This window comes from Virgibacillus ihumii (genome assembly GCF_902726655.1).
GTDB lineage: Bacteria > Bacillota > Bacilli > Bacillales > Amphibacillaceae > Lentibacillus > Lentibacillus ihumii.
This window is the reverse complement of sequence record NZ_CACVAN010000001.1, coordinates 288,357-403,699: the sequence shown is the minus strand read 5'-3', so window position 1 is coordinate 403,699 and position 115,343 is coordinate 288,357. Positions and strand designations below refer to the sequence as shown.

General features: G+C 42.3%; 112 protein-coding genes, 2 pseudogenes, 2 riboswitches and 1 other annotated feature (1 of these 117 only partly in view). Of the genes and pseudogenes, 30 read left to right on the top strand and 84 right to left on the bottom strand.

Annotation, left to right across the window (positions count from 1 at the left end):
• The 5 genes in view from spoVAC to HUX68_RS01945 are tightly spaced (at most 21 nt apart) and all read left to right on the top strand, a layout consistent with a single transcriptional unit that may run on beyond the window.
• A protein-coding gene (gene spoVAC / locus HUX68_RS01965; RefSeq protein WP_174613075.1) for a stage V sporulation protein AC crosses the window boundary here: on the top strand, positions 1-291 show its 3' portion. 189 nt of this gene lie to the left of the window's left edge; 291 of the gene's 480 nt are visible here — the last part of the coding sequence; the start codon falls outside the window, past its left edge; it ends in the stop codon at positions 289-291.
• The gene (gene spoVAD / locus HUX68_RS01960; protein ID WP_174613074.1) at positions 291-1,307 is read left to right on the top strand and encodes a stage V sporulation protein AD; all 1,017 of its coding nucleotides are present in this window, start codon (positions 291-293) and stop codon (positions 1,305-1,307) included. Before spoVAC ends, spoVAD begins: the two co-directional genes overlap by 1 nt.
• Positions 1,304-1,654 (top strand): stage V sporulation protein AE, encoded by a 351-nt coding sequence (spoVAE, locus tag HUX68_RS01955; RefSeq protein WP_174613073.1) that lies wholly within the window; start codon positions 1,304-1,306, stop codon positions 1,652-1,654. The genes spoVAD and spoVAE overlap by 4 nt, the downstream gene beginning before the upstream one ends.
• A 7-nt stretch (positions 1,655-1,661) precedes the next feature.
• Complete coding sequence (locus HUX68_RS01950) at positions 1,662-1,865, top strand: DUF1657 domain-containing protein (protein ID WP_174613072.1); 204 nt, start codon at positions 1,662-1,664, stop codon at positions 1,863-1,865.
• Between the two features lie 21 nt (positions 1,866-1,886).
• Positions 1,887-2,744, top strand: a complete 858-nt coding sequence (locus tag HUX68_RS01945; protein ID WP_174613071.1) for a DUF421 domain-containing protein — start codon at positions 1,887-1,889, stop codon at positions 2,742-2,744.
• Between the two features lie 53 nt (positions 2,745-2,797).
• On the opposite strand, the gene HUX68_RS01940 is transcribed toward HUX68_RS01945, so the two are convergent.
• Positions 2,798-2,989: a hypothetical protein gene (locus HUX68_RS01940; protein WP_174613070.1), complete on the bottom strand. Its 192-nt coding sequence runs from the start codon at positions 2,987-2,989 to the stop codon at positions 2,798-2,800.
• Positions 2,990-3,022: 33 nt separating this feature from the next.
• Here HUX68_RS01940 and HUX68_RS01935 point away from each other — a divergent pair, with 33 nt between their 5' ends.
• Positions 3,023-3,712 carry a DUF421 domain-containing protein gene (locus HUX68_RS01935; protein WP_174613069.1) on the top strand — a complete coding sequence of 230 codons (690 nt, stop codon included), beginning with the start codon at positions 3,023-3,025 and terminating at the stop codon, positions 3,710-3,712.
• Between the two features lie 161 nt (positions 3,713-3,873).
• On the opposite strand, the gene HUX68_RS01930 is transcribed toward HUX68_RS01935, so the two are convergent.
• The 15 genes from HUX68_RS01930 to HUX68_RS01860 form a co-directional block, all read right to left on the bottom strand.
• Positions 3,874-4,845, bottom strand: a complete 972-nt coding sequence (locus HUX68_RS01930) for a zinc-binding dehydrogenase (RefSeq protein ID WP_174613068.1) — start codon at positions 4,843-4,845, stop codon at positions 3,874-3,876.
• A 39-nt stretch (positions 4,846-4,884) separates the two neighbouring features.
• Entirely contained in the window at positions 4,885-5,820 is a 936-nt protein-coding gene (locus HUX68_RS01925; RefSeq protein WP_174613067.1) for an ArsA family ATPase, read from the bottom strand.
• Between the two features lie 25 nt (positions 5,821-5,845).
• The gene (locus HUX68_RS01920; RefSeq protein WP_174613066.1) at positions 5,846-6,103 is read right to left on the bottom strand and encodes a cory-CC-star protein; all 258 of its coding nucleotides are present in this window, start codon (positions 6,101-6,103) and stop codon (positions 5,846-5,848) included.
• Positions 6,104-6,177: 74 nt separating this feature from the next.
• Positions 6,178-7,914 carry a carbon starvation CstA family protein gene (locus HUX68_RS01915; RefSeq protein ID WP_174613065.1) on the bottom strand — a complete coding sequence of 579 codons (1,737 nt, stop codon included), beginning with the start codon at positions 7,912-7,914 and terminating at the stop codon, positions 6,178-6,180.
• A 226-nt stretch (positions 7,915-8,140) separates the two neighbouring features.
• Positions 8,141-8,284: a hypothetical protein gene (locus HUX68_RS01910; protein ID WP_174613064.1), complete on the bottom strand. Its 144-nt coding sequence runs from the start codon at positions 8,282-8,284 to the stop codon at positions 8,141-8,143.
• Between the two features lie 117 nt (positions 8,285-8,401).
• Positions 8,402-8,869 (bottom strand): helical membrane plugin domain-containing protein, encoded by a 468-nt coding sequence (locus HUX68_RS01905; protein WP_174613063.1) that lies wholly within the window; start codon positions 8,867-8,869, stop codon positions 8,402-8,404.
• Positions 8,862-11,813 (bottom strand): formate dehydrogenase subunit alpha, encoded by a 2,952-nt coding sequence (gene fdhF, locus HUX68_RS01900; RefSeq protein ID WP_174613062.1) that lies wholly within the window; start codon positions 11,811-11,813, stop codon positions 8,862-8,864. Before fdhF ends, HUX68_RS01905 begins: the two co-directional genes overlap by 8 nt.
• Positions 11,814-11,825: 12 nt before the next feature.
• Positions 11,826-12,638, bottom strand: a complete 813-nt coding sequence (gene fdhD, locus HUX68_RS01895; protein WP_174613061.1) for a formate dehydrogenase accessory sulfurtransferase FdhD — start codon at positions 12,636-12,638, stop codon at positions 11,826-11,828.
• Positions 12,639-12,755: 117 nt separating this feature from the next.
• Complete coding sequence (locus HUX68_RS01890) at positions 12,756-14,135, bottom strand: Glu/Leu/Phe/Val family dehydrogenase (RefSeq protein ID WP_174613060.1); 1,380 nt, start codon at positions 14,133-14,135, stop codon at positions 12,756-12,758.
• A gap of 149 nt (positions 14,136-14,284) precedes the next feature.
• Positions 14,285-15,706, bottom strand: coding sequence for a hypothetical protein (locus HUX68_RS01885; protein ID WP_174613059.1), 1,422 nt, complete (start codon positions 15,704-15,706; stop codon positions 14,285-14,287).
• A gap of 473 nt (positions 15,707-16,179) precedes the next feature.
• Positions 16,180-16,755, bottom strand: coding sequence for an energy-coupled thiamine transporter ThiT (gene thiT / locus HUX68_RS01880; protein WP_174613058.1), 576 nt, complete (start codon positions 16,753-16,755; stop codon positions 16,180-16,182).
• A gap of 119 nt (positions 16,756-16,874) precedes the next feature.
• Positions 16,875-16,978: riboswitch (TPP riboswitch) on the bottom strand.
• A 64-nt stretch (positions 16,979-17,042) separates the two neighbouring features.
• On the bottom strand, positions 17,043-18,827 hold the full coding sequence (locus HUX68_RS01875; protein WP_174613057.1) for a M3 family oligoendopeptidase: 1,785 nt from the start codon (positions 18,825-18,827) through the stop codon (positions 17,043-17,045).
• A 165-nt stretch (positions 18,828-18,992) separates the two neighbouring features.
• Positions 18,993-19,811 carry an N-acetylmuramoyl-L-alanine amidase family protein gene (locus HUX68_RS01870; RefSeq protein WP_174613056.1) on the bottom strand — a complete coding sequence of 273 codons (819 nt, stop codon included), beginning with the start codon at positions 19,809-19,811 and terminating at the stop codon, positions 18,993-18,995.
• Between the two features lie 174 nt (positions 19,812-19,985).
• Positions 19,986-20,309: a hypothetical protein gene (locus HUX68_RS01865; RefSeq protein WP_174613055.1), complete on the bottom strand. Its 324-nt coding sequence runs from the start codon at positions 20,307-20,309 to the stop codon at positions 19,986-19,988.
• Between the two features lie 5 nt (positions 20,310-20,314).
• Entirely contained in the window at positions 20,315-20,785 is a 471-nt protein-coding gene (locus HUX68_RS01860) for a DUF6884 domain-containing protein (RefSeq protein WP_174613054.1), read from the bottom strand.
• Between the two features lie 178 nt (positions 20,786-20,963).
• Here HUX68_RS01860 and HUX68_RS01855 point away from each other — a divergent pair, with 178 nt between their 5' ends.
• Together HUX68_RS01855 and HUX68_RS01850 are read left to right on the top strand one after the other, a co-directional pair.
• Positions 20,964-21,500 carry a YceI family protein gene (locus HUX68_RS01855; RefSeq protein WP_174613053.1) on the top strand — a complete coding sequence of 179 codons (537 nt, stop codon included), beginning with the start codon at positions 20,964-20,966 and terminating at the stop codon, positions 21,498-21,500.
• A gap of 120 nt (positions 21,501-21,620) precedes the next feature.
• On the top strand, positions 21,621-23,564 hold the full coding sequence (locus tag HUX68_RS01850) for an aconitate hydratase (RefSeq protein WP_174613052.1): 1,944 nt from the start codon (positions 21,621-21,623) through the stop codon (positions 23,562-23,564).
• A gap of 166 nt (positions 23,565-23,730) precedes the next feature.
• Here HUX68_RS01850 and HUX68_RS01845 read toward each other — a convergent pair whose 3' ends face one another.
• From HUX68_RS01845 to HUX68_RS01820, 6 genes are all read right to left on the bottom strand, one after another.
• A complete protein-coding gene (locus HUX68_RS01845) occupies positions 23,731-25,755 on the bottom strand; it encodes an iron ABC transporter permease (protein ID WP_174613051.1) in 2,025 nt (674 codons plus the stop codon).
• A 4-nt stretch (positions 25,756-25,759) separates the two neighbouring features.
• Positions 25,760-26,752 (bottom strand): ABC transporter substrate-binding protein, encoded by a 993-nt coding sequence (locus HUX68_RS01840; RefSeq protein WP_174613050.1) that lies wholly within the window; start codon positions 26,750-26,752, stop codon positions 25,760-25,762.
• 159 nt (positions 26,753-26,911) lie between these two features.
• Positions 26,912-28,024 (bottom strand): tetratricopeptide repeat protein, encoded by a 1,113-nt coding sequence (locus tag HUX68_RS01835; protein WP_174613049.1) that lies wholly within the window; start codon positions 28,022-28,024, stop codon positions 26,912-26,914.
• A gap of 117 nt (positions 28,025-28,141) precedes the next feature.
• Positions 28,142-28,966: a VanW family protein gene (locus HUX68_RS01830; RefSeq protein WP_174613048.1), complete on the bottom strand. Its 825-nt coding sequence runs from the start codon at positions 28,964-28,966 to the stop codon at positions 28,142-28,144.
• A 54-nt stretch (positions 28,967-29,020) separates the two neighbouring features.
• On the bottom strand, positions 29,021-29,272 hold the full coding sequence (locus HUX68_RS01825) for a hypothetical protein (RefSeq protein WP_174613047.1): 252 nt from the start codon (positions 29,270-29,272) through the stop codon (positions 29,021-29,023).
• A gap of 727 nt (positions 29,273-29,999) precedes the next feature.
• The gene (locus HUX68_RS01820) at positions 30,000-31,208 is read right to left on the bottom strand and encodes an NAD(P)/FAD-dependent oxidoreductase (RefSeq protein ID WP_174613046.1); all 1,209 of its coding nucleotides are present in this window, start codon (positions 31,206-31,208) and stop codon (positions 30,000-30,002) included.
• 153 nt (positions 31,209-31,361) lie between these two features.
• Between HUX68_RS01820 and HUX68_RS01815 the strand changes: the two genes are divergently transcribed.
• Positions 31,362-32,036, top strand: coding sequence for a DNA-3-methyladenine glycosylase family protein (locus HUX68_RS01815; RefSeq protein ID WP_174613045.1), 675 nt, complete (start codon positions 31,362-31,364; stop codon positions 32,034-32,036).
• Between the two features lie 62 nt (positions 32,037-32,098).
• Here the strand turns inward: HUX68_RS01815 and HUX68_RS01810 are convergent, their stop codons facing one another.
• The 4 genes from HUX68_RS01810 to HUX68_RS01795 form a co-directional block, all read right to left on the bottom strand.
• Entirely contained in the window at positions 32,099-32,827 is a 729-nt protein-coding gene (locus HUX68_RS01810; RefSeq protein WP_174613044.1) for an SDR family oxidoreductase, read from the bottom strand.
• 69 nt (positions 32,828-32,896) lie between these two features.
• Positions 32,897-33,967, bottom strand: coding sequence for a Ger(x)C family spore germination protein (locus HUX68_RS01805; RefSeq protein ID WP_174613043.1), 1,071 nt, complete (start codon positions 33,965-33,967; stop codon positions 32,897-32,899).
• Complete coding sequence (locus tag HUX68_RS01800) at positions 33,957-35,045, bottom strand: GerAB/ArcD/ProY family transporter (RefSeq protein ID WP_174613042.1); 1,089 nt, start codon at positions 35,043-35,045, stop codon at positions 33,957-33,959. The genes HUX68_RS01805 and HUX68_RS01800 overlap by 11 nt, the downstream gene beginning before the upstream one ends.
• A gap of 20 nt (positions 35,046-35,065) precedes the next feature.
• Positions 35,066-36,520 carry a spore germination protein gene (locus HUX68_RS01795; protein WP_174613041.1) on the bottom strand — a complete coding sequence of 485 codons (1,455 nt, stop codon included), beginning with the start codon at positions 36,518-36,520 and terminating at the stop codon, positions 35,066-35,068.
• Positions 36,521-36,883: 363 nt separating this feature from the next.
• On the opposite strand from HUX68_RS01795, the gene uraA reads away from it, so the two are divergent.
• Positions 36,884-38,164 (top strand): uracil permease, encoded by a 1,281-nt coding sequence (gene uraA, locus HUX68_RS01790; protein WP_174613040.1) that lies wholly within the window; start codon positions 36,884-36,886, stop codon positions 38,162-38,164.
• A gap of 312 nt (positions 38,165-38,476) precedes the next feature.
• On the opposite strand, the gene HUX68_RS01785 is transcribed toward uraA, so the two are convergent.
• From HUX68_RS01785 to HUX68_RS01775, 3 genes are all read right to left on the bottom strand, one after another.
• Positions 38,477-39,400, bottom strand: coding sequence for a sulfotransferase domain-containing protein (locus HUX68_RS01785; protein ID WP_174613039.1), 924 nt, complete (start codon positions 39,398-39,400; stop codon positions 38,477-38,479).
• A 201-nt stretch (positions 39,401-39,601) separates the two neighbouring features.
• Positions 39,602-39,841, bottom strand: a complete 240-nt coding sequence (locus tag HUX68_RS01780; protein ID WP_174613038.1) for a stage VI sporulation protein F — start codon at positions 39,839-39,841, stop codon at positions 39,602-39,604.
• Positions 39,842-39,951: 110 nt separating this feature from the next.
• On the bottom strand, positions 39,952-40,068 hold the full coding sequence (locus HUX68_RS01775) for a YjcZ family sporulation protein (protein ID WP_174613037.1): 117 nt from the start codon (positions 40,066-40,068) through the stop codon (positions 39,952-39,954).
• Positions 40,069-40,610: 542 nt separating this feature from the next.
• Here HUX68_RS01775 and HUX68_RS01770 point away from each other — a divergent pair.
• On the top strand, positions 40,611-40,706 hold the full coding sequence (locus tag HUX68_RS01770; protein WP_174613036.1) for a YjcZ family sporulation protein: 96 nt from the start codon (positions 40,611-40,613) through the stop codon (positions 40,704-40,706).
• Positions 40,707-40,741: 35 nt separating this feature from the next.
• A complete protein-coding gene (locus HUX68_RS01765; RefSeq protein WP_174613035.1) occupies positions 40,742-40,906 on the top strand; it encodes a YjcZ family sporulation protein in 165 nt (54 codons plus the stop codon).
• A gap of 421 nt (positions 40,907-41,327) precedes the next feature.
• Here HUX68_RS01765 and HUX68_RS01760 read toward each other — a convergent pair whose 3' ends face one another.
• Positions 41,328-42,920 (bottom strand): long-chain-fatty-acid--CoA ligase, encoded by a 1,593-nt coding sequence (locus tag HUX68_RS01760; protein ID WP_174613034.1) that lies wholly within the window; start codon positions 42,918-42,920, stop codon positions 41,328-41,330.
• A gap of 193 nt (positions 42,921-43,113) precedes the next feature.
• On the opposite strand from HUX68_RS01760, the gene HUX68_RS01755 reads away from it, so the two are divergent.
• Positions 43,114-43,806 (top strand): DUF421 domain-containing protein, encoded by a 693-nt coding sequence (locus HUX68_RS01755; RefSeq protein WP_174613033.1) that lies wholly within the window; start codon positions 43,114-43,116, stop codon positions 43,804-43,806.
• Positions 43,807-43,853: 47 nt separating this feature from the next.
• On the opposite strand, the gene HUX68_RS01750 is transcribed toward HUX68_RS01755, so the two are convergent.
• The 4 genes from HUX68_RS01750 to ectA all read right to left on the bottom strand — a co-directional run bounded on the left by HUX68_RS01750 (position 43,854) and on the right by ectA (position 46,830).
• Complete coding sequence (locus HUX68_RS01750; protein WP_246206593.1) at positions 43,854-44,174, bottom strand: DUF4870 domain-containing protein; 321 nt, start codon at positions 44,172-44,174, stop codon at positions 43,854-43,856.
• A gap of 345 nt (positions 44,175-44,519) precedes the next feature.
• Positions 44,520-44,906: an ectoine synthase gene (locus tag HUX68_RS01745; RefSeq protein ID WP_174613032.1), complete on the bottom strand. Its 387-nt coding sequence runs from the start codon at positions 44,904-44,906 to the stop codon at positions 44,520-44,522.
• Positions 44,907-45,020: 114 nt separating this feature from the next.
• Complete coding sequence (gene ectB / locus HUX68_RS01740; protein ID WP_174616315.1) at positions 45,021-46,265, bottom strand: diaminobutyrate--2-oxoglutarate transaminase; 1,245 nt, start codon at positions 46,263-46,265, stop codon at positions 45,021-45,023.
• Positions 46,266-46,314: 49 nt separating this feature from the next.
• Positions 46,315-46,830, bottom strand: coding sequence for a diaminobutyrate acetyltransferase (gene ectA / locus HUX68_RS01735; RefSeq protein ID WP_174613031.1), 516 nt, complete (start codon positions 46,828-46,830; stop codon positions 46,315-46,317).
• Positions 46,831-47,154: 324 nt separating this feature from the next.
• On the opposite strand from ectA, the gene HUX68_RS01730 reads away from it, so the two are divergent.
• A complete protein-coding gene (locus HUX68_RS01730) occupies positions 47,155-47,460 on the top strand; it encodes a hypothetical protein (protein ID WP_174613030.1) in 306 nt (101 codons plus the stop codon).
• Between the two features lie 51 nt (positions 47,461-47,511).
• On the opposite strand, the gene HUX68_RS01725 is transcribed toward HUX68_RS01730, so the two are convergent.
• The 20 genes and pseudogenes from HUX68_RS01725 to HUX68_RS01630 form a co-directional block, all read right to left on the bottom strand.
• The gene (locus HUX68_RS01725; protein ID WP_174613029.1) at positions 47,512-47,892 is read right to left on the bottom strand and encodes a cytochrome C oxidase subunit IV family protein; all 381 of its coding nucleotides are present in this window, start codon (positions 47,890-47,892) and stop codon (positions 47,512-47,514) included.
• A gap of 1 nt (position 47,893) precedes the next feature.
• Positions 47,894-48,499 carry a cytochrome aa3 quinol oxidase subunit III gene (gene qoxC, locus HUX68_RS01720; RefSeq protein ID WP_174613028.1) on the bottom strand — a complete coding sequence of 202 codons (606 nt, stop codon included), beginning with the start codon at positions 48,497-48,499 and terminating at the stop codon, positions 47,894-47,896.
• Positions 48,492-50,435, bottom strand: a complete 1,944-nt coding sequence (gene qoxB / locus HUX68_RS01715) for a cytochrome aa3 quinol oxidase subunit I (protein WP_174613027.1) — start codon at positions 50,433-50,435, stop codon at positions 48,492-48,494. The genes qoxC and qoxB overlap by 8 nt, the downstream gene beginning before the upstream one ends.
• Positions 50,436-50,453: 18 nt before the next feature.
• On the bottom strand, positions 50,454-51,410 hold the full coding sequence (gene qoxA / locus HUX68_RS01710) for a cytochrome aa3 quinol oxidase subunit II (RefSeq protein ID WP_174613026.1): 957 nt from the start codon (positions 51,408-51,410) through the stop codon (positions 50,454-50,456).
• Positions 51,411-51,716: 306 nt separating this feature from the next.
• Positions 51,717-52,325 (bottom strand): YdcF family protein, encoded by a 609-nt coding sequence (locus HUX68_RS01705; protein WP_174613025.1) that lies wholly within the window; start codon positions 52,323-52,325, stop codon positions 51,717-51,719.
• Between the two features lie 134 nt (positions 52,326-52,459).
• Positions 52,460-53,152, bottom strand: a complete 693-nt coding sequence (locus HUX68_RS01700; RefSeq protein ID WP_174613024.1) for an aspartate/glutamate racemase family protein — start codon at positions 53,150-53,152, stop codon at positions 52,460-52,462.
• A gap of 252 nt (positions 53,153-53,404) precedes the next feature.
• Positions 53,405-54,283, bottom strand: a complete 879-nt coding sequence (locus tag HUX68_RS01695) for a cytochrome c oxidase assembly protein (RefSeq protein ID WP_174613023.1) — start codon at positions 54,281-54,283, stop codon at positions 53,405-53,407.
• A 96-nt stretch (positions 54,284-54,379) separates the two neighbouring features.
• Positions 54,380-55,264 carry a DUF4097 family beta strand repeat-containing protein gene (locus HUX68_RS01690; RefSeq protein WP_174613022.1) on the bottom strand — a complete coding sequence of 295 codons (885 nt, stop codon included), beginning with the start codon at positions 55,262-55,264 and terminating at the stop codon, positions 54,380-54,382.
• 234 nt (positions 55,265-55,498) lie between these two features.
• Complete coding sequence (locus tag HUX68_RS01685; RefSeq protein ID WP_174613021.1) at positions 55,499-55,774, bottom strand: hypothetical protein; 276 nt, start codon at positions 55,772-55,774, stop codon at positions 55,499-55,501.
• A complete protein-coding gene (locus HUX68_RS01680; protein WP_174613020.1) occupies positions 55,775-55,915 on the bottom strand; it encodes a hypothetical protein in 141 nt (46 codons plus the stop codon). It abuts the gene before it with no gap.
• Positions 55,916-56,143: 228 nt separating this feature from the next.
• A complete protein-coding gene (locus HUX68_RS01675) occupies positions 56,144-57,835 on the bottom strand; it encodes a peptide ABC transporter substrate-binding protein (RefSeq protein WP_174613019.1) in 1,692 nt (563 codons plus the stop codon).
• A gap of 400 nt (positions 57,836-58,235) precedes the next feature.
• On the bottom strand, positions 58,236-59,453 hold the full coding sequence (locus HUX68_RS01670) for an MFS transporter (protein ID WP_246206592.1): 1,218 nt from the start codon (positions 59,451-59,453) through the stop codon (positions 58,236-58,238).
• Between the two features lie 139 nt (positions 59,454-59,592).
• Positions 59,593-59,709 (bottom strand): annotated as a pseudogene (locus HUX68_RS01665) (biotin synthase BioB); the annotation flags it as partial.
• Between the two features lie 49 nt (positions 59,710-59,758).
• Positions 59,759-60,541: an ABC transporter substrate-binding protein gene (locus tag HUX68_RS01660; RefSeq protein ID WP_174613017.1), complete on the bottom strand. Its 783-nt coding sequence runs from the start codon at positions 60,539-60,541 to the stop codon at positions 59,759-59,761.
• Positions 60,542-60,649: 108 nt separating this feature from the next.
• A complete protein-coding gene (locus HUX68_RS01655; protein ID WP_174613016.1) occupies positions 60,650-61,591 on the bottom strand; it encodes an MBL fold metallo-hydrolase in 942 nt (313 codons plus the stop codon).
• A gap of 173 nt (positions 61,592-61,764) precedes the next feature.
• A complete protein-coding gene (locus HUX68_RS01650; RefSeq protein ID WP_174613015.1) occupies positions 61,765-63,708 on the bottom strand; it encodes a TRAP transporter permease in 1,944 nt (647 codons plus the stop codon).
• A gap of 32 nt (positions 63,709-63,740) precedes the next feature.
• Complete coding sequence (locus HUX68_RS01645) at positions 63,741-64,766, bottom strand: TAXI family TRAP transporter solute-binding subunit (RefSeq protein ID WP_174613014.1); 1,026 nt, start codon at positions 64,764-64,766, stop codon at positions 63,741-63,743.
• Position 64,767: 1 nt separating this feature from the next.
• Positions 64,768-65,607, bottom strand: coding sequence for a carboxylating nicotinate-nucleotide diphosphorylase (gene nadC, locus HUX68_RS01640; RefSeq protein ID WP_174613013.1), 840 nt, complete (start codon positions 65,605-65,607; stop codon positions 64,768-64,770).
• 195 nt (positions 65,608-65,802) lie between these two features.
• Positions 65,803-67,476, bottom strand: a complete 1,674-nt coding sequence (locus tag HUX68_RS01635) for an ABC1 kinase family protein (protein ID WP_174613012.1) — start codon at positions 67,474-67,476, stop codon at positions 65,803-65,805.
• A gap of 142 nt (positions 67,477-67,618) precedes the next feature.
• Positions 67,619-68,074, bottom strand: a complete 456-nt coding sequence (locus HUX68_RS01630) for an SgcJ/EcaC family oxidoreductase (protein ID WP_174613011.1) — start codon at positions 68,072-68,074, stop codon at positions 67,619-67,621.
• A gap of 174 nt (positions 68,075-68,248) precedes the next feature.
• On the opposite strand from HUX68_RS01630, the gene HUX68_RS01625 reads away from it, so the two are divergent.
• Both HUX68_RS01625 and HUX68_RS01620 read left to right on the top strand, forming a co-directional pair.
• On the top strand, positions 68,249-69,124 hold the full coding sequence (locus HUX68_RS01625) for an ATP-binding protein (RefSeq protein WP_174613010.1): 876 nt from the start codon (positions 68,249-68,251) through the stop codon (positions 69,122-69,124).
• 33 nt (positions 69,125-69,157) lie between these two features.
• Positions 69,158-71,077, top strand: a complete 1,920-nt coding sequence (locus tag HUX68_RS01620) for a vWA domain-containing protein (RefSeq protein WP_174613009.1) — start codon at positions 69,158-69,160, stop codon at positions 71,075-71,077.
• Between the two features lie 99 nt (positions 71,078-71,176).
• Here the strand turns inward: HUX68_RS01620 and phnH are convergent, their stop codons facing one another.
• The 3 genes from phnH to HUX68_RS01605 all read right to left on the bottom strand — a co-directional run bounded on the left by phnH (position 71,177) and on the right by HUX68_RS01605 (position 73,223).
• Positions 71,177-71,779, bottom strand: coding sequence for a phosphonate C-P lyase system protein PhnH (phnH, locus tag HUX68_RS01615; protein ID WP_174613008.1), 603 nt, complete (start codon positions 71,777-71,779; stop codon positions 71,177-71,179).
• 368 nt (positions 71,780-72,147) lie between these two features.
• On the bottom strand, positions 72,148-72,630 hold the full coding sequence (locus tag HUX68_RS19390; protein WP_174613007.1) for a methylated-DNA--[protein]-cysteine S-methyltransferase: 483 nt from the start codon (positions 72,628-72,630) through the stop codon (positions 72,148-72,150).
• The gene (locus tag HUX68_RS01605; protein ID WP_174613006.1) at positions 72,627-73,223 is read right to left on the bottom strand and encodes a bifunctional transcriptional activator/DNA repair enzyme AdaA; all 597 of its coding nucleotides are present in this window, start codon (positions 73,221-73,223) and stop codon (positions 72,627-72,629) included. The genes HUX68_RS19390 and HUX68_RS01605 overlap by 4 nt, the downstream gene beginning before the upstream one ends.
• Positions 73,224-73,900: 677 nt before the next feature.
• A riboswitch (SAM riboswitch) is annotated at positions 73,901-74,013 on the top strand.
• Between the two features lie 134 nt (positions 74,014-74,147).
• Between HUX68_RS01605 and HUX68_RS01600 the strand changes: the two genes are divergently transcribed.
• Positions 74,148-75,488 (top strand): Na+/H+ antiporter NhaC family protein, encoded by a 1,341-nt coding sequence (locus HUX68_RS01600; protein WP_174613005.1) that lies wholly within the window; start codon positions 74,148-74,150, stop codon positions 75,486-75,488.
• Positions 75,489-75,644: 156 nt separating this feature from the next.
• Here the strand turns inward: HUX68_RS01600 and HUX68_RS01595 are convergent, their stop codons facing one another.
• The 3 genes from HUX68_RS01595 to HUX68_RS01585 are packed head-to-tail and all read right to left on the bottom strand — an operon-like array spanning position 75,645 to position 77,859.
• Positions 75,645-76,655 carry a TolB-like translocation protein gene (locus HUX68_RS01595; RefSeq protein ID WP_174613004.1) on the bottom strand — a complete coding sequence of 337 codons (1,011 nt, stop codon included), beginning with the start codon at positions 76,653-76,655 and terminating at the stop codon, positions 75,645-75,647.
• Positions 76,656-76,666: 11 nt separating this feature from the next.
• Positions 76,667-77,539: a permease prefix domain 1-containing protein gene (locus tag HUX68_RS01590; protein ID WP_174613003.1), complete on the bottom strand. Its 873-nt coding sequence runs from the start codon at positions 77,537-77,539 to the stop codon at positions 76,667-76,669.
• Positions 77,536-77,859 (bottom strand): PadR family transcriptional regulator, encoded by a 324-nt coding sequence (locus tag HUX68_RS01585; RefSeq protein WP_174613002.1) that lies wholly within the window; start codon positions 77,857-77,859, stop codon positions 77,536-77,538. Before HUX68_RS01585 ends, HUX68_RS01590 begins: the two co-directional genes overlap by 4 nt.
• A gap of 100 nt (positions 77,860-77,959) precedes the next feature.
• On the opposite strand from HUX68_RS01585, the gene HUX68_RS01580 reads away from it, so the two are divergent.
• The 3 genes from HUX68_RS01580 (at position 77,960) to HUX68_RS01570 (ending at position 80,004) form a co-directional block, all read left to right on the top strand.
• The gene (locus tag HUX68_RS01580) at positions 77,960-78,169 is read left to right on the top strand and encodes a hypothetical protein (RefSeq protein ID WP_174613001.1); all 210 of its coding nucleotides are present in this window, start codon (positions 77,960-77,962) and stop codon (positions 78,167-78,169) included.
• A gap of 271 nt (positions 78,170-78,440) precedes the next feature.
• Positions 78,441-79,304 (top strand): transporter substrate-binding domain-containing protein, encoded by an 864-nt coding sequence (locus HUX68_RS01575; RefSeq protein ID WP_174613000.1) that lies wholly within the window; start codon positions 78,441-78,443, stop codon positions 79,302-79,304.
• Positions 79,305-79,311: 7 nt separating this feature from the next.
• Positions 79,312-80,004: an amino acid ABC transporter permease gene (locus HUX68_RS01570; protein WP_174612999.1), complete on the top strand. Its 693-nt coding sequence runs from the start codon at positions 79,312-79,314 to the stop codon at positions 80,002-80,004.
• 305 nt (positions 80,005-80,309) lie between these two features.
• On the opposite strand, the gene HUX68_RS01565 is transcribed toward HUX68_RS01570, so the two are convergent.
• The 4 genes from HUX68_RS01565 to HUX68_RS01550 form a co-directional block, all read right to left on the bottom strand.
• Entirely contained in the window at positions 80,310-80,879 is a 570-nt protein-coding gene (locus HUX68_RS01565) for a cupin domain-containing protein (RefSeq protein ID WP_174612998.1), read from the bottom strand.
• A gap of 87 nt (positions 80,880-80,966) precedes the next feature.
• The gene (locus HUX68_RS01560; RefSeq protein WP_174612997.1) at positions 80,967-81,323 is read right to left on the bottom strand and encodes a hypothetical protein; all 357 of its coding nucleotides are present in this window, start codon (positions 81,321-81,323) and stop codon (positions 80,967-80,969) included.
• A gap of 68 nt (positions 81,324-81,391) precedes the next feature.
• Complete coding sequence (locus HUX68_RS01555; protein ID WP_174612996.1) at positions 81,392-81,598, bottom strand: hypothetical protein; 207 nt, start codon at positions 81,596-81,598, stop codon at positions 81,392-81,394.
• Between the two features lie 43 nt (positions 81,599-81,641).
• Positions 81,642-82,190 (bottom strand): GNAT family N-acetyltransferase, encoded by a 549-nt coding sequence (locus HUX68_RS01550; protein ID WP_174612995.1) that lies wholly within the window; start codon positions 82,188-82,190, stop codon positions 81,642-81,644.
• A 352-nt stretch (positions 82,191-82,542) separates the two neighbouring features.
• Between HUX68_RS01550 and HUX68_RS01545 the strand changes: the two genes are divergently transcribed.
• Positions 82,543-83,256 carry a ZIP family metal transporter gene (locus HUX68_RS01545; protein ID WP_246206737.1) on the top strand — a complete coding sequence of 238 codons (714 nt, stop codon included), beginning with the start codon at positions 82,543-82,545 and terminating at the stop codon, positions 83,254-83,256.
• A 33-nt stretch (positions 83,257-83,289) separates the two neighbouring features.
• Here the strand turns inward: HUX68_RS01545 and HUX68_RS01540 are convergent, their stop codons facing one another.
• On the bottom strand, positions 83,290-84,129 hold the full coding sequence (locus tag HUX68_RS01540) for a YitT family protein (RefSeq protein WP_174612994.1): 840 nt from the start codon (positions 84,127-84,129) through the stop codon (positions 83,290-83,292).
• Positions 84,130-84,360: 231 nt separating this feature from the next.
• Entirely contained in the window at positions 84,361-85,905 is a 1,545-nt protein-coding gene (locus tag HUX68_RS01535) for a flotillin family protein (RefSeq protein WP_174612993.1), read from the bottom strand.
• 173 nt (positions 85,906-86,078) lie between these two features.
• Positions 86,079-86,351, top strand: a binding site (T-box leader).
• Between the two features lie 101 nt (positions 86,352-86,452).
• On the opposite strand from HUX68_RS01535, the gene HUX68_RS01530 reads away from it, so the two are divergent.
• Complete coding sequence (locus HUX68_RS01530) at positions 86,453-87,316, top strand: SAM hydrolase/SAM-dependent halogenase family protein (protein WP_174612992.1); 864 nt, start codon at positions 86,453-86,455, stop codon at positions 87,314-87,316.
• A gap of 112 nt (positions 87,317-87,428) precedes the next feature.
• Here the strand turns inward: HUX68_RS01530 and HUX68_RS01525 are convergent, their stop codons facing one another.
• The 6 genes and pseudogenes from HUX68_RS01525 to gnd form a co-directional block, all read right to left on the bottom strand.
• Positions 87,429-88,787 (bottom strand): GntP family permease, encoded by a 1,359-nt coding sequence (locus HUX68_RS01525; RefSeq protein ID WP_174612991.1) that lies wholly within the window; start codon positions 88,785-88,787, stop codon positions 87,429-87,431.
• Between the two features lie 51 nt (positions 88,788-88,838).
• Positions 88,839-89,986 (bottom strand): annotated as a pseudogene (dgoD, locus tag HUX68_RS01520) (galactonate dehydratase).
• Positions 89,987-89,988: 2 nt separating this feature from the next.
• The gene (locus tag HUX68_RS01515) at positions 89,989-90,651 is read right to left on the bottom strand and encodes a bifunctional 4-hydroxy-2-oxoglutarate aldolase/2-dehydro-3-deoxy-phosphogluconate aldolase (RefSeq protein ID WP_246206591.1); all 663 of its coding nucleotides are present in this window, start codon (positions 90,649-90,651) and stop codon (positions 89,989-89,991) included.
• On the bottom strand, positions 90,638-91,591 hold the full coding sequence (locus tag HUX68_RS01510) for a sugar kinase (RefSeq protein ID WP_174612990.1): 954 nt from the start codon (positions 91,589-91,591) through the stop codon (positions 90,638-90,640). The genes HUX68_RS01515 and HUX68_RS01510 overlap by 14 nt, the downstream gene beginning before the upstream one ends.
• A 26-nt stretch (positions 91,592-91,617) precedes the next feature.
• Positions 91,618-93,168, bottom strand: a complete 1,551-nt coding sequence (gene gntK, locus HUX68_RS01505) for a gluconokinase (protein ID WP_174612989.1) — start codon at positions 93,166-93,168, stop codon at positions 91,618-91,620.
• Between the two features lie 46 nt (positions 93,169-93,214).
• The gene (gene gnd, locus HUX68_RS01500) at positions 93,215-94,111 is read right to left on the bottom strand and encodes a phosphogluconate dehydrogenase (NAD(+)-dependent, decarboxylating) (RefSeq protein WP_174612988.1); all 897 of its coding nucleotides are present in this window, start codon (positions 94,109-94,111) and stop codon (positions 93,215-93,217) included.
• Positions 94,112-94,247: 136 nt separating this feature from the next.
• On the opposite strand from gnd, the gene HUX68_RS01495 reads away from it, so the two are divergent.
• Together HUX68_RS01495 and HUX68_RS01490 are read left to right on the top strand one after the other, a co-directional pair.
• Positions 94,248-95,102, top strand: coding sequence for a MurR/RpiR family transcriptional regulator (locus HUX68_RS01495; protein WP_174612987.1), 855 nt, complete (start codon positions 94,248-94,250; stop codon positions 95,100-95,102).
• Positions 95,103-95,197: 95 nt separating this feature from the next.
• Entirely contained in the window at positions 95,198-96,022 is an 825-nt protein-coding gene (locus HUX68_RS01490) for an SDR family oxidoreductase (RefSeq protein WP_281355787.1), read from the top strand.
• Positions 96,023-96,281: 259 nt separating this feature from the next.
• Here HUX68_RS01490 and HUX68_RS01485 read toward each other — a convergent pair whose 3' ends face one another.
• From HUX68_RS01485 to HUX68_RS01445, 9 genes are all read right to left on the bottom strand, one after another.
• The gene (locus tag HUX68_RS01485; protein ID WP_174612986.1) at positions 96,282-97,250 is read right to left on the bottom strand and encodes a sugar phosphate isomerase/epimerase family protein; all 969 of its coding nucleotides are present in this window, start codon (positions 97,248-97,250) and stop codon (positions 96,282-96,284) included.
• Positions 97,247-98,296: a Gfo/Idh/MocA family protein gene (locus tag HUX68_RS01480; RefSeq protein ID WP_174612985.1), complete on the bottom strand. Its 1,050-nt coding sequence runs from the start codon at positions 98,294-98,296 to the stop codon at positions 97,247-97,249. Before HUX68_RS01480 ends, HUX68_RS01485 begins: the two co-directional genes overlap by 4 nt.
• Before the next feature lie 15 nt (positions 98,297-98,311).
• Positions 98,312-99,340 (bottom strand): Gfo/Idh/MocA family protein, encoded by a 1,029-nt coding sequence (locus HUX68_RS01475; RefSeq protein WP_174612984.1) that lies wholly within the window; start codon positions 99,338-99,340, stop codon positions 98,312-98,314.
• Positions 99,341-99,368: 28 nt separating this feature from the next.
• The gene (locus HUX68_RS01470; RefSeq protein WP_174612983.1) at positions 99,369-100,091 is read right to left on the bottom strand and encodes a ThuA domain-containing protein; all 723 of its coding nucleotides are present in this window, start codon (positions 100,089-100,091) and stop codon (positions 99,369-99,371) included.
• Between the two features lie 15 nt (positions 100,092-100,106).
• Complete coding sequence (locus tag HUX68_RS01465) at positions 100,107-100,934, bottom strand: carbohydrate ABC transporter permease (protein WP_174612982.1); 828 nt, start codon at positions 100,932-100,934, stop codon at positions 100,107-100,109.
• 11 nt (positions 100,935-100,945) lie between these two features.
• Positions 100,946-102,268 (bottom strand): carbohydrate ABC transporter permease, encoded by a 1,323-nt coding sequence (locus HUX68_RS01460; protein ID WP_174612981.1) that lies wholly within the window; start codon positions 102,266-102,268, stop codon positions 100,946-100,948.
• A 69-nt stretch (positions 102,269-102,337) separates the two neighbouring features.
• A complete protein-coding gene (locus HUX68_RS01455) occupies positions 102,338-103,651 on the bottom strand; it encodes an ABC transporter substrate-binding protein (RefSeq protein WP_174612980.1) in 1,314 nt (437 codons plus the stop codon).
• 19 nt (positions 103,652-103,670) lie between these two features.
• Positions 103,671-104,660 carry a LacI family DNA-binding transcriptional regulator gene (locus HUX68_RS01450; protein WP_174612979.1) on the bottom strand — a complete coding sequence of 330 codons (990 nt, stop codon included), beginning with the start codon at positions 104,658-104,660 and terminating at the stop codon, positions 103,671-103,673.
• Between the two features lie 268 nt (positions 104,661-104,928).
• The gene (locus tag HUX68_RS01445) at positions 104,929-105,789 is read right to left on the bottom strand and encodes an AraC family transcriptional regulator (RefSeq protein ID WP_246206589.1); all 861 of its coding nucleotides are present in this window, start codon (positions 105,787-105,789) and stop codon (positions 104,929-104,931) included.
• Between the two features lie 270 nt (positions 105,790-106,059).
• Between HUX68_RS01445 and HUX68_RS01440 the strand changes: the two genes are divergently transcribed.
• The 4 genes from HUX68_RS01440 to HUX68_RS01425 all read left to right on the top strand — a co-directional run bounded on the left by HUX68_RS01440 (position 106,060) and on the right by HUX68_RS01425 (position 109,595).
• Positions 106,060-106,626 (top strand): RNA polymerase sigma factor, encoded by a 567-nt coding sequence (locus HUX68_RS01440; protein WP_174612978.1) that lies wholly within the window; start codon positions 106,060-106,062, stop codon positions 106,624-106,626.
• Entirely contained in the window at positions 106,616-107,377 is a 762-nt protein-coding gene (locus HUX68_RS01435) for an anti-sigma factor (RefSeq protein ID WP_174612977.1), read from the top strand. The genes HUX68_RS01440 and HUX68_RS01435 overlap by 11 nt, the downstream gene beginning before the upstream one ends.
• A 168-nt stretch (positions 107,378-107,545) precedes the next feature.
• The gene (locus tag HUX68_RS01430) at positions 107,546-108,901 is read left to right on the top strand and encodes a copper amine oxidase (RefSeq protein ID WP_174612976.1); all 1,356 of its coding nucleotides are present in this window, start codon (positions 107,546-107,548) and stop codon (positions 108,899-108,901) included.
• Positions 108,902-108,932: 31 nt separating this feature from the next.
• Complete coding sequence (locus HUX68_RS01425; protein ID WP_174612975.1) at positions 108,933-109,595, top strand: class F sortase; 663 nt, start codon at positions 108,933-108,935, stop codon at positions 109,593-109,595.
• Positions 109,596-109,685: 90 nt separating this feature from the next.
• Here HUX68_RS01425 and HUX68_RS01420 read toward each other — a convergent pair whose 3' ends face one another.
• Positions 109,686-111,350, bottom strand: coding sequence for a restriction endonuclease (locus tag HUX68_RS01420; RefSeq protein WP_174612974.1), 1,665 nt, complete (start codon positions 111,348-111,350; stop codon positions 109,686-109,688).
• A 328-nt stretch (positions 111,351-111,678) separates the two neighbouring features.
• On the opposite strand from HUX68_RS01420, the gene HUX68_RS01415 reads away from it, so the two are divergent.
• Positions 111,679-112,008, top strand: coding sequence for a YolD-like family protein (locus HUX68_RS01415; protein WP_174612973.1), 330 nt, complete (start codon positions 111,679-111,681; stop codon positions 112,006-112,008).
• Between the two features lie 29 nt (positions 112,009-112,037).
• On the opposite strand, the gene HUX68_RS01410 is transcribed toward HUX68_RS01415, so the two are convergent.
• Positions 112,038-112,748 (bottom strand): class I SAM-dependent methyltransferase, encoded by a 711-nt coding sequence (locus tag HUX68_RS01410; protein WP_174612972.1) that lies wholly within the window; start codon positions 112,746-112,748, stop codon positions 112,038-112,040.
• Between the two features lie 145 nt (positions 112,749-112,893).
• On the opposite strand from HUX68_RS01410, the gene HUX68_RS01405 reads away from it, so the two are divergent.
• The gene (locus HUX68_RS01405; RefSeq protein WP_174612971.1) at positions 112,894-114,705 is read left to right on the top strand and encodes a M3 family oligoendopeptidase; all 1,812 of its coding nucleotides are present in this window, start codon (positions 112,894-112,896) and stop codon (positions 114,703-114,705) included.
• Positions 114,706-114,737: 32 nt separating this feature from the next.
• Here the strand turns inward: HUX68_RS01405 and HUX68_RS19385 are convergent, their stop codons facing one another.
• Positions 114,738-114,863, bottom strand: a complete 126-nt coding sequence (locus tag HUX68_RS19385) for a hypothetical protein (RefSeq protein WP_281355664.1) — start codon at positions 114,861-114,863, stop codon at positions 114,738-114,740.
• Between the last annotated feature and the right edge of the window lie 480 nt (positions 114,864-115,343).

The following is a 115,343-nucleotide window of genomic DNA, read 5'->3' as shown; positions in this document are numbered from 1 at the left end:
ACAGTCGGTAATCCCACAGTGGCAACATTAATATTTATTACGATGTTTTTAACCGGATTTGGAGTTTACGACCGAATCGGACAGTTTGCCGGGGCGGGCTCGGCGGTTCCAGTTACCGGATTTGGCAACGCAGTAATTTCCGCGGCCATCGAACACCGAACCGAGGGGTTTGTATTAGGTGTCGGCGGTAATATGTTTAAATTAGCCGGATCTGTCATTTTGTTTGGGGTATTCGCAGCTTTTGTAATTTCATTAATCAAATTGATTCTCATTACATGGGGTGGATTATAATGCTAACCGGACACCGAACATGGATTTTTGACAAAAAACCGGTCATCCTTTCAACTGGAACAGTTGCCGGACCGTTTGAAGCAGAAGGCAATATTCCCAAAGATATCGACCTCCTGCATGATAATATATGGCTCAACCAGTCATCCTTTGAAAAAGCAAATCAGCTCATGATGGAAGAAGCCTGTCAGTACGCTGTAAAAAATAGTCCAATTGAAAAGGAGCAGGTAAAGTTTTTTATCAGCGGAGATCTGATTAACCAGATTACGCCGACGAGCTTTGCGGCCAAAACGATGAATCTTCCGTACTTCGGACTGTTCAGTGCGTGTGCTACATCGATGGAAAGCCTGGCCCTGTCAGCATTTATTATCAACGCTGATGGAGCGGACTATATTTTGAGCGGGTGCTCGAGTCATAACGCCGCCACCGAAAAGCAATTCCGCTACCCTACTGAATATGGCGGGCAAAAACCCCCGACAGCACAATGGACAGTAACCGGTGCCGGGTGTGCACTCGTTGCAAAGGAGGGAGACGGTCCACAGGTTACATCAGCAACAATCGGAAAGGTTGTCGATATGGGCATGTCCGATCCATTTAATATGGGGGGAGCGATGGCACCTGCTGCTGTCGATACGATTGAAACACATTTGCGGGAACGGAATGTCGACGCCTCCTACTATGATGCAATCATAACTGGAGACCTCGGACATATCGGTCACGAGGTCTCGCTCGATATGCTGCAAAAAAGGGACATTGCTGTAACCGAAGAAAATTATAAAGACTGTGGTCTGACAATATATCGTGAAGGACAACCGGTACTTGCTGGAGGAAGCGGTGCTGCCTGCTCGGCAGTCACTGTTTATGGGCATTTCCTGAATAAAATGAAGCGAAATGAACTGAATCGGATTCTTGTTGTTGCTACAGGTTCACTCCATTCACCGCTGACCGTTCAGCAAAAAGACACGATTCCGTGCATTGCGCATGCAGTGTCAATCGAGTCAGGAAGTGATGTACAATGATTTTTTTCTGGGCATTTGTTGTTGGCGGTCTCATTTGTGTAATCGGCCAAATCATGTTTGATGTTTTTAAATTTAATCCCGGTCTCACACTCAGTATTCTTGTAGTGGCCGGGGCAATTCTAGACGCATTGGGTCTGTATGAGCCGCTCATTGATTTTGCCGGTGCAGGGGCAACCGTACCAATTACGAATTTTGGTAATTCATTGGTACATGGAGCAATTGCCGAGGCTGAAAAACATGATTTGGTAGGTATCATCACTGGAATGTTTGAGATAACCAGTGCAGGCATCTCTTCTGCAATCATTTTTGGAATGGTTGCAGCAATCATCTTTCGACCGAAAGGATAGATATAATATGACTGTAGGTTCACAAGTAAAAGCTTGTTATGCATCCATCAAAAGCGCCGAGGCAACCTTGATGAGTTTGAAAGGTAAATCAAGTGACCCGGAAGCCAGGGAAGCATTTGATAAGGCCCGTACCACTATGGAGGATGTAAAATCAGATCTGGAAAATCAGATTATATACCTTTCACAGGAAGAACCGCAATATAAAAGCTAACATAGAAAAGGAATGATCAGTATGCCAGGCTGGCTTGAGGTTATCATCCGCTCATTAAGTCTTTTAGTGGCACTGTTTTTTATTACGAAAATGCTTGGGAAAAAGCAAATGTCACAACTGGATATTTTTCAATATATTACAGGCATTGTAATCGGCAGCATCGTCGCAACACATGCCACAGACCTGAACACACAATTTGAGTATGCCTTTATTGCATTATTGGTTTGGTTCCTCGTGCCTTTCGGGGTGGAATTATTATCATTAAAAAGCAAGCGAGTCCGCGATTTCACCCAGAACAAAGGTACCGTTTTTATTCAAAATGGCAAAATCATGGAAGATAACCTTAAAAAAGAACGTTTCTCGACTGATGACTTACTTGAAGAATTACGCGATAACAATTTTTTCAGAGCAGCCGATGTCGAGTTTGCCATACTGGAGCCAACCGGAAAATTGAATGTACTGCCCAAAAAGGAACATCAACCGGTAACCAATAAGGATCTTGGTCTGAAACCTGCCCCTGAGAAAGAACCGCAGACAGTTATTATGGATGGAAAAGCATTAATGGAGCCATTAACAAATGCTTCATTGAACACAAACTGGCTGGAAACCGAACTGGAAAAATTGAATGTAAGCATCGAAAATGTTTTTCTTGGGCAAGTGGATTCGTCCGGACAGTTAACCGTTGACTTGTACGATGACATGATTAACGTTCCAAGTCCATCAGAGAAACCATTGCTGCTAGCTTCCATGAAAAAATGTCAGGCCGATTTGGAGTTATTTTCGTTAGCAACCGAAAATCAACAGGTGAAAGAAATGTATGAGAGAAACAGTCAGCGCATGGCAGAGACAATTAACATGATTGAGAAATATTTACGATAGATGCAAACTCCCGCATTCATGTATTACTTAAGCATACATGACTGGGAGTTTTTCTATGCAGCAAAGTTGGCTTCCCGTTTTATGTTTGCGATAGGCGTTGTTTTGATCATATTGTGTTTACCCATATTAGGGGGGTCCCCTTCCGCCATCCGCTGTTTCATGAGAACTTCCATAAATGGATGCCGGTTTGTAATGACGAAGCCAGTTTTTCGCAATGATTGAAACCCGTTTGTATTGTCAATCATGATAACAGATTACTGCATTGGGGTGTCTAACATATGAGTTTTGTCGTGTTGGCAATGGAACTGATTACCGGATTTGTCTTGCTGTTTATTTTAGTTAAAATAATTGGGAAAAAAATTATCGAACAGATTACACCGTTTACCTTCATCGCGGCAATTGTTCTGAGTGAACTCCTGGGGAATGCGCTGTACGATAAGAAAATTGGGGTCGAATATATTATCTTTTCCATGACATTATGGGCAATCATGATCTTAACTGTCGAAGTTTTTAGTCAGAAATTTCTGCTGTTTCGAAAAGTATCTGAAGGTAAACCATCGGTCCTGATTCACAATGGAATTATTAATCGTGACCAGTTAAAAAAGAACCGCATGAATATTAACCAGCTTCAGAGTCTGCTGCGCCAATCTGAAACTTTCTCAATCCGTGAAGTCGCGTATTGCTATCTTGAAGCAAACGGATCAATCAGTATCCTGAAAAAAACACCGAAGCAGAAAGTACAACAGGAAGATATGCAAATGCCTCCAAAACCGGTGTATGTTCCGGTAACGCTAATTCGCGATGGAGAATTACTGCATGATGAACTGGCAGATATCGGAAAAAACTTAGACTGGTTGAAAAGTGAGCTGAAAAATCAGGGAATTGATAACTTTGGTGATGTGTTCCTGGCTGAATGGCTGGAAGGCGATGGACTTTTTGCTCAAACAATTAAACAGGTATCAGGATGAGTACTGTACAATGTGAGTGGACAAAAGAAAGAGGTAATGCTGTTGGAAATTAGAAAACCTTGGCATTCGCCTCGTCTTATAGCGAATGCCGATAAGGTCAACCTTAATTTATACTTTCTAACGTTACCAAAAGAGACTGTATCAGACAGCCTCATTTTTGCTTATTCACTTATACGCAGCGCAACATTTCCAAATTGTTTTCCTTCGCCCAGATAGTCCATTGCCTGCTGTGCTTCATCCAAGGTAAAAGTACGATCTAAAACCGGCCTGACCTGGTGCTTATTAACGTGGTCCAGCATCGCCTTTAGTTCCTGCCTGCTTCCCATCGTAGAGCCAAAGAGCTGGTACTGACCGTAGAAAAACGCACGCAAATCCAAGTCGACAGTATCTTCTGTAGTTGCTCCGAATACTACCATACGTCCACCCTTTTTCAGCACTTCCAATGATCTGTTGAACGTTGCACGTCCGACACTCTCAATCACCAAATCAACTATTTCATTCTTCAGCTCTTCTTGCCAGTCACTGTTCGTGTCCACGACGATATCAGCACCAAGTTCCTGTGCCTGCTCTCTTTTCTTTGCGCTCCTGGAGGAAACAATAACCTTGGCACCAGCATTTTTGGCAAATTGTATCAAATAGGTGGCAACACCGCTGCCCGCACCTGGAATAAAGACCGTATCCCCTTCCTTCACATTACCTTTCGTGAATAAGGCACGAAACCCCGTTAGTGCAGACAATGCCAGAATACCTGCCTCGTCCCACGAAAGATGTTCCGGCTTTTTTTCCACCTGATCTGCTGGCAGGACAATCTTTTCAGCAAATGTACCGTCAAAAATACTAAAACCTTCCGGCGGTGCATCACTGTTCTCCTGCCATCGTAATGCTGGATTAATCACTACTTCATCCCCGGCGGACACCTCTGAAACACCTTCTCCAACAGATTCAATTACCCCGGCGCCATCTGACCCGAGAATTAATACATCAGCAGCAGATCCGCGGCGCTTTGGAATAGACAGATCCCGTCGATTCAACCCTGCCGACCGAATAGCAACTGTCACCAATCCATGGTCAGCAAATGGCTCGTCCACATTTTTCAAGCGTAATTCACCTTGTTCATGTACAAAAGCTTTCATTACCAACATCCTTTCATAATCAATATGCCCGAAACATATTTAATTCTTCGCACTGAAATAGCCGCTGAACTTTTCCAACTGTTGTTTACTGGTAATATCATAAGAGAAAAATGGAACATAAATTAATTCCTGTTTGGTAAACGTTTTTTCGATTAAATCCATATACTGCGTTTCATAAGCCTTCCGCTGCATAATAAACTCTCCATCCGCATCATCGGGAAGTACCTTATTGATTATCAGTGTTTTAACATGCAGATGATACTTATCAAGTAATTCGATTGCTTTTTCCGTTTCCAATATGGGCAAGCGTTCCGGATTCATCACAAATACAAATCCGGTTTTGGAGCCATTGAGCAAATACTCTCTCGCCTCTGAAAAGCGTTCCTGCCGTTCTTTCAGCACATCATAAATCGGGTCTTCAATCGGTTCCCCATCATTGAGCAACTGGGTGTAATTTTCATTTGTTTTCTGGCGTTTTTGCAGCATTCCTTCAATCCAGACACCCATCAATTCCGGCAGCGACAGCAATCTGATTGTGTGTCCGGTTGGTGCGGTATCAAACACCAGCTTGTCATAGTGCTCACTTTCCTCCAAAATAATTGAAATCAGTTTATCAAAGAGCGCTGCTTCATCCGCACCAGGAGAAGCTTTAGCTGTATCAAGCTGCCTGTGCACCTCTTCGACCATGCTTGACTGTACAAGCCCATTCAGATTCTCTTTAACACCTTTTATATAATTCTCCGTTTCGATTTCAGGATCAATTTCAATAGCGGACAGATTTTCTGCAATATTTGTTGTATTTCCACCGATTGGCCGGCTGAAAATATCCCCTAAATTATGTGCAGGGTCTGTTGAAATCAACAATGTTTTCTCTCCGCTGCGTGCAGCATTCCAGGCAATAGCAGCAGCCGAAGTGGATTTCCCCACCCCGCCTTTACCGCCGACAAAAATGATTTTTTTATTAAGAACTTCCATAATAAGACTCCTTCTATCTAGTGGATCAGCAGCAGCGGATTCCGCTCATTGGTGATTTCTCCATTCCCATCCGCAAATGCCAGTCATGGAACCGTTCAATCATATATGGATACAGTTCCAGCGTATAGTAATACACCGGGTTCGGGATTCCGATCATTTCTGAATAAAGCAGCAGCAAAAATAAGTCATCTTCATCTCTTAATTCCCGTGCAATTTCAGTTCGGTGTGGCATACTGATCACTTCTTCATAAAACTCAATTAATTTTTTCATTTTATCCAGCATACATTCACCTCCCGGCAGGATAATAGAAAGGGATCATTCGTCACAATGACCCCTTTCTTTTAATGATATCTGATTTATTGTCCCTTATCAATCGGATTATCTTTACTGCTGGCAAGTGTTTGGAAAGCGGTCAAAATAATCCATACCGCAAACACAAAGATAATGGCTCCTAATACAAACAATAACGTGTTTGATTCAGTACCAAACCAGGACCATTGCAGGATAACCTGCTGGAACATGGCCCATAATGTAACAATCATGACAAAGACCATCGGGATTAAGGTTATCATATAGTTTCTGCCCTGTTTTTTCAGCCAAATGGTAATGAGCAATAAACTGATGGCTGCGAGCAGCTGATTCGATGTCCCAAACAACGGCCACAACAGATACCCGCCGGAGCCGAAGCCTTTTGGACCCTCGGGAATAAGTACCAGCATGGCACTGGTTACAACAGCGATGGAAGTGGCAACATGTTTTTTCGTCAATGCTGGAGCCTTATATTCAATCCCAAGTTCCGAAATGATATAGCGCATCAGTCGAACTGATGTATCAAGTGACGTTGCAGCAAAACTGATAACAATTACTGATACAATTGTTCTTGCCACGTCTGCCGGGATAAATAGCCCGGTTGCGAGTTGTCCTGCTGCTTCCACGAATACATTAAGTCCTGCACTGCTTGCTGCGGTGAAACTGCTGTACGTGTTCAAAAATTCATCGGCACTTGGAAAAAATGTAACAACAGCTAAAATCGATACCAGTGCCAGGGATCCTTCCCCAACTGCACCGAAATAACCTACCAATCTTGCATCGGTTTCCTTATTCAATTGTTTGGAGGATGTTCCACTGGAAACAAGTCCATGGAAACCGGAAATCGCACCACACGCAATGGTAATAAACAGAAGTGGAAACCACGATACCTCTGTATCCGTATGTGTAAGCGGAGCTGTAATGTCGGGATTAGTGAATAATAACCCAAGATAAAGCATCAGCAGACCAACACTAAGCTGGTGTGAATTGATAAAATCACGCGGCTGGAGCAGTTTCCAAACCGGCAGTGTTGATGCAATATAAACATAGACCATCAGAATAATAATCCAGATTAAAAACGCAGTTGATACAGCTCCAAGACCAAATAGTCCGGTACCATCTTCTCCCCCCATGTATCTCACCAGGTCAATTTGCAGCCATTCCACTTTTGCAGCGATAACAGCCGTAAAATACATCACAAAAAGTGCAATTATTGATGGAACGAGCATTTTTTTCTGACGTTTATATACAGCATAGCCAATCCATACTGCAAGCGGAATCTGAATAAAAATCGATAAAACACTTGCCGGGAATGAAATAAATAAGTTGGCAATAACCCAGGCAAATACCGCGTTTACCATTAACACCAGAATGAGAATAATAAATAGGAATAAGACCTTTGCCCGCTGACCGATTAGTCGGTTAGCTAACGTCCCCACAGACTGTCCCTTGTTCCTTACTGATAATACGAGTGTGCCAAAGTCGTGTACCCCCGCCGCAAATACAGTTCCCAGCAGGACCCATAGAAGTGCCGGCAGCCAGCCCCAGTATACCGCAATTGCCGGTCCGACAATTGGTGCTGCACCCGCAACAGATGAAAAATGGTGACCCCATAACACAAACTTATTTGTTGGAACAAAGTCAACGCCATCCTTATACTTGTGCGCCGGCGTAACGTAATCCGGGTCAAGCCGGAATATTTTTTCCGCGACAAATTTTGAATAATATCGGTAACCTAAGGCAAACACAACTAAACCGATAATCGCTACTAATACACCATTCAATTTTCTCTACCTCCCCTGTAAAATTTACGGGCGATGTCTATCTCTAGTTGAAAAACGCCCTTTTTAAAATTATGAAAAATCATAAGGTGATAGTACAAGTTTATTCCACTATTCTGATTTTAACAAGTAATAATTTTTGAAATATAATTTTTATTGCAGAATTACTGTTAATTGGTAAAAAATGTGAGCAGTGCCGCATTCAGAACGGTTTGAGTTGATGTTTCGCTTATACGGTTGATGTTCCGCTCGTGCGGTTGATGTTTCGCTTATACGGTTGATGTTTCGCTCGTGCGGTTGATGTTCCGCTTATACGGTTGATGTTCCGCTCATGCGGTTGATGTTCCGCCTGTGCGGTTGATGATTGATGCAATCCGCTGACTTTTGGGCTCTTTCAATCAATGCTTCCGCTTATATTTTCAGGAAAGTTATTATCGTAAAGAAAAAACCCCGGGTACACAACCGTGCACCCAGGGTCCGCTCATCATAGTTATTCTTTTCCCATTCCTTTCAAAAATGCCAGAAGCATGGTGATACTTCGGTTTATTTCCGGGTCTTTCAGCGCCTTCATCAGGTCAAAATATGATGTTTTATCGTTCTGCTCCTGATTTCCGGCTGCCTCCATCCCATCATTCAACCGTCCAGCAAAATATTTCATATCGTCCACTCTGAGTTCACCGGCGAGAAATACGAGCTGCATAATATTTTCCAGCACTTTTGCATATTGCGATTTGTTTAACTCGTTCATCACATTCTCAAGCGCATCTTCTTTATGCTTTACAAGTGCATGACTCATGTCGAGCATTCCGTTGTTATTCAGTGTGTTCAAAAAGTCAATTCCTTTTAAAATAGCTTCCTTATTTTCGCTGACCGCTTCTATTACTTCTTCCAGGTTGTCCTGCTGTATTTTTTCTTTTGGAATCTCCATCTTCTTAACATTTGAAATCGGCTCAGCCATTATGTTTCACCTTGCTTTCCGGGAAAATATAGTCTCTCCGGTTCCACTTTTCCTCAACATTCACACTAATCTGAGGCTGCCGGTTTCCTCTGCGGTAATTATTCGGCGGTAATGGACTTTTTCCTTTTTTCTTAAGAACTTTCATTTTTACCTTGATTTCCTTATATGCCGGTGTATTCGTGTCTTTATCAACATTGTTATCCGTTAAAAAATTTACTGCGGTTTTGCCGTTATCATTTAATGGCAAATACACTTCTTTTCCGCTAACACGGTCGGTCACGTGTACTAGCCCGGTCACCTCACCGGTATGGGAGATCAGTTTTATTTCAGCACCTTCCCGGACACCACGCTCCTCCGCCAATTCAGGTGAAATCTCAATGAACGCATTCGGCATCTTACTCGAAATAGCCTTTGATTTATACGTCATGTTACCTTCATGGAAGTGCTCCAGAACCCGGCCATTATTCACATGCAGGTCATATTCATCATCCGTTTCATACCGCAAATCAAATTCCAGCGGGTACAAGCGTGCTTTTTTATCATCGAATGGAAAACCGTCCACATACAACAATGGTGTATCCGTTCCATCCGCTGCCACCGGCCACTGCAGACTATTGTAATCAGTCAGAAGGTCATAGCTGACTCCAGCAAATAATGGTGCCAATGAGGCCGCTTCATCCATAATATCGGATGGACTTTCATATCCCCATTCATGGCCAAGACGTCCGGCCAGTTCCATAATAATTTCCCAGTCCGGTCGGGAATCACCAACAGCATCAAGTGCCTTGTATAAACGCTGGATGCGGCGCTCCGTATTGGTAAACGTTCCTTCTTTTTCCAGACTTGGAACAGCCGGTAAAATAACATCCGCATATTGGGCTGTTTTCGTTAAGAATAAATCCTGAACAACAAAGAAATCTAATTGTTCAAAAGCTGCCCGGACATAATTAATATTCGCATCAACAACCCCTGTATCTTCACCAAGTACATAAAGCGAATTAAGTTCACCTGCATGAATCGCTTCAATCATTTCATGGTTGTCTTTGCCCGGCTCATCAGGTATCTCCACACCCCAGGCATCTTCGTAGCGTTTCCTTACATCATCATTTGCCACTTTTTCATATCCGGGGAAAAAGTCTGGCATGCTGCCAAAATCACTGCAACCCTGGACATTATTATGTCCGCGTAATGGATATGCCCCGGTGCCGTTCCGCATATAGTTGCCGGTAACGAGCAGCAAGTTGGAAATAGCCGTACTTGTATCACTGCCAAGCTGGTGCTGTGTAACACCCATCGCCCAGCAGATCGCCACCTTATCAACACTAACAATCTGTTTTGCGATTGATTTCAATTCATCCTGTGAAATGCCGGTTAACTCTTCAGCATACTCTAATGTGAACTTTTTTAAACTTTCCTTATAATCTTCAAAATCATTGACCCACTGATCAATAAAAGAACGATTTTCCCAGCCCTTGTCAATGATATATTTAGTTACTGCTGAGAGCCAAACAAGGTCTGTCCCGCTTTTCGGCTGGTAAAATTTATCCGCACGCTGTCCCATCTCATGTTTGCGTAAATCAAATACAAACAGCTTTTGTCCAAATAGTTTTTGTGAACGCTTGATGCGTGATGCCAGCACCGGATGTGATTCCGCCGTGTTGGAACCGATTGTGATAACCATATCCGCTTCAGCAATATCATCGATCGAGCCGGAATCACCGCCATGTCCCACCGTCCGAAAAAGCCCTTTCGTGGCAGGTGACTGACAATAGCGTGAACAGTTATCCACATTGTTAGTCCCCATAACCTGACGAGCCAATTTCTGCATGACATATGATTCCTCATTGGTCGCTTTGGATGATGAAATAAAACCAAGTGAATCAGCACCTTTGTCTTTCTTAATTTCAGCAAAACGGTTTGCAACATAATCCAATGCCTCGTCCCATTCCACTTCAACAAAAGATTCATCTTGACGAATCAGCGGTTTAGTCAGACGCTCCTCGGAATTCACGTAATCCCAGCCAAATTTCCCTTTTATACAAGTGGAGATGCCGTTTGCCGGTGAATCCTGCTGTGGTTCAACCTTCAACACTTTTCGATCTTTAGTCCAGACATCAAATGTGCAGCCGACACCACAATATGTACAGACTGTTTTGGTCTTTTCAATGCGTTCTTCCCGCATCGAGGCTTCCGTATCTGACACAGCAAACAGCGGACCATAGCCTGGTTCTGCTTTTTTGGTTACCTCAATCATCGACCTTAATAATCCCGGACCATGATCGGTCATATAACCTGCCTCACCGACCATATCCGTTTCCATTAATGCGTTGCACGGACAAACCGTAACACATTGTCCGCAGCTGACACACGAGGACTGATCGATCGGTACATCGTTATCCCAAATGACGCGTGGCTGTTCGCGATTCCAGTCAATCAAAAGTGTTTCATTGACCTCAATATCCTGACAGACTTCCACACACCGGCCGCATAAAATACACTGATCCGGATCATACCGGTAAAAAGGACTGGAATTGTCCACTTCATACGGTTTTGCCTGAAATGGCCGTGACTGATGTTCCAGACCAAATTCAGCTACTGTATTATGAATCTCGCATGTTCCATTATTGTAATCGCAAACGGTACAATACAACTCATGCTTTTCCAAAATCCGATCAAGCGCTTCTTTCTGGGAAGCATTGACCTGGTCAATTTTTGTATTGACATTCATTCCGGACTCCACCGTAGTGCCGCATGCTCTAGCAAGCTCACCGTTCACCTGGACAAGGCAGGTATCACATGTTTGAACCGGTCCCAATGCTTCGTTATAACATATCTGCGGCACAAATACATCTGTTGTATTAATTAAATCCAGCAGATTTTGCCCCGGATCAGCAAGAAACTCTTCCCCATTTATTTTCACAATAATATGATCCTGGTTAAGCACGACATCCCCTCCTTAATTTGAAAAATAAACATCGTGATAAGAATCTCCATTGATACGCTTTTCATGGGTATATACGTTCAATTTATTCTCCCTGACAAAGCCAATTGCTGTTATCTGCAGATCATCAGCAAGCTTTAGTGCAAGATCGGTCGGTGCTGATTTGGCAATTAATACGCCGGCACCAATCTTGGAAACTTTTAAAATAACTTCCGATGAAATCCGGCCGCTGAATAAAATACATTTATCTTTCAGTGAAATTCGGTTCTGCATAATATATCCGTACAATTTATCAAGTGCATTATGGCGGCCGATATCAATGGCAGATGCGATGATGCCATTAGCTGATGCAATTGCCGCCTGATGAACCCCGCCTGTCCGCCCATATACTTCAGCCTTTTTATCAAAGTCTACCATCAACTGATAGACCTGTTCTGCTGAAAATTGAACGGAGGAATAGATTGTCTTCGCCGTTTTAACATCCTGCTCCAAGTAAAACTCCCTGCTTTTACCACAGCATGACCCAATCCAGCGTTCGGTTCGCTTCGCAAATTCAACCCGGGTGGATAATTCCGCATAAGCAAAGCCTTTCTCTTCATCAATTGTTAATTTCAGCACTTGTTCCGCGGTACGAATCAATCCCTCAGAAGCTAAAAATCCTAAAACAAGCTGTCGGATTTCGTTAGGTGTACAGACAATCGTTGCATACTGCTCACCATTTATCATGATCGTAACCGCGGCTTCCCTGGCAATCTCATCATACTCCGTTGCCTTCAGATGATTATGGTATTTAGTCGTTGACCATAACGACAGACTTTTATCATCCATCGATAACCTCCCCTCCATAGACAAATCCTTTTTTGACCTTAATTTTCCTATTCACTGAATATTATAACATATCTATTTATTAAAAAGACATTCCGCTCGTGCAGAATGTCTTTTCGTTTAATATAATTTTCCCTGCCGGTACAGAATGGTGGAAATTTTCATTACAGCATGGATATAACAGTTCTGACGCAGTGGAAAGGGATCACCGAAAAACTGCGGTAATATCGTATCAAAAGTTTCTTTCATTTTATCAAATAATCGTTTATACACTTCTTCTTCGCTGAAAAACTGAGTCTCTCTGCCCTGAAGCCACTCAAAATAAGAAACGATCACACCACCGGCATTTGTCAGAATGTCTGGTGCAATAATGACACCGTTTTCACTCAAATAACGGTCTGCCTCAGTGGTAATAGGGGCATTGGCTCCCTCGATAATTATCTGGGCTTTGACATCTGATACGTTATCTTTATGAATCTGCCCGCCTAATGCTGCCAGGCACAATACATCAACATCCAGCGTTAATACATCATCCCGGTCCTGAATGTCCGCCTTGACATCCGCCTCCTCAAGCTGATGGCCATCAACAGGCAAATCCCCGCCGTTATTGGATGTGTATTTTACCAGTGCTGGTATATCCAAACCATCGGAATTATACAGCGTTACATGCCGGTCACTGACAGCAACAATTTTATTATTTATATAATTGCACTGAAAAGCTTCCAAAGCTGCAACAGATCCGACGTTCCCGAAACCTTGAACCGCCATTGTCAGTGTTTTATCCTTATGTTTCAGTGCAGTTTTTGCAAAAATGTTATCCCGTTCAGCCAGCCATTTTTCCTGTTCATTTACAAAGTTATGGAGCATATAACGGAAAGTAAAATATACACCTTTTCCGGTAGCTTCTCTCCGCCCCAGTGAACCACCATTCAGGACACTTTTACCGGTAAAACTGCCGCGATAAGGCAAGCCAGGCCGGATGCTCTTGTACTCACCCATCATCCAGTCCATTTCTCTGGCACTCGAACCGACATCTGGGGCAGGAATATCTTTGTCCGGACCAAGAATTTCACTGAAGTACTGCACATATTTTTTGCAAATCAAATTGAGCTCCCGAACACTGTATTCCCGTGGATTTATCATGATTCCGCCTTTACCGCCGCCAAACGGTACTTCATGCAGCGCATTTTTTAACGTCATAAGCGAGGCGAGATTGATTACTTCATTTTCTTCAACCGATTCGTGAAATCGGATTCCTCCTTTATATGGACCTAAAATATTATTATGCTGCACACGAAAGGCGGGAATACGGATTACCTTTTCATCTTCCAGCGTAACCCGCAAAAATGATTTACTGACATGGTTTGGAGTAGATAAAATAGAAACGAGTGAAGTAAATGCTTTTTGTCTTGACTGACCTGTCATTTCCGGTAAAAAAGACTTATCATCCAGCAATGCATCCAGTGATTTTTTCACGATATCTGTAGTACTTTGTACCATAACATAACCTCCATCATTAGAAAACTTGTTTTTTCACCATGTTTGATAGCGAATCGATTTTATTTCATGAATACATATATAACGAGTGTATCAAAAAGGCTGTGAAAAAAGCCAACGATTTCCAACTTTGATGGAGGTTGCGGATTCCGTCAAAAAAGGAAAACAGCCAAAACAGTCGAAACTAAGAGCCCCAGAATAACCGGAATGAAGTTTTTGCGGACGAGTTCCATGACGGAAACGCCGCAAAAACCGGCAATTGCAATCATGGATGACCATGCGACAATCGTTCCGCCACCGGTCCAAATGGAGCCCATCTGCCCGATTGCGGCAAGTGTGCCAGGATCAATGGAACCGCTGCTTAATGATGAAGCAAGCGCACCGGTCAACGGAAGACCGGAAAAACCTGAGCCGTCAAGTCCGGTTATGATTCCAATAACAAGAATGCTGAAAGCAGCAAACAGTGCACTCTCGGGAAGATATTGCTGTGAGGATTGAACAAGATCAAAAAGTAACCCTGGCGCTTTTTCACTTACTCCCAGAATACTTCCGGAAAAATCGGAACTCCCAAGGAAGAAAAATCCTGCAATCGGTATTACCGGTCCCATCGCTTTAAAGGCAAATACAAAACCTTCCGTAATATAATTGCTGATATAATCAAGTGCATGATGCCGGCCAAATGCGACCGTTGAAAGTAACAGCAAGATAACAGCTACACCACCAATAAATGCTGCCCCGTCACCACCTTCAAAGCCGCTCATTCTTCCTGCCTGAAGCTTTGAATACATCATGAAAATAACGACTGCCAGCAGCGAAACCGGAACGAGCACCGCAAACACTTTGCTCCACGTACGCAGATGGGCAGCGTGGTTCTTGTTTGCTGATTCTTTCGCACCCTGCATTGCCTCTAATTCAACCTCATTTTGCGGGCTGTTTTTTGTCCGAATCGTTTTTCGGTACATTAAATAGGCAAGACCAATTGCCACAGCACCGGTAATAATCGACAATATTAATGCCTTATCTGTTATTAGTCCAACATCAATTCCAGCGGATTTTGCCGACAAACTTGGAGCGACCTGCACAATATAGTCCGATGACAATGCCATCCCCTGCCCCGCTAATGCCACAGCAACCGCTGCTAACAACGCCGGTAACCCTGACCGGATTGCTGCCGGCACAAGCAACGCACAAATCAGCGGAACTGCCGGTGTTGGCCAGAAGAACAGTGATATGACATACGTCACAGCAATCAAAACAAAAAATGAAACATGTCCGTTGACCATCACCTTTTGAATCGGCTGAATCATTCTGCGATCAGCACCAAGGTCACGAAGCGAGTGCAGTAATGCCATCATAAATGTAATAATCAGGAAAATGCTGAAAAGTTCTTTCGCTGCAACCAGGTTGGCGTTAAAAATGGACGTAAACCCATCCACAATACTGCCGTTATATACCCAAGCAATAACAAATGTCCCAAGCAATGATGGGAGCACCACACCTTTTCGGAAAATCATCGTTAAAATGATGATTAACGTAAATAAACCATATAACCAATGCGAAATAGTCAGCTCCATCGCAACCACTTCCTTTTTTAGTGTGCTATAGCCTATGCACATCGTAGGGAAGTGGTGTCAGATGCATTTAAAAGAACAGAACCTATTGAATGTCAAAAGCTTATGAAATATATTCGCGGTTTTGAGTATGATATTCGCGGTTTTGAGTCATTTATTCTCGTTTCCAGAACGTATATTCGTGATTTTGAGTTGGATATGCGCGTTTTCATAAATTTGTGAGCCACACGACTCAAATGCACTTGCCAAAATTCATCTTTTCAAGTTTATGTTTCTGTATCTTCCTTCTCAGCACAATCATTACACAGCAACCTGCCGTCAATCTGAACTCCGTCAAAAAAGCCATTTTCACAATAGACATTTTTTCCACAAGACTGGCACTGCCCGATCAACTCTCTCATTTGTATCACCTCTATCTTAAGTATAGAAAAATAGCCCCTCGCGTGCAAAGGACTATTCTTGATGCGTGATATATTTTATTGGGTTGATTCAATTAATGTTCGCGGCTGCTTGTAAAATAACAGAAACACAAGAGCAGCAGATAGAATAAATGACGGCAGCATGTAGGAACCATTGTACAACAGTGAATACAGCCAAACCGGTTGTCCATCGGGAGCTGCCTCCGCAAAGAATGCAATACCTCCTGCGAAGTGTGCCAAAAAGCGTAAACTTGAACCGACGAACACGCCCAGGGCAATGTACAGGAAAGTGCTTTTACCATTGCCCTTATTGACAGCATTCTGAACCGGTTTCGCAAAAGCACCGGCCACTCCAAGTACTGTAAAGGCTACAATATAATCAAGAAATCCCTGCAGTGGAGTCAATATAAATCCGCCAAACATGATTTGCAATCCACCCCACAAAAATCCTGACAACAATCCGCCTTTTATTCCCCATCGAAAAGCAACGATAAAAATTGGAATCATTGCAAACGAAACCGAACCACCCTGTGCCCATATTTTAAATGATAAAAACGGGATTGTATCAAGCAATAACGCCAGAGCCGTGAAAATAGGAACCTCCACCAAAAACAGTGTACGTTTCGAACGCATTCAATAAACCTCCCCTTTCCCGTCGGTCCAAAACCTGCCGGACGGAATTTTTCACAAAAAAAGCAATGCCAAGGGGAAGCTTCCTGATGGGGAATCCACTCACATTACTGCTGTAATCCATCAAAAAAAGCCACCATCCCTACGCTAGTATTAACTAACAGGTTCGAAGGGTAAGAACAATTTCTCGTTCACTCTCAGCCAATCGGCTCCCCCTGCAGGCTTCTATTAATCTGCTTTTTATGTTATCTGTATTATAACTTAACTGAATGGTAATAACAAACGTATTGTTATAAGCTCAGAAATTCATTTACATCATTTACACAAAGAGAAATAGCGCTTTCCCAGAAATCCGGCTTGGTTAAATCAACATCCAAATGCTTCGCTGCCAAATCTTCCACCGTCATCCGACCAGTATCACGAAGCAGCGCAATATAGTCATCTTCAAAGTTGCCCCCCATTTTCTGAGCATGTGCGTAAATGCCAAGACTGAACAAATACCCGAACGTATACGGGAAGTTATAAAACGGTACACCTGTGATATGAAAATGCAATTTAGACGCCCAGAAATTTGGATCATATTCATCAAGCGCATCCCCATACGCATCCTTTTGCGCATCAATCATCATTTCATTTAAACGCTCCACTGGCACTATTCCCTGTTTCCGTTCCTCATAAAACTGCTGTTCAAAATGAAACCTCGCCTGGATATTCATGAAAAAGGCAATACTGCGCTGAATTTTCGTCTCCAACAACACCTTTTTTTCCTCTGTGTTTCGGGCATTTTTAACAGATGCATCGGAAACAATCATCTCAGCAAATGTGGAAGCTGTCTCCGCAACATTCATGGCATATCCCTGGTTCAATCCGTGCATATCATTCATAACGTGCTGATGGTATGCATGCCCAAGTTCATGTGCCAATGTTGCGATATTGGATGATGTTCCGGAATATGTCATGAAAATCCGTGTTTGCTTGCTTTCTGGAAAATTCGTACAAAACCCGCCAGGACGTTTGCCGGGCCGATCCTCAGCTTCTATCCACCTTTCCTCAAAAGCCATCTGTGCAAAATCAGCCATTTTCGGACTGAACTTACTGAACTGCTCAACAATAAAATTGGCTCCATCCGTATACGGTGTTTTTTTCACGGTTTCTGACAGTGGAGCCCCAATATCGTACATACTCAACTTTTTAAGGCCAAGCAGTTCTACCTTCTTGGCCAGAAAGTCGGTAAAATGATGTTTGTTCCGATTAATCGCATTCCACATCGCATCAAGCGTTTCCTGTTGCATACGGTTCATAGCAAGCGGCTCTTTCAGCACATGCTTCCAGTTGCGGTGCTTATACGTCTGCAGCCGAACGCCAGCCAGATGATTCAAAGTTTGCCCAATAAAGTCGGCGTTTTCTCCCCATGCCTTCCCCAGTTGTTCAAAAACATGTTTCCTGACGCCACGATCAGGATCACTCATTTTATTGGATGCCTGACCGACAGAAACATAATTCGTTTCACCATTCTCCTCAATTTCAACACGCATATTGGCTGTCACCGTATCATACATCTGACTCCAGCCATGATATCCACTAATCGATAAATCATTAATCAATTTCTCCTTATCAGCTGACAGCAGTTCATTCGCCTTATTCCGATATTCCCCCAACACAAAAGCCAGATCCCGAATCGCCGGATCGCCTAGCAGTTCATCCCACTGTTGGTCCTGAATTGCTGTCAGTTTCTGTTCAAAACTCGTTTTCACGGCTTCCATTTCGGCGCGCAGTTCACTTCTTTTTCCAACCAGCAGACTTGCTTTCTTATCGTGAACATCCTGCGCATTGATACAGCTGATAAATGCAAATGCCTCTCCCATTTTATTTTGTGTACCTTCAAGTAAATCAGCTACTTTCTTTATCTGATCAGCACGACTTACCTGCACCGGATCAAATTCCTCGACCGCATTTGCAAGCGCTTGCAAATCATGTTTAATATCATTCATATATGTATGTAATTCTGCGGAGTCGCTTCCCCCTGGAAAAATCACATCAATATCCCATGCAGGGTTGTACGTAATTTGTTGCATCAAATCTTCCTTTCCGTTTTAAATTTTCTTTATTTTTAGTATAGCGAAAAACCGTACATTGTTCAGTAGGCATTACGGCCTATTAATAATAAGCCTGGAGTTGATATGCATCCAGGCTTTTTATTTTTTGACGGAAAATCCAATAAACAAGCTTTACGAAAAGCCTTATGACAAGACAGCCCCTGTTGAAGGATGGGCATATATTTGTACTTTCCCAAAGTCACGTGTTTGAATGGTATATACATGCAGCTGTGGATTACCGAGCACTTTATACGTAAGACCGCCAAACTTTGCAGGACGCAGGAACCCTTTTTCATTTCCCCTGATAGGGGTAACATTCAATGGATACACCCGCCACGATTTTGCATTTGATGGAAGCTGAAGAAATTCTTTTCGTTCCATTTCTGCAGCAGCATTGTCTCTTCCCTTTTTATATGGATGATTAATATAGAGACAAAAAGCTTTCACGATGGCTTCAGCATATTTTTCCCAATTCTGTCTCAGTTGACGTACATCATCTGCAGATGAATCAGCGAATCCATATTCAATTATGACTGTTTTTACATGACCTGTATCACGGTTCATATAATAAAAATCCAGCCTTGGATTACCGGGCAATGTCCGTGTGAATATTCTTCGTACATTTTGTCCTGTAGAGCGAATCCCTTCCGCAAGCTGCTTAGGTAAACCTTTCCCGCCATAGATGGAATGAATTATTTCAGCCCCGTCACCACCGCCGGCATTAATGTGATTGGAAAAACAATATTCCGCACCGCTTTCACGCACAATCCGTGTCCGGTTTGCCGGGAACAGTGTCACGTCCGCCTCCCTTGTAATCGCAACTGGTATTCCAAGCGTTTTAAATCGTTCATACTGATAAAGCGATATGGATAACGTAAGGTTTTTTTCAATCCAGTGTCTGTTTGACCCGCCCCCGGGATCCTTCCCGCCATGTCCCGGATCAATAATAACGATCGGCTTCATTTTACTCCCCCTTATATGATTTTTCGGGAGGAAATTCCGACTACCTATTCACCTATACTATCGTTCACCGGGAATAATAGGTGGCAATACTTCTTAAAAAAAAACACACTCAAGCAGAAAACCGGTACTGGCTGGATATAAAAAACCCCCACAAATTTTATGTGAGGGTTTCCGTTACTCCTGATTACGCTTAACCGGGAGCAGCCCATCCGAGATCTTATATGCTACTGCACTAAATGCTATTACACCACTGATCATCACAAAGAAGGCATAGACAATCTTAACAACTAAACCAACAAACCATCCGGGCGACAAATCTGATAAATAATTTACGCCGAAGTAAAACAGACTTCCAAAAATAGCGATGGATGCCAAGAATGTAATCAGCACCCCAATATTCTGGAGGAGAGACAATTTCCTGAATGTTTCCCTGTGTTTAAATGATATGTATATCATATATACAAGTAAAACCGCGATAATAAATGTCATTCGATCCATTTATACTAACTCCTGTCTTTCATTCGAATCGGCTCATTATCCTGAACCGCTTGTTTCAGCGCCTGCTGCATGTAACCAATGCCACTGTATTGCAGCAGCGGATACGTTCGTGGCTGATCTTTATTAAAGGCACTGTTTATTACTGGCTTATACTTTTTTCCAGTTAATATCACAAGCATATCATACTGATCAAGCTGCTTCTTTTGTACCTGCTCCCGCAATTTGTGATTGGTTATGATTTCATCACTTTTTTGATTAAATGTTACATTATACTGTCCGGGAACAATATCTTCGGGAAATAAAAATCCATGTTTGGCTGATAAAACTACCCAGTCATCAGTAAATGCCTCCGCATAATTACGACATAAATGATGCAATGTGCCAATGTAAGCATCACTCGCCTGTACTGCGCCGATATTTTCATATCTGTCCCAGATCTTTTTCCTGCCACATGGAATGATGCTGAGTTGTTTCATATGTAAAAACCTCTTTTTATTTTAGTATAGCATGGAAGAAATGTTTATTACCATCAATTAATGGGTAAAACTTATTTTGAAATCAAAATTTTTTCTTGTAATTACTTGACAGCAGTAATTTATAATTATATACTAAGTTACATAAAGTAAGTATATAATTTTTTTTGGAGGGATAAAGTTGACAAAAGCAACGTATAATGTAGACACAGTTCACAGTGAATTAGGATTTCAGGTAAAACATATGATGATTTCAAAAGCGAAAGGTGCATTTAATGACTTTGATGCCATAATTCAAGCTGACGTGGACAATTTATCTGATTCAAAGGTAGAGTTAACCATTGATGCAGCAAGTATCGATACCCGTAATAAAGATCGTGACGATCACCTTCGCTCAGGCGATTTCTTTGATGTGGAAAATCATCCAAAAATCACATTTAACGCAACTGACATCAAGAAAAAATCCGGCAATGATTATGAAGTTACCGGTGACCTTACAATCCGGGGAACTACCAAGCCGGTTACAGCGGATGTGACATTTGAGGGTGAAAGCAAGGATCCAATGAGCGGCAATACCGTTGCCGGATTCAGCGGTTCCGCTAAATTTAACCGTAAAGATTTCGGTCTGACCTGGAATGCTGCAGTAGAAACCGGCGGCGTACTTATTGGTGAAGAAGTAAAAGTTAATTTTGAAATCGAAGCGCATAAAGCTGAATAATTATCTTCCTGGAAGGGACGCCATTCTCTGAGTGGCGTCCCTTTTTTGTTTCACCTCCCACCTTTTACGGGTAAAGACAGATATACACACATAAAATCAATAAAAAAGGAGGCGTTTCATTTGGCTTTAAATGTCGCGAAGAAGCTGATTAAGAATCACCTTATATCGGGGGAAATGAAACCCGGGGAGGAAATCAGCTTGAAAATTGATCAGACATTAACACAGGATGCCACAGGCACCATGGTTATGCTCGAATTGGAAGCAATGAACCTGGATCGTGCCAAAACAGAAGCATCTGCACAGTACGTCGACCATAACCTCATCCAGGAGGATAATAAAAACCCGGACGATCATCTGTTTCTGGAAAGTGCTGCACAGCGATTTGGATTGTATTACAGCCGTCCAGGTAACGGGGTGAGTCATCCTGTTCACATGCAGCGGCTGGCCATACCTGGAAAAACACTGCTTGGTTCCGACAGCCACACCTGTGCAAACGGCTGTATGGGAATGCTTGCTATGGGGGCAGGTGGAATTGACGTCGCCATGGCGATTGCCGGTGAACCATTTTACATTAAAATGCCCGAAGTTATGGGCGTAAAACTGACCGATGAACTGCCTGATTGGGTTAGTGCCAAAGACGTCATTCTCGAATTACTGCGCCGACACGATGTTAAAGGCGGTGTTGGAAAAATCATTGAATACTATGGACCTGGTCTTGATCAGCTGTCAGCAATGGATCGTCATGTAATTGCCAATATGGGGGCTGAACTCGGAGCAACCGCCACCGTTTTTCCATCTGATGAGGAAGTTAAACGGTTTTTACGTTCACAGAACCGGGAAAATGAATGGGTTGAACTTACGGCAGACGACGGTGCAACCTATGATTTGCATGATGAGATTAATTTATCAGAGCTTGAACCATTGATTGCAAAACCATCAAGCCCAGGCAATGTTGTTCCTGTCAGAGAGATTGCGGGCACACCAATTTACCAGTCCTATATTGGTTCATCCGCCAATCCGGGATACCGGGATTTTGCAGTTGCCGCTGAAATTGTCAAAGGACGGAAAGTAGCAAATGGTGTATCCTATGATATTAACCCTACTTCCAAGCAGATGCTGACAAACCTTGTCAAAGAAATGCATATTGCAAGTCTGCTGCAGGCAGATGCGCGCCTCCATCAGGCCGGATGCAACGGCTGTATTGGCATGGGGCAGGCTCCTGCATCCGGACGAAACAGCCTGCGGACAACACCACGAAACTTCCCTGGCAGATCCGGAACAAAAGAAGACAGTGTCTTTTTATGCAGTCCTGAAACAGCCGCAGTGTCAGCATTGTTTGGTAAAATCACCGACCCAAGGACTGCAGACTTTGCCTATCCGAAAGTGAAAGATCCGGCTGACCCGAATGTCGAGGAGAATATCCTGGAAAAGCCGCTTCCACTTGAGGAAGCACGGAATGTTAAATTGACAAAAGGACCAAATATTGTGTCCATTCCGGCAATGGGCGATTTGCCCGATGCATTGGAAGTTCCGGTCATTTTAAAAGTCGGTGACAACATTTCAACTGATGAAATTTTAGCCGGGGGGGCACGAGTTCTCCCTTACCGAAGCAATTTGCCGGCAATCAGTGAATTTACGTTTGAAGGTGTCGACCCCGGATATGTCCAGCGTGCTAAAGATACGAAAGTCAAAAGCGGTCATGCCGTTATTGGCGGATTTAACTATGGCCAGGGATCAAGCCGGGAGCATGCTGCTCTCGCACCGCGCTATCTGGGTCTGAGAGTTGCACTTGTTAAAGACTTTGCGCGAATTCACTGGCAAAATCTTGTAAACTTCGGTGTGCTGCCACTGACCTTTTCCGATGCAGCAGATTATGACAAATTAGCAGACGGTGACACATTAAAGTTGGAGAACCTGCACGAACAGCTCAAAAATAACAGCAACAAGATTAAGGTCACTCTAAAAGACAAGAATGAGTCAATTACCGTTGAACATGCTCTTTCCCCACGTCAAAAGGAAATTCTGCTGGAAGGCGGACTGATCAACTGGATTAAAAATAATTAATTAAAAGTTGGACTTATTGGCAAAAGCCCTTGTACGATAATCCAATAAGGAATCTGTATAAAAACGTGCGCCCCTGGAGCGCACGTTTTTTGTAAAAATTATAAACGTGTGAACTGCTCTAAAATAGTAACGTTGCATTACGAATTTCTACCCTTTGACTTAACTGCTACGCTCTTTTTTTCATCAGCCACAGGAAGTATGGGGCACCTATAATAGCAACCAGGATACCAGACGGAATTTCATTCGGCGCAAGCAGAGTTCGGCTCAGTACGTCAGCCACAACCAGCAATGCACCTCCAACCAGAACCGTAACCGGGAGCAGGCGCTGATTGGCCGGACCAACAAGTAGTCGAGCCAAGTGCGGCGCAATCAACCCAACAAAGCCGACTGCTCCTACCGCAGCAACACTGCAGGCAGCAAGCAAAGTTGCGAGCAATGCCAGCTGAAACCGAGCTGACATAACATTCAGGCCCAACCCTTTTGCGGTATCATCACCGAGTGACAGCGTATCAAGCACACGGATACGCATGAGCAATATCGGAAATAAAATGATGACCGGCCAGATCAGAAAGTCAAACAACTCAGACCAACCTCTTGCGTACGTTGATCCGGATAACCATGTTAATGCCGATGCCACACCCAAATCAGCCTGAACTACCAGTATTTGAATGATTGCCGAACCGAATGCCGATACACCTATACCAAGCAATGCCAATATCGTCGGCTGAAACTGGGCACGTACAGCCAAGAACATCACGAACAAAAAGAACACAAATGAGCCGGCCATTGCCCCGATCGGTATCCACAACGCCGATACCCCGAAAACATACATGGTCAACAACGCACCAACACCTGCACCTGAAGTGATGCCGATTACCGACGGATCAGCAAGCGGATTTCGCAGCACCCCTTGAAATATCAGCCCACTGACGGCCAGCACCATTCCGGCAAATAAGGCAACCAGTGCGCGCGGCAGCCTTAGATCCAGCACCAGTTCCCGCATAAAATCATTGGACTCGCCAAATAGTGTGTTCCAAAGCAGAACCGGTTCGAATCCGTAATTTCCGGAGGCCGTACTTACAAACATCGTTATTAAAATAATAGCCACCAGAATCGGCATGACAAGCTTCAGAGACTTTCCGCCGGTTGATTTCCCAGCCATGACTGCAGTATTTTCTTCCCCGTAATTTGTTCTTCGCATCCGCAGCACAAGATAAATAAGCCATGGAGCCCCGACAAGTGCTATGACAGCACCAACAGGAAGTTCGGAGAAAGATGGATCAATTATTCGTGCCAGTATGTCAGCAAACAAAAGTACATTCCCGCCCCAAATAAACGAGCCTGCCAGTAATGGGAAATGCTTCCGATAACCAATCAGCTTTATGATATGAGGTGCGACCAGTCCAATAAATCCAATTGGACCGACAACACTGACGGTGACCGAGGTTAGCAGTACTGCAGCGATAACCGTTATAAACTTAATAATATTCACATTCTGTCCCAACGCAATCGCCACATCATCGCCTAATGTGAGCGTATCCATCTTAACCGACATAATTAACATAACAATTAATCCGATCACAACAAATGGAAGGGAAAATTTGACGCCGCTCCAGTCATTTTGCACAAGCGTACCTGATCCCCACAGAAACAACCCTGCTGTCTCATTTTCATAAAAGATCTGCAGGACACTGGTCAAGGATGAAAATAAAAAGGTAACAATCATACCTGCCAGAACCATGCGGACTGGTTTGGCATTTCTCCCGCCAGAAAGAATAAATACCACCAGAAAAGTTGCAATACCGCCCAAAAAGGCAGCCAATATTCCATTTCCAACTAAGAGTGCCGGGAAAAAGACGGTACACAATACTACAGCAAAATATGTTCCGGAATGAATACCAAGGGTACTTGCTGATGCCAGTGGGTTTTTAGTAACGGTCTGCAGTACAACCCCGGCAACAGCAAGTGCACCTCCGGCGATAATGCCCATCATGGCACGCGGCAGCCGCAGCATGCGTATTGTATGATGCTGTAAATTGTCTTCTGGCGCAAAAACCGCATCAACCACTGTACCTGCCGGAATTGACACACTTCCCTGATTTATATGTATAAATGTTAATATGCACAAAAGCGCGGTTCCCCCTCCAAAGGTAAGAACCGCTACCATTGTTTTACGCAGTGCGAGGCTCATCAAATCACTCTTCTACCATAGCATCAACTAATTGTTCCGCTAAAACTTTTGCTGATAAAACACCGCCAAATGTCCATGTATCACCAGGAAGTTTATGCGTATTACCATTTTTCACAAAGCTGAGGTTCTCCCATACCGGGTTCCCTTTCAACTGATTTTCAAAAATATTGTCATCGTTCTGCACAATATACAAGAATTGAAGATCTTTACCCTGGAAGGTTTGCAGTGCCTCCACTCCAGCTTGCGTATAACCGTATATTTCGGTTTTATCTGTTTCATACGCATTTTCAAAACCAAGTTTGCTCATAACCTGTGATACCATTGAATTTTTGGTGAAAATCCGGATAGTTGGCGTGTTTTGAGCAGTAAATGCCTGCGTCGCCACATATTTTTCACCCTTAAGACCTGCATCAGCGACACGCTGTTTCTGCTTATCAATAAACGCATTCATGTCAGCAATGGTTTGTTCCGCTTTGTCCTGTTTATCAACAATTTTGGCAAGTGTTTTGTATTCATCGATCATGTTTTGCAGTTGATTTTTGGACGCTTCCTTACTATATGGAGCAAATGTTACTACTGGTGCTATTTCCTTTAATTTATCCAAATACTGTTCATGCCGGAATTTTACCGCAATAATCAAATCCGGATTCAGACGGGAAATCGCCTCCAGATTCGGCTCCTGGCGTGTCCCGACATCTTTGACGCTTTCATCAAATTCCTTGTCGATATTAACCCATTGATGGAATCCGTCTAGGTCGGCAACACCCGCTGGCTGAATTCCCAATGCAAGCAGATTTTCCGCATAAGTCCACTCGAGAGCGACGATGTTTTCCGGTGTCCCTTCAATCGTCTGTTTACCCATTGCATCTTGAACCGTTATTGTACGCCCTTCTTCGTTTGTGTTTTTATCGTTACTTGCCTGATCTTCCCCACTGCCGCCACATGCCGCCAATAAGAATATCAGAAGAATAATTGCAAAAGCAGTCAGTTTCCTCATAAACCTCTCTCCCTTTGAATAGTTTGCCACAATCTCTGGAGTGCTAAGTGTACCAACCAATCTTCGAGTATGTAATTTCACCGGACACCCGCTTAATTGATAAAGATTATCAATATCAATTATAATACTACTGGCAAACCATCATACTGTCAAGGTAATTTAAGAATGAGAATTATTCATTTTCACAAATTTATCCTCGTAATATCGTTTTTTCTTCTCGTAATGATGCGCATTAAAAAAGGCAATTACGTCGGCAAGTGCATTCTCCAGAAGCTGACGATCTTTTGCTTTTTCCAGCCGCTCAATCGCTTTTTCATAATTGACCGCAGCCTGACTGATATTTTCGTCTCTCTTATGTTCGAGACAATATGCATATTGCATGTAAATCATGCCAATCTGGCGGTGGGAAACATAGTCAAGCTTGCTGTACATTTGGATGGCATGCTTGTAATATGGTACAGCATCAGTCAATTTTGACTCATTAAAATAATAGAAGGCCATATCGGTCAATGCCTCAGCATGTGCCAATGAGTTTTCCAGATTGGAACCCGGGAGCAGTTCCAGTGCTTCTTCCAGATATGGCAGTACTTTATCAGATTTTTCCATGTTCCCATATGTCTTCGCAATGCTGACAAGGCTTCTGATTTTCATGTCCGGATCATTATCACCAGCCATATCAATCACCTTATTTAAGTATTCGACTGACGCTTCTTCTTTGTTTTGCGCGGAAAAAAGCATCCCTATTTTAAAATGCAAATACGAAATCATATGACGATCCCGTTCATCCGCATCCTCAAAATAGTTGAGTCCCGTTTTGAAATACTTTATCGAACGTGTCAGTTTGTCCAGTTTTTCCTCAGTTTCGCCAAGGATAAGATAGCAACGGGCAATACGGATACGATCAATTTCTTTCCCGTCCAATTGTTTTACAGCAGCACTCATTATCCGGCGTGCCAGCTTATAATCACACATATACGCCAGTTCACCAAGCTGCATCAGCATGTCCAAATCGGGATCATCATCATACAGATCCCGTATAATTTCCGAAGCCCGCTTTGCTTCACCAATTTGCGTATGGCAGATTGCTTCAATCATTTTCAGGTTACCGGTCAACTCTGTATTCACTTCATCCATCTCATATATCCCGTATATTTTGGTGAGAGTGTTCGGATAGTGATTCTCCTTCAGTTCCTCCAGCAGTTCAATCAGTCGTTCCTTAAGTTCATCCGATACATCATCGGTAATAAGTTCCTCCAAGTTTAAAATGTCCATTAGTCAATCCCCTCCAAACTAAATTTTAACCAAATACCGGGATAAAATAAAGTAAGTGTTGAAGCGGTTATAACGGGAATACAATACATAGGAGTGTGATACCGATGATTATTTACTTCACTCTAACGCATCGGATGAATAAATGCTGACAAGCATCTTTCCGTTCCTGGCGAATGCCCTGATTAATAACGGTCGTTTATAGTTGTTTTTGAATTCGAAGTCCGGTCCATACCAGCTGACTGTCGCATCACGTCCGGGCGGTACATATGGTACACGTCGGCTGTGCGAGTACCGTTCCGTTATTTGAATACCTTTTAAATCGACTGCATTATACAATGTTGAGGAAACCTGACAAATTCCACCGCCGATATCTTCAGAGAGCTCTCCTTTGACAATAACCGGTGCACGTTTGTACCCTTTTTCTTTCGTACGTTTGCCGACGACTCTGTTAAAGGAAAAGGTCTCACCCGGGAAAACAACATGATTATTAATCGCTTCTGCCGCCAGGTCAATATTGTGGGAACGTTCTTTATTGGAAGGTTTAAAATACGTTACATAATCACCAATTTTCTGCTCTCTGATTTCCGCAATCAGCTCACTGTCAACTCTGGGATACACTTTCTCAACGGGCAATTCCGTTTTCATTTTTTTGCCTGTATAAAAATATTCGTGAAAAAGCTGGCGAAACGTATTCCGATCCAATCGCAGGCCGGGTTTTTCCGGAATTATTTCACCATCATCATTCAACTTGGCATTAACCGGATTTTTGTGGATTTTTTCATCCAGTACATCCATCTGTACCTTCAGCTTTGCATCATTAATAAACAATTCATCCACATAACTCAGTTTAAAATCTTCCCTGTCCAATTGTTCAACGGCATCCCCTTCACCATTGACCAGTGTCATGGATGCAAAAATAAAAGACAGGATAATGGTTTTCATCAACACCACCTCCTGTCTGTAGTATTCGAAAGTTATCGGAAAACATGTGAGTCTCTAGAAAATATAAAAGGCAAAAACAACCAGCGATAAAACAATCGTTACCGAATAGATCGCAACCTGAAGCGGCAAATTAGATTTCAGGGAAACCGTCTCATATTCGTGCGACCGTCTTAACTGATCCTCGACACTGTCTCCCGCTTCTTCATAGTGTTTCATTTTATTTTCTTCCTGTTTAAAAGCAAAAAGCGTTCCGACTAAAGCGGCAGTAAATAAAAGAACAAGCAGTATGATTAGTCCCATACCCATAGAAAGCCCTCCTTTATTACTTCCATCGTATCGCATATCTGCTGTGGGTACAGTGATAATAATCACATAAGGATATAGATTATTGTATCTGTCACTGACACAAAATCCATAAACTGCGACACAACTACTGGAATGTTTTTATATAATTACGTCCACTTTCTCGCCCTACCGTCCGGGATCGCTTCGGGCGGATGCTTTCCGCGGGCACGGCCTCAGCACCCTTGAGAAAACCGCTCTGCGGGGTCTTCGGACTCGTGCTGTTCCCGCAGGAGTCACCGCCCTCCGCTCACCCGGACTAGTGTAGTGGTATCATCCGATTTTCTATAACGATATCGAACCCAGCAAAGAGTCATAACGCAAAAATAGCGGAGGAAATACGCGGAGACTCCTGTGGGAGCAGAGGCCTAGATGAGACTCCGCAGCGCGGTAGCGCAAGGAGGCTCATCAGCCACCCACGGAAAGCGACGTGTATTTCCGCAGCGATGGTAAAACATCATACTATGTCGCAGTTTAGTTCAACTATGAAGTAAGGGAACAACCACATCTACAAAAAAGCCTGAATAAAAAGCCACCCTGCCGACTAAAGCAGGATGGCTGATTATTTTTTATCGAAAGTCTCTTGTTTCCTCCAGACAAGTTGTGGCAGCTCTATAGCCTGCCAGTGATGCAATTGCAAGCAAAAACATCAATAAAATTCCATTTTTCATAAAATGTCCCTCCTCATTAATTAAAGAAAGCGCAGTTTCCCTTTTTTAAGTACGAGTTTCGTTCCACCAAGCAAGAACAGTGAACGGTTATCAATGACTTTCTTCATAGCAGAAGCCTGTTTTCCGTACAGCAGATGATCATCAAATACTGTTCCCATCGCATCCTTGGAACCGAGAGAGGCAACCGTACCTTTATTATCAAACACAAATTCTTCCAACGGTCCGTTATGGAGCAATGCTTTCAAGTTGGATGAACATGTATCAGCGTGCTGAATGGCAGCTTGTGCTGTAGGCGGGAATGGACGCCCTTCTTCTTTGTTCATGACCCATGCACAGTCCCCGATAATAAAGATGTTTTCTTCACCAGGTGCGCGCAGGTCTGAATCAACCGTCACTTTACCTTTTGTAATTTCAAATCCGGATTTGCTCAGTACCGAGTTTCCTGTTACACCGCCTGTCCAGACAATTGTACCTGCTTTAATTTCTTCGCCTTCGTCACCAATGACAAAGCTGCTTTTCTTACACTCAGAGATTTTTGCACCTTCTCTAATTTCGACACCGCGATCCTGCAATGATTTTTTGGCATAAGCCACCAAATCTTCATTGAAGCCTGGAAGAATGCGGGGAGCAGCTTCCACGTTGACAATACGCGCTTTACTCCGGTCAATATCATACTTTTTACAAAGCTCAGGAACTTTTTCAGCAAGTTCGCCAACAAACTCAATACCAGTGAATCCGCCACCGCCGACAAGAATTGTCAGATCGTCATCATTCTTCTTGGCAGAAGTGCTGTATTTGGCAAATTGATATTCAATGTGTTCACGGATCATGCGGCTGGAATTGATATCTGTAATGGAAAATGCGTTTTTTTCCATTCCTTTAATACCAAATGTATTGGTTTCAAATCCGAGTGAAATTACAAGGTAGTCATATGTAATGTCACTATTTTTCAATACAACACGATTCTCGTCTTTTTTTACATCAACAACCTCATCATAAATAAGGTTGACACGATTAGGATTAACAACGTCACTAATCATCGTACGGGCCTGGTTCTGGTTGCGTGTGCCTGCAGCAACTTCATGAAGCCAAGTTGTTTCATAGTGGTAATTATGCTTGTTTACCAGTACAATTTCCGCTTCTTCCGGTCCGAGTTTCTGTGTAAGACGTCTTGTTGTCATCAATCCAGCGTAACCAGCGCCCAAAACGACTATTTTTGGTTTAGCCATAAAACATCCACCTTCCTCAAATGCAATTATTCATATATAATGCAAGTATTCTATATCATCCTTATAATATCAAAGTTTCTTGCAATAGGCTAACATTCTTCATCATACGGCTTATTTTTTGAAAATACGCCAAAATCATACAAGAGGTGAACAATGAATACATTAATCGTTAAGCAGAATGATTCCGATACAGCGGAATTGTGCAAAGCTGATAAGCAAATGGAAAAACTAATCCAGGCAATTGGAAATGTGGAAACTAATATGCGGTCTGACTTTTTCAAATCACTTGTACGGTCCATGATTGGCCAGCAGATTTCTGTTCATGCTGCCCAGGCGATTTTCACTAGGCTGGAAACATTGCTGAACAATAATTTCACAGCGGATTCCATGTTGAACGCACCTGATGAAAACCTCCGTGAAATTGGATTGTCTTCCCGGAAAGTTATTTACCTCCGTGACCTGGCTGAAAAGGTAAAGAATCAGGAAGTGAATCTTGACACATTGTCTGAACTCGATAATCATGAAGTTATCAGGCAGTTGACAAGTATAAAAGGAATAGGTAAATGGACCGCCGAGATGTTTTTAATTTTTTCATTGGGACGAATGAATGTGCTCGCAGTTGATGACATCGGTATTCAGCGCGGGGCGAAATGGCTGTATGGCGTTGCCAAATCGGAACGCCGCAATATATTGCTTGAAAAAGAACCAGTTTGGAATCCGTACCTGACAAGAGCATCCCTCTATTTATGGGAAGTCGTGCATTTGGATTTTGAAAAGAAATATGCCAACGTTGATGAGGCGTTGGAGGCAGAAAATAAGGAATGCTGAGATTCACACATCAGCATTCCTTTTTGCAGTTAATTTGAAGAATGTATATTACTTCCGTAACGTCACACCGGCCGGACGGTTATCTCATTTACATTCACATAATCAGGCTGTGTCACTGCATATACAACAGACCGGGCAATATCTTCTGACTTGAGCTTTCTGTTGCTTTCCTTCACTTTATTGATTAACTCTTCATCGGTGCCCCTTGAAGCAAGATCCGTATCAACCGCTCCAGGGGAAATATTTGTTACCCTGACTCCGGTTCTGGCCAGCTCTTTCTCGAGCCCCATCGACAAGGCCCGGACAGCAAATTTTGTCGCGCTATAAACTGAATTAACCTTGGAAACTTCATGTCCTGCAACAGATGAAACATTGACAAGATGACCGGTTTTCCGCTCCAGCATTTTCGGCAGAACCGAATTAATGCCATACAATACGCCTTTAATATTTACATCAATCATTTGATCCCACTCGTCAACATGTCCTTTTTGAACCATCGACAGAAGCATCAGACCAGCATTGTTCACATAAACATCAATCTCGCCAAAGGTGTTAACCGCTTTTTCAGCAAGCAAATCCACCTCATCCTTGTTTGTTACATCCGTTTCAACTGCTATTGCTTTGCCGGATTCTTTTTGATTAATTGAACCGACAAGATCATCGAGCTTGTTTTTACGGCGGGCAGCCAGTACAACGTTCGCACCCTCCGCTGCCAGATGTATTGCAATTTCTGCGCCGATTCCACTGCTCGCTCCGGTAACTACTGCTGTCTTCCCCGTTAATTTTGCCATGTTTTATCCTCCTCTTCTTCCGTCAGTTTATCAAATTCCCGCTTATTGGTTGAATGAAACAAATCGGGATTACCTGCGTGTTCCGAATTCCGACAGCGTAAATATAGTATCCACATCAATATCCAATGTTGGATAAGTCTCTTCAAACTTTTTCTTATTATACCCTCGAAATCTGCTTTTAACGACTTCCTCGATTCCAAGCGGATCTACTTTCTTTTCCTGCAAATCATTAATCAATTCCAATGATTTTTGCGTGATATCCTTCTCAAACGTTTTTTTGATTTCTTTTTTCTTTTTTAATCCACCTCTTCCCGTGAATTCCCTGACTACCGCGTCAATCTTCAAGGTGAAATTTACTTTCAAATTGCCATTCTTTTTGGTAACCTTTACTTCCCGGGAGGAATCGATATTCTGGATGGAAGCATTATATTTTTCCGTTTCTAAAAAATACTGGCCGTCTTGCATTTTTTCATGCAGCATTTTAAATAACATGACTTCCTCCGGGGGAAGCTTATCTACATATTTATCGTCATCAAAAATGGCCAGACCAGTTATTTTCGGCACTCCATTCACGAGTTTCATCGTCGGTAGATACGGGTCTGTGACTTTACTGGCGATCTCCGAACTGAATTGCTTTAAGTTGATAATTGGCAAGTTACCGTTTCGAATATTATGTTCGATTAGATCAGACAAATAAACCCCGGCACCCTTCCTTGCTTTAATCGAACTAAGCATCTCCTTGGCAGACCCTTCAACGATTGCAAGATGTAATTGTGTTCCAATACTCGGGTCGCGAATTAAATAATCGATATATTCACTCAGACCTTTTGTGGCGAGTTCCTTATTAAACAGCACCACTTCCAGTTTCCCATTCAACAGTGACTCGGATGCCTGGCGGTTTAACTTGCTCCTGTTTTCATAAATCATGGATGCTGTATCTGAATATATTAAATCAACCAATTGTCCCTCTTTTAAAAAGGTGGGGGTAACAACCGTTCCTCGAATTGTTTCCTCATCCACATAATCATAGCCGGCGACCGTCACCATTAAAATCTGATCAATAACCTGTTTCGGCATTTTGAAATTAATAACTAGGCTGACTGCTACAAACAACAAAATAACGGCATATTTACGACGCATTTTTACTCACCTTTCTGCGAATCCAATGCAGCAGAAACAGGATTGGAATATAGATAAACAGAAAATAGCTTCCTGCCTTTCCGGTTAAATTATTTAAAGCCCCCACCTCAGCCCTGTCATCAAAAAACAGACAGGCAATAAAAATAACCGCAAGTAGAACATAGGTGATTTTTTGTTGTGAAATGTGAAACTGTCTTGACAGCGTACGCCCGCATGCCCATGTATATAACGCAATATTAGGTAAAATAGAAAAGAACAATGTTGCAATGCCAAAGTATTCAAATCGGGCCAAAATAGGTAGTTCCACAATCTTCCATAAACCTAAAGTGGCCCAGATTATTTCTTTCAATTCGGCTTGATTATAATAAACGAATGACACAAAACAGATGAATGTATATAGAAGCGTCGTATACAAATTGCCATAATGGGCAAATTTTTGCGAATGCCGAGCCTTCTGGATAAATGGATAGAAGACCAGTAGTGTTGCAAAGCCCATAAAATTTAAAATTGCCAGCGAACTGGACTGGATAATTTCAATAATCGAATGGTCAAAAAACGGCATAATGTTGGACATACGGGAATATTGCAATGGAAAAAACATCGTCAAAGTCAAAAACGAAGGATAAACAACTCCGAAAAAACTGACCCCGACCACAATTCTGAATTCGCCCGAAATAATGTAGTAAATCAACGGGAGCAGAAATAATAACACCGCCCAGACACTCAAATGCGGGAACATCCACACCTGGATAATTTCCAGGTATGTGCGTGTAACAACAACTGCCATCGTCAATAAATAAGCAGCGAAAAGAGTAGTAACAGCTGTCCCGATCCATTTGCCCAGGGCAAATGAATGAATGGAAACGATATCCCCTTGTTCATCATGATTCAACATCGCATACATCAGCATTATTATAAAACTGATGCCAGCACCAGCGATGGGAAGCGACATCCAGGCATCATGACCCGCATATTTAATGATATAACTTTGAAAACCCAGCACCCCTACCCCAACCTGTGATGCTGTAATAAGAATAAACACCATTAGTGACGAAACTGTGTCTTTGGCTTTTATCATAACTTATCCCTCTATTAGTATTACTCTTTTTTTGACGGACGATTGATTTTAGTCGGGCGGACTGCGAATGGACGTTTATTTTGCTTATCAAATGGCAAACGGATAAACGCATCCTTCAAATCCTTATACCGGAATGGAAAAATCGGCTCAAGGAAAGGTCTTCCCAATGAAGTTAGCTTTAACAAATGAACCATTATATACGCAATAGCAACGGCAATACCAAACATCCCATATACATGTGCAACAAGAAGCAGTGGAAATCGAATCAACCGAATGGTGTTGCCCATTTGGTATACCGGTGTTGTAAAGGAACCAAGTGCGGCCAGTGCCACCAGAATTAACAAGACATTGCTTGTCATCCCTGCTTCAACTGCCGCAGTCCCGATTACAATACCGCCAACAATACCAATGGTCTGCCCGATTTTAGTCGGCAGACGTGCACCCGCTTCCCTTAACAGTTCAATTGTCAGTTCCAGTAAAACTGCTTCAATCACAGGTTGGAACGGAACCATTGTTCGTGAACTGATCAGCGGTCCCAATAATGCCTTTGGGATAACCTCAAAATGATGTGTCAGCACCGCTACATACAATGGTGTAACCAGAATTGAGAAAAAAACCGCAAACAACCGAATCATGCGGAATGATGATGCCAGCGTCCAGTTTAGAAAATAATCTTCGAACGCGGAGAAAAACTCCACCAGAGTCGTTGGTCCGATTAATACATGCGGGGAACCATCCACAAAGATGGCCACCTTGCCCTCGACTAGAACTGCAGCAATCCTGTCAGGACGCTCCGTATCAAGCAATTGCGGGAAAGGTGAATTTTTGTTATCCGCAATCATTTGATGAATATACGAGCTGTCAATCACCTGATCAATATTAAGGTCACTAATGCGCTGAATGGCAGTATTCACATTTTCTTCATCAGCAATCCCTTTGATGGAAACGACAGCCACTTTGGTATTTGTAACTGTTCCGACAGATAGGGTCTGAACATCCAACTCCGGAATCGTCAGCCTTTTTTTTACCAGATTTAAGTTCGTATCGATGTTTTCAATAAATGCCTCTTTTGGACCGACAACACTAAATTCCACTTCCGGACTACTAATTTGTCTGGATTTTTTCAGCTGAATGGGAACAAGCATAAATTGGTCCGATCCGTCTTCCGGATAAAGAACCAAGTTACCCTGGATCAATTTCTCTTTCAATTTAGTGACATCATCGGATATAAGTGTTTGCGTTACTGGTATAATCTGATCTATTTCTTCCAGGGTTTCAAATTCACCCTGCTGCAAATATGGCATCACAAATTTTTCAAGTTTCTCCATATCAATGGAAGTTTTTAAATATCCCATCGTTACGGGAAATTCATTTTGTTCAAATGAATACTCCACAAAATCATCATTCTGTCTGAATTCCTCTAACACTTTCTTTAATTCACGAAATTTTTTTCGTTCTTCACGCTTCTTTTTCATGAATACATCCTCTTTACTTATCAAGTTATAAAATTAGTATGAGGGTATAATCAAATTATATTCACGTCAGATGAACGGCCTTCACTGCAAGACCGATTCAGATCTGATCCGGCGAAAAACATTGACATCGGAACTGGAAATTGTCATAATAATAAAGATAAAATTAATACGGTTACCTTTAATTCAGTCCCGTGAGACTGGCAAGGTGGTAACAGAATAAAGAATGACTGTACAAAATTTTGCTGCAGTGCAGTTTCTGTGTGATTTTTCCAAACACCTTGCCTATGAATGGGCAAGGTGTTTTTTTAGCAGGTATTTTCTAAATATTTGGCACCGAATAAATATTGAAAAGGAGCATCCATCATGAATCAAAATGAAATTCAAGTCGATGAACGATTGCCGTTTTTACAAAGTCTTCCCCTCGGTCTGCAGCACCTGTTTGCCATGTTTGGTTCAACAGTGCTCGTCCCTTTGCTGTTTGGTGTTGATCCGGCAACAATTCTGTTTATGAACGGTATCGGGACTTTACTGTATATTTTTATTACAAAAGGGAAAATCCCTGCTTATCTGGGATCCAGTTTTGCATTCATTTCCCCCGTCTTCGTTGTACTGGGACAATATGCGGGCGGCCGAGGCTATAGTTATGTTTTAGGAGGATTTCTGGCTGTCGGGGTTATTTTATGTCTTGTCGCATTAATCATTAAAGTGGCAGGTACAGGGTGGATCGATGTTATTTTTCCACCGGCTGCAATGGGAGCGATTGTGGCGGTCATCGGGTTCGAACTTGTACCTACAGCAACCGAAATGGCCGGCTGGATCGCACCGGCTGACGCGGATGGTTCCTGGACTATGGATCCTGAAACAGCACTCGTCTCCTTCCTAACACTAGCGATTACTATTATTTGCTGGGTGACATTGCGCGGCTTTTTGAAAATCATCCCAATTCTAATCGGAATTATCTTTGGATATGTGATTGCATTTATGTTCGGCATTGTCGATTTTTCAAAAGTGCAGGAAGCTGCCTGGATTGCCATGCCGACCTACTACCAGATGAAAATTGACTGGTCAGCTATCATGGTCATTATCCCAGCGGCGCTTGTCATCATACCGGAACATATCGGGCACTTATTCGTAACTGGCAATATTGTCAAAAAAGACCTGACCAAAGATCCCGGGCTGGACCGTTCATTAATGGGGAATGGTATTTCCACCATAATTTCAAGCTTTTTTGGGTCAACCCCTAACACAACTTATGGAGAAAATATTGGCGTACTGGCAATCACCAAGGTATATTCAACCTGGATTATCGGGATGGCCGCCGTGATTGCAATCGTGCTGTCATTTTGCGGGAAGCTTGCAGCACTCATCTCATCCATCCCAACACCGGTCATGGGCGGCATTTCCTTGTTATTATTCGGGATTATCGCAGCCAGTGGTATCCGGATGCTTGTCGAATCACAGGTTGATTATAATAAATCACAAAACCTGATTCTGACCTGTGTCGTTCTTGTGATCGGCATTAGTGGCGCAACTATTCAACTGGGGTCGGTTGCCTTGACCGGCATGGGCCTGGCAACAATTGTGGCCATCATTCTCAGCCTGTTTTTTAAAGTGCTGGATCTGCTGAAGTTGTCAAACGAGTAACCAATACGAACAAATCCTGATAGAAATGGGAGAGTTCCTGATTGAAGTGCGAAAGTTGCTGATAGAACCTCAAAAATTCCTGATAGAACGTGAAAAGTTGCTGATTGAAGTGCAATAATTCCTGATAGAAAACCAAAAAGGAGTTCCCCAAACTGAGGGACTCCTTTTTACTGTTCAGCAAGTATTTCAACCAATCTATCCTCAATTTTCGGTCCTTTCTCTTCATCCAGCAGATTGTTCAACATGTATCGAAGTCAGCTGGCAATAAGGCAGGGTCCCATTTCAACATGTCCAAGTGCAACCTTGTATCAGCTATTTGTTCAAATACGAATCCGGCAAATCAAGTTGATATTTTTCGGCGAGCTTCCTGTTCTCTTCCGCAAACCGCTCCTGTATTGTTTGCTGCAATGAATCGGGGAGTTCGTATTTTTTATAATGCAGGGAAAAACTTAATTTGTTTTGTAAAAATAAACGTGGCGATAATTTACCTAGTTTTGGAATTCGCACAGCTGGAATAGTCCCTTCTTTATGTAACGCTGATTTAAAATAGCGGTTCAATCGTCTGGCAATTTTCACCTGTAATAGCCCATAACTTTTATTTGATTTTCGCACACCAGTCGACTGATTGTAGGCTGGAATTTTATCTTCCCCCATAAAGTTCAACAGCTTCAGCATTTCCTTATTTGCATCCTGTTTAAAATGCTCGTACATCATGATATAAAGGCTGTCATTCCCGAATGTTTTTTCGATTAATGACAGATAGCGATTAAATTCAAAGTTTTGGATCGAACCGTTATTTTCACAGTACTTCAGATAGTTCTCCGCTGTTAGAACCCCTCCCTGATGTATATATTGGACATAAAGTGAACTGAACAAATCCGCCTGTTCCCGAATTCCGATGATGATTCTGACATCAAATTTCTCCGGCGGAAATACACGGCGCAAATCCCGTAATATCCCACGCTGCTTCTTTGTTTTCTTTGCTGCGAACGGACTTCCGGACAAACCTTCATACGAAATAAGCAGTGGTTGGCCGTTATCAAAACTGAGAAAATGCCGCCTGATCTTTGCAATATGCTCATCCGATATTTTTCTTCTCAACCGAAGCACCCGTAAATCAGGTTTTATGTCTTTTTGCTTGATATAATTGACCTTTTGCATCCCCGGAAATATGTATTGCTGTAAAAATGTCGTTGCTGTTTTATGATAGCCCAAGTGTAAAAATATCTTCTGCATACAGTATAACTCCTTTATATTTCTGAAACAGTCATATAGATAGTTTATATTTTAACATATAAAAACCTAAGCTTTCCCGTAATAATACAAGCAGGCTATGACAAAAGTGTATTATCAAAAGAAAAAAGAATTAACTTAATTGGCGGAATTCAACCGCTCCGGAAATAAAAAACCCGCCTCATATGGGCAGGTTTTATAACGCTACAGCATTTTGGAGATAGTCGATGAATCAATCTTCTTTTTGCCTTTTAATGCATTTACAATCATATCTTCTGTTTGTTTGGATACTCGCTTGTTTGCCATTCTTGAAACTTGTTTTATAATTCTGCGGATATTCTTTTCATCAGACAAATCCTTGCCATTCAGGGATTGAGCAAGTTTCATAATCTCATTGCTGTTTACACCGGTCTTCTTCTCAACTTTTTTCAGCATATCACTCATTCGGCTTATCACCCCTTTCATTGATTCACGCAACTGTAAAAAGGAGGTATTCGTCAATGTTGAAAGGATTCCTTTGCATGATTCCTTTCCATGCAAAGGAACGGTTATTTTTAGTAGCCGCCGAATCCGCCGAAGCCACCGCCATTTACATAAGCGGAACCTACAATAATCAGCAGAATAAACAGAACGACAATCAATGCGAAGTTATTGCCTCCACCATAACTCATGAATTATCACCTCCTTCGGTATGTACTACATCGTATGTCTTGTTACGCCCTATCTGATAGTACATCTGTCCATATCCTCAAAATAAAGGCGAATAGCCCAATATGTACGGAGCGTACAGACCTTCTGAATTCATAAAAAGGGCTCCCCGCTCCAACCAAAGGAGGTACAATTTTGTACATACGAAGGTTCGATCAATAAGAAGCTTTCCAGCTTACTTTGATTTTAGAAAATTTGGTTGTCACCAAGCCTTTGAGTGACAGCCATAGTTGCACTTATGCAGTAATAAAGGATTTTATATTTTCTTACCTGCCAAAAAAATCTTTCTGAAAAGACCCTTTTTCACAAGAGTGAAATTGAATGAATACTGCAATATATGCCCGCTGGAATGGTTTGCGCGGGCGAAAAACATGTCTGAGATGAAATAAAGGTGTTTACCCTGATAAATCCATCCCGCCCAAAATACTGGTAAATTAGGGGAATACCCATATCAATAGTTGTTTATCTACATACAGTAAAGTAAACGATTGGAGGTGTCGTAATAATGAGTGAATCATATGGCCATGGTGGCGGATTTTATTTAATCGTGGTTCTGTTTATCCTGCTGATCATTGTCGGTGCAGCATATGTCGGTTGGTAAAACAGTGTTGATTTTTTATTAAGGGAGTGTTTTAAATGGAATTCGGACCTAAATATGGCGCCCATTATGGAGGATATAACGGAGGAAACGTGGCCGGTGCCGGATACAACAATAGTTACGGCCACGGATGTGGCAACGGATTTACGTTAATTGTCGTATTATTTATTCTCCTTATCATAGTCGGTGCAACATGGTGCTAGTACCATACCGTAATAAATCAGCCTTACTTTATTAAATAAGGTTGTTGAATTATCACACTGAAGTGATCTTTCAACAACCTGTTTCCTTTTAACGTCAAACAGTATAAAGTAAGGTTGATCTTATACAAAAAACTTCAGCACTCGCTGCAAGAACAGGCGAATGCCAAGTTTTCCAATAATGAGAGTGGCCGGATATCAAAAATATCCGGCCACTTATCTGTTTAATCATTGTACTGCTTTAATCCGCTTAAAATGTCCCGGGTGTGTTCGCCATGTTTTTGTGCATAGAATTGAATCCTTCCCAGAGTTTTCGATAATTTTTGGGAATCCCAATCTGCCGCATGTCCTCCCGTTCCTGGTGAACAGCCTGCACAATCATCTCTCTGGCGATCACCTGTGGATTGCGGGCCATCTCATCTGATCAGTTAACTTTTTTCGGTCCATCCCAGTTCATTTCCCGCAACCGGAATTTTTGCAGTTTTCCCGTTGCAGTTTTAGGAAGTGCATCTACAAATTCAACTGCTTTCGGTGCTTTAAAATGCGCCATATTATCGCGGCAAAACGCAATAATTTCATCTTCTGTTACTTCAGCCTCGGGATATCTGACGATAATTGCTTTTGGCACTTCGCCCCATTTTTCATCCGGAATGGAAATAACAGCAGTCTCCATGACAGAGGAATGTTTATACAACACTCCTTCCACCTCAGTCGATGAAATATTTTCACCACCGGAAATAATCATATCTTTGGCGCGGTCACGAATTTCAATATAGCCGTCCGGATAGGTCACTGCCAAGTCGCCGGTATAGAACCAGCCATCTTTAATTGCTGCAGCTGTCTTTTCCGGATCTTTGTAATAACCTTCCATTACTACATTCCCGCGGGTTACAATCTCACCGATATCCTCACCATTCCAGGCTGCTTCTTCACCATCGGGAAGAACAACTTTGGTCTCGCCATTGAATGCAAGCTCAATCCCCTGTCTCGCTTTAATGGTTGCCTGTTCATCCGCCGTTTTCGAGTCAAATTCCTTCTTCCATTCACAATAAAGAATGAATGGTGACGTTTCCGTAAGTCCGTAGACATGAATCATATTTAAGCCCAGTATTTCCTGCGCTTTACCGATAAGGGCCGCTGCAGGAGGGGCACCAGCCGTGGCCATACGCGGTTTTGTCTGAATGTCCACTTCCTTCACTTTTGGTTCATTAATCAGCATATTGACAACGGTTGGCGCACCACATAGCAAGGAAATATTTTGCTTATCGAACAACTCCAATATATAAGGAGGATCCACTTTTCTGAGACAGACATGGGTACCTCCAGTTGCTGTGATTGCCCAGACTCCACCCCAGCCGTTCGCATGAAACATTGGCAGTGTGTGCAAATAGACATCATCATGGCTGACATCAAGATGGTACATGAAATTAGCTGCATTAAGATAATTTGCGCGATGGGTCAACATAACACCTTTTGGCTTTGATGTCGTTCCACTTGTATAGTTCAGTGTCATCAGCTGATTCTCGTCGATTTCAACATCCGGTAGTTCAAAGTTTGCCGGAGCATGATCGAGAAACGCTTCATAGTCAATACTCTCTAATGACGAATCATATCCCGGAACAGACACAACGACAATTTGCTCTAATGAAAGATTTTCTGCAACCTCTTCAATCGGCCCGGAAAACTCCGCATCCACAATAAGCATCTTCGCGTCACTGTGATTAATAATGTACTCGAGATCATCCGCACGCAACCGGTAATTTAATGGAACCATCGCAGCACCGAGCTGACAGATTCCATAAAAACATTCGAGCATATAATGTGTATTTGGAAGCATCACCGCAACATGATCCCCTTCCTGTACACCAGCGTTATGTAATGCTGCTGATAATCTGTCAGTCCGTTCGCCAAATTCTTTGTAAGTGAACTCCTTCTCCTCATCAATGACCGCTGTTTTTTGCGGGTAATATTTAACCGCTCTACGTTTCCAATCCAATGGTGTCAATGGAGAAAACATGATTACCATCCCCTTTTTGTAAACTCGAATTTAATAGCGCTTACATCAATGATAGAATACGGAATCTCTTCTGGCAAGAAGAAGGAACTAAATCTTTAAAATTGTTTAATAATTGGATTAGCTATGTAACGAATTTAATAAAAGTAATACTTAGGATAAATCTACACACACTATTTTTGAGGTGGTAACGAAAATGTTGTTATTTATTGGAAAGGTGATTTTAATCTATATCATCTCGATCGTCGCTATTCGGCTTATGGGTAAAACTGCATTTGCCCAGTTAACGGCACACGATTTAACCGGCATATTTTTCGTTGTATCATTAGCAGCCGGGCCGCTGTTTACAAAAAGCATATTCCACGCGGCTGCCGGGATAACAGTTATTGTACTAATACATATTACATTTTCCAGACTTACCCTGATTAACAAGTTAAACAAACCATTCATTGGTCAGCCAACGATTGTGGTGAAACATGGGAAGCTGATTGAAGACAATTTAAAAAAATCGAGATTCACGCTTGAGGAATTGTTATCAAATCTTAGGGAAAAAGGATATCCTGACCTGGCTGTAATTGAATTTGTATTAATTGAGGCAAATGGGGGGATCAGCATTCTTCCAAAACAGGAGGCAGCACCGGTCACCCCGAAACAGTTGGGAATAGATACTGAATTTCAGGGAATGCCCTTGGCAGTGATTGTTGAAGGAAAAATTCAGGAGCAAAACTTGAAACTGATCCAAAAAAATGAGCAATGGCTGCGGAATGAATTGCGAGCAACCGGTTATACTGATCTGGACCGGATTTTTCTAGCAACAGTCCGGGACCATTCCCATCAGTTAACCGTTGATACGGGTAAAGGGGAATTTGAGAAGAACGAACATGAATAATGAAAAGACGCTCCCATTTAGCCGCTGTTGAGCGTCTTTATCATCCACTAAATCAACCTGAATATTAACGGAATCCGATATTTTTGCCCGTTGTACGCTTTTACCAGTGCAACAATTGTAAAGATGAAACCCATTAAACCGACAATAAATATCAACACAAAGCCAATCAAAATAAGCATTAAAATCGTACAAACAAAGCCGTATACAGCGTAAGAAATCAAGAAATTAAAATATTCTTTTCCATGATAATCTACGAATTCGGATTCCTCCCGTTTCAAAAGCCATATTACCAATGGACCCAGGATCGGTACAAAAAAGCTAAGCAAATAAATCAGCATTGCGAACATTCGCTCATCACTGTTTGTCAAACTAATCACTCCCTTTATTATAAAAACCGCTACTATCTTACCATATTTTTTTATGCAAAGGATATGCTATAAGTTTTTAGCTCTGCTGTAATTATAATTGTTAGTACAGCGGATTTTCCCCGATATACGGCGGTCCTCCGCTATTACACAGCGACTTTAGACCAAGGTACAGCGCGATTTCACTATTATACGGCGGATTCCCGACAAAGTACGGCGGATACTGCCTTATACTGAAAGTGTATTTCCGAGCGGCGTGATGATACTCATTTCATTAGTCACAATTTATATGTAAACAGCAAAAAAGCGACGCTGCACCAACCTAGTGCAGCGTCGCTTCTTTGATTTCTATTCAGTCAATAGCGGGTAGTACCCTTCTTTATTGTGTGTCTCAGTTCCAACGAGTGGCGGGTTGAACACACATACCATGCGCATTTGCGTACGTGCACGCAAATTATGCTTATCATGGTCATTTAATATATACATTGTTCCAGGCTTCAACTGGTGAACTTCGCCTGTTGCAATATCTTCAATTTCACCTTCGCCCTCGATACAATAAACTGCTTCGATGTGGTTTTTATACCAGAAATAATTATTTGTGCCAGCCTTGATAATTGTATCATTCATGCTGAACCCGACCCCGTCTTTATTCAGCAGAAAACGACGGCTAGTCCAGTTTTCGCCTGATGTTTCGTCTTTAGTACCTACAATATTTTCCAGTGATTTTACGATCATTCGTATTCCTCTTTTCTGTATTTAATAGTTTGTTGTTAAGGCATCTGTCCGTCATTGCTTGACTGACCAGATCAGTTTGCCAGGTCTGTTATCATAATTTGATGGATACCTTGATTAGGCAAGCACTTCTTTAATGCTTTCTTCCAAAATCTCAAGACCTTGCTTCAATCCTTTTTCCTCAATCGTCAGCGGTGGGAGAAATTTGACAACTTCATCTTTCGGACCGGACGTTTCAACTATCAGTCCGCGCTTAAATGCTTCCGCACAAATTTCATCAGCAAGACCATCATTATGAACTGCGATACCCTGCATCAGTCCTCTGCCTCGTGCTTCACCATTTAGGGCAGGATATTTTTCAATCAATAACTCTATCTTGTCACGCAGAATATCCGCTTTTGCCATAATCTCCTTGCTGAACTCATCAGTTTCCCAGCGGGACAGAGCTTCCGTCGCTGCAATGAATGCCATATTATTTCCGCGGAAAGTACCGTTGTGTTCACCCGGTCCCCACTGATCATATTCCGGTTTAATCAGCGTAATTGCCATTGGCAGACCGATTCCGCCGATTGACTTTGATAGGCAAACAATATCCGGATTAATTCCGGCTGGCTCAAAACTGAAGAATGTTCCGGTTCTGCCGCAGCCTGCCTGCACGTCATCAACAATCAGAAGAATGTCCCATTTGCGGCATACTTCTTCAACTCTTTTCAGCCATTCCATTCTTGCAGCATTAATGCCGCCTTCTCCCTGTACGGTTTCCAAAATAATTGCAGCCGGTAGTGCTACACCACTGCCGCTGTCCTCCAGAAAACGTTCCAGATAAGCAATTGAATCATGATCTTCCACATAATCATCGAATGGCATTGCCACTGAGTGATGAAGCGGAACACCCGCACCGTGCCGTTTAAATGAATTACCTGTAACGGACAATGATCCAATCGTCATACCATGAAAAGCATTGGTGAAACTGATTACTGAGTCACGACCAGTTACTTTTCTGGCAATTTTCAAGGCACTTTCTACCGTATTCGTGCCTGTTGGTCCTGGAAACATAATTTTATAGTCGAGTTTGCGAGGTGTTAAAATCTTTTCTTTAAAGCTTTCCAAAAACTCTTTTCTTGGAGTTGTTCCCATATCGAGGCTGTGAATGATACCGTCATTTTTAATATACTCAATTAATTTTTCCTGCATGACATCATCATTATGGCCATAACTGAGTGCTCCCGCACCAGCGAAAAAATCAATATATTCTTTCCCATCTATATCCCAAAGCTTATAGCCTTTAGCTTTTTCAAAAATCGTTGGCCACCCGCGGCTGTAGCTTCTTACCGCAGATTCAATTTCTTCAAACGTCTTCATTTTCTCATTATCCAACACTGCCGTTGTCACTTAATCATCCCTTTATACATTATTTTTGGTACTCAAATGGTCCAATTTTATACAATGATTCATCCTCATGACCTGTTCGCGGGAAATCAATGGATAAAAAGTAGTTTCCAACTACACAATTAGTATCCATCTTCTTGGCAAGACCCATGAACAAGTGTTGTGATGCAATATTTGACGGTGATACCGTCGCTTCCACGTAGCGGACATCACTGCAAAGTTCGCGGTCCAGCAATTCAAACAGCATTCTGGTCGCAAGACCATGACCTCTTTGAGTCTCATCAACCGCCACCTGCCAAATAAAGAGTGTATCCGGTTTATCCGGACGAATGAATCCGGAGATGAACCCGACCACTTCATCCTCTTTTTTAACAACAATGGAAGTCTCCGAAAAAATTTCACACCACATGAGGTAGCTGTACGAGGAATTTACATCAAGTACCCCTGTACCTTCCACAAGCTCCCAGACAGCAGCTCCGTCACCTTTCGAAGGGATCTGAAAATGAAAATCGTCTGTTTTTTCCCTGGTTTTTACCATAACATCCTTAACGTTCTGGATGCTCCCACCTCCTGACCGTTTGTTTTAAATAATCTACTCTATTAGCTTATAGAGAATGCTGTAATTCGTCAAAAAGCAATAAACAGTATTTAGAATGTTTAAAAGGTGTTAATGACGATTAGCCCCAACTAAACTCGTATAAAATGCAAAAAGCTTGGAAATATAAGCAAATAAACACAAACCTTCCCTTTTTTAAAAAATCAATAATAAATTATGAAGTTTTTGTGTCTTTTTTTAAAAAAATCTGTTACAATAATAATTAGAAAACGGTTTCATGATTTAATTTTCAAAGGGGATGATTTCATGGGCATCATTTTGATGTTTGTGGTACTAGCAACACTTACACCGTTTTTGTTTTTGCATTTAAATAAAAAAATACCCGCAGCACTGCAGGCAATACTCGTTATTGGCATGTGGTTTTTCTATCTGGAAGCAGCATTCAATGTTGCACCAGGCTCTTTTTCCATGCTGTGGATAATGTTTTATGGAAGCCTGATTCTGGCGGAAGTGGCTTGGGTGATGTTCATTATTCAGACAGTTAAATTTTCCATGACCAAAGCCAAAACGTACCGTGAACAGAAACTTAGAGACCCAATAAGCGAGATATAACAAACATGAAAATCCCCCTCTTCCAATTGTGGAGAGGGGGATTTTTTCTGCTTATTTCATATCATGATTCATTTGTTCATGATCCATTTGTTCCTGCTGCATATCCTGATGTTCCATATCCATGTTGCCATGGTCAAAGGCCCATACCATGGTGAACAGTGATCCGGCAACAACGATGCCAACCATTATTGCACCGTGAAACATCATATTCCAAGGCGCGTTTCCAACCCCTTCTGTTTCAGTCAGATGCATAAATAAGAACAATTGAATTGCAGCCTGAATAACCGCCATAGCCAGTGTGCCACCGATAATCCATCCGATTGGCAAGTTTGATCCAAGTGCAACCCAAGCCGCTGCTATCGTCAAAATAAGCGATAGTGCGAAACCGATAATGTGCTTAACTGGTAATTTTCCGGAATGTTTTTTATCCATCTTACATCACCATCCCAAATAAATAGACACACGTAAAAATGAAAATCCATACCACGTCCAGGAAGTGCCAGTACAATCCAATAATAAACACTTTCTGCGTGGTGACCTTTGTCAATCCTCGCCGGAAGACCTGAATGAGCAGCAGAATCAACCAGCCGACACCAAACGTTACGTGCACCCCGTGTGTACCGGCAAGTACGAAGAAAGCTGACCAGTATGCGCTTGTTTGCAGCGTCACACCTTCATGCGTGTATAGAATGAATTCCTCCACTTCCAGTCCGAGGAACGACAATCCTAACAGCAGTGTAATAATCAGCCAAGTGATCAGTCCTTTTTTCGAACCATTGCGCATTGCATGAATGCCGAGGCCACATGTGAAACTACTTGTCAACAGAATGAACGTCATAAGAAGGGCGCTTTTTGCTTCAAATATTTCACTTGGCAATGGAGCGTCTCCTGTACGTCCAATCAATACCGCATAGGTCGCAAACAAGGTAGAAAACAAAACAATCTCTGCAGCAAGGAATATCCAAAACCCTGTAATATTCAACCGTCCCGCTTCCGTACGATATTCCAGCGGGCCGGTTTTAAGATCATGTTCACTCATCATTTAACCCCCTTGCTGAACGTTCTATGCGTTTAATTTCATCCACTTCAATATGATATCCTTCATCATAGTCAAACGACCTCAGAATCATCATGAAAATCCCGCCTGCCAGGAAGACTGCGGCAGCAATAACCCACTCAAATACGAGGGCGAAACTGGCAAAGAACAGAATCAGCATCATGATAAAAGGTTTTCCTGAACTGCTTGGCATATGAATCGGTTCCAGTTTGCTTTCATCAAATGTTGTTTCACCATTTTTCTTCATTTCCAATAATGCGTCATAACCGACATTGTCCGGTAATGTTGCAAAATTATATGAAGGAATCGGTGTCGGCGTAGCCCATTCAAGGGTTCTGCCGTCCCAAGCATCTCCGGTTTTTTCCCGTTCACTGTAACGCAGGCTGTAATAGATTGCATATACGAAGATGGCAAATCCAATGCCCATTCCAAACGCACCAATCGTTGAAATGAAATTTAGTGAAAACCACTCTGGTGTTGAATGGAAAACTCTTCGCCGCATTCCATCCAATCCCACAAAAAACTGCGGAAGGAAACATACATGGAATCCAATAACAAAGAACCAGAAAGACCATTTGCTCAATGTTTCATTCAGCTTATGCCCAAACATTTTCGGATACCAGAAGACAAGACCTGAGAAGCAGGCAAACACTGTTCCAGGTATCAGCACATAATGGAAATGCGCCACCAGGAAGTAGGAATTATGATACTGGTAATCCGTAGCCGCCATACCAAGCATAACACCGGTTATACCACCAATAACAAAGCTTGGAACGAATGCAAGCGACCAAAGCATTGGTGATGTAAACTCCATTTTCGATTTATACATCGTTGCCAGCCAGTTGAATATCTTCACCCCGGTTGGCACAGCAATCAACATTGTTGAAATGGAGAATACTGAATTGACAAATGCACCGGTACCCATCGTAAAGAAGTGGTGTACCCAGGTTGTAAAACTCAATCCGGCAATTACAATAATCGACCATACCATTACGTTATAACCGAATAATCTTTTCCGGGCAAAGGTTGCAATAACCTCCGAAAAAATCCCGAATGCCGGTAAAATTACGATATAAACTTCCGGATGTCCCCACATCCAGAAAAGGTTAGCCCACATCATCGGCAAACCTTCTCCTGCCAATGTAAAGAAATGAGATCCGAAAACACGGTCGATTGTAAGAAGTGCCAGGTTTACCGTCAAAATCGGAAAAGCAAAAATAATTATAAATGTTGTTATCAAGGTAGACCATGTAAATATCGGCATCTGAAACATTTTCATTCCCGGTGCTCTCATTTTCAAAATGGTTACCATTAAATTAATACCGGTTGCCAGCGTACCAATACCGGCTAATTGAAGTCCCATTAAATAGAAATTCTGTCCTGGGCCGGGACTCATCGCCGCTCCGGCAAGTGGTGTATAACTCGTCCAGCCGGCATCAGGCGAACCGCCAATCACAAATGAAAGATTAAACAACATTGCCCCAAAAAAGAATGACCAGAAACTAATTGCATTCACAAAAGGAAATGCAAAGTCACGGGCACCAATCTGTAACGGGACGATAATATTCATCAGGCCGATTAAAAACGGCATCGCCATAAAGATAATCATGACTGTTCCATGTGTTGTGAATATTTCATCATAGTGCTGCGCGCCCAAAAAGTTCATATTTGGAAATGCAAGCTGAACACGCATCATTAACGCGTCCATTCCACCACGGAACAGCATTGCAAGTGCACTTAAAATATACATAATACCAATTTTTTTATGGTCAACTGTAGTCAGCCATTCCCGCCACAGCCACGTCCATTTTTTGAAATAGGTAAGGATGAAAATGATTGCCGACGTTACCAGAGCAATGGCAACCATTCCCGCATAAATCAACGGTTCACCCGTTACAAGCAATTGATCAAGACCCATTATTTCACCTGCTTTCTTTTATTGCTCCCATTCATCGTGAAGTTTTTCACGATGTTTTTCACTGTTCTTCAGATGGGTTTTGCCATCATAATAATCTGAACCATACCGTTTGATGGCATAATCCATGCCTGCCATCGTTCCATGATCCACCCACTGCAAATGTGTAGAAGAGAAAGTGTGACGACCGACAATGCTTGGTGCCAGCAATTCATCATATTTTTCCTGTGTCAGTTTCGGAGCATTTTGCTGCTTGGTATTTACCCATTCTTGAAACTTTTCACTGTCTTCCGCATACACATTAAACGTCTGTTCGGTAAATCCAACTCCGTTAAAATTGGAATTCATACCATCATATACACCCGGTTCATCAGCCTGTAAATAAAGGATATTCCGCATCCCGGCCATATTGTACATTTGACCCCCTAATGCAGGAATCCATAATGCCGTCATCGAACCAGCCGATTGCAGACGAAATTCAACTGCACGATCAGTCGGTATATGCAAGTAGTTAACTGTCTCAATCCCCTGTTCCGGATAACTGAAGAACCATTTCCAGTTGGAAGTTGTCGCATGAATGACCAATGGCTCCTTATCACTGGATGATTTTGGTGGTTCCTCCAAATCAAACAATGTCGTAACCGTCGGAATAGCCAATGCGGTTACAATTATGATTGGAATTACCGTCCAAATTGTCTCAATCAGCTTATTCCCATGCATATCCGGTTCATAGTCGTCTTCACTGCGATTTTTCTTGTTTTTGCGGTATTTAAACAAAAATATGGTAAATGGAATCCAAACCATCAGGCAAACAGCGCCCATGAAGTACAGAGAATAAACAATTAAATCCCGTTGCTTTTCTGCAACAGGCCCTGCCGGATCAAATACCACCATCTGGTCACATCCGCTCAGCAGAAAAACCATCCCTAAAAGCAACAAACTATACCATTTCTTAGAATGCTTTTTCCGTGTATTCATAAAATCCCTCCCGCTGTCGGTCATGTAAATACAAAAATCAATCTTTGCATAGTGTACCAAATCCAATTCGAAATTGTATCAGGAAAAACAGGCAATTGACGCATTTTGATAAATTTGTCGAATTTCTGTTACAAAATGTTCTAAATTTCAAGCGCTTTCAGTGTGATAAAACACTTTACAAAAGATTTATCCATAATTTATTACACATTGTCAAGCTTTCCTTTTTAAGCATTTAAATAAACCTGCTTTATAAAAAACCCCAGCTCAGCTGAACCAGGGGTTGCAGAAATACCGATATTCAGTTGATCAATTCATATGAATTTCTTCGTCCTCAAGTGCGCCTAGATTCACATAATGAATCAATTTCCCACACTCGGTTTTCACGCGCTGCTTTCCAAAACTACTATTATACCAGTTATCCTTACGTGTCCATTTATCGTTTACCGGGCAGAGGGAATAATTTATCCATTCCGGCATATATGTTTTTAACGTTAAATGCAGTCTCCGCATATGATAGGAGCTGGTAACAATGAGTAACCTGTCAATATTATGCAGATGAAATGCTCTATCCAATACCAGCAATGATGCAAGTACATTCTCTTTCGTGTGCATGGAATTTTTTTCAATTATTATATCTTCTTCTAACACCCCCAACCTTAATGCTTCCTCTCTTAACATCACCGCTTCCGGAAAGTCGTCTCCCTCCCACGTGACACCGCCTGAAAAAAGAATTTTATTCGCTCTGCCTTCCTTGTATAGGTCAACTGCTGTAGGTAAGCGGTATTTAGTTGCTTTACTGCTGCCTGCTACAAAAATGCAATCTCCGTTTTTTCCATCATCTTTGATCCCGTCAAATAACAATCTGCTCATCCTGTCATTGGTAAGCTTTTCAGTATCAAGATTGGAAATTAACATGGAATCATCCCCAGTTTACTTACATTTTCCAGTCCTTTCATTGAGTTTAACATACGAAATTCGATAGAAGAATCGGCATTCGCCCCATTTCATAACTGCTAAAAAAGATACAAACCATATGATGATTTGCACCTTTAAAACAATTCCTCCACCATTTTATCCACGTGAATTTCGGTCGTATTCAACAGCGGAAGATCAACATCCCCATCTTTTAATATCATCGGCAGTTCCGTACATCCTAAAATCAGCCCGTCCAGATTTTCATCAGCAATCAGTTTGTTAACGATTTTCAAAAATGACTGCTTGGTATCGTCATTAACAATACCATTTTCCAGTTCATCCACAATCCGCTGATGCATAAATATTTGGTCTTCTTCACTTGGAACAACTATTTTTTTGCCACCGGATTCAAACGGCTTTTTGAAAAAATCATGCTCCATTGTAAATTTAGTTCCCAGTAACCCGACATTTTTCAAGCCCATTTCATCTGCTTTATCATATGTTGATTCAACGATACTAATCATGGGTACATTAACTTTTTCCCTGACTTCGTTAAAGACAATATGCGGTGTATTAGCGGATACGACAGCAAAATCAGCACCAATTTGTTCCAACTTATTGACTGCCTCTGCCACATAATCCGTAAGATCATCAAGCCTGTCTTCGCTGATAAATTTAAAGATGTTATACATATTGATACTGTTAATGAAAAGTTCCGGCAATGTCTGTTTACTGTTCATCCGTTCCTGATATTTATGAATGAACGATTGATAATAATCGACGGTTGATTCAGGACCCAAACCTCCTACAATACCTGCACGTTTCATCCTCTCACATCCTTTTCTCAAGTATTCCAATCGATTAACTTATATTTTTAGTGTAGCATAAAAAAATGGAACATTACTAAGAAAAACTCCAGCATTCGCCCCGTCTTATCGCGAGTGCCGAAGTTTTCTTATAAGTCCACCTTAAGTTATACTTTCTGGCGTTATAAAAAACGCTACCAATCAGCTTCATAAATCGAATTATTGAGGATCCACTCCGTAATTCAATACAAATGAAGATTGGCAGCATTTTTATTATCGCTTTTTTCCTTTATTACGGCGGTTGCGGTCATTCAGCTTAATTACAATGCCCTGCACTACACGTGTGTCGTCATCGACTTTCCCTTCATTTTCCTCTTCGCGGAGACCCCACATTTTCAGCAGATAGTATAGTGCGATGGAATAACTCGTCAGCTGCAGAAATTTCAGAAGGCCACCTGCCAACTGTTGATCATACACTGCCGTCAACACCGGAATTAGCTCACCCGACACCTCAGTGTAGGTCGTATAATTCGGATCCTGCACCACCAGCAGGAAAATCCCGATTGGCATCAGGAATAATGCCGTAAAAAACACGTATGCAGCCCGCATGAAATAACTGTGATCGGATATTTCTGTTGACGGCTCTATAATAATCCACCACGTCAGAAAAGCAAGTGTGACTACCAAAACCTCACAGAAAAACTGCAAAAACATGAATTCATGAATCATATTGAAAAACGATGGAATAAAAAATATCGTTACAAGTCCATTGAAGGCAACTGCAAGCGGCCATGGATGAGCAAATATCAGCTTAGCAATTTTTGATCGTTTGTGATGCCAGAAAAAAACATCTAAATACTGTTTCGGCAAGCTTAGAATGAACAGTGGCATCACAATAAAACACATAACCGAGATTTGCAGAGAAAGCGCACTGAACAAATAATGATCCGCAATGACTGCAAATGGCGTGCCTTCCATAAGGTAAAATAAAATAACTGCCGTAAAAAAATATGTTTTCTGTGTGCTTGTCACATTATAATGGGACGGCTTAATGATTGTATTTATATACCAATAGCTGAGTACCACCGCAATAACAAGACTGACAGGTCCCAACAGTTCATACCATGCATGATTGGTAAACAATGATCCCATTATGAATCACCACCATTCTGCTTGTTTGCAGACTTTTATTTCTTTTAGTTTAACAAAATGCTCAGCAAATAGATAGAGTCTGCACTGACGCTCCCTTCAATCCAGTATTCTAATATTACCGGATGTTGTTAACGCCCTTATCGAATTGGCGCTGCCATCTCCTCTCACACCATGGAACCTTCCTTTTTGTTCTTCGACACCAGTTAATCCTTCAATACGAACCTTTCTGCTTCCTGATGAAATATGGCAATCAACGTGCAAGTCTTCCGGAAACATTTCACTGGAGATTTCAACATCTCCACTCGTCGCACGGCAATCCAGTTCACCTTCAAAAAACCCACTGTGAACACGAATATCTCCACTTGTTACCTTGCATGCTGTGTCACTTGCCAGTTTATCACTGGAAATTTCAATTTCTCCGGAAGTTGCATCAAATTTTGCACGCTTCCAGACAAGATCGCTGATATTGATGGATCCGCTGGTAACCCACGCCATTACTGAATCCGCATGACTATTTTTGACTAGCAAATCTCCACTGGAACCTTTTAACATCAACTGCTTTTTCGCATGAAGACCAGCGATTATCTGGTTACCGGATGAGATTATCCCGGTATATGACTTTGTGTCGATATTATTGACTATACAGTCACCAGACCCAAGCTTCACATGAAAATCTTCGTAAACTTTTGAGGGAACTGTTACATACAAATGCAAATCCGATTTTATCGCACCAAAAACTATTCCTTTGTGCTTTTTAACGTTAACGGCAAGAATACTTCCGTTCTGTCTGACGTTGAATTCCAAATTATCTGCAACGCTTTCACTAATTTCACCTTCCAGCAATATTTGGATATCATCACCGGATCCAGCTGCTACATGCACATCTGCCAGACCCGACGTAATTCGGATTGTATTCACCTTGCCTCCCTCTATCACTTTTTCTTCTTGAATCATCTGCATCTTTTTGCCGAACATATTCATTCTATCCCCACCCGATTTCTGATTTATATCTCTATTCTATCATTTTTCATGGTGTTTGTTCTCTGTCTGGAGACGGAGAAGCACCATCCTCAAGAATGATTTTTTATCCGGAATTAAATAGTTAATAGCCTTCACAATCTAATATGGACGTTCGTCACCGAACCAGAATAGCTCGGCAGGAACCTGGATTATCCATAAAAATACACAGGAACTTGAGTCCTGTGCATTTTCCAATTACAAAACATCGTTGTTATTTTGCTGTGCTTCCTGAATTTGCTGACGGGTATCATGAAGCTGTTCATAAGCCTGTTGAAATTGTGCATTTTCGGTTGCTTCTGCACCGACCTGATTTCGAGCGTGTTCCAAATCCTGCTCTGCCTGTTTTAACAACTGGTCCGCCTGACTTAGCAGCTGTTGATTAGAACCCTGGGCCTGACGTGCCACCTCTTGTGCATCCTGTATTTGCTGGCTGGCCTGCTGTAATTGCTCGTGCAGTGTTTGATGTGACATTCACAGTCCTCCAATTCGAACAAAACTTTTCTCTTTATCTTCCACCTTATTTTTGTCCAAATTGGGTTTTCCTATTCCGTTCACTTCGGCGACTGTGGGAGCATCGGGAATCCCACCACCCATAGCTATGATTTTCTTCATCGTCTAAACACGCTCCAGTCCGATACAATTTGGAGTTCATTTGGCGGGTTCGACCAGTTTTATCAGCGGGTTGACCCGGTTTATCGGCGGCTCCTTCGACTTTATCGGCGGGTATCCCTTTTCGTCCAGCAGCTTTAGGCATTTATTCGGCGCGAGATGCAAAATACGGTGATTATCAAAAAACGGGCATTCATGTGATTAAGCATGAATACCCGTTACCCTGAGTGATTAATGCTTATAAACTTTTGCTTCCCTGAAGTATTGATCAATACCGAAGTTTTGGAAGGTAATACCCTCTACATATGGTTTAACAATCATCGCGCTGCCTTTTTGATAGGTTGGAATAGCGATTGCATTTTCAACCAATACTTTTTCCGCTTTCTGCAATACTTTCCAGCGTTCTTCTTCTTTTTGCTGTTTAGCGAGATTGCGTGCTTCTTCAATCAGCTTGTCATACTTTTGTCTGTCAATGCCGTTAGCATCATTTGGACCATCACTATGCCAGTAGCCCAGGAAAGTCATTGGGTCTTTATAGTCCGGGCACCAGCCTGATGCACCATCAAGTTCATGATTACCGGCATTTACATGTTCCAGATAAGCATTCCATGGCAGCTTTTTGATATTAACTTTCATACCTTCCAGTTGCTCCAGCTGGTTCGCCATGAATTCAGCCGCTTGTGCAGCGAGATCGCCATCTGTGGACAGATACGTTATTTCCAGTTTATCAAAACCATGTTCTTTCTTAGCTTCTTCCCAAAGTTTTTTCGCCTTTTCAACACCGCCCTGCAAATATGGGTCTTGACCTTCACGGAAGGCTTTTCCTGCAGGTCCTTCCACAAAGTCTTTCGGAACGACATAATCAGCAGGAATGGAGCCATTATTTAACAGAACACTTGTAAGTCCTTCACGATTGATAACCAGGGACATTGCCTTACGAACTTTTTCATGCTTGAATTCCGGAACCTTTTCCGCATTAAGCTCCCACCAGAACATGCAGTTTCCTGCTACATTCTTGAAATCAGGCTTATTCTTATATGCGTCCACCTGTTCTGCAGACAAGCTGTCAACCTGAATATCATCAGATTGATACAGGCTTAGTTGAGTATTTTTTTCTTTCACCACTTTAAATGTTGCTTTCGTAATATTCACTTCATCTGCTGCATAGTAATCCTTGTTTTTCTCAAGTGTCCAACCTACACCGTGGTCCCACTTGGTCAACTTATACGGACCAACTGTCAGCAGATTTTCGGGTTCTTTTGCATAATCTTTGCCCTGTTTCTTTACAAACTTTTCATTCAATGGACCAAATTTGTTAAAGGACATCAAACTGGTAAAGTAAGGAATTGGCGACTCCAATGTTACCTGAAGCGTTTTTTCGTCAATCGCCTTAACGCCCAATTTTTCAACTTTACCGTAAAGCGGACTATCCTGATCCATAATTTTTTCAGCATTTTTAACGTTGGCGACCCCCATTATGTAAGCATACTGTGATGCTGTATCAGGATTAACCAGACGCTGCCATGCAAAAACAAAGTCACTTGCTGTCAGAGGATCTCCATTCGACCACGTTGCATCTTCACGTATTTTAAATGTATAAACGGTTCCGTCATCACTGATTTCAGGCATTTTCGCTGCCATTTCCGGTACCATTTCGTTATTTTTGAACGCGATGAGACCAGGGTGTGTCCGCTGAATGACTTCAGAAGACGTCGTATCCGTTGCCATTGTAAGATCAACTGTTGGCAAATCGGCATTACGTACAAAGTGCAGTTCTTGTTTGTCCGCGAGTTCGGTATTTTTCGGTGCTTTTTGACTCCCGGATGATTCATTGTTTTCAGAGCCACCGCAAGCTGCCAGGAACATTCCTAATAAAAGTATAAGAGCAGCCGCAAGAGACCATCTCAGATTTTGCTTTTTCAATTCATAACCCCCAAAGATTGCAAAAATTTTCAGTTTCAGTTTTCAAAAAACACAGATATTTAATAACCTTTATCAGAATTTTATCGGTTTATCACTTCCCCTTCTTCAGACCATATATGCCTTGACCAATCCATGAAAACCCTAAAAAGCTGCTTCATTCATCAGTCGCTGTTATATTCATTCAGGCATCTGACTAAAAAACTCACAAATAAATTTCGGCAAATACATGCAGACAAAAACACCCACTATGTAGATGCAGAGGCATGTGGAGGGGCATTTCTGTCTATATAGTTAATGCATAAAAATAAATGTTCAGATAAATCAATTTATTGTGAAATTTATCTTTAAAAGTTATTTAGCGTAATTTATTATAAACATATCGCTAAATATTTGTCCATATTTAATTCCCGTGGTACTCGGCATGCCACGCATTTACTTTTTTATCCGAAGGCAAGAAGAAAGTTACCAACCCAAGTAAAGGCAATAGCGAAATAGCAATCATTGTCGGCGTCAACCCAATGAAATCTATCAAGGATCCTAATGCTACCGAACCAATTGCGCCCATGCCAAACGCAAGTCCAATCGTCAAACCTGACATCGTACCAATTTTACCGGGAACCAGTTCCTGTGCATATACGACAGTAACGGAAAAACTCGACATGACAATGATTCCAAGCAGGCCAAGCAAAATGATTGCACCAATCTCCCCCGCATACGGCAAAAGTAATGCCAGAGGACCGGTGCACAGAAAAGAATATAAAATTATATTCTTTTTTCCGAACCGGTCTGCCAAAGGCCCACCAATAAACGTGCCGATTGCACCCATCAGCAGGAATGTAAAAATATAAAACTGCGACTCTGCTATCGATAATCCATAATTTTCAATGGCATAAAAAGCATAAAAGTTGGAAATAGCCTTCGCGTACCATGTTCGGGCAAAAATGATAAAAACAAGAACGATAAGTGCACTGCGGATTGCTTTGGCGTAACGCTTGTCCACCTGTTCCTTGTCAGGTGATTTAGTTTTCGTAACAACCATTGGCGTCATGGATGCATACCACCGGGCAATATAAATTAGAAAAATCACTGCCAGCCCAGCAACAGCTGTAAACCAAATGACACCAAACTGCCCTAATGGCACCAGCACCAGGGCAGTAATAACAGGAGCTAATGCCTGCCCCGAGTTTCCGCCTACCTGGTAAATCGATTGGGCAGTACTTCGCCGCGGACCTGCAGCCAGGTATGCAACCCGCGACCCTTCAGGATGAAAAACCGCTGAACCTAGTCCGATAAACAACACACTTAAAAGAATTGTCCAAAAGCCGGATGCAAATGCAAGCCCCAGTATCCCGAACATGCTGCTGGCAAGTCCAACAGGCAATGCATACGGCATCGGTTTCTTATCAGTATAAATCCCGACAACAGGCTGCATTACTGAAGCTGTCATATTCAATGTAAATGAAATTAGTCCAAGTTGGGTAAATGTTAATCCCAAAGACTTCTCCAAAATAGGAAACATAGCAGGAATAACCGCCTGCAATGTGTCATTGAGCATGTGGCAAATACCTATGATAAATAAGATCGAATAAACGGTTCGATTGCTTTTTGATGTATCCATATATATCCTCATTTTCTGTTAGTTTATATATTAGGATAGCATATTAAATGAAAGCTAAGGTGATAAATTCATATATAATTTATATACACTAAAATCTCCCGCATCCCAAAAACCTGACACGGAAGATTCCAAAAAATGATTAAACATTTACCCCATCACAAACAAAGTCCGGTTCGAAACCAAGATCGCGCAGCATCTGATGATCTTTCGTATCTTCCTGGCCAAAGGTTGTCAAATAGTCACCGATAAAATAAGATGCAACGGGAGTTTTCCACAAAAATAAGGAGCTCTATGAAAAGAGCACCTTATTTGAGTATGCTTAATTTTTCGTTGAAATAAGAAACAGCATCGAGCATTCTCCCCCCGTACCAGAACATTTCACCGTCAATGAGATCAGGTATGGCAGCCGGCATCATTTCCTGAAATTCAGCCAGGTGTTTTTCCTTATATGGATATGGTTCAGTAGCCAGAAAAACATAATCCAGGTTCGCCTGCTGGAAGTCTTCTTTTGTTACTTCCGGATAGCGCCCCTCGTATGTTTCAAAAGCATTAGTAAACCCGATTTTTTGGAGAAGTGAATTAATATACGTATCGCCGCCGGCCACCATATACGGATTTTTCCAGATTACATAGGCAGCCCGTGTCCCGGTAATGTTTGGAAGTTGCTGAAACGCGGATTGGATATCACGTTCAAGCGTTACTGCCTTCTGCTCACGATCAGTAACATCACCAAGATCATGTATCATGCGATATGCATCGTCAACGGTTTGCACTTCAAAACAGTAGACAGGATAATGCTCTTCCAGTTGTTCAACCATTTCTTTCGTATTTTCCTCTTTTTCCACAATGATTAAGTCAGGCTGGAGTTCATGCACACGGTCGAGCTTGACCTGCTTGGTTCCACCCACTTTTTTCGCCTGCTCAACCCTGCCTTTCGGATGAATGCAGAATCCCGTTCGACCGACTATTTCCTCATCCAAATTCAGACGATACATTGTTTCTGTAATCGCTGGCGCAAAAGACACAATTCGCTTTGGTGGAAACGTGTAATGGATTTCCCGTCCAAGGTGATCTTTTACAGTTCGCATAAGAAACGCCCCCAATCTTTTAATCTACCCTTAGTATAGGGGGATGGGAAGTGGTTGTCATCTAGTTGATAGAAATGGATAACTGCAATCTGATCTTCAACCTTTTCATCATTTTCGATAATACCAATAACTCCCTTTATTCAATTCCCGGTCACATTCACCCTTGTATCGCAAATATTCGAGGTGGGCAAGCGTTTCACCAATCGCAAAGCGGGTTTCGTGAATGGTAAGCTCTTTCTGAAATAACTTTTGGCAAACATCCGCTGCTGTACCGCCTTCACTTACTGCGTTCAGTGTTTGTAACAGGCGATTATCATGGTGCGCTTTAATTTCATCAATTCTGTTATTCGCCCCATAGAATGGCTTTCCATGAGATGGAATCACAAAATCAGCATCCAGCTTCCTGATTTTTTCCAATGATGTTAAAAACGAATGAAGCGGGTTCGGATCCCCGTGGAACCAATACGAGATGTTCGGTGTTATTTTCGGCAAAATATGATCGGTTGAAAGAAGCACATTTTTTTCGTTGTTATAAAATGTTACAAGCCCGTCCGAATGACCCGGCGTGAAGAACACTTCATATGTAAAGTTGCCAATTTGAACTATCTGCCCTTCCTGAAAATAATGGTCAACTTGCGGGTATGGCGTCACTCTTGGAACAAATTCCTTGGTGTTTTTAGTCATACGTGCAGCGGTTTTCTTATCAATACCGGTAGCCAGATAATTTTCATAAAGCGTTTCTATAAAGCTGTGCTGCCATGCATTCAGGCCGGCTTCAGCATCAATTTCGGACATATAAACGTTGGCACTTGTCAGTTCCTGCAATCCACCTGCATAACCGAAATGATCTGGATGGTAATGGGTGATGAAAATATCCGTAACAGATTTACCTGCAAGTTCATCACGCCATCTATCCGCCGTTTCTTTGTTATGCATCCCTGTATCGATAACCTGCCAGCCATTTTCCCCTTCTGCAACAAAACAGTTTACATGGTTCAATCGAAAAGGAAGATCAAGCCTGATTCGTTTTAATCCAAGTTCCTCCAGCATCCTCTATCACATCCCGTATTAGAATATTCTTCTCAATCTAACTCTATCATTATTACCATTTTTCTGAAAGAAGCTGGTGACCGGAATTACTGATAGAACCGAGTAAGTTGCTGATAGGAATGCTAAAGTTCCTGATAAACTTGTACTACTTGAAAACCTTCCCCCAGCTAATCTTACATCACCACAGATTTTTCTTTACCACGCCGATGTTTTGCAAGGGTTGGCCGCTTTTTCAGTTGTATAATTACGACAACTATGCTGATCATCAAACCAATTGCACCAGACAGCAGGCCTGAATGAATAAAAAGACTACCACCAGCAATCAACATGACTCGCTCCATCAGATTCACTTTCGAAAACAACCAGCCGATTATCCCTGCTGCAAGCAAAATCACCCCCGCCAATGCTGTTATGAAAGAAAGGACGACTTGAATCAGTGACCCTTCCATGAGCAGTGATGGATTTAGCACAAACATAAACGGAACAATGAAGCCGACTATTCCCAATCTGACTGCTGTAAAGCCAACTTTATTCGGGTTACTGCCGGAAATCCCCGCTGCCGCAAATGCCGCCACCGCCACTGGAGGGGTAATGGCTGAAAAAATGGAAAAATAAACGATAAATAAATGTGCGGACATCCTGGAGACGCCGAGTTCAATTAATGCCGGAGCCGAGAGCATTGCAGTTAAAATATATGCAGCGGCAACTGGCATTCCCATGCCAAAAAGCACACAGATCACCATTACGAGCAGTAATGTCGGAACAAGCATGCCTTCCGTTAATCCGAGCAAAATACTTGTTACTTTTCCGCCCAATCCGGTGGACATGATGCCAGCGATGACCAAACCGGCTGATGCACATGCTGTTGTAACAGGAATAGCGGACTTTGCACCGTCAACCATTGCTTCGAAAATTTTTCGTACACCCATGCGAGTATTTTTTCGGAACCAGCTTATAATGACTACTGCGAGAATGCCGTAAAACCCGGTCCTTGATGCACTGTTTCCCAGCAGAAGAAAGCAGACTACCACTATTAAAGGAATAATATAATACCATCCCTCCCTCAATACGTGCGATATTTTAGGGATGTCTTCCTTTTTCGCCCGTGGTAAATCAAGACGCAGCGCCTCAAAATGAACCATCGCCAGCAGCGAAACATAATAAAGGATGCCCGGCAGAATGGCCGCTGTAATAATAGACAGGTAGGATAATTGTGTCACAGCCGCCATCAGAAATGCGGAAGAACCCATGATTGGTGGTAAAATACTTCCGCCGGTCGATGCCGCTGCTTCAACCGCGGCTGCAAATTTGGACGTATACCCAGCTCGTTTGCTCACCGGTATGGTAAACGAACCCGTTGTTACGACATTTGCTGTCGGACTGCCGGAAATCGAGCCGAACAGGGCACTGGACAGAACCGCTACTTTGGCAGCACCGCCTTTTGACCTTCCAGCGATAGTTGTCGAAAGATTAAAGAAAAATTCCCCGGCACCTGCTTTTTGTAAAAAGGTTCCAAACAACAGAAACATAAATACAAATGTTGCCGCAACGGATATAGGGGAGCCCCAGAGTCCATTAAAACTGAACGCCAAATCATTCAGAATCGTTGTGAGAGACAACTCCCTGTGTCCCCACAGTCCTTGCAAATGATGGCCCCACACCGCATAACTGATTCCAATCAAAACAATGAGTATAATCGGCATCCCAATCGTCCGGCGTGCAGCTTCCATGCTTAAGAGTACAAACACCAATCCAAAGAATATATCCAAGCCCGTCAGCGGATCAAGGATAGGAATTCTTTCTGCTATCCATTCTGCACGGAGCGTATAATAGGTCCCGGCCGCAAACGCCAGCAACATAAACACAACATCTAAAAAAGCCGGTCTATTTCGTTCTGTTTTTTTGGAAAATCCGTACCCTATGAAAGACAATCCGATGATGAACGCGAGATGAACAGCCATCTGGTTAATGGGATTCAATTTTCCCCAAATCACTGACCAAATCTGATACCCAGATAAGATAAAAGCGATTACCGCAAATATTTTCAGTTGTATTCCTTCCAGATCCCGCTTCCACCCTTCTGAAAACAAGTATTTCAAATTATTATTTCCGTTCATGGGTACCCCCCTTCCTCTGTCATCAAAACCAATTAATCCAATAATCCAACTTCCTTAAAAAATTTCTCTGCTCCGGGATGAAGCGGAACCTCTCCGACTTCAGCAATATTTTTATCGGTCAGATTTGCAAATTCCTTATGAACCGTGCGCAGGTAGTCCAAGTTTTGATAAATCGCCTTTGTCACACGGTACACTTCCTTCTCCGATACATCTTTATTGGCGATAAGAATCGCAGGTGTGTAAAGCGTATGTACATTTTGCTCCTGAAACGCATAGCTTCCGGATTTTATTACTCCAGATTCCATGCCAAGCTTTTCCGACACTGCATTGATAACATCCTTATTGATTGATAAAAATTTAAGTTCATTCAGGCTGGCTGCTTTGACAATATCACCGGACGGAACCGATACTGCATCCCCGGCTGCATCAATGCGATTATCAGCCATCAACTCAAACGTTTTTGATCCGCTTAAATGATCGACTGAGCCTCCCCAGGATTTGATGTCTGCATATGTAACCCCGTATTCTTTTAAAATTGTCCGCGTGATGATTTCTCCTGCCGAACCCTCTTGATCAACAGCCAACCGGACCGGGGTCTGATTTTCGATGATTTCATCCATCGAATCATATTCCGTACCACCCCTTGCCAAAAGTTGATAGTAATTGGCGGGGATTACAACACTGATTGCCCGGATGTTCGGATATGCCCTGTCATACGGTTCATTTCCACTGTAGGCAGCGTATGCTGTCATTGCATAGGACAATCCATATGGTGTCTTATTCAGGCTGACGCTAACCGGATTTTCGACTATTCCCCCTGGTTCAACAGTAACAATGGATCCTTTGATTTCCCGCCGAATTGATTCCGCAATACCTTCCGTAAAAACTGACCACGCCCCGCCGGTACGGCCACCCACAATGGTTGTATTAAACTCATCGCCCGACTTTTTTCCACTGCTGTCTGAAGTTGCGGTAGCTTGATCCCCACTTTCACATGCAGCCAAAAAAAATAAACCTATCAATAACATAACGAATATGATTTTCCTGCTCGCAAACATGTTACTTCTCCTCCTCGACAAGCAAACTGATATCAAGTGACTTGACAGAATGGGTTAAAAATCCGAGCGAGATGCAGTCAACACCTGTGCCCCGATAGGATTCCAATGATTCCAGATAAATACCTCCGGAAGCTTCCGTCTGGATTGGTTCCGGAACCATCCTGGCAAACTTACGAACTTCCTCAGGGCTCCGATTATCAAACATAATCACATCCGCACCTGCCGAAATCGCTTCTATTACTTGTTCTTCGGTCTCGGTTTCCACTTCAATCTTCACCATATGTCCGACGTTTTTTCGGACTTTATGTACTGCTTCTATAATCGAACCACAGAACGAAATATGGTTATCTTTAATCATGACCCCATCGTACAAGCCATAGCGGTGATTCTTTCCGCCGCCCGTCACAACGGCATATTTATCCAGCATACGTAATCCAGGCACTGTTTTTCGTGTATCGCATAGTTGTATCGAATCATCATCAAGCTTTTCAACACATTTGTTTGTTATCGTGGCAATTCCGCTCATCCGCTGAATCAGATTCAAAATCACTCTCTCTCCTGTCAGTAAAGAGGCAATTGGACCATTCACTTGGGCAATCTTCATACCGGGTAAAACCCTGTCACCGTCAATAACAGATGTTTTTACCTCGATTGCGGGATCCAACAACGCATACACTTCCTTAATGATGGCAATTCCGCAAATAACCCCCTCCTGTTTAGCTGTAAAAAATCCACTCCCGGTTTCATTCGATGGGAATACTGACTGGCTGGTAAGGTCACCATCCCCGATATCCTCCAGCAAATGGGATTGAAGCATGTTTCGTAATTTTAATTTATTCATAACTTTCCTCCTGCATCTGGTTTTGTCGGTAAATGTAAACTTATATGTCTTTACATATAGATTTACATATATTAAACAGAAACGCAAGAGCATTTTTACAGTTTTTTAAGTGCTAAAAAGCCGGCTCCTCTTTTTAAGAAGCCGACTTCTGCAAGTCCATTTTAAATTCTTTGCGGGGCACCAATGCACAAATTGCTACATCCTGCCCGATTTGATAATCGTGATTACCATGAGCACAAACATCAGGAATGCGATAACCGCACCGAATTCAATTATTGGCAGATTCCAAATAATCGTATCCTGACCCACAATCGCAAAGCCGATAATCAGGCTGGCCATCAAAATGCTAAATGCCAGCATCAGGATGCTGAATGCCAGACGGTTACTAAGTTTATCCAGCCTGCGCATGATCCGGTCACCGCGCTTCACATTAATATCAAGCCCGATTTTTCCTTTCTTCACAACATCCATGACATCCTTCAGATCCTGAGGCAATTCCGAAATAATACTGAGATCTTCACTGATTTCCTCCAGTGAATTGCGAATAATATGTTTTGGACGATACCGCTGCCACATCAGCTTTTGTGCAAATGGCTCTGTCGCCCGCATAAGACTGAATTCCGGATCAAGCCGTCTTAGCACTCCCTCAAGTGTCAGAATCACCTTGCTGATAAGTGCCAGTTCAGCAGGAATTTTAATGTAATTAGCATACGCCACATTAAAAATATCCAAAATAATCCGTCCGAGACTGAGCTCTTTCGTTTTAATATTTTCATAACGGGAATGAAGATCATCTAAATCACGCTGCAATACTTCAAGCTTGGTCTCTTCCCCGATTATATCCATTTTTGAAAAAGTTTTGATCATCGCCTTTGTATTCCCCTGGTGGAGGTTTACAATAATCGAAGCAAAATGCTGTTTCTGTTTTTTATTAATCAAACCTGTCTCGCCAAAATCATAAAAAGCAATTGTATTTTTCGGTAAGATGGAAATATTACCGGAATGGGGATCCGCATGAAAAAATCCATTATCAAGCAGTTGATACAGCATCGCATCGGCCAAACGCTGGGCAACTATTTTCCGGTCATAACCTTTGGCATCAAGTTCCCCTATTTTGGAAACTTTAATTCCATCGATTTTTTCCATCGTCATCACCCGTTTGCTCGAAAATTCCCAGTAAACGAGTGGGATCCTCACATGTGCATTATTCTCAAACTGTTTGGAAACCCGCTCTGCTCCACGTGCTTCCATTAGGTAATCCAACTCATTCCGAAGTGAATTGGACAGTTCTCCGATAATGTCAGAAAGGCGGTAACGTTGTGCCCAGGCCGTCCGTTCCTCAAGAATTTTTCCTATTCCGTGAAGGATCTCCAAATCGGTATCAATCTTCGACTTAAGTGCAGGCCGTTGTACCTTCACGACTACATCCTCACCGGTAAGAAGCCTGGCGCTATGTACCTGTCCAATTGATGCTGTTGCAAGCGGTTCGGAATCGATCCACTCAAACAGATTTTCGAGTGTATCGTCCAATTCCGTCTCAATCGTATATCGGACATGCTCATACGGAATAACAGTAGCATGATCCTGAAGTTTCTCCAGTTCTTCGGTGATTTCCGTTGGCAGTGCATCATAACGGGTACTGGCAATCTGTCCAAGTTTTATAAACGATGGTCCCAAGTCCTGTAATGCATGCCGCAGACGCTTTCCAATGCTTTTCATATTCCGGTTTATTTCATCAGGTTCTCTACCTTTAGCAAGTCCGCGGTCAGTCAAACCGACCCGAAACAAAAAATGGCTGAAACCGTTTTTCATAAAGGAATTTACTATTTCACGGTACCGTTTCGTATGCCTGATTCGTTGTCCGAGCACTAAAATCAGCTCCTGTTCCGTCGTTCCAAACTACTGATTATGTTCCTTTTTCAACTATTTTTAAACGCGCATAATTGTCCACAAAAGCTCCGATACCTTATTTATATGCCTAAAGCTTTACAGTATAACACCCGACACTTTGTCATTTATCAAAATATACTTTGCGCAACTCTTCCGTCATTTCTTCCACAAGCTCAGGACGGCCATGAAACTGCGCCGGTGTATTTTGAAAAAGTTCAACCCGCCATTCGCTGCCGCTCTTCACAGCAATCAGTGTCTGATGTGCATTTACCGATGGCTCAATGTCCGATTTACCCGGCGGAACCATTCCGGCAATCGCATGGAGCAGTGCAGTATCCGTTCCAAGCTTCCGCACACCTTTAATTTTTGTCACAAAAGGGGCTGTCGGATGACTTTCAAAGATTGGTGCAAGATGAGCCAGAATATCCTGCTTTCCTATCAGTTTGCTTCCGTCAAACCCGATCTGTACCCCTTCGTCGGAAAATTTGTCCGCCATTCCCTCAGCATCACGGTTATTCCATGCACTTATCAAATTGTTGTATAGTTCAATAATGTCGTCTTGTATCGATCCGTTCATGATTTTTCCTCCCTGCATTTTACATTGCTTTCATTGTATCACCAAGTCCACAAAAAATTCAGGGAAGCACCGTTCGATATGTTTTCCAACTTCCACCTCACATTCCATCACCCTGCACTTATTTTGTAAACATAGCAAGGAAGGTTTACAATATTCCCTGAGAGGAGTTTATGCATGCAGACAAACTACAATTTACCTGAAAAAATCAATGACCTTTTGATTGAAAATACACGTACTGATAATCAATTGCAGGAACTGATCAAGGATGGCGGCTATGTTCCGCCGAACAAGAATTTACTGATCGATGCGATTACCGCACTCAGCATGGGCAAAAATGTGTTGCTGAAAGGACCCACCGGTACGGGGAAAACAAGGTTCGCTGAAACACTGTCAAACCTTTTCCGCCAGCCGATGTTCAGCATCAACTGTTCTGTGGACCTTGATGCGGAGAGCCTGATGGGCTTTAAAACACTGGCATATGAAGATGAGAAGCAGGTCATTCAATTCGTTCCGGGACCTGTAACAAGTGCGATGAATGCCGGAACCTTCCTTTATATTGACGAAATAAACATGGCAAAACCGGAAACACTTCCGCTCCTGAACGGTGTATTGGACTACCGGCGAACTGTTACCAATCCATTTACCAATAAAATTATTACGGCGAAACCAGGATTCAATGTCATTGCAGCCATCAATGAGGGTTATATCGGAACCGTTCCATTGAACGAGGCACTGAAAAACCGCTTTGTCGTCATCGATATCCCATACCTGCATGGTGAACAATTGAAAGAGCTGATTCAATCACAGACACATTTAAACGTCGAGCGATTAACCGATTTGTTCGTTACCTTATCAGAGGATTTAATTCATGCCGCTTCTCAGGGAAAGTTATCCGAAGATGCTGCATCGATCAGGGCATTGATAGATGCATGTGACCTTTGCTCCGTCATCCCGCCGAAACGAGCAATTCAGCGGGCTATTACCGATAAACTGGGTGAGAAACGCGAGCAGGAATTTGTGAACAATCTAGCCGATACGTTTTTTGAGTAACGCTGTAAATGTCATCAGAAAGGGGGCAAACATATGAAGTATAACCGCTGGGATGATTCCAAGATTGATACTGGCTTGTATATGCTGCTTCAGGATTTGACGACCGTGCTATCCAATCAATCGGATCTAACTTTTGAGTACAAGCACGGATCATTCATCGATATAGTTGAGCGCACAGTAACCGGGAGCCACCATTGGGATGTCAACGAGCAGTCGATTAAAAAATCAGGCTATAAATCTGATGTTTTTCTGAGGGTATTGGGAACACTGCACCATTCGCACCTTCCCTCAATCCATTCATTCTCCCGAAATGCCGATGAAACAAGTCTTCCCAAATTTTCCGCGCAACTGTTCACACTGCTGGAAGATTTGCGGCTTGAGAATCTGATCATAAAAGGAAGACCAGGCACAAAGCAGGATTTCACCATACGCCTCAACTACCTGAAGCACTATTTTGACACACAGCGATCGACCAATGTGACACGCGGTTATCCGCTTGATGAGTTGTATTGCCTGATTTACCTACTTTTGCAGGCGGACCAGCCGGATCCAAGTTTTCCGCGAGCATCTGACAAGCAACTAAACCAGCTGGAAAAAATTAAACCACTCCTGTATCGAACTTTTGAGGCTGCAGACACACGCGGCGTTGCTGGAATCACTGAACATATTACACAAATGCTTGAGGAAAGTTATCAGGACATGTTCCATACGTATTTTGCATTTCCCATCGCCCATCACGAGCAGTTTCAAAAAGACACCTTATTTGATGAACTGACCCGTACTGATCCATTGGAAAATGAAGACCGGGAAGATGCTGATCAGGAGGAAAGTGAATATGTAGATGAGGAATTTTCCACATGGCACCGGGAAAATGAAAACAGTAACCGGAAACAGACCTTTTTACAGTTCGAACTGGATTCGGGTACTAAAACAAATATCAATGGTGGTAACTCCCGTGAAACGGAAGATGGTGATCAGGCGGAAGGAACGATTCAAGGGGCTTCCGGAAAAAGCGACCAGAACGACTATTCAGACGTTGATTCGCTGGAAAAGCAAGGAAAAACCGAAGAACGACAAGCAAATGGTTCCGGTTATGGCGAGGTTAATCAATATGCGGTGGCGATTGACAAATATGCCACTGCACGAACAACAGAGGATGAGCGCTCCTATGACGAAGCCGTCAGAAAGATTGAGGATCATAAACGCCGGCTTGCCACAACGATTGAGAAAGTACTGGAGTATCAAATGAACGCACCACGAAAAAATTTGCTGTTTGGCAGACTTTCCAAAAATCTACTCCCAGTGGCAACAAACGAAAATCCACGAATTTTTTATAAAAAGAATGATGATTCAAATACGGTTGATGCTGCATTTACATTACTCGTTGACTGTTCCGCGTCCATGTACAATAAAATGGATGAAACAAAATTGGGGATCACACTTTTTCATGAAGTACTCAATCAGCTGAAAATCCCACATTCAATTGTCGGCTTTTGGGAAGAAGCAACCGATGTAAAAGACACGTATCAGCCGAATTATTTTCATTATGTCCATCAGTTTCAGGATTCCTTTTATAAAAATAACGGTGCAGACATCATGCAACTGGAGCCACAGGAAGACAACCGGGACGGATTCAGCATTCGCGTTGCGGCTGAGCACCTGGCAGCCAGACGGGAAAAACACAAATTTCTGCTCATCTTTTCCGACGGCGAACCGGCTGCAGCCAATTACGACCAAAATGGCATCATCGACACAAATGTTGCTGTTGCCGAAGCACGCAAACGAGGAATTGATGTCATCGGGATGTTTCTGGCAGAAGGCGAAATTGATGAGCGAGAAGATGCTACAATGCAGAACATTTACGGCCGCGAACGCCTGATGATTCCTGGTGTCGAAGAACTGCCGGAGCATTTCGCGCCCTTGTTGAAGCGGTTATTGCTTAAATCAGTATAGAAAATTGTCGTATCCGGATTTTTTACAAAGAATCGACTTTCACATTAGAAAGTCGATTCGGAAATCTGGATATCGCACGGAAAAGGGCTATATAGCGTCTCAGTCAAGCATATTTGGCACGTTTTCTACAATTGTTGATCTGGGAATACAAGCCGCTCTGGCACGTTTATCAACAAAAATAACATCTATACCAAGAGGAAATTCCTGCCTGAACTCATTTCTTTTCGCCCATACAGCCAACGGACAATCTGTATTCAACATCATTTGTTTTTTTATACCAGGCCCCTTTAATGTAACTCCTGGGCTATTGGACAAAGACTCACTTTCGATAATCCATGTTGCTGCATATTGCGGATTTTCCAGGTCACCGAATTTGCATACGTTCAAAACATCCACAATTTCTTTTTCAGACGCATCCTTAAATGCAAATACAAAGTCAGCCTCGTCAGGTGCAACATGTTTGGCCATTGTGTACGCAGATACTTTTTCTGCTATTTTGGATTGTTGTTTAGAGATAATGTGAAAACTCACCTCCCCATCAAGCAGTGTCAATGCAGTCAAAAAAGAAGAATGAAAACACGGTAGATCCTTATCCACTGTTTCCATACTGTCCTTTATGACTTTTATTTCCCCAGGACGCGACAAACCATCCAGAAGTTCCCGGTACACATTTTGCAAATCATGAACATAATCGACTGGCATTTAAACACCCCTAATCGTTATTATCCCGCCATCATTTCGAAATTCACCTTTGCTTGCTGCAGATTTGTATGCATATCCATCCGTCGTTTCGTGATTTCTTTTTCTTCCGCAGGTCATCAGTCCATTCAACCATTTCTTCTAATTTCCCCTTATATACTGCCCCCAACCCTCCTAACAACTTCATCATAACTTGTGGCCAGGTTAATGTGAATAAAGCTGGTGTTAAATATTTGTAAACATCATTTACAGAGAAAACACGGAAAGTTTCATAAATCTTCCATGCGCATTGAGTGATTATAATTCAAATCGGATTGAATATTATTGAAAAATAGCAATTGCTGCTTTCAGTATGCAGGAGCTCATTTCTGTCATATCTCTGCACCTTCAATTTCAAGCAGTTGCTTTTTCATGTCCATCCCGCCGGCATATCCGGTCAATTTATTGTTTTTGCCAATAACCCGGTGACATGGAATGATGATTGGCAAGGGGTTGACGGCATTAGCATGTCCTACTGCACGGACTGCTTTTGGCCGTCCAATCGAAGCAGCTATTTCCGTGTAGGATTGTGTTTTTCCATAAGGAATGTCATGAAGTGCCTGCCATGCTTCCCTCTGAAAAGGTGTACCATTCAATTCAAATGCAATATCAAATTGCTGACGCTCCCCTCCAAGGTATGCCTGCATCTGTTCACGCAGAGGTTTTCCAGTCGCGTGACTTTTCCTCATAGCATTACCTGCACACAAAGCATCCCATTGTTCATCTGTCAGTACAATTCGTTGCAGCACCCCACTCATTTCGTCAAAAACAAACCGCAGCATACCGATTTTTGTTTCACATTCATCGTATATCATGTACTGTCACCTCTCTGCATCGCAATGTCTGGGGCATTTTCTGTACGATAACGGCTTGGTGCTTTCCCAGTCTCCCGTCTGAATGCCTTGTAAAAGCCCGAAATACTTTGAAAGCCTGTTTGAAAAGCAATTGCCGCAATCGATTTTTTTGTATTTATGATTAATTTTTCTGCATGTCGGACTCTTACTTTTTCCAAATACTTTCGTGGTGTACTCCCTGTATTTTTCTTGAACAAGCGATGCAAATGAAACTTGCTTACTCCCACTTTTTGTGCCAGTTCGCTTAAATCAAGCAGTTGGAAAAACTCCTGCTCCATAATTTCTTTTGTATCCTTTACAACCGCCTCCTCCGGCATATACCGGAGTAAATCCGGCCGGCACCTTTTGCATGGGCGATAACCTGCTTCCATTGCCTTCAATTCTGTAGCATAAAAGGTTACATTTTTATATTTCGGCTGTTTTGACTTGCATGACGGGCGGCAAAATATCCCTGTTGTGCGAATGGCATAATAGAACTTCCCGTCATACAAAGCATTACAAGAAACCACTGCATGCCACAACTCCTCTTCAAACATACCGTCTATTGATTTCATTGCCAGAAACCTCCCTTTACTTCTACTTTATCAGCCGATTAGAAACATTTCTTCTTCATAATTGCGGTTTAATTTTTACCAGATCAAACTGTTCCGGACAAGAAAGCGTCCGTTGAATTCGACCGGTACACCATTACGATTTTTGGTTATATATCTAAACGGTATTAATATTTACGTAAACTGCAACACGTTAAAAAAACTGCATCCCAATAACTGGATCAGAATACAGTTTAGTAGACTATGACAAGGTTCTTTTACCTACTTTTTGCGATATAAAATAAGAAAGAGTCGCAATCAACAACATGACCAATAATAAGGTAGTGGAACCTGCTTCAAGATTGCTTCCCGTTGATGGTAGATCAGGATTATATAGCACTGTTAGAATTAACCCTGATACAATTTGAAAGACAAGATACAATACCGTAAAACTAACAATAAAGACTATATACTTCTTCATACCATTCACCCCATGTTCATTAATTCTGGAAATTAGGTGCCGACCCGATTCGGCTGTTGATCATCCGTAATGACCACCTTCTCCCTCATTATTTACGTTTTTTGATGGCAAATGTTTCACAATTTATAAACTCCTTCAAATAATCTTTCATAAATTCCAAATGTATTTCATTGACACATCTTAATTAGTATATTACACTTTTCATCATGAATTTCATAGAAGCTTATCCAGAGTGGCTGAGGGATCTGGCCCTATGAAGCCCGGCAACCTGCGCAAAAATTGCAAGGTGCCAATTCCAGCAAATCGCGTTACATGCGTTTTGGAAGATAAAATTATTGTCAATCTCCTTCCAAAACGGGAGGTTTTTTGTTTTTGATCACATTTTTTATGAATCATCACATGAAAAAATTCCTTAAACAAACCCTTGTATCGGCAAACCAGTATCTACACCAAAGGGGAGTTGGAAAATGAAGTCATCAGAATTTAATAAAGGAAACGCTTTTGCGTTATTTCCATTTATCGTCTTTTTATTGTTATTTATAGGCTCCGGACTGATTAACGGAGATTTTTATAAATTACCTGTTCTTGTTGCAGTGTTTATTGCTGTTTTATTCGCACTGTTTATGAACCGGAAAATGGCTTTTCAGGATAAACTGGATCACCTGACAAAAGGGGCTGGCCATCCGAACATCATGTTGATGGTTATTATTTACCTGTTGGCTGGTGCATTCGCTGCGGTTGCAGAAGGTGTCGGTGCAGTTGAATCAACCGTTAACCTTGGGCTGACTTTTCTGCCTCAAAACCTGTTGATTGTAGGATTGTTCATCATCGGATGCTTCATCTCCATTTCAATGGGGACATCGGTTGGTACAGTCGTTGCACTTGCTCCAATCGGCGCCGGACTGGCTGATCAGACCGGAATGAGTGCAGCGTTGATAATGGGTGCCATCGTCAGTGGCGCTATGTTCGGTGATAACCTGTCCATGATTTCCGATACGACTATCGCAGCTGTCCGCACACAGGCAGTCAAAATGAGTGATAAATTTAAAGTGAATATTTACATTGCGCTGCCGGCGGCAATCGTAACTGCTGTAATTTTTGGAATCATGACAATGGATACGAGCGGCGGTGTGAGTGGTGAACATCCGTATGAACTGATCAAAGTCCTGCCATATCTAGCTGTACTGGTTATTGCAATTGCTGGAGTCAATGTGATTTATGTATTAATCGGTGGAACCATTTTTGCAGGAATTGTCGGTTGGTTCTACGGTGAATTCGATGGCATGGGATTCCTTAACCTGCTTGGTGACGGCATGGCGGGTATGCAGGAACTTGCCCTGTTGTCCATTCTGCTCGGCGGTTTAGTTGAACTTATTCGTGTTAATGGAGGAATTGACTACCTGTTAAATGCAATAAGCAATCGGATTAAATCCAGAAAAGGTGCCGAAGCCGGTATTGCAGGCCTTGTCAGTGTTTTTGACGTTTCAACCGCCAATAATACGATTTCAATTATTAGTGTCGGACCATTAGTCAAACAAATTTCCGAACGGTTCGGAGTTGACAGGCGCCGTTCCGCAAGCGTACTGGATATATTCGCCAGTACCTTTCAGGGAATTTTACCATATGGTGCACAGTTGCTTGCGGTCGCCGGTGTTGCATCGATCTCCCCGGTTTCCATTATGCCATATTGTATTTATCCGGTATTGCTAGGGGTAGCCGGCTCGATTGCAATTGCAATCGGATTCCCCCGGTTTTCCACCAAAAGCAATGCACCTTCAGATGCAACAAACCAAACAAATGAAGCTTAAAATAAAAGTGGTTGATCCCTGTGAGCGATCAACTACTTTTTTACATGATAAAACCATTTTATCAGCCACTTTTTGAGATTTTATCAGTCAGTTTAGTGTTTTATCGGTCACTTCCAACAATTTATCAGTATTTCATCACATGTTGAATGATGATAATCATTCAGGTATTTCAATCGTCACTTTATCCCGCTCTTCCCCATCAATGCTGATCTGCCAATAGCTGTATTCCGGATTCCTCCCGGCAAAATTTTTGTTAACCGTTACAATCAGCTTATCCTTGTTATGAAAAAAGACCGGACTTGTCACATGCTCCCGGAACGACGTCATTTGCTCGGCTTGCCTGGTATCCGGGTTCATCCGAAAAGCTTCATATATAAATGTATTATTTTCATCCTTTGATGCAACATCTGAAAATACAATATATTTCCCATTCGGGGAGACGGTTGGCGATGAAATAACCGGTGCTTTGGATGCAAAATCACCATTGGGGATAATAGTCGTCCTGCTTTCTTCTTCGAGCGAATAAATTACCAGCTGATCACCATTTGTGTATGTTTTGTACATCAGCTTTCTCCCTTCAGGCATAACCTCGAGCGAGGACATCATATATGCTTTTTCAAATGTGATCTGTTCGGTCTTCCCTGTTTTCATGTCCATTCGAAAAACATCAAAATCATGCGGTCGTTTGGAACCAGCAGAAGAATAATTTTTATATACATCAGCCTTCAAGAAATACAACGATTTTCCATCCGGTGAAAAGGCCGCTTCGGTTACATAACCATTCGTATTAACACGTTGAATGACAGTTTGGCTGTTTCGGTCAAAAATCCTTAACTGACTGTACCGGCGTTCCTCTGTTTCCCATTCTTCAATGAAAGCAACCTTCTCACCATTTGGCGAGTATTTCGGATTAATGTATGATTTCCCCTCTTCCGGATTTATCAACAGCTCAGCCTCTCCGCCACTTACAGGTACCGTGTATAAAGCGGCATCATCCCCATGATAATATGAAAAAACAACTTCACTGTCATCTGGGGAAATGTCCGTTGCTTGACCGAGACCGGTAAATCCTTCTGGCGGACTGGCAAATGACCCGGCACCCCACAGAACTAAAAATAATAACACCATACCTGTGATAAAGCTGATATTTTTCATTTTTAACGACATTATGTACCCCCTTAGGACAAGAAAATGATGATATTTGGAATGATGAGTGACAACAGAGAAAAACCGAATCCGGTCAAAAGTGCCAACAATGGCTTTTTGGCAATATAACCCATCTGGAATTTATAGGAAATTAACCATAAAATAATCGGACATATCATAAAAATGATATCCGTTGCATGGACAGGCCCGCCGGAAAAGGCAAGCGTAGCCCACAGGAAAAACAGACTGATACCCGTAACTGCCGCCCCCATCAGCAGATTCAGACCATAACTAAACAACACAAGCCAGCGTTTTTGCTGATTGGTTTCAGTCGGTCCATAGGCAAAATAAGAATTCCGAACAACAGCAACCAGACCCAGACCAACTAGAATCAGCAGGTAAACGCTAAATAAGATCGATTGCCACACCGAGGTTCCTTGTACGAGCAGCAAATTAATTCCGTTCCAGATAACGTTAATAAGCAATATTACATTAAGAACATAAAAATAGCGCCCAACTAACGAAATGTTAATGGCAGCCAAAGTAACTGTACTTCCCGTTAACAGCTGAATCCCCAACCAGACTGGAACCGGGTCATGAAGGAAAAATGCTGAGTTCAAATAAAAGAGAATACCGCATAAAATTGCCCCTATCCCTATTACATACAACAACCCACGCTGGAAAGGATACATTGATTCCTGCAGCTGGTGGCCTACCATATCTGAAGCACCAAATTCTGACAGCGCTTGCTTTTCAGCCTTTTTCTCCGTGAATCCTTCGCTGATATAATACATTTTTGCTTCCTCCAAGTGACTGAGAAGTTCCTCCCGTATCTCTTCCCGTTCATCATTTGGACTTTGTATGTAGTTCAAAATTTTTTCTACATGTTTTTCCAACCCGGTCATGATATGTCTCCCGATGTTTTCGTGATTAAATCATGGACACTTTTCCATTCGTCCAATTTCTTTTCCAGGATATCCTTTCCATCATCCGTAATCCGGTAATATTTTCTTCTCCCGTGCTCTGTTTCATACCAGTATGATTCGAGCCACTGCTTTTTTTCCATCCGTTTAAGTGCAGGATAAAGCGTTCCTTCCCCCATATTATAAAGTTGTTCACTTTTTTCCTTCAGTACCTTAACCATCTCGTAGCCATACATATCTTTTCCGTTCAGCAGATTAAGTAACAAAATATCAATACTGCCTTTCATAATTTCACGATCCATTTTTTCACCTCTAGTTTACATTGTAATACGATACACATCGTATTACAAGGGTATGAATAATAAATACCTCCAAGCAAAGATTATTAATGAGGTGATCGTCATGAAAAAACAAGAAAAAAAGAAATTTAATATGCCGACACAGGCAAATATGGACGGTGAATACAACATACGAAACGGACTGGATGCAAAAAAGCCGTATAATGAAGATGATGATGCTGCCGGTGATTCGGTCGATGAACACAAAGAACTGGAAGCCGCAAATGAAATAATTGCTGAAAAAGTGATTTCCCAAATCAATAACAATTCATAATGATGAAGCCAAAAGGATCAGGTCCGTCCGCTTGATCCTTTTTTCATCTCCTTAAAAGTTTGGTCTTAAAATATACGAATTCCGCATTGAAATATGCGAAATCCCTGCCAAACTTGCGAACTCACTTCTTTTCTAATATCTTCCATATGCTGTCTAACAGGATCTATAAAATTTATATAACAGAGCTAAAAAAAATTGAAACCGATTAATTTCCCTGTTACAATTAATAAATATTTATATATATAACAACATAAGAGAGGGGATACATAGAATGAACCGAAAAGGATTGGCATCATTGTTGATTATTTCATTTTTACTAGTCTTAAGTGCTTGTGGGACAGATAATGAAACAACCAATAGCAGTGAGAAGAAAAAGACAGATGGAAAATGGTCTGAAATTAAGGAATCCGGGGAAATTGTCTATGGCACTGCGGGAACGCTATACCCTGCTTCCTACTACCCGGAAGGCTCGGACAGGTTAACCGGTTATAATGTTGAAGTGATGCGTGAAATTGCCAAACGTTTGAACCTGGATATCAAATTCGAAACAATGGCCTTCGATGCGATGCTGGCAACATTAAAATCCGGGCGAATCGATGTTATTACTGCGGGTCCAAGGGAACAGAGCAGAAAAAAATTCACCTTCAGTGAACCCTTTAAACATTCCTATTCAACGATGATCGTACGGGAAGATAATTTATCCGGAATCGAGACGTTGGAAGACTTAAAAGGCAAAAAAGCAGGCGGTGCTGCTACCACGGTATATAGTGATATTGCCCGAAAATTCGGTGCAGAAGTTAAAACATATGGCAATGCGACCAATGATGTTTATTTACGGGATGTTGCAAATGGCAGGACGGATGTTATCATAAATGACTTTTACCTGCAAAAACTTGCCCTGAAAGCATTTCCCGAACTTAATATTAAGATCCATCCTGATTTAAAATTTCATTCGACAACGGTAAATGTTGTCATGCCTAAGGGTTCTCCAAAACTGGAGAAAAAAATCAATGAAGCCCTTGCAGAAATGCACAAGGACGGAACACTTACAAAGATTTCTAAAAAGTTTTTTTCTGGTGAAGATGTTTCCAAAAAGCCTAATGAAGAAATTAGAGAAATCGAAGGAATAGAGTAAACCTATTATGCTTGAATTGCAGATAGATGAAGTGCAATTAGGAAATTTATTTGATTGGCAGCTTGCCTGGAAAAGCTTACCTTTCGTACTTGAAGGATTACCAGCAACATTAACCGTTTCACTGATTGGAATGGGATTGGGACTTGTTCTCGGATTATTTCTTGCACTCGCACGAGGTTCCAAACAGATTATCTGGCGCTGGCCGGCACGGATGTATATCTCATTTATGCGCGGTACACCATTATTAGTATTTTTATTTATTTTATATGCCGGATTGCCAATGGTAGGAATAAAATTATCAGCAATCCTTTCGGCAATTCTGGCATTCGGCCTTAACAGTGCAGCATACATTGCAGAAATAAATCGCTCATCACTCAATAGTATTGATTCCGGACAATGGGAAGCGGGAAAATCGTTGAATATGGGGTATTGGGTGACATTGTTTAAGATTATTTTACCGCAGGCAGTCAGAACAGCAATTCCACCATTGTCAAATGTTTTTCTGAGCATCGTGAAAGCCACCTCTCTGGCCGCGGTTATCACCGTTCCGGAGCTATTCCAAAAGGCACAAATTGTCGCCGGCCGCACGTATGACTCATTGACGATGTATATTTTGGTTGCACTAATTTACTGGCCGATTTGCATACTCATTTCCCATTTACAGGATCGATTAGAAGCCAGATACAGCAAGTTCATATAAGAAATTATCAGCCTAAATCGCTTTATGATTTAGGCTTTTTCAACTTTTTATATCCACGATGTGCGCCTCCAACGCTCTTTGGCCTGAATGTGTAAAACTTTGTATGCTAAGGCTGATGCAACCCCTGCGAAAATTGTCCAAATGAATGCTGTTTTCATATTCACTCTCCTCGTAGTTTAACTTTAAAATTTGTTATTTTTAGAATTATACTAAAATTGGATTGGTTTGTAAAGCCTAAAGTGCATCAGCAAATGGCAAGTACCAAACTTTTGTTAATGCAGTGATAACCCAATCGGAAATTCACTCTATTCTTCCTCAGCCGCAATTGCATCCGCTTTTGTTACATGAACTGTCCCAAACGGGTGCTCCGGCGGGGCGTAAATAGTATATAGTTTAAGCGGCCGACGTCCGGTATTGATAAGGTTATGCCATTTTCCGGCAGGCACCACTATTGCGTAATCTTCACCAACCATTCTTTCGAAATACAAATCTTCCTTTGAACTCCCCATGCGCACAATTCCCTGACCTTCTTCAATACGTAAAAATTGATCGACATCCGGATGTATTTCCAAACCGATATCCTCTCCAACATCAATACTCATAACGGTCAATTGCAAATGGTCCCCTGTCCATAGTGTGGTACGGAAGTTTCTGTTTTGTTCAGCAGCCTCCTCAATATTTACAACATATGGCTCGTTTCCATAATCCTTTAATTGCCCTCCTGGCTGTCGTTCCAGGTTGGGATATTTCCGATAGCCATATAAATGCGGCTGTGTCATCTCGTAACAGTTGGCCATCCAATTTTCATATTGTCTTTCATTGTCATATACCTGCGTTAAATATGGATATGTCGGAATATACGGAACATAGTACATACATCTCTTCCTTTCACAGAGTAATCAAATTATCCTATGTACTATGTCTAGGCGTTGTGTTTAACGGGGGTATTTACAAATACGCAACTACTTATCATCACCACTTTCAAACATAAGCTGTTCCGGCTTAAAACCTTTTTCGATAATCGCCTGTTTAATTTTGGCTTTCGTCATTTCATCAACATGGTTTGTGGTTGTCACAGGGATTTCCAAAGCTTTCGTATCAAAATTAACAACTTCCACTTCCGGATCAGGCAAAATACGGTTTGGCAAGTATTTATCCAAAATAGCTTTAACCTCTTTATTGGCACGCTCCCGCAATTTCTGATAGGCATACCCGTCTTCTATCTGATTAGTGCGCATATTTTCCCCGATATAAAATTGGAGATCCGGGTTGTTTTTTGGATAGGCTTTTCCATGGTATCCCCCCATGCAAAAAATCATATCCGATTTCATCCAGGACCATCTCTACATCATATGATGATAAATGCTTGTGAAAATTCTCCCTCGCCTCAAAATAATCCCAAGGAAAGCCAATTTTTGCATACATGACAATAGAAAGCATAAGTAAGAGCAGAATACTTACCAAAACCCTTTGCTTTTTCAAATGATTCCCCCCTTGTGGAATGTTCGCTTGAAAGTTCGTTTTCCCGCGAATGATCTATCGATACAAGTACACGACTTTCTTCTGCAAAGAAATCTTCGGAAATAACATTCATAGCGCTACTCTCCAATCTTCTCCGGCGATTTCTATTTTGTCTGTCATTCCTCTGCATTCCATTCGCTTGCAAGCACACTGTACAAAACACAATCATGGAAATGGTCATATAAATACTCCGCATCCCGGATAATACCTTCTTGTTTCAAGCCAAGACGCTCTGGGATTGCCTTACTTTTTTCATTACCAGCACCACATTGTATTTCCACTCTGTTCAACTTATATTCAATAAAAGCTTGCGCAATTAATGCTTTTACCGAAGCAGTCATAATTCCGTTACCCTGATAATTTTCGGCCAGCCAATAACCTATTGTCGTTTTTCGGTTGGCCCAATCTATTTCATGAAAACCTACCATACCCACTAGCTTTCCTTTATATAAAATACCAGCCTGATAACCGTCATGCTCGGAAAATTTCTTTAGCCACGTTTCAATAATTGGCTCATAATCAGTTACCTGCTCCATGCTGTCAACCCATGGAAGCCATTCTCTTAAGTGATCTCTTGATTCATCGACCAACTTAAATAGCTCCTTTGCATCTTCCTGTTCAAGTAATTTTAAAGAAACAACATCATTCACTTTCATCGCAAACATACAATCTCTCCCCTGACTTCTGTTATTTAAAATTTAGTGATTTTTAAAAGTCCATTATTTAATTACATAATTATATTTCATTCTACATACACTCCTAATTCTCCTGCCAATCTTCAACGAAATTCGATTATCATAAAAACTGATTCTCTCATTAATGAGAATAATTGGAGGCGATGTCTGAGGAAGATGCAGAGCGTACCGTTGCGATGTTCCAAATGGATATGGACTTATGCAGCAGCAAATGGATATCTCTTTTTCAAATTGGGTATAACAGTCATAGACCAGTTTCAACCTTTGATGTTATGGCTAAGAGGAGGTCATGGATATGTGGACAGCAATTTTGTGAGGTGGCATTGCCGGTTCAGCCTCGCTGCTCGGAGCGTTAACAGTCCTTATATTCGATGTTCCAAAACGAATAATCGGTTATATAATGGCGCTTGGCGTCGGCGCTTTGATTGCGGCCACCACATATGAACTTCTCGGTGAAGCAGTTCGACAAGCTGGCTTTCTCGAGGCAGCAATCGGCTTTCTGGGCGGTGCTCTTATTTTTACTGTTTTTGATAGTGCTGTTTCAACAAAAGGCGGGCACAAGCGTAAGCATTCGGAAGGCAGCAATACTTCAGAATCCGGGAAAGGCGGTTGCGGGCTGGCTATATTCATTGGAACCGTTATGGATGCTATTCCTGAATCAGCGATGATAGGTATCAGCCTGATTGGGAGCCATTCGGTCGGACTTTCACTAGTTGCAGCCATATTTATAAGTAATTTTCCAGAAGGGTTATCAAGTACCGTTGGATTAAAAAAAGATGGTTATTCCCGCACGAAGGTCTTCACCATGTGGGGAGCTGTCATTGTCTTTTCCGCACTCAGCTCTCTGGCAGGATTTGCGTTATTGGATAAAGCAGGCGACGGCATCCAGGCAATCATCAGCGCCTTTGCAGGTGGCGGCATTACGGCCATGATTGCCTCCACCATGATGCCGGAAGCTTTTAAAGAGGGCGGTCCGGCAGTCGGCTTCATCACAGCTGTTGGAATATTTATTACACTGATGCTTGGAAGTTTATAAAACCAACCGGACCAAAAAACGTTTTTAATGCGTTTATTTAAAAGGAAGCCAGGAAAAGCTGCCGCCAAATACATCACGGACATCATGAATAATGACAAAAGCTTCATTATCCACTAAAGTAATGACCCGCTTCAATTTAAATACCTGATAACGGTTTATGATAACATAAACCATATCCTTGGATTCTTTTGAATAGCCGCCATAACTTTTAAATACCGTTGCACTGGTTTCCAATTGTTTAATAATTTCATCAGCAACTTCAGGGGCTTTGACCGAAATAACACTGACTGCTTTTTTCGTATCCAGTCCCTCAACAATGAAGTCGGTTGATTTTTTGCCAATATAAAGTGCAATAACCGTGTACATGATATTCAGCGGACTGATTACAAATAATCCGGACGCTACGATAAGCGTATCGATGAACAAATTCGTTCCGGTCAAGTCCCATCCGAGATTATGATTGAGCATTTTTGCAATCAGTGTCGATCCACCCATCGAACCGCCGGCACGAAAAATCATCCCCGTCCCGATTCCGATGAATACACCTGCAAAAATGGCTGATCCCAGCGGATCTCCGAGCGGCTCAACCTTCCCTTCTGTTATATACATAAAGAAGGATATGAGTGGAATTGTCAGAATCGACATCGCAACCATGCGTCTTGGTAAATATCGATAACCAATCAGCAGCACAGCTGAATTCAATATAAACGTTGTAATCCCGGGCGACCAGGAGAAAGCATAATGCAAAATAATGGAGACTCCTGGAATTCCGCCTTCTGCCAAATGGTTAGGAATGACCAAAAAAGTCAGTGAAAATGCATAAATCATGGAACCAAAAACAATCAATATAATATCTTTTATCAATTTATTCAACGTTTTACTCACCTCAATCCCGGAATGCCTTCTGCTGTTTCATTGATAATGACCGCTGCCAATAATTATTTATCCTCGAATCTGTCCAACCAAACGTCAATCTTATGCAGGACAATGAAGCAAACTCTCTACATATATCATAGACGAAAACAAGTTTACCAATCCTGTATGAAATAAATGGATACATACACAAAAATAGAGCCGACAGCATTGTCAGCTCTATTTTGCTTATTATTCTTCTGTTGTTGATTCTTCGGCACGTGATGAGTCGGTTGGTTTCTGTTCGGACACGTCATTTTCCTTATCGTCTATTTCAGTTGTTTCGTTTTCATCCGAGGCTGACGTGGTGTTCCTTTCCAGCGAGCTGGCAATCTGACCTAACTCCCCTTTGAGGTTACTTTTACCGGAAATATTATTGATGATTTCATTCAAATCCAACCCGGTCATCTGTGCAAGACTTTCCTGCAGATTGGTCATGGTGTTGGTTACGTTTCCGGTGAAATTCCCGACTCCATCACCATTTCCACCGTCCATAATTCGGATGGATTCCACATTACCAAGCGGTTCTGCGACTGATTTAGCGAAGTCAGGAAGCATCTTGATCATCATTTCAACCATCATGACTTCTTTATGTTTATTTAATGCTTCAGCACGTTTTTCAATTCCTTCCGCCTCAGCCAGACTTTTTGTTTTAATAACCTCAGCTTCAGCATGACCAGCTTTTTCTCTTGATTCCGCTTCCGCCTCAGCGGTTTTGATTCGCTCATAATATTCGGCGTCTGCTTTTTCTTTTCGGACTTTCGCCTCTTCTTTTTCCAGCGCAACGTTACGTTCACGTTCCAGCTGCTTTAGGCGTAATGATTCTTCCTTGTCCTGTCTTGTAACTTTGAGTCGTTCTTTTTCGACCTGTAATTCGCGCTCAGCTTTCTCCAAATCATATGCAGCCTCTGTTTTTGCACGAGCTTTCTCGGTTTCTTCTTTGAATAAGGCATCTTTTATTTCTTTATCTTTACGCGATTCCGCAATAGAAATCTCACGTTCGTATTCTTCCCGTTTCGTTTCTTCATTCATTTGTGCAACGTGAACTTTGGTTTCACGGTTGTTGGTAGCCTCTGCAATTTCCGCGGTTTTTTTAACTTCTGCAGTACGCGGACGCCCAAGGTTTTGCAAATAATTACTTCCTTCATCATCCTTAAGATCCGTTAACCCAAGGCTTGTGATTTTGAAGCCCATGGCATCCAATTGATTTTGTGCAATGTCACGAACCTGACTGTTGAAACTTTCACGGTCGTTATTGATTTGTTCCACCGTCATTTTGGATAATATAGCGCGAAGATTGGCTCCCAATACTTCAGCAATGTCATGCTCAATATCCTTTTGTTCTCTTCCCAGAAATTGCTCAGCATATTTCGCAATACCTTCCAATGAATCTGCAACTTTTATCATTGCCACAGCTTCCCCAACAATTGGAACACCTTGTTTGGTGTAAACGGTAGGTGTTGAAATCTTCAGCTGGAATGCTGTCAATGAAACGGGTGTATGTGTTTGGAACATACGGAGACGATGTCCGCCGCCGCGAATAACTTTTAAGTATCTTCCTTCTTCATCGCGGAACACATTATGATCTTTTTCTGGATCACCCAGTTTTGGACCCGTAATAATAAGTGCGATATTGGATGGGACGGTTTTATATTTTATTTTCATATAAATAAACCATCCAATACCAACAACGATGGCTAAACCAATAAGTAACCCCACAATAAAAATAACTTCCATAAATATTTTCCCCCAATTTCACTTATTTTTCTTTTCCCAATAAATATTCTAACAAAGGTATTTAATGAATTGTGGAAAATTTATATATTTCCTTATTTTCTTTTTCAGGGAAAGTTTTTTGACAAAAACCTTGCATTATAAAAATTCTTGAGATATAATTCTGTGAACTGAAATAAAAAACGTTGAAGAGGAAAAGTAAGATACGATCATTTTTCTGCAGAGAGCTTCGTAAGCTGAAAAGAAGCAAAAATACGTATCTGAACAATGGCCTCCGAGTTTCGTGCTGAACGTATCAATTGTGATACCAGTAGGTTCCGGCGGGTTCGGCACCCGTTACCAATGCCCGAGTATACAGAGCGAACAAAGCTTGCGTACTTAGTGAGGCTGTATGTGCGAGCATACAGTAAAGTAAGGTGGTACCACGTATATACAACCACGTCCTTACCGAATGTGATATTCGGCATGGGCGTGGTTTTTTGATTAGCAAGGGAGATAGCCCTATTGTTGCCTGGGAATTCCCTGAAAAAACGAAATGGAGGAATCGAACATGAGTAAAAATTTAGTGCTTCAGACAGACTTTGGTTTAAGTGACGGTGCGGTAAGTGCGATGTATGGTGTTGCTTTATCGGTTGCTCCGGAGTTGCGAATATTTGACTTAACACATGATATCCCACAATTTAATATCTGGGAAGGATCGTATCGGCTTTACCAGACCGTCTCCTACTGGCCGGAAGATACCGTTTTTGTTTCAGTTGTTGACCCCGGTGTCGGAACCGACCGTTTAAGTATCGTTATTAAAACGACAGAGAATCAATATATTGTTACACCTGACAATGGTACCTTGACACACATTAAACGAAACATTGGCATCACGGAAGTCAGGGAGATTGATGAGCGTGTAAATCGTTTGCCTAAATCAGGTGATTCATATACGTTTCACGGCCGTGATGTTTACGCGTACACAGGAGCACGTCTGGCTTCAGGCACGATTCATTTTGATGAGGTTGGCCCAAAATTGAATGTGGAAGACATCATTGAAATCGAGCATAACCAATCATACATTGATGAAGATGGCATTGTACACGGCAACATTGACATTCACGATGTCCGCTTCGGTAATCTCTGGACGAATATTGACCATGATTTATTTAAGGAAGCCAATTTTAAATACGGAGATTCTTTCGAAGTGACCATCGCCAACAACACCAGGCAGGTTTATAAAAATATCATGACATTTGGACGATCATTTGCTGACAGCCATTTGGGTGAACCTCTCATCTATGTAAATTCTCTGGATAAACTCGGTGTTGCCATCAATCAGGGTTCATTTGCGAAAGCATATCAGATCGAAACAGGCATGAATTGGAAAATAACCATTCGCCGTGCTCCAAAAATCGTGTACAATGAATAGAAAATGATTTTTTGTGATAAAGATTTCCAATCTATTTTTTCGGTGAATTCAAGTCGTATTGGCACAAAAATAAGTCAAGGCGCCAAAGAGACACCTTGACTTATTCCAAAATTTAAATAAACATACTAATAATCAGCGCCATACCGAAACCGACAAATCCAATAATTGTTTCCATTACTGTCCAGGATTTCAGTGTGTCTTTTTCAGATAAACCGAGGAATCGATTAACCAGCCAGAAGCCAGAGTCGTTAACGTGTGATGCAATGGTAGCACCTGATGCAACGGTAATAACGAGCAATGCAAGGATTGGTCCTTCAAGCCCCAGCGTGTCGATAACAGGTGTAATCAAACTTGCTGCGGTAACCATTGCGACAGTTGCCGAACCCTGTGCAATACGAACAGCTCCGGCCACAAGGAATGCAAATACCAACACCGGAATGTTCAGGTTCTGCATCGTATTGGCTATGATATCGCCAATTCCTGTTTCAACCAATACCTGCCCGAAAACACCACCAGCACCGGTAATCAGAATAATGATACCGGCTGGTTCCAGTGATTTAGTAGCAATTTCCTGAATTTCTTCTTTGGAATAACCGCGGCGTGTACCAAGCAGATAGAATGTCAGCAACGCTGTAATTGTCAAGGCTACGCCCGGGTTACCGATGAATGTTAAAGCTGATCTGACAGCACTGTCTTCCGGGAGGGAAGCACTTGTAAACGTATTCAGTAAGATTAGGAATAATGGTAAAAGAATCAGTGAAGCAATCATCTTGAAGCTTGGCAAATCTTTATCATATTCCTTTCCACGTGCATCTTCCGCCATGTTCTTCAGCATTTCTTTCGGAACTTCGACATGGATTTTTTTCGAAATATATGTTCCGAAAATTGGACCGGCAATGATTGCAGCTGGAATACCCGCAATCAAACCGAACAGGATGACCCAGCCAAGGTTAGCATCCAGGAGTGATGCTACCGCGATTGGACCCGGAGTCGGCGGTACAAAGCTATGTGTAACCGCAAGACCTGCGAGTAAGGGAATCGCGAAAAACAGCAAAGACTTTTTCATTTTTTGTGCCAGACTGTATAAGATAGGTACTAAAATGACAAATGCAACGTCGAGAAATACCGGAATTGAAATAATGAAACCGGTCAGCATCAATGCCCAGTTAACGCGCTTTTCACCAAATTTATCCATGAGTGTCATGGCCAGGCGTTCAGCACCGCCGGATACTTTTAAAATTTCACCAAACATCGCGCCGACACCGATGATAACGGCAATTTCAGCAACTGTTCCCCCCATTCCATCACTGACGGCCTGTAATACTTTTTCCGGACTCATACCTGACAGTAAGCCAATAATATAACTGACAACAAGTAGTGCAATAAACGCATGCAGCTTTGTCTTTATAACGAGAAATAGCAACAAGGCTACACCAAATACCGCAAGCAAAATCAGTCCTGTTGTGGACATGTCTTTTCCCCTCCATCATAATTCAAATTTTTTGAAAACTATCCGCTTTTTTTACCACTCGGCTACAGTACCATCGGAATGCCGCCAAATTGGATTTTTCCAATCATGACCTTTTTTGGCTGCTTCGATAACCCGTTTTTCATCAATTTCTACACCAAGTCCCCCCCCTTAGGGATCGATACAGACCCATTTTCATATTCAAAAACATTCGAATTCACCAGGTAATCCAAAAGGTCACTCCCCTGATTGTAATGAATGCCAAGACTTTGCTCCTGAATGATACAGTTTGGTGTGCAGGCATCCAGTTGAAGTGATGCCGCCAGATTGATCGGTCCCAGCGGAGCATGCGGTGCAACCGCGACATCAAACGTTTCCGCCATAGCTGCAATTTTTTTCGCCTCCAAAATACCACCTGCATGTGATAGATCCGGTTGAATAATATCAACCACACCATCAGTCAGCATTTGCTTGAATCCCCAGCGCGTATAGTTACGTTCACCTGCAGCAATCGGTGTTGCCGTGTGGTTGGCAATATCCCGGAATGCTTCCAAATTTTCAGTGAGCACCGGTTCCTCGATAAACATCGGCCGGTAAGGCTCCAGTTCTTTAACCAGAATTTTTGCCATTGCTTTATGAACGCGTCCATGAAAATCAATTCCTATGCCAAACTCATTTCCGACCGTCTCACGAATCGCTGCCACTCGTTCGACAGCAGCATCGACTTTCGAATAACTATCAATATAGTTCATTTCCTCGGTACCATTCATTTTAATAGCTGTAAAGCTTGCGTCAGCCTTTTCCTTCGCGGCAGCACCGACATCCTGTGGCCTGTCACCACCAATCCAGGAATAGACTTGAATATTATCGCGAACCGCTCCGCCAAGCATTTCATAGACCGGTAGATTATAATACTTGCCTTTTATATCCCACAGCGCCTGCTCAATTCCGGAAATCGCACTCATCAGGATAGGGCCGCCACGGTAAAATCCCCCTCGGTACAGTACTTGAAAATGATCTTCAATGTTGCGCGGATCTGTTCCGATAAGATAATCCATCAGTTCAGTGACAGCGGCACGAACCGTATAGGCCCGCCCTTCCACAATCGGCTCACCCCAGCCGCTGACCCCTTCGTCAGTTTCGATTTTTAAAAAAAGCCAGCGTGGTTCGATCTGATACAATTTAAAATTGGTAATTTTCATCGTTATACACCTTCAATCGCATCAATAAATTGTTTTGCATTTGCTGTCATTGCCTGCAAATCATCGTTGGTCAGCGGTGAAGCCGTTCTGACAAGTGCACTGCCGAGACCTGCCGCAACAGCACCTTTTTCAAAATACTCCCGGACATTGGACAGGCTGACGGCCCCGGTTGGCATTAACGGAACATATGGCATTGGACCATGCACATCTTTGATATATCCCGGCCCCAACGCACCTGCAGGAAATACTTTTATAAGATCTGCACCGTGTTCATATGCAGTCAGAATTTCCGTCGGTGTCATCGCACCTGGAATGCTGACAACTCCATATCGCTTCGTCATCTTAATCGTTTCGGTGTTAACGGTCGGAGTAAAAATGAACTGCGCTCCTGCCATAATCGCTGTTTTGGCTGATTCCGGGTCCAAAACCGTACCTACACCAACAATCATTTCACCATCAAAAGCATTATTCACCTCACTGATCACCGTTTCCACTTGCGGTGTGTCCATTGTGATCTCCATAATGCGTATTCCGCCGTCAAAAAGCGCCTCCGCTATTGGCATCACATCTTCCGGATCGGCTCCTCGAACAACTGCCACCAGTTTTTGGTCCAAAATTTTTTGCAACGTATTTATCATTGAAACATTCTCCTTATCGTTCGACATCTCCCTGACCCCTGTTATGCATAAACTCCAGAAGCCGCTCTTTTTCAGGCAATCCTTCCACATCACCAGCCGCCATTGTAACCATCGCACCAACAGCATTTGCACGTTGGACCGAATCGGGCAAATTCAATCCGTCAAGCAATCCCGAAAGAAACCCAGCTGAAAACCCGTCACCGGCACCCACCGGATCAACAACTTCCGGATTTTCAAAACCAGCTGCATAGCCTTCCATGTCCTGATCCAGATAATAAGCACCTTGTTTACCCAGCTTCATAACAACAACGGACGCTCCGTGCGCGTGAAATTTCCTCGCCAATTGTTCCGTCGACCCGCTGCCAAACAGAAATTCTGCTTCCTCAATTCCCGGCAGGACGATATCCGCTTGGCCGGCCAATTCAAGTAAGACTTCACGTGCCCTTGCTTCCTGCCAAAGCTTTCGCCGCAAATTCGGATCAAACACGACCAGTACATTGTTTCTTTTCGCATAATAAATCGCGTTTAAAACGGTTTCATAGCAGCTCTCACTCAGTGCCGGTGTAATGCCGGTTATATGCAAAAATTTCGCATCGGCAATGTAGGTTTCATCCACATCGTCAGGACGCATCCTGCTTGCCGCTGAATCTTTCCGGTAATATTTCACCCGCCATTCACCAGGTGCCAGCTTTTCTTTGAAAAAAAGACCGGTATCTGCCGTTTCATCGATGGTTATCCGGCTCGTATCAACACCTTCACCACGGACAAACGCACGAATTTTTTTACCGAATTCATCAGCACCAAGCCGGCTTATCCAGCCAGCCTGCACACCAAGCCGGGCAAGCCCGATTGCCACATTCGATTCCGCTCCTGCTACTCGGCTCGAAAAGCGATCCGAATAACGCATTGGGCCAGCATGTTCCGGCGTGAACAGCACCATAGTTTCCCCCAGTGTCACCACATCCAAGCCTATCACCTCTTTTGCTGGTATTTTTAATCCTGTTCCAAATGTTTTCGCTGAAACGCTGTGATACTTTCATATTCCTCCGTCAGCATCCGGGAAAGCCGGATATAGATAGGCAGCAATTCCCGGTAAATATTTGTTGTTTTCTCATCCGGATAATGGGTGTTGGTATCACCAACCATTTCCGAGACAATGCTGAAATCATCTATTTCACCTGTCGCATACATACCGAGTACTGCAGCACCAAGACAGGAACTTTCAAAGCTTTCCGGAACAATAACAGGTTTGTCAAAAATATCCGCCATCATCTGCCGCCATGTTTCTGACCGGGCGAAACCACCTGTCGCCTGAATGCTTTTCGGCTCTCCTGTCAATTCTTCAAGCGCTAACAGCACCGAATACAAGTTGTAAAGTGTTCCTTCCAATACTGCACGAACCATATGCTCTTTTTTATGATGAATGCTAAGGCCGAAAAATGATCCGCGCGCATTGGCATTCCAGATTGGTGCGCGCTCACCTTTTAAGTATGGATGAAAGATAAGACCATCCGCACCGGGATTAACACCTGAAGCAATTTTTGTCAGCACATCGTACGGATCAATCGACAACCGTTTGGCGGTTTCCACTTCCGCGGCAGCAAATTCATCACGGAGCCAGCGCAGAATAATGCCGCCATTGTTGACCGGTCCGCCAATCACCCAATGGTTTTCCGTCAAGGCGTAGCAAAAAATCCGCCCTTTTGGATCTGTTTTCGGTTCATTGTACACAGTTCGAATCGCTCCACTCGTCCCGATTGTGACCGCAATAACACCTTCTTCAATCGCATTCACACCGAGATTTGACAGTACACCGTCACTTGCCCCGATAATGAACGGAACATCTGCACTAATTCCCATGTATGTACGATGTTCCTCGTTCACACCTGTTAATTGATGGGTTGTCGGAAAAATTTTGGATAGCTGCTCCGGTCTAATACCGGCAAGTTCCAGTGCCCCTTCATCCCAATCCAGAGTTTGCAAATTAAACAATCCGGTAGCAGAGGCAATCGAATAATCAATCACATACTCCCCAAAAAGTTTATGAAAAACATATTCTTTGATCGAAATAAATTTCCGCGCTTTGTTGAAGATCTCCGGCTTCTCTGTTTTCATCCAGACCAGTTTTGCAAGTGGGGACATCGGGTGTATCGGTGTCCCAGTTCGTAAATAAATCTCATGGCCATTATGTTCTTCTTTTATTTTTCGGGCATAATCAGCTGCCCGTGTATCAGCCCAGGTAATGCTGCTTGTCAGCAATTCATCGTTGTCACCAACTGCAATCAGACTGTGCATTGCCGAACTGAATGAGATAAGACGAAGTTGGTCGTCAGAAACATTACCTTTGCGAATTGTCTCCCGGATTACCCCAAGCACCGCATTGAATATCTCTTCCGGATTCTGTTCCGCCACAAGCGTATCTGGTGTATCCAGTGGATAATCGATTGTATGGGACGTTTCCACTCCCCCGTTTTTCCGGTACAGAACAGCTTTTGTACTTGTTGTTCCAATATCCACACCCAGGTATAAATCTTGCTGCTTCATCGGTCTTCCTCCTTAGAAACTTGGCTCACCAAGACTGTCGGCGATCCTATTTTTTTACAACGTCGTGTCCGCCGAATTCATTTCGCAATGCTGCAACAACTTTCCCGGAAAATGTATCATCTTCCTGTGAGCGATACCGCATCATCAATGATAATGCAATAACCGGTGCCGCAGCCTGTAAATCAAGCGCTGTTTCCACTGTCCACTTGCCTTCACCGGATGAGTTCATCACACCGCGAATTTCATCAAGATTGGCATCTTTCGAAAAAGCATTTTCCATTAATTCCATCAGCCAGGAGCGAATTACCGACCCATGGTTAAATACCTTGGCAATCTTTTCATAATCATAGTTAAATTCACTTTTTTCCAGAATATCGAATCCTTCGCCAATTGCCTGCATCATGCCATATTCCATACCATTATGGACCATTTTCAGGAAGTGGCCGCTTCCGCATTTTCCGGTATACAGATAGCCATTTTCGAGCGAAACATCACGAAACAGCGGTTCAATTTCCTTAAATTTTTCCGCATCACCGCCGACCATCGTACATGCCCCTTCTCTGGCTCCATTTACACCGCCGCTCGTACCGCAATCAAAGAAATAAATTCCATGTTCCGATAACTGTTCATTGCGATGTAATGTATCTTTATAATTGGAATTTCCACCGTCAATCAGTATATCGTCTTTATCCAGGAGCAGTGTTAACTCATCAATAACTGACGTTGTAACCTCTCCCGCCGGAACCATCAGCCAAATTTTTCTCGGAACCGGCAAACGTTCCACTAATTCCGTCACTGATGCTGCCAGATGAAAATTATTGTTGGCAACGCTTTCAGCTGACGCAGTATGTTTATCAAACCCGATCACCTTATGCTGATGATCCAATAAATTCAACGTTAAATTAAGACCCATCTTGCCGAGGCCTATCATCCCTATTTCCATGATGTCCTCCTAAATTTGTGAAATGAATTTCCGTGTTTTAATTATTATATCAAAAAAAATTCCGTATGCAATGTTTTGAAAAAAATATTTTTCATTTATAATAGAAAGTACAGAAAAAATATGAGGAGAATTTCAGATGGTAAACAATAACCAGCACTGTCTTGCCAGTATACGAAGCAATTATGGAAAATTCAGCGATAAAGAAAAATCGATTGCCGACTTTATTTTGGAGAATCCCCAAAATATTATTCACCATACCATTAATCAGGTATCGGAAGAATTAGGAGTAGCCGAGTCAACCGTATTCCGCTTCTGCCAACGTATCGGCTTCAAGGGGTTTCAGGCGATGAAAATCGCACTGGCTGCCGAAGTTGTCACCCCTATTAAGGATATCCATGAAAAAATAAATGAAGAAGACAGCATCGGGACAGTTTCAGAAAAAGTTTTCCGCTCCAACATCAAAACCATCGAGGACACCTTGCACGTCCAGGATGAAACTGTCATCGAAGACACCGTGGAAGCTATTCTGAAAGCAAAAAAGGTACACTTTTTCGGGAGCGGCGGATCTGCCGTTGTCGCGATGGATGCCTATCATAAATTTATCCGCAGCGGGATCGATATCAACGCGAATCTGGATGCACATATGCAGATTATGGCAGCATCCCAACTGACAAGTGGTGATCTGGCGATTTTGATTTCACACAGCGGTTCAACAAAAGACTTACTGGATATCCTGCAAATTTTAAAAGAGAATAATGTAAAAATAATCGCCATCACAAACTTTGCCAAATCGCCCCTCACCAAAGAAGCTGACATAAACTTATATACCGTAGCAGAAGAAACTGACTTCCGCTCCGAAGCACTGTCATCCCGGATCGGACAGTTAACCATCATCGACGCACTCTACACAAATGTTATGATTGCCAACAACGAAGCCGGTCAGGAAGCACTGCAGAACATGCGACGCGGCATTAGTTTGAAGCGATTGTAGGTGCAGTAATAGAATTGCGGAAAAGTTGATAAGGATCTGAAAAGTTGATTCCTATTGGATGAAAGGATAACGCAGAGGAATAAAAGGAGGGCTGAATTCTGTCTAACTTATCGCGTGAACCATACCCACTAAAAGGAAAAAATGTAATGATAACCGGAGTTAGCCGCTGGCAAGGAATCGGCTATGCAATTGCACGTCAGGCAGCCGCATGGGGTGCGTCTGTCATCATCCATCATTTTCAGCCTCACGATAAAGAACAACCATGGGGCGCAGATGATTTGCACCACGTATTAACAGGGATTGAATCAGAACTTACCGATAAAGCATTTCTGTATGATGTAAGCGGAGACTTTGCAGACCCGGAGGAACCAATAAAACTGATGGACGAAATTAACAGGGAATGCGGACATCTTGACGCCCTTATTTGCAATCATGGTCTGAGCGGAAGTGACGGTGCAATTGGTGAGTTAACAGCTGAAATGTTGGACAAACATTATGCGGTTAATACGCGTTCAACCCTGCTTCTGACGCAATGTTTTGCTTCACAGCATGATGCCGTAAGAGACCGCGGAAAAGTTATTTACATGACTTCAGGACAACGATTAGGTTCGATGCATGGAGAGATTGCATACGCTGCAGCTAAAGGTGCATTAGCAGACATAACCACGACAATTGCCGACCAGCTTGCCGATGAGAATATAACGGTGAATACAATTAACCCCGGTCCTGTAAATACGGGTTATTTAAATAACGAAGCGTGGAACAAGATGAAACCGATGTTCCCGTTTGGACGATTCGGGGAACCGGAAGATCCTGCACAGCTGATTACCTGGCTCTTAACAAATGAAGCTTCATGGATAACAGGACAAATCATTCATACGGAAGGAGGATTTGCCCGGTGGCGTCCTCCATCTGAATAAAACACAAAAGCAGAAAGTGGCTGGGACAAAACAAGTATTTGTATAAGAAAAGACGAACGATACTCTATTTTAGCGGAGGAAATATACGTAGACTCCTGCGGGAGGACAGGCCTAGGTGAGACTCTGAAGTGCGTAGCACGAAGAGGCTCAACAGCCGCCCGCGGAAAGCGAAGTATATTTCCGGAGCGGTTGAGTCCACCTTTTAATTCGTTTTTTCTTTGTGATAAATCACCTTTTGTCCCAGCCTCTAATCCTTCAGTTAAGCCCACCACATATCAACAGGCTTGTCTCTTATAATCAGCGGCTTTAAATTCTTGACCGCTGTCTGGAAGCCTTCTTCAATTGACATGAGCGGATCCTCATGTTCAATGCTGACGACATGATCATACCCATACGTCCGGAGTGCACTGATCATATCCGTCCATTCCTGTGTACCATGACCACAGCCGACTGAGCGAAATGTCCATGCGCGGGTTTGCACCTTATCGTATGGCTGCATATCAAGCAATCCATACATATTTACATTATCCTGATCAATATACGTATCTTTGGCATGGAAATGATGAAGTGCACCAGCTTTCCCAAGAATCTTAATTGCTCCTACCGGGTCAATTCCCTGCCACCACAAATGACTTGGATCAAGGTTCGCTCCAACTGCCGGTGATGTAGCATCCCTCAGCTTCAGCATGGTATGCGGCGTATGGACAAGAAAGCCACCATGCAGTTCCAGTCCAATTTTCACATTATGTTCCTCAGCATACTTCCCTGCATCCTTCCAATATGGTATCAGCTTCTCTTCCCATTGCCATTCAAAAATATTGCTGTACTCTGTTGGCCATGGTGCTACCGTCCAATTTGGATATTTTGCATGTTCATGGTCCCCTGCCGTTCCGGAAAAACAATTCACAACAGGAACATGAAGCATTTCAGCAAGACGAACTGTTTTTCGGAAAGTTTCATCAGACTCTTTTGCATATGCACGATCCGGCGAAATCGGATTGGCATGACAGCTGAAAGCACTGATGGATAGTCCACGCTTATTTAATTCATCCATATATTCCTTCCGCTTGCTTTCGCTTTCAAGCAATGCATCAAGATCACAATGAGCATTACCCGGATTGCCGCCTGTGCCGATTTCCACTGCATCCAAACCGGACGCCTGAACGTAATCCAGCATTTCAGTAAATGACTTTTCCCCAAATAAAACGGTAAATACGCCTAGTTTCATCGTTTCATCCCCTTACTATATTTTTCTCTGCTGACATTACTTTGATAAATCGATTCAATTATGTGTGAAACCTGTAAAGCCTGTTCCGGTTTCACCAGCACTTCCGATTGCCCCAGACAGCTATTAACAAAAGCCTCAGCCTGGGGAATGCCTGGATCTTCCTCACCAGGCAGCCAATACGGTTCACTGTTTAGCAGCATGCCGTTCTTTTCCTGATATATTTCAAGCGGGAAAACTTCCAAACCCCCGTTCGTTCCGGAAATGCTGACCGATTCAATATCTTCTTTGACATTCGCAGCCCACGATGTTTCAAATAACAATGAGCTGCCATTGGAAAATTTGATATAGGCTGTTGCATGATCATCAACATCAAACGTGGAGTGGTCCACCTTGCCCCATTCATTCACAAGCCCAGGTGTTCTGCTTAATTCATTGTATGTTGCACCGGAAATCTCAACAGGATCAGGATTTCCCATAAGCCACATGGCTAAATCAAGAAAATGACATCCATAATCAATTAAACTACCGCCGCCTTGGAGCGATTTGTTGGTAAACACACCCCAGCCTGGTACTTTTCGTCTTCGTAATGCTTTTACCCGTGCGACAATTGGTTTCCCAATGTCGCCCTCATCAACAATTGCTTTTGCCGCCCGGGATTCCTGCATAAACCGGTAATGATAACCTATTGTTAACACCTTGCCTGCCTTATCCGCAGCTTCCATCATCTCCCGGCATTCATCAGTTGTTATCGCCATCGGCTTTTCACAAAAAACATGGACGCCATGCTGTAACGCCGCGACAGCTATTTCAGAATGAAATTTGTTAGGTGTGCAAATCACAACCGCATCCACCTTGTGAAACATATCATGATATTCCGTGAACACATCCGATATTGAAAAACGGTCAGCAACCTGCCGAGCTCGTGTTTCATCAATATCCTGCACTGCCTGCAGTGTCACTTTGTCATGCAGTTTTTGAAAAGCAGGAAGATGTCTGCCTACAGCAATCCCGCCTGCTCCAATAATTCCCAACCGCAGTTTTCCCATCACCATCTACCACCTTCAGTTAAGTTGCACCAATTGCTTCGTTTCACTGGAGTCAAGGGCCGCTAAAATAACTTCCAGCGATTTTTTCCCTTCGTCGCCGCTGACCGGCACCGGCTTATCCTGCAAAACGGAAGAAACAAAATGTTCAATAACGGCTGTGCTCGTTTGACCGTCTTCATCATTTGACTGGATTTGACCAAGCTCATACTTGACGGTTTCTCCGTTTTTATACTGAACAACCAAAGAGTTAACCGGGTCATCCTCAAGCCGCAAAATCGCATTTTCTCCATATATAATGGTTGAATTATCTTCACTTGATACATACGACCAGCTTGCTGTTAATGTACCAATAATGCCAGTAATCGTTTTCAAAATACAGACGGCATTATCATCTACATCAATATTTTCCTTAGCAGAATTTTCGACAAGCGCACCGACTTCCGCAATCTCATCAGCCAATAAATACCGAATCAGATCGGATTTATGTACACCAAGATCCCCCATTGCACCGATAAACGCTAATTCCTTCTTAAAAAACCAGCTGCGTTTACCATCAACACTCCAGCCTTCAGGACCACCATGACCAAATGTCGTCCGGAAACTGTAAATCTTTCCTATCTCCCCATTCTCAATCAGTTCCCTCGCCTTTTGGTGTGACGGAACAAACCGCTGATTATGTGCAATCATCAGTTTCTTGCCGCTTTTTTCAGCAGCTTGGATCATTTCCTCTGCTTCTTCACTTGACGTTGCCATCGGCTTTTCGCACAGGACATGTTTTCCCGCCTCAAGCGCAGCAATCGACACAGGCGCATGCAAAGCATTTGGTGTACATACGCTTACAGCATCAATCTCTGTTTCTTTAACCATCTCGTGGTAATCAATATAGACATCTGAACCATACAGATTCGCCATTTCCATCGCACGTTCTTCCACCACATCACATACTGCTTTAATCTGCACATTTTCTTCGGCAGCATATTCCGGCAGATGACGATTCCTGGCGATACTGCCACAGCCAACCACTGCTACTTTTAATGTATCCATTTCCCCTGTCTCCCTTCAAGTCATTTGTTCAATCTTTAATGGAAATCGATTCAATCGGCTTAGTATTGCCATATACCGGAGTTGGGTTTGCTGACGGCTTCGCCCACTTCACAGCATTTAACAGTACACGCTGTATTTCCGGGTTATGATATGTCGGATATGTCTCATGACCCGGCCGGAAATAAAATATTTTTCCTTTGCCGCGTCTGAACGTGCACCCGCTTCGGAATACCTCCCCGCCTTCAAACCAGCTGATAAACACCAGTTCATCAGGAGCAGGGATATCAAAATGCTCCCCATACATTTCTTCTTTTGAAAGCTCGATATGTTCACCTACGCCTTCTGCTATCGGGTGACCGGGATTGCAAACCCATATCCGTTCCCGTTCATCAGCCTCACGCCATTTCAAATCACATGATGTGCCCATCAGCGCCCGGAAGATTTTGGATAAGTGGCCGGAATGAAGCACAATTAAGCCCATTCCATCAAGAACACGCTGTTTAATTTTTTCGACCACTTCATCTTCCACTTCATCATGCGCAATATGTCCCCACCAAAAAAGAACATCTGTATTATTTAAAACTTCGTCCGTCAATCCATGCTCCGGCTCATCCAGCGTTGCCGCCGATGCCTCGTATCCATTTTGTTCAAGAACTCTTGTAATTGCACCATGAATCCCGTCAGGATAAGCTTTTCGGACGTCGGGATTTTTCTGCTCATGCCGATTTTCATTCCATACGGTTACCTTCATATAAAACACTCCAATCTATTCTTTTACCGAACCGGATGTAAGTCCGGAAACGATCCGTTTTTGGAAAATAAGTACCATGACCACGAGCGGAATCGTCACTACAACTGTTGCTGCGCATATTTCTGCCCATGGTATGGAATATTGTCCCTGGAACATCGAGATCCCGACAGGAACCGTTTTATACGCTTCCGCCGTGTTAATTGCAAGTGCGAATAAGTACTCATTCCATGCTGCAACAAATACAAGAATCGCAGTCGTAAAAATTCCCGGGACTGCCAGCGGAAAAATAATTCTCCAGTACGTTTGCATCAGGGTAGCACCATCAATTTTCGCCGACTCCTCCAAGTCATGAGGGATTTTTCGGAAAAACGTAACCATAATCCAAATGGACAGCGGCAATGTTATTGTTGTATACGGAATAATCAGCCCCAGATAACTGTTCGTCAGACCCAAGTTCTTTAAAATCATATAAATGGGTGACAACGTTGCGATTTGCGGAAACATTGACACCGATAGAACCAACCCAAGAATAACCGTTTTTCCACGGAATTCCAAACGGGCAATCGCATACGCAGCAAATGATGCTGTAAATACAGTGTAAATCGTTGTAATCGATGAAACAATGAAACTATTTTTCATGTATGTTAAAAATGGGTGGTCAAAAAAGACAGACTTATAGCTTTTCAGTGACGGATTATCTGCAAACCAATCAAACGCTTTCTCACCGAACAAGGCTGATGGAGGCTTGATTGAGCTTAAAAACACCCATATAAACGGAAACATGACAACGAAAACAAAAATCGCCATAAGTATATAAAATACCGGTCCTGCTTTTTTCTCCATTATCAACCCTCCTACTTTTTAGACCCTTCCGGCAATAAATCAGACCCGAGCAATTTGACAAAAATCATCGAAATGATGGCAACGCAGATAAACACGATAATCGCGATGGCCGATCCTGCACCGAATTGCAGCTGTGAAAACATCACCTGATACGCATAAATCGAAATCGTCTCTGTTGCATTTGCCGGTCCTCCACCGGTTAATACGTAGATCAGATCAAACACCCTGAATGCATCGAGTGTCCGGAAAAGCAATGCTACCAAAATACTTAATTTCAGCATCGGCAGCGTTATCGTGATGAACTGTTTCCATTTTCCCGCACCATCAATTGCTGCAGCTTCATAAAGGGTTTTCGGGATTATCTGCAGCCCCCCTAACAGAAGCAATGCTATATATGGAGTGGTTTTCCATACATCTGCAAGGATAACAGCAAACATACCGCCAACTTCCGTCGATAACAGTGATCCCATCGAATCAATCAAACCAATGTCATGAAAAAACTTGGCAATAATCCCATTCTGACCATCATACAGAAACTTCCACATCATCGCGGACACTGCAGTCGGAATAGCCCAGGGAATCAGGACTGTCGCACGGATAATCCCTCGTCCGAAGAATGCTTTATTAATTAACAGAGCAACTGCCAGTCCAAGTACAAATTCAAAAAAGACCGAAATAATCGTAAAGACAAACGTATTTCCAAGCGATGCCCACATTCGGTCATTTTGCAGCAGGTTGGCATAGTGGCTAAAACCGATAAAGTTTGGTTCGATGATAACCCCCGTCATTCCGGATGCAAGGCCTGTCAGTTCTTTTGGATTTGATAAACTACCTTTTTCCTCGAGTGCTTTTAATTGCGCATTAATATGCTGGATGGTCCCTGTAAATTCCTCGGCAGTTTCATCCGTGATTTCCACCAAACTTAAATCTGCGGGAGGTGTTTTAAAATTATTCAGCATCTTATTTACTTTGCCATAAACATCCCCGGCATCTTCACGGATGTTTGAATCCAGTTGCTTTAAATTCTCATGAATAGTTGCCAATTTGTTTTTTGCAGTCCCATCTGCCTGCTTCATTTCACCCTCAAGATCACTTACCAAAAATGGATAATAATTCAGATACTCTTCTATGTTGATACTATAGCTCAAATGAACTGACGATTTGGTAGGATCATTAAGCCTCAAATCAAACAGGCTGAAATAAAAAGACTGCAGCACAGGATAGATTGCAATAATCAGGATTAATAAAATGGATGGAGCCACCAGCCAGAAAGCCGCTCTTTTTTCCGATTGTTTCAACTTGCTTTTTTTCGGTTTATCTTGCTTATCTGCCATACGTACACCTCTTTTCATCTTAAATGCACATTAGCCTTCAGATTGGTTGAAGGCTAATGTTTTTAAGTTTTATTTCAACGCGGCTTTCAGTTCTTTTTCCATGTTTTTAACAGCTTGTTCAACCGTTACCTGTCCGGCAATAGCTTTTGATACGGAAACCTGAATGATTTCAGATATTTCCTGATAGTTTGGTGCTACAGGACGGGATACGGCAGCGTCCAACCCTTTTACAAATTCCTCATTCTTAAAAAATGGATTGGCTTCCAGTACTTCGCTGTCTTCAAACAATGGTGTATAGCTTGGTGCCTTACCACCCTCAATTGCCATGATTTTCTGTCCTTCAGGTCCTGTCAGATACTTCAAGAATTCCCAAGAAGCCTGCTTATGTTCGGAATACTTGTTAATTGCAGCCATCCAACCGCCTAATGCTGCTGCTGATTTTTCATCACCGGCTGGTAGCGGTGCTACACCGACTTTTCCGGCAACCTCTGATTTTTCTTTGTTATTAGCAAGTGCCCACTGGTATGGCCAGTTACGGATAAACGCAGATTCACCTTCAATAAAAGCCGTTTCTGATTCCACTTCCGTAAACGTCGTAATATTACCTGGAACATAATCGGAATTCGCTATTTCAACAAGCTTCTTAATACCTTGAATGGTATCGTCACTATTAATTACCACTTCACCTTTTTCATTGAGAATCTGACCGCCATAAGAAGCGATAAACTCAACTGCGTTACAAACCAACCCTTCATATTGTTTTGCCTGAAAAACATATCCAAAATCAGTACCCTTTTTGCCCTTGAGTTTTTTAGCCTGTGCCGTCAGTTCATCCCACGTTTCCGGTACTTTATCCACAAGATCCTTGCGGTAAAACAACAAACCTGCATCCACGTACCGAGGCATTGCCCACTGCTTACCATTAAACTGAGCGGCACTTAAGGCGCCTTGATTATATTTGCTCAAATCAACATTATCCTTTTGAATAAACCGATCAAGCGGAAGTGTATATCCTGCCTGTGCAAATTCCGCCGGCCAGACAACATCAATGTCAAATACATCAATTTCCGACGACTTCGCGTTAAGCATCGTTACATAAGCATCGTGCTGCTTGCCACTGTCAGCGGGCATTTCCCGCAGTTCTACTTCAATGTTCTCATGACTTTTATTAAACGATTCAACAATCTTTTGCGTTGCACCGGTAGTATCCCTTCCTCTGGCATAGACAAGCTTCACTTTCTCCTGACCTGATCCGTCTTTTGCCTGTTCTCCTTCACTTGCATTTCCTTCACTTTCCCCGCCTGATCCCCCACTGCACGCTGCTAGTGCAGCTGTGAGTATCAGCAACAATGCCAAAAACGTTAAACTTTTCAATAGCTTCATGATTCTTCCTCCCCATTAATTAAGTGGAACCCCGCTCAACCAGGTGCAGCGGCAGCAGGATTAATTCTTCGTCCATTCCGCCCGTACCATGCAATAACTCAACCATTACTTCCATTGATCGTTTGCCAATTTGATCTACTGGCTGATGGATTGTCGTTAATCCCGGTGTAACCAGACCCGCAATTTGCTGGTCATCAAACCCCATAACTGCCAGTTCATCCGGGATTTTCACACCCAGGTGTCCGGCTTCACTAATAATGCCTGCAGCCACTTCATCACTTCCGGTAAATACTGCATTTGGGCGATTTTCCATTTCCATGATCTCCCTTAAAAGACGTCTGCCGTCTTCCACCAATGAAACGCCGGTGAACATCCAATCCTCAGGAAATGGAAGTCCCGCTTCATCCAACGCGTAAAAAAAGCCTCTTTGTCGATCTGTTACCAGTCCGGACAGGTTATTCCCCCGGCATTTGGCAATTTTATGATACCCCTTGTCTATAAGATGTTTCGTACCGATATATGCGCCTTCAAATTGATTCAAACGAATAATCGGAACTTCTGCCCTGTCGTCATATTCGTTGCAAAAAATGATGGGAGCAAAATTCGTATAATCCTTTACCTCATCCCAATCATTTTCCAAAGAGGCTAAAATCACACCATCGATTTGTTTTGTCTTAACCAGATCCAAATAGACCAGTTCCCGCTGTTTATCATACATCGTCTGACATACCACCAACTGCAATCCATTGTCGGCAGCTATGTTTTCCATGACTTCCACCATTTTGCTGAAAAAAGGATTTGAAATTCGCGGAATCAACACAGCAATCGTTTGCGTTGTTTGCTTCCGAAGCCTTTGGGCAGTCGAATTGGGAACATACAATAATTCCTCCATCGCCTTTTGAACCAACGCCTTTTTTTCTTCAGCAACATATGGATGATTGTTAAGTACTCTTGATACAGTTGTTTTTGAAACTCCAGCTAATTTTGCAACGTCCTCAATAGTCGACATATTTACGCTAATGAATACCCCCTTCTAATTTCCGCGTAATATGAAACCGATTTCATAAAAGAACCAAATAAAAACGATTACATAACATCAAACAGTATGAAATCGATTTCAATGACATTATATACTAGATTTCGTCTGAGTTCAACATGATTTTTAAATTTTCACAATTAGGTGAATTTACTGTTTTGCGATTGGGGACTTTATATAGATTACTGCGGCAATAAAATAGCTAAAGCACAGGAACTGCTGCCCCTGTGCTTTTTTCATATCACTTTTTTATCGGTATCCAGACCTCACTGTAGTAATCCTTAGACCATGGATCGCCATCACTTGGATATACCTCTATCTCGGGACCAGACTCATGCTCATATCCGGTTGCAGGAAACCACTCGGAAAAAATGCGCTCCCACACCTTTGGCATCGCATCAGGCATCGCACCGTGTACCGGAAAAACTGCCCATGATGCCGCAGGAATTTCTGCTTTCTGCCAACCGGCCGGGATTTGATCAATTGTTTTCTCTGCCCCGATAAGATACGTCAAATTTTCCTGCTGCTCATCAAATTTCAGACATATCCCCAGCAACCCCAGCGAACCACAATTTTTTGCCAGCTCATCGGCAAAGCCATTCTGATTCGACTCTATCCAGAAATCAGAAATGTTACGGTGATTTTCCCCTCCTATCGTTGATGTTTGAATACTTTTTCCGATAACTGTGAATGCTTCTTTTTCGACAATCCGGTAATCCATTTCCACATCTCCCTTTAGTTGAATTTGAAAGGAAATTTTCGGATAAGCCTTCAACGACTGACTGTTTTTTCTCGCCGCTGTTGGACTGATTCCATGAATGCGTCGGAACGCTTTAGCGAAAGACTCCGGACTCTCATAACCATATTTTATCGCAATATTAATTACTTTTGCCCCGGAATGAACCAGCTCCTGTGCCGCTACCGTAATGCGCCGGTTCCGGATATATTCACTCACGGTATAGCCTGTCAGCATACTGAACATGCGCTGAAAATGAAACTTGGACATGCAGGCGCGCGCAGCAATATCTTCTATTTGAAGTCTATTGTCCAGATTCTGCTCGACATACTCAATGGCATCCAGCATTCGTTGAAGTCCATCCAAATGACTCTCCCTCCTTACAACAATCAGTCTATCAACGATATGTCATTTAATCCTGTTCATCCGTGCTCGTTTATGACCGGTACTTGTTAAATGGTTGATATTTTGCTCACAACAGTTGATGTTCTAATTTTAATTCTAACCTTCATCTTATCCTACCACATAAAATTCCTGAAAGTTGATCCAATCCCCATTTTTGTACGTTTACTATACATGTTCTTCCGATATTTAGTATGGTATGCTAATGAATATTCGGCTTTGAAGGAGAATGTTATGCAGAATACGGATAATGAACTATTTTACCGCATACAGAACAAGGACGAAAAAGCGTTGGAACAAATGTATGATCGTTATGAAAAACTTTTATTCTCCTTTTCCTATCGAATGACCAGCAATAAATTCCTTGCAGAAGAAGCTGTACAGGATGTGTTCACGAAGATATGGACACAAAAAGCACATTACGACGATGGAAAAGGAAAATTTTCATCCTGGATTCTGACGGTCACCAGAAATGCATGTATCGATCTGGTCCGAAAGCAAAAAGAAACACCATATGAATTTGAAGACAGAGATTCCATGCATGCACAGGATCCGACTCCGGAAGAATCCATTTTATGGAACGAATGCAGCGAAGTAATCAGGGAATGTATCAACCAATTGAAAGAGGAACAGCAGGAGATTATTGAGCTGTTTTATTTTAAAAGCATGTCACAATCAAATATTGCGAAAACCTGCAATCTACCATTGGGTACCGTTAAAGGAAGGGTGAGACTGGCACTGAAACATTTAAATCAAATCCTTTCATCCAGAAAAGAGAGGGGGGTTCATGATGACATCTAAACACTGCGATCTACTGATTGATTATTTTAATAAACAACTGACACCTGAACAGGAAAAAGAATATGAGGAGCATTTAGCAGAGTGTGCGGATTGTCAGGAAGAATTGACGGAATTACAGCAGTTGACGAATGAACTTCCATACAGCAGCGAACCGATTGAACCTCCTGATGGAATGAAACAACGTGTGCTTTCCAACGTATTAAAGGAAGAAGAAACTCCTGCAAACACAGAGGAAAACGTTACGCCTCTCCCAACCAAATATGACACACCTAAACATGGCCGGAACAAATGGCTGAAACCTGCCATGGCTGCACTGTTGACAATATCACTTGTTGGAAATGGCGCGGCAGCGATTTATATATCAACGCAAAGTAATGAGCAGGAACCTAATCCAGATAACACGATAAATCTGGAAAATGTGCAGGCTATGATGGCACTGCAGGCGTCAGAAGGATTTAATGGCCAGGCAACTGCGATGATGGTAAACCAAAATGATGGATTGAATCTGATTCTGCAAGCCAATGATTTGCCACAGCTTGAAGGAAAGGAAACCTATCAGGTATGGGTGCTCGATGACGGCAAACCATATCGGGCAGGAAATTTCGTCCCGGATAATGATGGCTCCGGCAGTGTTTTCCATGCTATTGATTATAAAGGCGAGCATAATTGGGATACCATAGCGGTTACCAAAGAACCAAATGCAAACAGTCAAAAACCACACGGGGAGATTTTACTGAGTTCCCCATTATAAATAACGGAAACGTCCGTTTGAATATCGCAATTTCCCAAAAATTAATTTCCGGAATGCACGTATAACAGTGCATTCCGGATTTTTTATGATTTTTTTCGAAAAAAAATGATCCAAACTGAAATTTGCTCCGTTAGCCTAGTAGAAAATAAAAAAAGGAGTGAAGTTTTCATGAATTGGAAAAAGGCAGCAGTAACCGTACCATTAAGTGCAGCATTATTATTTTCGGCAAATGGAGGTCTGGTAAATGCGGAAACCATGGACAGTCAGCCATCTGTTGATACGGCAGCAGTGGACTTAAGGGCAAACCTGGGACACCTGTTAAGTGAACATGCATTTTTGGCAATTGAAGCTATGCGCAATGGAGCAGCTGGAACGGAGGATTTCAAAGCATCCGTTTCCGCACTGAAAGCAAACACGAAAGATTTAAGCAATGCGATTGCATCGGTATATGGTGATGACGCCGGTAAAGCATTCCAGAAAATGTGGTCCGAACATATTGGGTATTTCGTTGATTACGTCAATGCAACGGCAGAGGGTGACAAACAAGCAAAACAAAAAGCGCTGGATGAACTTTCCCAGTACCGGAAAGACTTCTCCCAGTTCCTTGAAAAAGCAACTGGTCAACGTTTGGAAGCAGGATCACTGGCAGAAAGTCTGCAAATGCATGTTAACCAATTGATTGGAGCATTTGACAGCTATGTAGCTGAAAATTATCAAAAAGCTTACCAGCATGAACGCGAAGCAATTGCCCATATGCATATGGTGGCAAAAGGACTTTCATCTGCCATAGTGGATCAGTTCCCGGACAAATTTAACAACACAATGGCCGTTACACCGGCAGCCAATTTGCGCGCTACATTGAGTAAACTGCTTTCCGAGCATGCCGGACTGGCAACAATTGCCATGCAAAATGGAATTCAGGGTGCACCTGATTTCAAGGCATCAACGAAAGCATTGAGCGGCAACACGGATGACCTGGCAAGCGCGATTACATCGGTATATGGTGAGGAAGCAGGCCAGGCATTTGATAAAATGTGGTCTGAACACATCGGCTATTTTGTCGATTATGTTAATGCAACAGCAAAAGAAAACGAACAGGCTAAACAAAAAGCACTGGATAACCTGAAAATGTATCGAGAAGATTTTTCCGCCTTTATTCAAAAAGCAACTGGCGGAAATGTGGAAGCGTCTGTTCTTGCTAAAGGTTTACAGAAGCACGTAAACCAACTGATTGGATCGTTCGAAAGCTATGTGGAAGGTTCTTATAAGGAAGCATTCACACAAGCACGTGATGCCTATGGTCATATGTACGGAGCAGCCAAACTTCTGTCAGCCGGTATCGTGAGCCAAAACCCGGAAAAATTTGCATCCGACATGCCTTCTGAAATGCCAAACACCGGCCTTGGTATGCCAGCTGAACAGAACAATGACATGATGTGGATGTGGATTCTTGGTGCAGGACTGTTTGCATTGATCGGTTTAACTGCCGTATCCAAGTCCAAAACTGCCAACAATGATAAGTAATAACCATTCCCTAATGACTGGAGGACGTGCGATGCGAATATTAATCAGTATACTTGTACTGTCGCTTATGCTGATTGCCGGATGTGGTCAATCACAAAGCACAGACTCCAGTCAGACGGATACCGTTGATTCGAATACGGTGCAAAAAACCAATGAACAAAAGGTTTCTGGAAGCGAAGTAAGTAACAATAATAACAAATTAAATACGGCTTCATCAGGGATAGATATAACAAAACAGCAATACGGCATCACCCCTGAAACCATCAAAATTCCTGCAATCAACGTGGAATCAGAAGTAGAAAAAGTCGGGCTGCTGAAAAACGGACAAATGGCAGTGCCGGAGAATTTCCGTATTACCGGCTGGTATAAGCTGGGTCCAAAACCCGGAGAACGGGGCAGTGCTGTTATTGCGGGACACGTGGACGACAAAACGGGACCGGGTGTGTTTTTCAACCTGAAAGATTTACAAAAAGGTGATGAAGTAAAAATCAAGAACAAAGATGGAAAACGACTCGTTTTTGAAGTAGTCGGCAAGGAAATTTTTCCGATGGACGATGCCCCGGTGAAGCAAATATTCGGGTATACTTCCAGACGAATGCTGAACCTTGTTACATGCACAGGTCCGTTTGACAGATCAAAGGGTGGTCATATAAACCGGTTAGTCGTTTATACAGAATTGCAAACAGAGAAGTAGCTCATCAATCGCTGTCCTGAGATAAACCCCGTATCACAACTAACTGTGGTACGGGATTTGTTGTACTTATGTTTGACCATGTATATATTACTACTGATCATTCACTACCTTTTTCGCTTCCTTCAAATCAATTTTTGCCTTATATCCATGATTTTGAAGCATATGAAGAAGATTATTTCCATTTAATAGTGTTATCGGCTTATCCTTAGAAAATTTATATGCATCAGGTCCATAGTCAGCTGTTGAAACTAAAATCCCTTTTGTCGCCCCCTCGTTTAATACAGTACCATACAAATCTCTGACCGCGGAAACACCTACAACATTAGTATATCTTTTTGCCTGTATAACTATTTTACCACCTCTAATAGGATCTGGGTCAAAGGCAATTGCATCAACACCCCCATCTCTACTTGCTCTGGTAATATTAACCTCTCCTCCAGACTGATTAAATTCCTTATCAAACAACTCTCGAATTAAATGTTCAAAGTCCTGCCAATCCATAGCTGCCAAATTATCGGACTCACTCAATCCATCTCCCAAATCATACGAGGAAACAAACCTGGGATCATTTCGATCGATTTTTATAATTGGCGCAACGGGAGCAAGGCTATGTAACTTACTGCTTCCAATTCCCTTTAAGTTTTTAAAACATGCCTTTGGATCCACTTGTGAGAGATTAAGGTCCATTATCTCTTCTTTAGTCGCTTGTATACTTAACACACACGAATTAACTTCATTTCCAGTGCTTTTATCTATTGAATTAACCCAACCATTAAATACTATAGAATCAATTCCACTTATTATATCTGCTTCAAACAATTCATGAAGTGACCGTAAAGTAATCTGATATAATAAATTATCATACATTTTATTGAAGACAGAGTCAGAGAGAAATGCTTCTTTAAAATCGTCGCGGGATTGAACGTATTTAACCCCTTTTAATCTTGGCAATTCAATTGGGGCTGGCAAAGAATAATCAACAATTAAATTCTTGCTTTCCGGATTAAAATCAATATCAAATTCTTGTGGAAACTCCTTGGGGTATATTGAATTAGTTAAGACCATATCACAATAATCCACTATTGCTGTTGGGATCTTTTTTAAATAGTTTTCTTTCTGTATGTCTATAGCATGATTTTTCTCAGCCTGTTCTTGTAAAAACTCTTGTTTTTCATTTTCCCATATTTGCAACTGCTCTTTATAACCATTGTCTACCTCTTCATTTTCAGCTATTATTTGTTTCTTCTTCAGTTCCCAATTCCCATAATTCTCTTCAAAAAGTTTATCCATTTGCTCAATTTTATTTTCTTTACGTTTAGCAGAAAATCTGTCAAGTATATTGAGCTTCGGCTTATAGTCTGAGCTATTTTTGTCCGGTTCATCTGGGATATCAACATAGTTAGGTTCGTCAGGCTCTGGAATAGTGTACTCAGATGTATCCTTCAATGATTCCCAGTCAATTTTGTCGTCAATAGTTAATGTAAATGATAATGTATTTTCAATATTTTGTAACTGCTGTTCTGCTTCCTCTGTCAATTGCATAGCTAAGGCTTTTTTCTCCTCTTTTTCTCTGGCAGCCTTTTCCCTCTCTTCTTTTTTTCTTTCTGCTTCCAATTTTTTGTGCCACATCTCTTCCCATTGTCTTTCTTGTGCTAGTGCTTTTTGTTTAACAACCCTACGATCTGATCCCTTAATAATTCGATATTTGTTTAAACCGTCATGTTTTATTTCAACCTGATACATATTTCCAGCCATTCCTCATTCTCCTTTCCAAACAGCCTACCTGTTAATTTTTAAAAAATATGTAAACTTCTAGTTATATTGACCTACGAATATAATACCAAATATTCTGTTCAAAAATAATAATAAACATAAGCTATTAAATAATTAAATTGGAACTACTACTTAATGTATTAAAAATCGTTCATTATTATCAATGAATTTTAATACTTCCATGACTCCATATTAACAAATATGGTACACAATAAAATGGAACCCCCTACCCACTTATTGTACAACCAATTCACAATCCAAGAACGTTATGTTATAATCGAACAAACGTTCCGTAATGAAGGTGATATATATGATTAATGATCGTGGTTCAAAAAAGTGGATTGGTTCAACGATGATGATTCCTGAACATGTCCAGATGCTGAGGGAAATTTTTGCTGAGATGGAATTTAAGAAAAAACCCCTCATTGATGAGCAGCAGCGTGAAGAAATCGACATGAAGCTGCAATGCGCCATCCATAACGATCTTCCTGTTGAAATCGTATATTTCGCTGAACATGATTTTGCAGTAACAAAGGGAAAAATCAGCGAAATTAATATGGAGAAGAAAAGCTTATATCTAAAGCACTCTGCAACAAATAACATCTCTTTTGACAGTATTTTGGAAGTAACCGTGCTGTGAGCTCAGGGCGATTACTTCCATCGGTAAGTTTATTTCGTTGATGTGGCTTTGATAATTAAAAAATGCGGATTGGTCATGAGATACTGATAGGATTTAGCAGCCATTGCCTTCATTTTTGGCTGAGGAGTTGGTTCAATCAGCTGATCCAACGTAAAAAAACGCACCGTCTCCCCTATTATATCCTGCATTGGCCTGCGGTAAAAACTGACATCAATCGTGATGCTCGGCTTTTCCCACCTATCCGTTAAAAGATGCGTTTCAAAATAATCCTTGCATTGAAATCTTGAAAAATCCATGAACGGATGATGAACTGAAAACAGCAGGATCCCGCCTGCTTTCAAAACGCGGTTAAATTCCCTGAATGTCGCCGTCCAGTCCTGCAAATAGTGCAGTGTTAATGAACTGACGATGACATCAAAGGAATCATCCTCAAAGGGCAATGTCTTCTGCAAGTCATGACAAAGAATGGTCGCCCTGTCACCCAGTCGTATCCGGGCTTCTTTGACCATTTCCGAACTCACATCAATTCCGGTAACATCCGCACCCCGATCCACCAATTGTGCGAGGTACCATCCTGCCGAACATCCGGCATCAAGCACCCTTTTCTCGGATAAATCCTCAGGCAGTGCAGCCATCATCGCCGGCCGCTCGTAATATGCGTTATATGGACTCGCTTCATCAATATCATTCTGATACGTACCGGCCAGTTTGTCGTATGTATGTTTTGCTGAATCCTCCAATTGACTCACCTTCCCACGCAAAATAATATATGATTATTTTACCATAACAGCACCGGGCATGAACCCAAATCAGTCCTAGGAACGATACAGAAACAGTCGAATTGCTCTATAATAAGAATTACTGATATATGGGGGAGGAATCGAAATGAAGAACACGACGAATCAAACCTGGAATCTGGAGTCATTGTATCCGGGCGGGAAAGATTCCGAGGCATTACATAAACGAATAGCTCGGCTGAAAAGACAGATGGAATCATTACCGCTCAAAATAAATACCGTGGATACAGCAGACATAGAAAATATCGTCCATATTTTGCGGGAGCTTCAAACATTTTCAGCAATGGTCGAAGAACTGGACGACTATGTTTTTTGTCTGTATGCAGTCCACGTGAATGACCCGGTTGTTGAAAATTTAATGGAGGAAAGCAGCAAAATTCAGGTTGATTTTGAGACTATAAAACTTGATATGGATAGACTTCTTGCAAAAATATCGGAAACTGAGTGGAACGTACTTTTAAAAAATAAAGAAGTTCAGGGATATCAATTTTATTTAGAAGAGCGCAAAGGCAAATTAGAAGACAAACTTCCGGCAAAAATGGAAAAGCTGATTAACCGTCTTTCGATTAACGGATTTGCCGGCTGGGAAGATTATTATGAACAAGTGATGGGAAATCTCCGGATCCCGCTGGAAAAAGACGGTCAAACAGAAGAACTATCTGTTGAGCAGGCTTTCAGCAACGCCATGTTTGCCGAAAACCGCACATTACGAAAAAATTCAGCACGCGCACTTATAACAGTTTGTAAAGAGAATGCTGAAACATTCAAAACCGTTCTCAACCGGATCAGCGGGTACCGACTTGATACATACAATCTCCGCGGATGGAACAACCTGCTAAAAGAAGCACTCGACGAAAACCGCATTAACGAACAATCGATTCGGGCAATGCTGACAGCCATTAAGGACAACAGTGACGCTGCACAAACATATTACAAACGGAAAGCAGCCGTAATGGGACTTGATAAGCTAAACTGGTATGACACGGATGCTCCGGCATTTTCAAGCAACAAAACAATTTCCTACGATGAAGCGGCAAACATCATTATTACCCAGTACCATTCCTTCAGTGAAAAACTGGGAAAATTTGTGGAAAAAGCATTCCGTGAAGGCTGGATTGAAGCGGAAGACCGAAAAGGCAAAATGCAAGGCGGATTCTGTGCAAACATGACATACTCCAAGGAGAGCCGGGTTTTCCTGACCTTCAGAGGAACCTATCAGGATGTCGTCACAATTGCACACGAACTAGGGCATGCATATCACAATCATATTCTGCATGACGAACCTGAATTTGCCAGTCAAGTCAGCACCAGTGTTGCCGAGACAGCATCCACCTTCATGGAAAACCTGGTACTGGATGCCGCAATTGACCATGCAAAAAATGAAACGGATAAGCTTTCTCTACTCGAGCAAAAAATTATCAACGGCCTGAAATACCAGGTAACTGTTCCAGCAATGTTTCATTTTGAACAAAAGCTTTATGAAAAAAGAAAACAGGGGCTGCTGACAGTTGAGAAAATCTCCAGTTTAATGGAGAACGAATTTTCACAGATATATGGTGATGTACTTGATGAAACCAATCCATATGAGTGGATCACCATCCCCCATCTTTACGATACCGAGCAGTCATTTTACAATTTTCCATATACTGTCGGCTACCTGTTCAGCAATGGTATTTACGCATTGGCACAGGAACAAGGCAGCCAATTTCCTGACACATATGACGAGATACTGCGAAACACCGGCCGGATGACAGTTGAGCAACTGGCAGAGACATATTTAAACAAGGATATGAAAGAGAAGGAATTCTGGAATGCAGCATTGCAACCGGTGCAGGACGCGATTGAAACGTATCTGCAGTTGACGGAAAAGTATGTCGTCGCCCGTCCGTATAATTTTTAACAATGAATCAATGACGGCCACCCCACTGACTTTTAGGGGTGGTCATCATTTATACTATCCTTTTCATTAACAGGTTTACCCCAATCAAAACCCGATTCACCCATAAAATATAAGAAGCCCGCAGATGTCAAGACGACTAAAACAGCAATAAGACCCATTATTCCACCTCTTTTCTATACAATGCTGGTTTTACACTTGTCAAATTATGTTATAATATTCATTACAACTACGATAATGGAAGGAACGTTGTACAATGGATATTCTAGGAATTTCACAAGAAAATTTTGTTATTGGTCTTGTAATTGGAACAGTTCTTATAACTTCAGCCATAGCTGCCATCGTTGCTGTCATTGAAGCTGGAGACTAATTTTCAATTTGAAGGTTGCTTTATAGCAATCTTTTTCTTTCTTTGAGTGGAGTACATTTGCGATCTTTATAATGAAATCGTATCCTGCACGTTTCAGCCGGGGTTCGCACGTTTGAGTGCCGACTTCGCACATTTTCAGCCAGAGTTCGCACGTTTGGGCACTTACTTTGCACGTTTCGGCCGGACTTCGCTCGTTTGAGTGCCGACTTCGCACGTTTCATCCGAAGTTCGCATGTTTGGACACTGAGTTCGCCCAATTCAGCAGGACTTC

Coding starts and splice junctions, on each gene's coding strand:
- spoVAD (WP_174613074.1), top strand. CDS start 291: ATGCTAACCGGACACCGAACATGGATTTTTGACAAAAAACCGGTCATC.
- spoVAE (WP_174613073.1), top strand. CDS start 1,304: ATGATTTTTTTCTGGGCATTTGTTGTTGGCGGTCTCATTTGTGTAATC.
- HUX68_RS01950 (WP_174613072.1), top strand. CDS start 1,662: ATGACTGTAGGTTCACAAGTAAAAGCTTGTTATGCATCCATCAAAAGC.
- HUX68_RS01945 (WP_174613071.1), top strand. CDS start 1,887: ATGCCAGGCTGGCTTGAGGTTATCATCCGCTCATTAAGTCTTTTAGTG.
- HUX68_RS01940 (WP_174613070.1), bottom strand. CDS start 2,989: ATGATTGACAATACAAACGGGTTTCAATCATTGCGAAAAACTGGCTTC.
- HUX68_RS01935 (WP_174613069.1), top strand. CDS start 3,023: ATGAGTTTTGTCGTGTTGGCAATGGAACTGATTACCGGATTTGTCTTG.
- HUX68_RS01930 (WP_174613068.1), bottom strand. CDS start 4,845: ATGAAAGCTTTTGTACATGAACAAGGTGAATTACGCTTGAAAAATGTG.
- HUX68_RS01925 (WP_174613067.1), bottom strand. CDS start 5,820: ATGGAAGTTCTTAATAAAAAAATCATTTTTGTCGGCGGTAAAGGCGGG.
- HUX68_RS01920 (WP_174613066.1), bottom strand. CDS start 6,103: ATGCTGGATAAAATGAAAAAATTAATTGAGTTTTATGAAGAAGTGATC.
- HUX68_RS01905 (WP_174613063.1), bottom strand. CDS start 8,869: ATGGCTGAGCCGATTTCAAATGTTAAGAAGATGGAGATTCCAAAAGAA.
- fdhD (WP_174613061.1), bottom strand. CDS start 12,638: ATGGATGATAAAAGTCTGTCGTTATGGTCAACGACTAAATACCATAAT.
- HUX68_RS01890 (WP_174613060.1), bottom strand. CDS start 14,135: ATGGTACAAAGTACTACAGATATCGTGAAAAAATCACTGGATGCATTG.
- HUX68_RS01885 (WP_174613059.1), bottom strand. CDS start 15,706: ATGGAGCTGACTATTTCGCATTGGTTATATGGTTTATTTACGTTAATC.
- thiT (WP_174613058.1), bottom strand. CDS start 16,755: ATGCGTTCGAAACGTACACTGTTTTTGGTGGAGGTTCCTATTTTCACG.
- HUX68_RS01875 (WP_174613057.1), bottom strand. CDS start 18,827: ATGCAACAAATTACGTACAACCCTGCATGGGATATTGATGTGATTTTT.
- HUX68_RS01870 (WP_174613056.1), bottom strand. CDS start 19,811: ATGAAGCCGATCGTTATTATTGATCCGGGACATGGCGGGAAGGATCCC.
- HUX68_RS01865 (WP_174613055.1), bottom strand. CDS start 20,309: ATGGATCGAATGACATTTATTATCGCGGTTTTACTTGTATATATGATA.
- HUX68_RS01860 (WP_174613054.1), bottom strand. CDS start 20,785: ATGAAACAACTCAGCATCATTCCATGTGGCAGGAAAAAGATCTGGGAC.
- HUX68_RS01845 (WP_174613051.1), bottom strand. CDS start 25,755: ATGAGCCTCGCACTGCGTAAAACAATGGTAGCGGTTCTTACCTTTGGA.
- HUX68_RS01840 (WP_174613050.1), bottom strand. CDS start 26,752: ATGAGGAAACTGACTGCTTTTGCAATTATTCTTCTGATATTCTTATTG.
- HUX68_RS01835 (WP_174613049.1), bottom strand. CDS start 28,024: ATGGACATTTTAAACTTGGAGGAACTTATTACCGATGATGTATCGGAT.
- HUX68_RS01830 (WP_174613048.1), bottom strand. CDS start 28,966: ATGAAAACCATTATCCTGTCTTTTATTTTTGCATCCATGACACTGGTC.
- HUX68_RS01825 (WP_174613047.1), bottom strand. CDS start 29,272: ATGGGTATGGGACTAATCATACTGCTTGTTCTTTTATTTACTGCCGCT.
- HUX68_RS01820 (WP_174613046.1), bottom strand. CDS start 31,208: ATGGCTAAACCAAAAATAGTCGTTTTGGGCGCTGGTTACGCTGGATTG.
- HUX68_RS01815 (WP_174613045.1), top strand. CDS start 31,362: ATGAATACATTAATCGTTAAGCAGAATGATTCCGATACAGCGGAATTG.
- HUX68_RS01810 (WP_174613044.1), bottom strand. CDS start 32,827: ATGGCAAAATTAACGGGGAAGACAGCAGTAGTTACCGGAGCGAGCAGT.
- HUX68_RS01805 (WP_174613043.1), bottom strand. CDS start 33,967: ATGCGTCGTAAATATGCCGTTATTTTGTTGTTTGTAGCAGTCAGCCTA.
- HUX68_RS01800 (WP_174613042.1), bottom strand. CDS start 35,045: ATGATAAAAGCCAAAGACACAGTTTCGTCACTAATGGTGTTTATTCTT.
- HUX68_RS01795 (WP_174613041.1), bottom strand. CDS start 36,520: ATGAAAAAGAAGCGTGAAGAACGAAAAAAATTTCGTGAATTAAAGAAA.
- uraA (WP_174613040.1), top strand. CDS start 36,884: ATGAATCAAAATGAAATTCAAGTCGATGAACGATTGCCGTTTTTACAA.
- HUX68_RS01785 (WP_174613039.1), bottom strand. CDS start 39,400: ATGCAGAAGATATTTTTACACTTGGGCTATCATAAAACAGCAACGACA.
- HUX68_RS01780 (WP_174613038.1), bottom strand. CDS start 39,841: ATGAGTGATATGCTGAAAAAAGTTGAGAAGAAGACCGGTGTAAACAGC.
- HUX68_RS01775 (WP_174613037.1), bottom strand. CDS start 40,068: ATGAGTTATGGTGGAGGCAATAACTTCGCATTGATTGTCGTTCTGTTT.
- HUX68_RS01770 (WP_174613036.1), top strand. CDS start 40,611: ATGAGTGAATCATATGGCCATGGTGGCGGATTTTATTTAATCGTGGTT.
- HUX68_RS01765 (WP_174613035.1), top strand. CDS start 40,742: ATGGAATTCGGACCTAAATATGGCGCCCATTATGGAGGATATAACGGA.
- HUX68_RS01760 (WP_174613034.1), bottom strand. CDS start 42,920: ATGTTTTCTCCATTGACACCATTGGATTGGAAACGTAGAGCGGTTAAA.
- HUX68_RS01755 (WP_174613033.1), top strand. CDS start 43,114: ATGTTGTTATTTATTGGAAAGGTGATTTTAATCTATATCATCTCGATC.
- HUX68_RS01745 (WP_174613032.1), bottom strand. CDS start 44,906: ATGATCGTAAAATCACTGGAAAATATTGTAGGTACTAAAGACGAAACA.
- ectB (WP_174616315.1), bottom strand. CDS start 46,265: ATGAAGACGTTTGAAGAAATTGAATCTGCGGTAAGAAGCTACAGCCGC.
- ectA (WP_174613031.1), bottom strand. CDS start 46,830: ATGGTAAAAACCAGGGAAAAAACAGACGATTTTCATTTTCAGATCCCT.
- HUX68_RS01730 (WP_174613030.1), top strand. CDS start 47,155: ATGGGCATCATTTTGATGTTTGTGGTACTAGCAACACTTACACCGTTT.
- HUX68_RS01725 (WP_174613029.1), bottom strand. CDS start 47,892: ATGGATAAAAAACATTCCGGAAAATTACCAGTTAAGCACATTATCGGT.
- qoxC (WP_174613028.1), bottom strand. CDS start 48,499: ATGAGTGAACATGATCTTAAAACCGGCCCGCTGGAATATCGTACGGAA.
- qoxB (WP_174613027.1), bottom strand. CDS start 50,435: ATGGGTCTTGATCAATTGCTTGTAACGGGTGAACCGTTGATTTATGCG.
- qoxA (WP_174613026.1), bottom strand. CDS start 51,410: ATGAATACACGGAAAAAGCATTCTAAGAAATGGTATAGTTTGTTGCTT.
- HUX68_RS01705 (WP_174613025.1), bottom strand. CDS start 52,325: ATGTTAATTTCCAATCTTGATACTGAAAAGCTTACCAATGACAGGATG.
- HUX68_RS01700 (WP_174613024.1), bottom strand. CDS start 53,152: ATGAAACGTGCAGGTATTGTAGGAGGTTTGGGTCCTGAATCAACCGTC.
- HUX68_RS01695 (WP_174613023.1), bottom strand. CDS start 54,283: ATGGGATCATTGTTTACCAATCATGCATGGTATGAACTGTTGGGACCT.
- HUX68_RS01690 (WP_174613022.1), bottom strand. CDS start 55,264: ATGAATATGTTCGGCAAAAAGATGCAGATGATTCAAGAAGAAAAAGTG.
- HUX68_RS01685 (WP_174613021.1), bottom strand. CDS start 55,774: ATGTCACATCAAACACTGCACGAGCAATTACAGCAGGCCAGCCAGCAA.
- HUX68_RS01680 (WP_174613020.1), bottom strand. CDS start 55,915: ATGAAGAAAATCATAGCTATGGGTGGTGGGATTCCCGATGCTCCCACA.
- HUX68_RS01670 (WP_246206592.1), bottom strand. CDS start 59,453: ATGGATACATCAAAAAGCAATCGAACCGTTTATTCGATCTTATTTATC.
- HUX68_RS01660 (WP_174613017.1), bottom strand. CDS start 60,541: ATGCGAACTGTAAAAGATCACCTTGGACGGGAAATCCATTACACGTTT.
- HUX68_RS01655 (WP_174613016.1), bottom strand. CDS start 61,591: ATGCTGGAGGAACTTGGATTAAAACGAATCAGGCTTGATCTTCCTTTT.
- HUX68_RS01650 (WP_174613015.1), bottom strand. CDS start 63,708: ATGAACGGAAATAATAATTTGAAATACTTGTTTTCAGAAGGGTGGAAG.
- HUX68_RS01645 (WP_174613014.1), bottom strand. CDS start 64,766: ATGTTTGCGAGCAGGAAAATCATATTCGTTATGTTATTGATAGGTTTA.
- nadC (WP_174613013.1), bottom strand. CDS start 65,607: ATGAATAAATTAAAATTACGAAACATGCTTCAATCCCATTTGCTGGAG.
- HUX68_RS01630 (WP_174613011.1), bottom strand. CDS start 68,074: ATGAACGGATCGATACAAGACGACATTATTGAACTATACAACAATTTG.
- HUX68_RS01625 (WP_174613010.1), top strand. CDS start 68,249: ATGCAGACAAACTACAATTTACCTGAAAAAATCAATGACCTTTTGATT.
- HUX68_RS01620 (WP_174613009.1), top strand. CDS start 69,158: ATGAAGTATAACCGCTGGGATGATTCCAAGATTGATACTGGCTTGTAT.
- phnH (WP_174613008.1), bottom strand. CDS start 71,779: ATGCCAGTCGATTATGTTCATGATTTGCAAAATGTGTACCGGGAACTT.
- HUX68_RS19390 (WP_174613007.1), bottom strand. CDS start 72,630: ATGATATACGATGAATGTGAAACAAAAATCGGTATGCTGCGGTTTGTT.
- HUX68_RS01605 (WP_174613006.1), bottom strand. CDS start 73,223: ATGAAATCAATAGACGGTATGTTTGAAGAGGAGTTGTGGCATGCAGTG.
- HUX68_RS01600 (WP_174613005.1), top strand. CDS start 74,148: ATGAAGTCATCAGAATTTAATAAAGGAAACGCTTTTGCGTTATTTCCA.
- HUX68_RS01595 (WP_174613004.1), bottom strand. CDS start 76,655: ATGTCGTTAAAAATGAAAAATATCAGCTTTATCACAGGTATGGTGTTA.
- HUX68_RS01590 (WP_174613003.1), bottom strand. CDS start 77,539: ATGACCGGGTTGGAAAAACATGTAGAAAAAATTTTGAACTACATACAA.
- HUX68_RS01585 (WP_174613002.1), bottom strand. CDS start 77,859: ATGGATCGTGAAATTATGAAAGGCAGTATTGATATTTTGTTACTTAAT.
- HUX68_RS01580 (WP_174613001.1), top strand. CDS start 77,960: ATGAAAAAACAAGAAAAAAAGAAATTTAATATGCCGACACAGGCAAAT.
- HUX68_RS01575 (WP_174613000.1), top strand. CDS start 78,441: ATGAACCGAAAAGGATTGGCATCATTGTTGATTATTTCATTTTTACTA.
- HUX68_RS01570 (WP_174612999.1), top strand. CDS start 79,312: ATGCTTGAATTGCAGATAGATGAAGTGCAATTAGGAAATTTATTTGAT.
- HUX68_RS01565 (WP_174612998.1), bottom strand. CDS start 80,879: ATGTACTATGTTCCGTATATTCCGACATATCCATATTTAACGCAGGTA.
- HUX68_RS01560 (WP_174612997.1), bottom strand. CDS start 81,323: ATGATTTTTTGCATGGGGGGATACCATGGAAAAGCCTATCCAAAAAAC.
- HUX68_RS01555 (WP_174612996.1), bottom strand. CDS start 81,598: ATGAATGTTATTTCCGAAGATTTCTTTGCAGAAGAAAGTCGTGTACTT.
- HUX68_RS01550 (WP_174612995.1), bottom strand. CDS start 82,190: ATGTTTGCGATGAAAGTGAATGATGTTGTTTCTTTAAAATTACTTGAA.
- HUX68_RS01535 (WP_174612993.1), bottom strand. CDS start 85,905: ATGGAAGTTATTTTTATTGTGGGGTTACTTATTGGTTTAGCCATCGTT.
- HUX68_RS01530 (WP_174612992.1), top strand. CDS start 86,453: ATGAGTAAAAATTTAGTGCTTCAGACAGACTTTGGTTTAAGTGACGGT.
- HUX68_RS01525 (WP_174612991.1), bottom strand. CDS start 88,787: ATGTCCACAACAGGACTGATTTTGCTTGCGGTATTTGGTGTAGCCTTG.
- HUX68_RS01515 (WP_246206591.1), bottom strand. CDS start 90,651: ATGTCGAACGATAAGGAGAATGTTTCAATGATAAATACGTTGCAAAAA.
- gntK (WP_174612989.1), bottom strand. CDS start 93,168: ATGAAGCAGCAAGATTTATACCTGGGTGTGGATATTGGAACAACAAGT.
- gnd (WP_174612988.1), bottom strand. CDS start 94,111: ATGGAAATAGGGATGATAGGCCTCGGCAAGATGGGTCTTAATTTAACG.
- HUX68_RS01495 (WP_174612987.1), top strand. CDS start 94,248: ATGGTAAACAATAACCAGCACTGTCTTGCCAGTATACGAAGCAATTAT.
- HUX68_RS01485 (WP_174612986.1), bottom strand. CDS start 97,250: ATGAAACTAGGCGTATTTACCGTTTTATTTGGGGAAAAGTCATTTACT.
- HUX68_RS01480 (WP_174612985.1), bottom strand. CDS start 98,296: ATGGGAAAACTGCGGTTGGGAATTATTGGAGCAGGCGGGATTGCTGTA.
- HUX68_RS01475 (WP_174612984.1), bottom strand. CDS start 99,340: ATGGATACATTAAAAGTAGCAGTGGTTGGCTGTGGCAGTATCGCCAGG.
- HUX68_RS01470 (WP_174612983.1), bottom strand. CDS start 100,091: ATGAAGGTAACCGTATGGAATGAAAATCGGCATGAGCAGAAAAATCCC.
- HUX68_RS01465 (WP_174612982.1), bottom strand. CDS start 100,934: ATGGAGAAAAAAGCAGGACCGGTATTTTATATACTTATGGCGATTTTT.
- HUX68_RS01460 (WP_174612981.1), bottom strand. CDS start 102,268: ATGGCAGATAAGCAAGATAAACCGAAAAAAAGCAAGTTGAAACAATCG.
- HUX68_RS01455 (WP_174612980.1), bottom strand. CDS start 103,651: ATGAAGCTATTGAAAAGTTTAACGTTTTTGGCATTGTTGCTGATACTC.
- HUX68_RS01450 (WP_174612979.1), bottom strand. CDS start 104,660: ATGTCGACTATTGAGGACGTTGCAAAATTAGCTGGAGTTTCAAAAACA.
- HUX68_RS01440 (WP_174612978.1), top strand. CDS start 106,060: ATGCAGAATACGGATAATGAACTATTTTACCGCATACAGAACAAGGAC.
- HUX68_RS01435 (WP_174612977.1), top strand. CDS start 106,616: ATGACATCTAAACACTGCGATCTACTGATTGATTATTTTAATAAACAA.
- HUX68_RS01430 (WP_174612976.1), top strand. CDS start 107,546: ATGAATTGGAAAAAGGCAGCAGTAACCGTACCATTAAGTGCAGCATTA.
- HUX68_RS01425 (WP_174612975.1), top strand. CDS start 108,933: ATGCGAATATTAATCAGTATACTTGTACTGTCGCTTATGCTGATTGCC.
- HUX68_RS01420 (WP_174612974.1), bottom strand. CDS start 111,350: ATGGCTGGAAATATGTATCAGGTTGAAATAAAACATGACGGTTTAAAC.
- HUX68_RS01415 (WP_174612973.1), top strand. CDS start 111,679: ATGATTAATGATCGTGGTTCAAAAAAGTGGATTGGTTCAACGATGATG.
- HUX68_RS01405 (WP_174612971.1), top strand. CDS start 112,894: ATGAAGAACACGACGAATCAAACCTGGAATCTGGAGTCATTGTATCCG.
- HUX68_RS19385 (WP_281355664.1), bottom strand. CDS start 114,863: ATGGGTCTTATTGCTGTTTTAGTCGTCTTGACATCTGCGGGCTTCTTA.